Below are 115,343 nucleotides of genomic sequence, written 5' to 3'. Positions count from 1 at the left end.
TGCGGGGCGAAGTCGATGAAACGCTCTCCCAGGTTGCATTCACCCTGGACGAAGATCAGCTATTTAATGGCAGCGATTTGCTGGTTGTAAATATGAAACCGCAACAAACGTTCAATGAAGGCGACGAGGTTGTAGTTACTGGTAGGCTCCGCCCTGTAACTGTCTCAGAACTTGATAAGGACTATATTTTAACAGAAGATAAGGGAGTGCAAACGAGAATTGAGGAATTAAAACGCCAAGAAAAACCCGTCCTCATGGCTGATTTTGTATACCCCTCAGGCGACTAAAAGAGTAGACTCTAGATATTTTGCCTAGTAAGTTTTGCAATTCATTGCTAAGAGCAACAATACTCTTGAGCAAAATCTCTAATTAGATAGAGGAGATAGCCACTCCATAGAAGGAGGTGCTTACCTTACCCTAAGTCCTAAAGTAAACGTAGTTAATCAAAATCGGCTCAGCAAATTAAATAAGTGAGCCAATGCAAACATGGCACCTGACCTCACTAGCAGGATGCGCCGTGTGTTAAGTTGGGAGGAGTATATTCAATGTTTAATCAATTAAACAATAACCATTTTTCTAATCAGGAAAGCTTTGGTCAAGGCAGATTAGTTAAGTTATCGGGAAGCATCGCCTTGGCAGCAATGGCTATATTTATTCCTGCCTGTGCTAGTGATGTAGCTGAAACAACTGCTCCTGGAGTGGATGAGAACGTCTCTACAGAGGAGGTGGCAGAGAACACAGATGAACTCTTTGGTAAGACGGTGACTCTTAGAAGTGAAGTCGGCAAGAAACTTGATGATATTAGTTTTACTGTCGATGACGATGAGTTTTTCAGTGGTGAAGAAATTCTAGTTGTTAATGCCTCCGGCCAGCCTTTTGTTTTGCCGACTGACGATACAGAGGTACAAGTTACAGGTGAGGTTCGCCAGTTCAGAGCAGTTGAGTTCGAGCCAGATTTCGATTTCGACTGGCAACCTGGTACAGATTACGAAAACAAGCCTGCGATTGTTGCTCAGTCGATTGCTCTAGCACCGGAACCGGATGAAATTACTGAAAACCCAGAAAAATTCTATAATCAGCCTATTGCCGTCGAAGGTGAAGTTGCAGAAATAGTCGGTCCCAATGCATTCACTCTAGAAGATGAGGAACTTGTAGGCGGCAGCAACTTATTAGTTTTAAATCGAACAGCGCCGGCACAAGCACTCAATGATGATGAAGTAGTTGTAGTAACTGGTCAGGTTCGTCCATTTGTACTGGCTGAAATCGAGAGAGACTACGATTTAACCTGGGATTTGGATCTGCAAAGCAAGCTAGAAGCTGAATACCAAGAAAAGCCCGTACTCATTGCTGATACTGTTTATCCTTCAGCCCAATAAAGACTGCTTTATCTAAAAATATTGTCTTCATAGTCTGCACAAGCAGGCTTTTTTTTTCTTTTTTATCCAAGAAAATTGCTTTGAATAGAGAATAAAACAAAATAATTTCCGGAAAATATTATTATCTCGATTAATAAGCTACTAAAGAATAATTAACTACTTTATTTAGGCTAATATCAATGTTGGGTGAATTAAGGTATGGCAAGCACTTCAGTAAGGTCATTCTTCAATTTCAGCTAACCTCATAGCGGTATATTTGCCGAATGATAGTGCTCGCTATTAGGTTTACACAAAATTTAAGTTTTTCTAGTGGTCATTTACAAAAAAACTTATACAATGGGTGTACACAACAGTTTTTTTTGAACAGTGACTCTTGGGAACTCCTTTTCAAAAAAGAAAGTTGCCTTGCAATAACCTGAGAAGTAATGCCAATTAATTATTGTTTGTCTGACTTTCTCCTTTTCACTCATGAGAAAAAGTGTTTTTTATTACCAATTGAGAGCCACCTCCTTAACAGAGACATAGAGACACTAGGTGGGTATGGAATTTGGTATTGAAAAAGCAAATTAGTATTACAGCACGTTCCGAGTCAGCGTGATACAATTCCCCCCTAAAGCCCTTCAGACATGCGCCGAAGACTTAGGACAAGGGGGGATGTACTTCATTGAGTTGCAAACCGCTGTAGAGTTTAAGTCAAATACTGCGCAAACGCGATCGCAAATATCCACTCTTAATAATGAGGTTATTCAAGGGAATATCGCACCTGTAAATGCGCAGAACTAGGCTCAAAGGTTTTAGTGTTACTGCACTTGCAAGTAACTAGATTGATGTTGGCTGAGAATGCTCTTGTTATCCTGCAACTCTGTTTTTGTTCACACTAATTAACCAGTTGAGAATTGAAAAATGCTAGATATTGCTGCGCATTATCGTATGAAGAAATTCCAAGTAATTATGCTGGGACCCAGTCTGGAAGAAAAGGGTGGAATGGGTTCAGTAAGCAATCTCATCATTAATACAGCTCCAGATGGAGTTCAAATTCAGCACTTTTCTACCTGGGATGGAGAAGCAAGTATAAACTCAAGAGCCAATAGGTTAAAAGTGTTTATATTTACACTGATGACTTTCTTGGGGAAATTGTTCCTGGGTGAAGTTGATCTAGTTCACCTTCATATGGCTGAAAGGGGTAGCGCTTTACGAAAGTCTATCCTAATACTTCTGGCTAGGGCGTTTCGTAAGCCTGTAATTATCCATGCTCATGGCTGCGAGTTTCATTTATTCCATGCTAACCTTTCCCCGTGGAGTAAGCTAATACTCAATTGGATATTGCAACAATCTACCTATTTAATAGCTTTGTCAGAGAGCTGGAGAGAATTTTACATCAGCACTTGTGGCTTGAAGCCAGAACAAGTAATACTGCTCCCTAATCCAGTAGAAATTCCTGAATACATTCCAGAACGTGCCAATTCAGACAAACTGCATTTTGTCTTTTTGGGACGCATTGGCAAACGAAAAGGAGCATTTGACTTACTTCAGGCTTTTGCTGATCTCGCCCCTGATTGTAAACAACAGGTAAAGCTAACTATGGCGGGAGTTGGAGAAATACTAGAAGCGGTCAACTTTGCCAAAAGCCTCAATATAGGGCAGCAGGTTACCTTCCCTGGCTGGGTAAATAAGGCTCAACGCAATGAATTGCTCTCTCAAGCAAATGTCTTTTTGCTACCTTCTTATAATGAAGGTTTACCGATGGCATTACTAGAGGCCATGAGTTGGAAATTACCGGTAATTACTACCCCAGTAGGGGGAATTCCTGAAGTAATTACTCATGCTGAAACTGGTTTATTAATAGAGCCAGGTGATGTCAAAAGTTTAACCAAGGCAATGCAATCTTTGATTGAAAATGAGTCTTTAAGACTCAGTCTAGGAAATGCTGCTCGCAGAAGAGTATCTCCCCTTGATGTTAAAAAATACAGTTGTTCACTGTTTAGCCTCTATTGCTCTGCCTTGAGAACCGAAAAAAGTCGAGAAGCTGAGATTGAGTGGCTTAAAGAACAGCTAGTAGAGGTTAAGGTAGTTAGAGATAATCTACAACAAGACTGGGAGCAACTTAGAGAACAGGTGGGCAGCTTACAACACCAAATAGAAGAACAGCAAAAGGCTCTCCAAGAGGTTCTTAGACAAATGGAGAAAGCCAAAGATAGTCTCCCTGTGGCTTAACTAATTTCTACGATCAAGCTGACTCGGTAGTATTACCTAGAGGGGAGCTTATACTCATAAAACACTGGCATAAGATAAACTTAGTAGGCAGGGGGATCGCTAACCAAACAGAAAAATTATAGTTCGAGCAATAGGTGATTTTCCGGATGTCCGAGTCCCTAAATGGAATTATGATTACTTGACATAAGTTCTAGAGAATTACTACTTCTTTTAAGGGTTTCATGGCACTTCAAGAGTATCCAGAAGACATAGATTTTCAGAAGTATTGGCTGATTCTTAAACGACATTGGCTACTAGCAACAGGTGTCTGGGGCATTGTTGTCATCATCGCCACCTTGATGGCATTTTCAGTAGAACCCAGATATGAAGCATTTGGTAAACTGAAATTTAAGAAGCAAAATGCCACTTCTGGTTTAGTGACAGAAGCAGGAGAAAAAATTGGCAAATTAGATTCTTTAAATACCAAGGATACACCTCTAGATACGGAAGCAGAGGTAATTCGCTCTGCACCAATTGTGAATCAGACTATAGAGGCATTAAATCTCAAAGACGAAGAGGGTAAACCCGTAACCTACGAAGAGTTTCTGCAAAGCCTTAATGTAGAAGGGATTCGGGGAACCGATATCCTGATTATTTCCTATCAAAGTAGAGCAACAGAGGAAGCCGTCGAAGTAGTTGATACAGTCATGGCACTCTACACCAAAAATAATATTTTGGTTAACCGCTCTGAGGCGGTTGCAGCTCGGAAGTTTATTAGTGAACAGCTACCGAAAACTGAACAAATTGTTCGTAAAGCAGAAGCTAGTTTACGTAATTTCAAAGAGCGCAATAATATCGTAGATCTTGAGCAAGAAGCTAAGTTTGCTGTGGGAGCTATTGATACCTTAGATAGTCAAATAAAACAGTCTCAGGCTGAACTAGAAAAAGTAACGGGTCAAGTTGGAGAGCTTCAGCAAAAGCTAGGCACATCCTCAGAAGGAGCCTTAGCTCGTAACTATCTGAGTGAGTCTTCCGGAGTCCAACAGGCGCTTGTAAAGTTGCAAGAAGTCGAAGATCAACTAGCTGTTGCGCGAAGCCGTTTTCAGGAACAGCACCCAAGAATTATTGCTTTAGAGAGCGAGAAAGCCTCTCTAACAGAGCTGCTAGAAGGGCGGGTAAGTAAGGTTATTGGTAAGCAACAAGCTCCAGACGGAATTTTTCAGACAGGGGAGCTTCAGGAAAACCTCAGCGAATATTTAGTTATTGCGGAGGCACAACGTCTGGGAATAATCAAACAATTAGAGTCTCTCAATCGTATTCAGTCAGTCCAAAGACAACGAGCCAAAGTTTTACCAGAACTAGAACAAACACAACGTGATTTGGAGCGACAGCTAGAAGCTGCTCAATCTACTTACGAAATTCTCCTAAACAATCTCCAACAAGTACAAATTGCCGAAAATCAAAATGTAGGTAATGCTCAAATTATTAGTGAAGCTGTCGCCTCAAAGTATCCAGTTTCTACCAGTAAAAAAATAGTTATTGCGGCAGGCATTGTCGTAGGCAGTCTGCTTTATATCGTGACTGCATTTATCTTAGAGTTAGCTGATCCATCTATTAAAACAACTAAAGAAGTAAGAAATATTCTGAAGTATACATTGCTGGGAATGATTCCTTCTTCAAGAAAAAAACTCACTTTCTCAGGCATAAAAACTACAGGTACTGCACCAGAACGCCAGGTTAGGGATCTGCCTGACTCCCTAATTAGCGAAGCCTACAAAATGCTGCAAGCAAACTTGAAGTTTCTCAGCCCAGATCGTGAGCTAAAAGTTATTGTTGTTACCAGTTCTGTTCCTAAGGAGGGTAAGTCTACAGTCTCAGCAAATTTGGCTATGGCGATCGCTCAACTAGGGAGCCGCGTTTTGTTGATTGATGCAGATCTGCATCATCCACAACAACATCATATTTGGGAATTAACTAATGAGGTGGGATTAAGTGAGGCTATTGTTGGTCGAGCTGAATTAAATAAGTCTGTTAAAAGAGTAACAGATAACCTCGATGTTCTGCCATCTGGGGTTGTTCCTCCGAATTCTTTAGCTTTACTTGATTCAAAGCGCATGAATTCATTAATTGAGGATTTCTCCAAAGCTTATGACTTGGTGATTATCGATACTTCTCCTCTTTTACTAGTAGCTGATGCTCTAACATTAGGAAAAATGAGTGATGGTATTTTATTAGTAGTTAGACCAGGGGTAATAGATACCGTTAGTGCTAACGCGACGAGAGAGCGTTTGATACAATCTGGTCAAAATGTCCTGGGTTTAGTAATTAACGGTGTAATAGTAGAAAATGAGCCGGACAGTTACTTCCATCATGCTAAGTCTTATTCCGATAAAGTGGCTAAGCAACCTATAACTTCTGTTTTTAAGTCTTAGTTTTTTATTTACTTAGTCTATTTTTAATTCAATAAATTAATTAGTGAGCCAGTGTGCTTATTTAGAAGCTTGTGAAAGCTTCTATTTTCAACAAATTTGCAAGTTGAAGCACACTATTTTGAGATTATTCAAAAGGATAAAAATATTGCCCCCCTGAATGAAAATTATATTGCGTGCCAATAAACTTTAATTCTCAAATATGTTAAATAAATTAAAAGCAGTACTTCAAAATACTAGTCCTAACTTGCGTAAAATTCTCGGCAATATTAGCTGGTTATTAGCTGAGCGCATTCTACGCATGATTGTCGGCTTTTTTGTGCTTGCTTGGATGGCCCGTTATCTGGGAGCAGAGCAATTTGGTGTACTAAACTACGCAATCGCCTTCGTTTCAATTTTTACAACTTTTGCCCAATTAGGTTTAAACCATATTGTGGTGCGGGACTCTGTTAGTGAATTATCTAGCAAGGATGAAATTCTTGGTACTGCTTTTTTCCTCAGGCTAAGTAGCGGGGTCGGCGCTTTTTTGTTGGCTACTGCAAGTATTTTTTTGCTGCGTCCTGACGACCCACTAAGTCGTGTTTTAGTCGTAATCGTTGCAGCCAGCTTAATTTTCCAGGAGTTTGATGTCATAGATTTTTGGTTTCAGTCACAGATTCAGTCAAAATACGCAGTTTTGGCAAAGAATACAGCTTTTATTATTATGACGCTGGTGAGAATTGCCTTACTGCGGAGTCAAGCTCCCCTAGTTACTTTTGCTTGGGCATTTTTAGTGGAAAGTGCTTTGACGGTCATTGGTTTAGTAATTGTCTATCAAAGGAGTGGGCAAAAAATTCAGGCTTGGCATGGTAAGTGGCTTCGAGCAAAAAGTCTGATGAAGGTAAGCTGGCCGCTAATATTTTCTAATTTAGCGATTGTGGTTTATTTACGGATTGACCAAGTAATGCTGGGACAGTTGGCTGATGATAATGCGGTTGGTGTTTATTCAGTAGCAGTGCGACTATCGGAAGTTTGGCCATTTATGGCAACGGCTGTTGTCAGATCAGTGGCATCTTCGATTATTGAAGCTAAGAAAGTTAGTGAAGAACTCTACTACGAAAAAATTCAACAAGTATCCAATTTATTGGTATTGATGGTTTATGTTATAGCTATCCCTATAACCTTTTTTTCTACTCATCTAATTACCTTAGTATTTGGCCCTGAATATTCAGCAGCAGGAGTAGTATTGTCAATTCATATATGGTCATCTGTATTCGTCTTCTTGGGTTATGTAAAAGAAGTATGGATAGCCACAGAAGAGTTGGCTGGATATGCTTTAGTTTCTAGCTTTGTTGGAGCCGCGATCAATATTTCATTAAATTTATGGCTGATACCTATTTACCGAGAGGCTGGTGCAGCAATAGCAACAGTCATCTCTTATGGATGCGCCGATTATGTTATGTGCTTTTTATATCCCCAGGCTCGTAAGTTCGGTATGGTAATGACTAAAGCGATGGCTCTCAATGTATTTACTCAAATAAAGATGCGTTGACAAAAATACTCACAATAAATATGTTCTCTCGAAGATTCTGTTAGTTAGTATTTGTAATTACTTGCAAACTAAATAACAATAAGTAAGTAAATACAGGAAATATAGTATGAATAGTAATCCTTTAGTTAGTATTTTAATTAACAACTATAATTACGCTCGTTTTCTCCCAGAAGCTATTGATAGTGCTCTAAACCAAACTTATTCTAACATCGAAGTGATTGTAGTTGACGATGGTTCTACGGATGACTCTCGAAAAATTATCAAAACTTATGGAGATAAAATCGTACCAATCTTAAAACAAAACGGTGGGCAGGCTTCTGCTTTTAATGCAGGCTTTGCTGCTAGTAAGGGAGAGATTATCTGTTTTTTGGACTCCGATGATATTTTTAAGCCCGGAAAAGTTACAGATATTGTTAATATATTTGCCGAGAATCAAGATGCAGGCTGGTGCTTTCATGCTCTAGAATTTGTCGGTAATAATTCTCAAAAATTTGTTCCAGAAACGTATAATGGCGTATCAGGAAAATACGATATTAGATCAGATATCCAGCGAGGTAAATTAAACGGAAAACTGCCGTTAGCTGGTACTGCCACTTCTGGTGTTTGCTTGAAGCGTTCGCTTCTACAGTTAATTTTACCAATGCCGGAGATTATTAAAATCACCAGCGATGATTACATCAAATATACTGCTTTGGGTATAAATCAAGGTTATATAAAATTAGAGGCTTTGGCGCTACAAAGGATACACGATAGTAATGCTTATACCCTGAGAAATGACAAACAGAAACTCAGGGCAAAAATACAAGTTTTAACTGCTTATTGGATGAAAGCTAATTTTCCTAGCTTATCTACTTTTACTAACAATATCTTCGCAGCAGGAATGAGCATCTACTGGCGCAATGGAGGTATTGAATCTGAATGCCAGAAACTTGTCAAAAATTACCTGTCATCAACAACATTTTTAGAAATGTTTGAGATTTATGTGAGGGCTTTTTACTACCTTCTAAAACCATGAATCCACTATTAAACTTTCTAGAAAAGAAGTTTACAATTTTTTCCTTGACTTTTTTGACAGGACTGTGGCGTTTCCAGAGTTTATATTCTGACCCAGACCCCAAATCTGATGGACTTTCTGCACACAATCCTTTAGATCCTCTAATGTCGCTGTTGCAGTATGGAATTTACGCAGTGGCATTCTTCCTAATTATCGCCCGTTGGAAAAGCTCTACTCGTACTGCCTTAAGAGATCAACTTGTTTGGATTTTAGCAGGAACTGCTTTGATCTCATTCCTTTGGTCTGATTTTCCCGATTGGTCACTAAAGAAGGGTATCACCACATTACAAACAACTTACTTTGGCTTGTACATGTCTTCCCGCTTTAGTTTAAAACAACAGCTACAGATGCTGGCATGGGCTTTGGGGATTGTTGCTGTGCTGTCGCTATTATTTAGCCTAGCGTTCTCAGGAGCTGCCATAGAAGCTGGGGCAAATGAAGGAGCTTGGCGTGGACCATTTGTGCAGAAAAATATCCTAGCTCGTCTTGTTGTTCTTGGTGCAATAGTTTTCTTGCTACTTACTCTGGACAGTCCTAGACCTCGTTACCCTCTCTGGGGTGGCTTGCTCCTCTCAGTTGCTCTAATTCTGCTGACAGGCTCCAAAACGGCTCTACTACTATTTATAATAATTGTACTTGTTCTACCTCTGTACAAATCTCTGCGATACAGAGACACGATAGTCATTCCTCTAATCATAGCTGTAATTCTGGTGACGGGAAGTATAGCGGTTTTGCTTATTGGTAACTGGGAAAACTTACTCCTAGGCCTAGGAAGAGATCCAACTCTGAGTGGCCGCACTGATCTGTGGGAATTGGCTATTGAGAAGATTGCGGAACGCCCCTGGTTAGGTTACGGCTATCAAGGATTTTGGCAAGAAGGAGGGGGAGCTGAGGTTATTTGGAAAGCAGAAGGGTATAAGCCGCCCCATGCTCATAACGGTTTCGTCAATATAAGTCTTGATTTAGGTTTGGTAGGGCTGGCACTTTTTTTACTAACTATTGCCATAACTTATATACGCTCAATAGCTTGGTTGCGCTCAAGTAAAACGGCTATTGAGCTATGGCCAATCTGTTATGTGACCTTCTTTTTTATGTACAACCACAGTGAAAATACAATAATTGAGCACAATTCTCTTTTCTGGACTTTGCTGGTAGCTGTATCTCTTTCTCTAAAGCGCATTAAGTCAAGGGAATCTGATCAGGATGAAGAAACTGAAGAACACTCTGAATATATCAAAATTACTGGACATGGTTAAAGCACAATGGTCTACTTTTTTTATCGGCTTTTCATGTTAGTACCCTGACAAAAAAGTTATGAAAGAAATTTCGTGTATTTAAAATCCAAGAAGTATAAGCAATACAACCAATCTTATTATTAGCTTGCTATGAACTTAACTATAAAATCAAATCCTGATTTTTCATCAAAAATGTCAAATTCCACCACTGACATAGCTATTTTCATGATGGATCTTTTAGGTGGTGGAGCCGAGATAGTAATGCTCAATTTAGCCCGTGGTTTTGCGGAGCAGGGGCTAAAAGTAGATTTAGTTTTAGTAAAAGCAGAAGGGGCATATCTGTCTCAAATTCCTGCAAAAGTGCGAGTCATAAAACTAGAAAGTCCCCGACTACTAAAGAGCATTCCTGACTTAGCAGACTATTTAAAAAAAGAGCAGCCAGCAGTCTTAATCTCAGCTTTAGAAGATACGAACATGGTAGCTCTTTGGGCTAGACAACTAGCTGGTGTCTCTACCAAAGTGATGGTGACTGTACACAATAATCTCTCCCGTGAGGCGCAAAACGCCACTCAGCTAAAGCGAAAATTTACACCTCAATTCGTTAAGTGGTTTTATCCTTGGGCTGATTGGGTTGTGGCAGTCTCTCAGGGTGTAGCCGATAACTTGATAGATATTGGTTTGCCCTCAGAAAAGATCAAAGTTATCTACAATCCTATCGTTACACCAGAGTTGAATGAAAAACTTCGAGAATCCCTTGATCACCCCTGGTTTTTACCTGATCAGCCCCCCGTAATTTTGGGTGTGGGACGTTTAGAAAAACAAAAAAATTTTGCTACTTTACTCCGTGCCTTTGCCAAAGTAAGGCAACACTATCCCGTCCGATTAATGATTTTAGGAGAAGGAAGTGAACGTTATCATCTAGAATCTCTAGTACAAAAATTGGAGATAGCAGAAGATGTAGTTTTTCCTGGATTTGTAGGCAACCCCTATGCTTACATGAAGCAAGCCGCATTACTAGTTCTTTCTTCATCTTGGGAGGGCTTTGGCAATGTTTTAGTAGAAGCTATGGCGGCGGGAACTCCAGTTGTTTCTACAGATTGTGAAAGCGGTCCAGCAGAGATTTTAGCAAATGGTCAGTACGGAAGATTAGTAGCTGTGGGAGATAGTGAGGATATGGCAAAAGCTATTGCTACAACGCTTGAGGATAGTCAAAATGAAGAACTTCTCAAACAACGAGCAAATGAGTTTTCACTAAAAAAAGCTCTTATACAGTACAAGGAGTTATTACAATATAACAACAATCCTTGATAACTTTTAAGTAAAAAGAAAAATGTTAAAAGACCTTCAAGTCGATATTGACCGATATGTCTTCCTGGATAATTACCCTTGGCTATTCACATTCCTATTCACTCAGGGATTATGGATTATGGCTCAATATAGATTTAGTTATTGGGTAAATACCCAAGTCCATCTACCGATAATTCGGCAAGTATTAAAAGTATTTTGTGCTATTTGGCGAAAGCTAATTGAAATTCTTACTGGAAGTGAGTTTCCTAATAGAGCCAAAATTGGTAAAGGACTTTATATGCCTCATGCGACTGGAATTATCCTTCATATTGATTCCCAAATAGGTGAATACTGTAACTTAGGTCACCAGGTAACCATTGGCGTGGGTGGACGAGGAGAAAAACAGGGTACTCCCCAACTAGGTGATCGAGTTTTTGTGGGACCCGGCGCAAAGATATTTGGGCCGATTACTATCGGTAATGATGTAGCCATTGGAGCTAATGCTGTGGTTACAAAAGATTTGCCAAATAACGCTGTTGCTGTAGGTATTCCTGCCAAAATTATTAGCTACAAAGGCTCTCAAGATTTTATCCGTTATCGGAATCAGTTGCCGATCAAAGAGCCTTGCGATTGTTCTCCCTCCTTAATTTCTATTGACGTAGATGAATAAGAATTTGCAACTTAAGATCAGTATTGGTATACTCGCTTACAATGAGTCCTCCTCAATTGGCTCAGCATTACGGTCACTATTACAGCAAAGCCTTTTCCAAAAGCCTGACCCTAACATAGTCATTGAGATTGTAGTCGTGCCTAATGGTTGTACCGACGACACTGCTGCTTTTGCCAGTCTTACACTCAAGGAGTTAGTTACCGAGTCGGCAAATTCAAATGTTCGCTGGCAAGTTTGTGAGGTAGAACAGCCAGGAAAACCCAATGCTTGGAATCTTTACGTTCATCAGTTCTCGGACACTACCGCTGACTACCTATTTCTGATGGATGCGGATATTAAGTTTCTTGACCCCGATACCCTCCGTTCCATGATCGATACTCTGGAGTCTACACCTGATGCCTGGATCTCCGTAGACAAACCAGTCAAGGATGTAGCACTCAAAGAAAAAAAGAACCTTATAGAAAAGCTCTCAGTTTCAGTCTCGGGGTTATCTGGAAGTGGTGGTGCAGCTTGGATTTGTGGTCAACTATACTGTGGCCGTGCCAGTGTCTTACGCCGGATCTACTTACCTTCTGGTTTGTCTGCTGATGATAGCTTCCTCTACACAATGGTTGTCACAGATTGTTTAACTTCCCCGGACGTTTTTGAGCGGGTAGTTCTTGCTAAATCTGCCTCCCACATTTTTGAGGCTTATACCAATCTCAATCACCTACTACGCCACGAGCAATGGTTGGTAGTCTCCAACATCATCAACTCGTTTGTCTACGACTACTTGCGAGCAGGCTGCAATGAGACACAAGATGTTACTTTACTGATCAAGGAAAAGAATGACCAAGATCCCCTCTGGGTTTCTCAAATTATTCAGACAATGGTGTCAAAAAAAGGCTGGTGGTTAATTCCTCCAGAGTTACTGTTCCGAAGATTTAAAAACCTACGGCATAAACCTCCACAAAAAGTCTTGTTCCTAATTCCTTTGGCTGTCACAGCATTTTTTGTGGATTTACTAATTTTATTAAAAGCTAATCGACAGCTACATTTAGGTAGTGGCCTAGGCTATGGTGGTAAGGGCGCTTAACAAGATATCTTAGCTATATGTTAATGATTTTTCCAACTTGATTAATGGCATTCTAATTAATTATTAGAACTATTCAGCTTTAGTCAAGAAATACTAGCTTGATAAACCCATGAAAAAGGTTAATTCTTGGGTGCATCGTTTTTTTGCTTAAGTGCTTTTTTAATGAACCATCACACGACTTTCTAGATGTAGGAACAGAAAATTTACTCTGACGACTGCTTTGCTTTCTTCAGCCGCGTTAAAACGAGTAGAAACAAACAACTATTCTAGATATTTGCAAAAATGTAATTTAACTAAATATACTATTGATTTTCTATTAGTAAAGCCATTACTAGTAGATTTTTTTTATAAAAAAATCCATCAAAAAAACTTGACGCTAAACAAGACAAAGGTTAATCTTAGATTAACAAGTTAACTTTAGGTTAACTTTAGGCTAAAACCAATAAATTTAAATCTAATAAATGGAGTATACAAGTTCATATGAATCTAACTTTTTTCGTTTCTCCAAAAAGAATATATCGTTTTATGGTGATTTTTGTTGTTAGTATCTCCTTGATTAGCATAACAACCCAGATCACTCTAAAAATAGTAAGTCAAACTCCTTTAGTATATATATTGGCTAAGTTGTTTGATGTTGATGGCGAAAGAAATATTCCAGCTTTGTATTCGTCAATTTCCTTACTATTTTGTTCTGTTTTGTTAGCAGCAATCGCTTTTATTAATTTTTCCAATAAAGCTCGTTATACCGTTCAATGGCTAAGTTTGTCCTGCTTATTTCTATTGTTTGCATGGGATGAAGCTGTTCAACTTCATGAAGAACTGACAAATGTCCCATTTTTGTCTGAAATATTAAGGATCCTAGGAATACGAGACCAGGCAATATTTAACTATACCTGGGTTGTTGCCGGTGTGATTTTTATCTTCTTTTTCACAATTGCATACTTCAAGTTTTTCTTGTCTTTTCCTTTTCGTACCAAAAGACTATTACTTGTCTCTGGAGGTCTTTTTGTATTCGGCGCTTTAGCTATGGAAATGATAGGAGGTTCACTTTTAGATAATTTTGGAATAGAAAGCCTAGTTTATATTGGTGGAACTCATATTGAAGAATTTTGCGAGATGCTGGGCATTGCACTTTTTGTATACACTCTTCTTCTTCAATTAAGATTATCTGTTAGAGAAGTTAATTTTGTTTTTGAAAATAAAAGAACAAGGGGCGAATATTTGTTAGATGATCGTAAGCTAAAAAATTAAAGGAAATTGTCTTATGTTAAACTTCACAGAGTAAAGGGTGGATATAGGTCAAATTGTAAACAACAGATGAGCAAGTTTCACAGGAATGAAATTTATTAGAAAAAATCTGAAAAAAGATATCTTGCTCTATCTGCTGTTGGCACTACTTGCCCTTTTCTTAACAGTTTATGCAAGAAGTCGAAATAGTCTATTTGCCATACCAATAAACAGCAGTCTATCTACACTACCAACCGAAAAAAGTTTGTTTACCACACCTAATGGTGAACTATACGAGTGGAGTGATGTCAAAATTGGGGCAGGTGGCTTTGTTACAGGTTTAGTTATTCATCCTACCGTTCCTGATATCGTGTATGCTCGCACCGATGTAGGTGGTGTGTTTCGCTGGAACCCAGCTAACCAAACCTGGAAGCAGTTGCTAAGAGCAGATAATGTACCTCATCAGACACCAATCAACATTGAAAGCGTAGCGATCGCACCCAGTAACCCCAACATTCTCTACGCCGCTACAGGAGCTTATACCAAAACTGATGAAAAAGGCGTAACCCCTGGAACACTACTCAAATCCTCAGATCGTGGCAATACCTGGCAAGTTCTCAACCTCAAACTTCCGATGGGGGGTAATGAACCCTGGCGTTGGACGGGAGAACGCCTTGCCGTAGACCCCAATAATACTAGTGTTGTCTATTTTGGCTCTCGCTTAGATGGATTGTGGCACAGTGAGGACAGCGGTGCCTCTTGGAATCAGGTAAGTCCGTCAATGGTTCCCCTCGGTGAGCCTCACCCAGAAACCGACCGACGAGCAGGGGTAACTTATGCTGTATTTGACCCCTCATTGGGTACTGTTGATGGCAAGACGAAGGTGATTTACGCTGGTGTATCTGGTAAGGGTATTTACCGCACTACTGACGCAGGTACTACCTGGCAACTCTTAAGTGGTGGTCCTTCTACAGACTTGGTTCCTCAACAGGGTGCACTCACGAAAAATGGAGAATTAATCACCACCTTTTATCGGCAACAAGATGACTCTCGCGGTGGTGTCTGGAAATTTGCACGGGACAGTTGGCAAAATATCACTCCAGAACAGGGTAAAAATTACTCCGCCGTGGCGGTTGATCCTAACAAACCAGACACCATCTTTGTTGTTACTTATCCTATGACCCCTAACGGTGTCTATCGTTCCGATAATGGAGGTGCCAACTGGGTAAGTTTAAAAAACCGTTTGGATAAACTTCCCTGGTGGCCCTCCTGGAGCTTTTGGAGTCTTTCTGGAGGTATCGCCGTATCTCCATTTCATCCAGGACAAGTTTGGCTGACTAACGGTATTGGTGTTTGGCAAACAGAAAATGGCTATGACAATCAGGTTAAATGGTCAGCAGCCGTGAACGGTATAGAAGAAACCGTCACCTTTGATGCCATCAGCACTCCAGATGGAGCAAGTTTGATTACTGCCATTGCTGATTTTGATGGGTTTCGCCACGAATCCCTGTCTTCTTTTCCCAAAAAAAGCCACGAGAATGAGGTTTTTAATACAACAACTAGCATTGCTTATAGTAGCAAAAACCCCAACTTCGTGGTTTCAGTCGGAGCCAGCCATCACGAACCTTGGGTAAGGCGTGCAGGATTTTCCACAGATAATGCTAGAACGTGGCAGAACTTTCCTTCAATTAAGAAGAAAACCCATCCTGATGACTTAGTTTTTGGCAATGTTGCCGTATCTGCCACAAACACTAAAAATATTGTCTGGCAACCTAGCAATAGTAAACCGCCATATTTCACAAAAGACAGGGGAGCCACTTGGCAAAAAATTAGTTTTTTTGAACAGCAGGAAATTGGCTCTAACATCCATAGCCACCTCTGGAATCGCCAGCAAGCTTTAGCTGCTGACTCTGTACAAGGTGGCACGTTTTATCTATATCACCAGGAAAAGGGACTGCTGCTATGCACCAGGGATGGTGGAGAAACCTGGAAAGTTGCTAACAATACATTGCCTTCCAGGATATGGAACGGAGCTAATCTCAAGAGCGCACCGGGTATGGCAGGTGAGGTTTGGGTTAGTCTTAAAGAACAGGGTTTGTATCGCTCTAGCAACTTTGGACAGGACTTTGTTAAAGTGGCGATGGTTGAGGAAGCTCAAGTTCTGGGATTTGGCAAAGCCGCTGCTGGTACAAGTAATCCCACTATTTTTATTCAGGGCAAAGTAGAGGGTAACTCAGGAGTTTTTCGCTCCATCGACTTAGGTGCTACTTGGGTTAGAGTAACCGACTATCCCGATAGATATTATGGAGAATCTCGTGTTTTGGTAGGAGATATGAATGTCTTTGGACGGGTTTTCCTCGGCACAGGCGGTAATGGATTTATTTATGGACAACCAAGCAAGCTTACCCAGAAAATTTCACCATGAATGCTTAATGTTTTGATAGGAATACTTCAATAAAACTATCAATGACTAATCAGTTGTCGAGAGCTTCCGAGATTATGACCTTAAAAACCCGACTCTGTAGTCTGTTCATCTGTTTTTTTTTAAAACCAAAATCCCTTTTGAGTTAACTTGGTAGGCTTCACCGACATAGCCAGTCCGCTCGTAAAGGAGTTGGTGAATATATTGATCTAGCTCAACCTCGTCAGGGATTTCTGGGCGGTAGAAGTCTTTAATTTCTTCTTCGACGCCCATCTTTTCCAGGCGATTGTGCAGTTTCTTCGCATCTCCTTCAAAGTAAGCAGTTCTCGCTGTTTCATCTTGTAAAAAATCTAAGACGATGAAAACTGGAACACCGCCAATTGTCAAATTTTCTCCCTTACTGATGAGGAAAATTACTCCAACACTGATGGGGAGGAATACAAAAAGGTAAATAATCGTTACGATTGTTTGAGTACTCTTCTTGGAAGAACGGTAGATTGTTCTGCTTGATTGGGCAGCAGGTTTCCTCATCATCGCTAGCTTTGATTTGCGACTCCACCTTAACCTGAGACTGATGTCTACTGCCATAAGTAGCCCTCTAAAAACACTTGCAACTGAAGAAGTTTAATCAATTCAAGTATTTGCAACACTTCTGGGGGATGGCTGATCGCTTATTGCTATGTCAGATTAGTAATCTAGGGCAAAAATTTTCTTCCGGTGTCGCTCATAACCGAAGAGTATTCTATTTAACCGCTTCTTTACCAAAAATTTATATGATTAGGTATTTTCTTAAGAAAATTTTTATGTAAAATGTTCGTATTGGGCAGTATCTTGGATGGGGTGAACAAACACAAAACTTCATAAAACTACTCAAAGACACAGTCGGGCAACCACAAATAAATTATGTCTGTTTCCCTACTGGTCTTTGCCTTTGACTGAGTAATGCTTGATCTAGTTAAGCGATTTTCAGGGTGCTCTTGGGGTTGCTAAGCAACTCCGCTAGATCAAATCAGACTAAACCAGACTGTTTGCCGATATGTCCTGGTGATAACTGCCCAGGCCTTTATTATCCTTCCCTCTTTAGCAATAACTAGGGGAATATACCAGCGCACAAACTATTTAGATTGTGTCTCTGGTCACTCTGTCTGGGCTACTCTGTCTGGCTTTGGTAAACCTAATTACACCAACTTCTTAACCAGGAAATCGTGTTGACAACCACCACACTGCTCGATAAATCAAAGGCTGAGTTTTCTTCTGAGGTTTTAAAAGACGGGGAGTACTACGTTTTCACCCAACAGGAAGGAAGCTTAATCAGCATTGGATATCTTTACAGTACTTGGTACGGCTCACCTTGCGGTATGCGTATTGGTTTTTATCCAGTAGAGATAGGGAAACCCTTGTCATTAAGGAAAATCAGCGATAATGGCATTGACAAAGGTTACCTGAAAAAGTTTGCTTTTGATCGAGCTAACCCCTTACTAGCAGATCACGCTTGTGGTCATGCTATTCATTGGCTTCGTAATATGCGGCGTGAAAAGCTCAATCCCCAACTAGACGTTACCCAAGGATGTCGAGTCGGTACGCTCAAAGTCTCTGACGGTATATTAACTGCGATAAATCAGAAACATAAAGTAGCTGTTTGAGGTTAAGGCGATATTAATGGGTTTATTTTGCAGTTAATTGAATCGCGACCTATTTAGCCTGTCAAAGGCAGGATGACCGCAATATAGAACCCATTTGGGATCTATCTAGCCATTTGCCAGTCTTTTGAGCATCAGTCGGACAAAACAAAGATTAATTTTGGTGGTAGAATTCTCAAGAGTTTTTTCAAAGTTCTTGACCAAACTTTTACATCTCTCCATCCAAGAATTGCTTCTTTCAATAACCCACCTTGCTTTGACTGGAACAAAACCTGTTTTTCCTTCTTTTTCTTTTTGGGTTTTGTCTGGTTTGGCTGATAGATTAAATCTAATCTTGGTCATTATCTGGGGATAAACTTTTTTCAACTCTTCTGCCAATTTTTCAGGATGATATCCGTTGTCAAGAAGGATAGTAATTTTGGGAATATTGACAGGTTTAGATTGGAAATAATCAATATTATCTGAGAGCATTTCAATTAAGCCCCGGTCATCGGAAATCGATGCTTTGGTGCAGTGAGTAAAAAAAGGAAATCCCAAAGTATCTACGGCTAAGTGCCTTTTGATGCCGTTTGTTGATTTGTAAAAACAAAAACCAGACGATTCTTTACTAGCATTACAAGTGTTCTTTACCGCCTGTGAGTCAATAATTATTAAGGTTGTCCATAATGGTTTTTTTTAACCTTCTGCCGCAGTTGTCCATGCAGAATATCTCGTATTTTCTCAATTATTCCTTGTTCTCGCCACTGTTTGTAATGCCAAAATACAGTCGAATAGGGAGGTAGATCTTTTGGCAAATCACACCAATTACAACCATTTTTGAGTTGATAGAGAACCCCATCTAAAATTTCCCTCTTGCTCCATGTTGGGGGTTTGGTTCTTTTTTTCTTAGGTAGGAGGGGTTCAATAATTTCCCACTCTTTATCTGTCAAACTGCTTGAATAGCTCATTGTCTCTTAGATCAACTCAAGTTATGGAAGGTGCCAAGCACCTTCGACAAAGAACGGTGCAGGGCAATCACACAGTTCGAGTAAGTTTGTATTCGATAACCAGTATCTTGGATTATTATACCGGAGAATGTAAAGATACCAAATGGGTTCTATAAGAAAAATTATTGATCTAAGCCAAAGCAATATTTATTTAGGTACAGAACAGAATAGATTAGCGCTGCCGTGAGTAGCGCCCGATTAATTCTGACGAACCGAGAATGTAACCCTCCATAGCTGCCTGTAACTGAGCTTTAGTGGCACCAGGTTTTAAACCTAGCTGCCGACTGAGGGCGTAAACTTTGAAAAAGTAACGATGTACGCCACTCGGAGGGCAAGGTCCACCATAACCCAGCTTGTCAAAGTCACTTTTTCCCTGAACTCCCCCACCTGATAACATTGGTTCACCCGGTACGCCTTCGGGCAACTGACGAATATCTACTGGTAAATCGTAGAGAACCCAGTGGACAAAAGTACGCAGTGGCGCGTCGGGGTCATCACAAATAAAGGCAAAACTTTCAGTTCTAGCTGGCGGTTCCTCCCAAGCTAGGGGTGGTGAGATGTCTTGACCATCGCAGGTGTATTTAGCAGGAATCAAGCCATCAGCCTCAAAAGCGGTACTCTCAAGTTTCATATTGCTAATTGGTGTTGGTGACTGATTAATAGTTGAGCTATTGCTATCTTGAAGAATGCCATCAGTTCTCTCTTGGCAAGCAGTTAGGGGCAGTGCCATCAACCCTAGGAAACCAGCGCTTCGCTCTAGAAAAATTCTACGTAACATGACCAGGTTTTGAACTATCTTGCCATTAACTGACCAGGATTAATCGCCATTGCCTTCTGTTTAGGATACAGCTTCTTACTCTCATCATCCATAATCAAATATGAGGTTAAGGCAATTAGATATAAAACATTAAGAAAGATGGCAAGACATACACAAGCCCATATGTCCAAAACAATCAGCAAAAATCAGCCTAGCGGCGCTAAGGACATGACAAAACGCCAGATGGAGTACTATATGGGCGCAAAACTGCTGGAGATTGGCGTTAACCCAAAATCAGCAGTTTATCGATGGTCACTAGAAACGAAAGGTAACGACGAAGTTTGGACTTACAGCGCCTACTGGGGTGATTCTAAAGAGAAACTGGCAGAACAGGAATAGAAATCTATTGAGATAACTAGTAAGGGAAACTGGCAACTTGTGAGAAGCCAATTTCCCTTACTACTCCTTAAGCACTGAAGTACCTTGCCACCGGGTGATAAGCCACAATCGCAGTTGTGGACTGTTCAGGATACAACTGCTCACTCTCATCCATATAAAGATTAATGCGATCGCATCCTAATAACTCCAGCTGCTTGTATTGATCCTGCATATTTGGACAAGCTGGATAACCGAAACTGTACCTTGAACCTTGATACCGCTGCGCCAATACATCCCGAATATTATCAGGCTCCTGATTGCCAAAGCCTAACTCTCGACGAATTCGCGCATGTACCCACTCAGCCAAAGCTTCAGCCGTCTGTACTGCTAAGCCGTGGAAATACAGATAATCCGTATATTGGTTATCTGCAAATAACTTTTGCGCATACTCCGTGGCAATTTCCCCCATTGTCACCGCCTGCATTGGGAAGACATCCAACACACCAGACTCCCTAGTCGCATAAAAATCAGCAATACACAAGCGTCGTCCCGACTTTTGCCGTGGGAACTCAAAGCTAGTCACCTCCTGTAACCCCTCAGTAGTCCCTTGCTGGGAGTTATTCATTCCCTGTGGCTGATATACATACAACGAATTGCCCTCAGCCTGACAAGGAAAATACCCATAAACTACCTGAGGATGCAAGAGTTTCTCCTCCAAAATCCGCCCCTTCCAATCCTCTAGAATCGGATAAACCTTCTCAGCGAGAAACTCCTCATACTCCTCTCGCGATTGGCCTTGAGGCTTACGGAATTGCCACTGACCAGCAATAGTCGCCTGTAAATCTAGATACCAGAAAATCTCCTCTAATAGGATATCCCCAGGTTGCAATATCTGAGTACCCCAGAAAGGAGGAGTAGGCCGTTCAATATCCAAGGCGACTGCTTCGGAACGGCGAGTATCTTGGGGCGGTACAGGTTGCGGATTGGCTGGTTGTGTGTGGGATAGGTTTTCTGTGGAACTTTCAACCTTCGATTCTTCTTGGATTTGTGCCTCTACTTCCTGCAAAAACCCCCGCAAATTATCCCACTCACCAGCAACTTTTGCCGGCATCAACTTATCCATAAAATGCAAGTCAGAGAAAGCATCTTTTCCGTAAATTACCTTGCCTTGATAAGCATTCTGACAATCCTCGTGTACAAACTTTGGTGTCAGGGCAGCACCACCTAAAATTACTGGCACTGTTATCCCTTGCTGGTTAAAAGTCTCCAGGTTATCCTTCATAAAAGCCGTAGACTTCACCAATAAACCACTCATAGCAATACAGTCAGCATTGTGTTCTTTATAAGCATTAACAATGTTATCTACTGGCTGTTTAATACCTAAATTTACTACCTTATAGCCATTATTAGAAAGGATAATATCTACCAGATTTTTGCCAATATCGTGAACATCTCCTTTAACCGTGGCAATGATTACCGTTCCTTTGCCATTATTGCCTGCTTCTTCTTTTTCCATTAACGGCTCTAAATAAGCTACAGCCGTCTTCATTGTTTCTGCTGATTGCAACACAAAAGGTAATTGCATTTGCCCAGAACCAAAGAGTTCTCCTACAACTTTCATACCATCCAGCAAAAACGTATTAATAATTTCTAATGGCGGATATTTTTCTAAAGCTTTAGTGAGTTGTTCTTCTAAACCAATGCGTTCACCATCAATAATATGGCGCTTGAGGCGTTCTTCTACAGGGAGGTTTTCGTCTTGGGAGCGGTCGCGTTTTGTAGTTTTTCCTTCAAAGAGTGTTGTTAGTTCTCCTAAAGGATCATAAGTACAAATATCACCTGTAAACTGACGTTGATCATAAATGAGTTTCCGGCAAATTTCTTGATGTTCTGGCTCAATTTTTGCCAAAGGTAAAATCTTATTTGCACTAACAATTGCTCCATCCATCCCCACTTGCATTGCTTCATTGAGGAACATCGAATTGAGTACTATTCGTGCCGCTGGATTAAGTCCAAATGAGATATTAGAAACACCCAGCATAATGTGACATCCCGGCAATTCTTGACGAATGCGGCGAATTGCTTCAATCGTCGCTTTGCCATTTTCCCGATCTTCTTCAATACCCGTAGAAATCGGCAGCGCTAGGGTGTCAAAAAATATTTCATGGGGCGGAATACCATATTCTACCGCGTGCCTGTAGGCGCGTTGGGCAATGGCAAATTTCCGATCGGCCGTCCGTGCCATTCCCTCTTCATCAATGGTGCCAATTACCACGCCTGCACCGTACTTTTTCGCTAATTCTAGTACCTTTAAGAAACGCTCCTCTCCGTCCTCATAGTTAGTAGAGTTGAGGATACATTTACCCCCGGCTACTTTTAACCCTGCCTCCATTTTTTGCCACTCTGTGGAGTCCAGCATCAAGGGTAATGTCACGTTAGTTACTAGGCGCGACACTAATTCATGCATATCCCGTTCCCCGTCACGCCCCACATAGTCTACGTTGACATCGAGAACATGAGCACCTTCTTTTACTTGGGATTTTGCTAAAGACACCAACCCATCCCAGTCTTCATTATTGAGAAGGGTGCGGCATTTTTTGGAACCACTGGCATTGAGTCTTTCACCAACAATCAGGAAAGAGTTATCCTGCTCATAAGGTTGAGCACTGTAAATTGATGCTGCCGAGGGTTCATAATTGGGATGCCGCTCTTTTGGCTTCAGAGTTTTGGCAACTTCTGCTAATTGTTGAATATGCTCAGGGCGAGTACCGCAACAGCCACCAATCACCTGCACACCTAAATCTTCCACAAAGTGCATCAGAGCCATCCGCAGTTCCATTGGTGTTAGCTTATAGTGAGCTTGACCACCGATGTTTTCCGGTAATCCAGCGTTGGGAATACAGGAAACTACGAAAGGGGAATGCTCAGACAAATATTTAATATGTTCCTTCATCTTGTCTGGCCCTGTAGCGCAATTAAGACCAAGAATATCGATGTGGTAAGGTTCTAAAATCGTTAGCGCCGCACTAATCTCCGAACCCACCAGCATTGTACCCATAACTTCCATGGTGATGGAAACCATTACTGGGCGTCGTTCCCCATGGCGCTGAAATATTTCTTCTATACCATTAAGTGCTGCTTTGATTTGCAGCACATCCTGGCAAGTTTCCACAATGAACAAGTCAACCCCGCCGTCATACAGTCCCTGTGCTTGTTCGGCAAAGGAGGCTTGCATGGTGTCAAAATCAATATGCCCTAAAGTTGGCAGTTTAGTGGTAGGCCCGATAGAACCAGCAACAAACCTGGGCTTTTCCGGTGTAGAGAATTCCGCTGCGACGCGCTTGGCTAATTGAGCGGCTTGATGATTGAGGTAATATGCTTGATCTGCCAGGTTATATTCGGCTAGGACGATTGAGGCAGCGCCAAAGGTGTCTGTTTCAATGACATCTGCACCAACTTCGAGAAAGCGGCGATGCACTTTCTCAACAGCTTCTGGTTTGGTGTGTACTAAATACTCGTTACATCCCTCATACTCTGGACCACCAAAGTCCTCAGCAGTGAGATCTTGCATTTGTAGAGAGGTTCCCATTGCGCCATCAAAAACAAGGACAGGACGTTCTGGGCTATGGAGGCGAGTGAGGAAGGGAATGTTCATGAACTGCTTCTAAATATAGAGATGTGAGCTAGGTATCAGTAAAAAGATGCAACACCTTAAATCTTTTTACATTATTGTTCAAAATTTTTAGGGTTTGGCAAGGGACACATAGGCAAAATCCTTGAGTAATCAAGGATATCAGCCGAATTTTACTATCGGAATTTTGGCAATCGAGGTCTATTGTCATGACGGCTTATTGATTGAGTTTTCGCTATTGCTGTTTCGCCAGAACCATGAGATTATGTTATTAAGATAACTACAGTATCTCCAGTAATCTACAGTAGATTAGGGTCTCCTTGCTAGTCTCCAACTTTATTGGATTTCTAGCTCTATTATTCCGCTTTCGTAGAAACACTCTTCGCTAGGAAGGAATTGTTCGGCAATGACATCAGTTAGCATCGAACCTGAACTGCAACAGACTCAGACTATTTTTCCTCAGAAAACTGATAGTAAACTTTCCTCATCCCCTTCAGTTTGTCGGTGTTGTCAGTTCTATAAAACTCAGGGCCGCAATGGTGGTCAGTGTCAGAAGCTGGGAGTGCCTGTTTCTGGTCAGTGGTGTTCTTGTACTTTGGCACTATTGCCTTTTGCAGCATCTTGGCAAGTCGATGAATAAAAATAAGCAATGCCTAATCCTAACCGCATCAGTCAAAGTTCCGATGTCAAGCTACTAGCAGGAGTGAAATCTCGGTAAATAGTTAAACTGAACCGCATTTCAGTCAGTGTAAATCTTTTGTAAGATACCTTTTCGAGACATTCCTCCAATAATTAGTGACCATAATTTTCGGAATTGCCACAGATATAACACCTGTGGTGGGTCAGCAATGCGATCGCAAAGTTGTCTAATTTGATCTAAGATAGAAGCCACAGGTTCTCCAGTTGCCAACCAACTCGATAACGGATTTGACCACTGTAGAAGGAAGTGTTTAACAAGTTGGCGATCGCGTTGACTAACCCGATTCTTGACAGCTACTATATCGTACATGTCACTACGGTTTGGTCTTTGGGATTGTTTTAAGTAATCTTCCCTGAGAATTTTCCATTTATCAGACAGTAAGGGAGGTAAATCTCCGATTGTGTATTTACCTTGGGCTTCTAGGGGAATTCCTCCTATTTCAAAACTAAGCAAGCTTAAGGGTAAAAGTCTATTTTTAAGCATGAATTTGTATAAGTTTTTGAAAAAAGGAAGAATAACTTCTCGTTCTGCCACAAGGCAAAGTCCGATAGCAGCTTCTGAGTAGTCAGTCAAAGAAGTTTGAGAATTGTTTGTGCTAAGTAACTTATATTGTTCGTAGGAGTAGGATAGTTCTCTCTTGCTTGAATAGTTTAAATTTGCCCAAGCTTTATTACCAATTTCTTCGACAATTTTAGTGGTGATTACTTCAGAAAAAGATGGAGAGCATCCATCAATTAGCTTAGACTGCAACTGAGCCGCCAGAGCTTCTCTTTGTTTAATTTCTTTTTCTCTACCTTCAAGAAAAGTGTAACGTTCTTGAAGTTGTTGCATATGTTGGTTTGATATAGGACCAAATTCTTGCTTAAGAATGTAAATCTGGCGATGAAGATTAGTAATTTCTTGATTTTTTTCGCCAAATTTCTGTTTTAGTTCCTCCAACTGTAAGGCTTTGATGGCAGCCTGGATAAGGTTATCAAAACGTGGCTGAGAGATATCAACTTGTTTAGCTTCTTCGCGTTTTTTGCCCAGTAAACCAGTTTTATATCCTTGTTTAACAGCTAAAACTAAACCATCAGGGTTCTTAATTCTTAATTCCTGGCAGGAACCAAATTGAGAGAGACTACAAGTGTAGTGGCGTTTGTCGTATTGAAATTCAGCTTTCATCCTCAATAATTTATTACTGAATTTGACCAACAAATTGTTGATTTAGAACAACACTTGCAGTAGTTTTGAAGAGTACAGTTTTCTTTCTTCCTTTCTTTAGTCTAGGATAAATCGACGATTTTTCGAGGATACACCTCACAAAGATTTAAGGTTTTACCTCAAGGTGATTAAAGAGCGATAGTTATCGACCTATCCCAGAATTCTCATGAGGTAGTATTTCCCTAATTATCTATTCAATTGCCTCCAAGTTCTCAATTGTAAGAAACTTTTCTTCATCGGCTATCTGGGCACTGTAATCAATATTAATCTGAGTTGGGTAACCTAGGTTAGGGTCGTAGTTGACCAAAAGGTAGTCTGCTTTCTGGTCAATCGCATCTTGTATAACCTCAAAAAGCTTGCGAATCGAATTATATTCTTGAAAGAATTCTGGATTTACGGGTTGACCACTCTCAGCAGCGACAACCGAGGCAAATTCAGCGTTACGTACTTCAACTATCACTGGTTGGGTAACTTCAGTTAGGCAAAAACAACTGACACTCAGCGTGTAGCGATAGTTAACGATATCTTGCTGTGTCCACAGTCGCAAATTTTGCCTAAACTCTTGTGCTGATTGTTCTGATACTGGCTGAGTTTGCTGTAACTGCTGTGCTGTTGAAGTGTTACCAGAACCAGACACAATTACAAAAATCATCAATATTAAGGCTAACCAAAAGTAACGACGGAGTTTGGCTGATAAATGCATGTTGAGCGCCTCCTTGATAGGTAACTACGGCTAATTTTTAGTATTGACGTAGATTCTACCTATTTTGTTGTTGCTTTTCCTAAGAGGTGCGTTAAAAAAAATATAGGATCTACGCACCGCATGAGCCAGTTCAAGGGCTTGAGATTCCAGCTCCTGTAGAGCCGGTGCGCGAATGCTATTGCTCAGAATAACGTAATCTTGCACTCAGTGCGTAAGCCCTGATCACAACAAAGTCTATTCTCCAAGCAGCTCCTTGTGTGCAGTGTACCCAAATGTGGCAGTTCCGCAAAGCGCAAGTTATTCTTGTGCGAAGTATAACTCCTATTTAAAACTATCAAACAACAAAAATTAAAGATGAACGATTTCCAGGATGCGTTTATCTCCTATGGACGAGCAGATAGTAAGGTCTTTGCAACTCAACTCTATGCTCGACTCCTTGAAAAAGGATTTAAGGTTTGGTTTGACCAAAACGACATACCTCTCGGTGTTGACTATCAGAAGCAGATTGACGATGGACTTGAGAAGTCAGACAGCTTTTTATTCATCATTGCTCCCCACTCCATTAACTCACCCTATTGTGGTCTAGAAATTGAACTAGCACTGCAACGCAATAAACGAATTATTCCCCTATTGCATGTAGAGCAAATTAGCCTGGAAACCTGGCAACAGCGCAATCCTGGTCGCCCCTTCAGTGAGTGGGAAAATTACCAGTCAAAAGGTAAACACTCTAGCTTTCCGAATATGCATCCAGTAATCGGCAAAATTAACTGGGTTTATATGCGGGAGGGTATTGATGACTTCGAGAAATCCTTCGCCGGATTGTTGGAGATATTTGAACGCGATCGCGACTATGTTCATCAGCACACCTACTTTTTAGCAAAAGCACTCGAATGGAAAAAGCATCAAAAACAGTCTCGCTATCTGCTAGTTGGAGCAGAACGGCTAAAAGCAGAAACCTGGCTCCAATTCAGGTTTAAAGATAAACAACCTCCCTGTGAACCAACCGATCTGCATTGCGAGTTCATTTGCGAAAGTACCAAGAACGCTGAAAACCTGATGACTCAGGTATTTCTCTCCTATGCGGACGAGGACAGAGCGTTCATGCACAAGGTTGCTAGAACCCTGATGCGAGAGGGGATGACAGTCTGGACAAACACAACTGATATTAAAAGCGGGGTTGAGTATCGAGAAGTGATTAACTGGGGCATTGAACAGACGGATAATATTGTTTATTTGATGTCCCCAGCGTCGCTGAAATCTGCATACTGCATTAAGGAACTGTCCTATGCAAGGTCGTTGAATAAACGCATCATTCCCCTCTTGATTGAGGAGGTTGACCCAGAGCAGATTTTTCCAGAACTGCGTACCATCCAGTTTATCGAATGCCCACAAGACCAAGACGAGTCGAAATATCACGCCCATATTTCTAAGCTCATCCAGATCTTGCGAGAGGAGGCCACCTACTACGAACAGCACAAGCTATTGCTGGCAAAGGCTCTGAAGTGGCAGCGGCAGAAACGCAATCCTAGTATTCTGCTGCGAGGCTTTAATCTCCGCCTTACAGAAGCTTGGTTGAAAGGGGCAAAGGTGCGATCTGCCAAAGGCGGCGGTGCTTCGCTATCACAGCACCCACCTACAGTTGTACAGGAAGAATTCATTGCCGAAAGTCTAAAACAACCCCCAGAAGCTGCCTTAGACGTTTTTATCTCCTACTCCCGAAAAGATTCTGAATTCGCCCGTCAACTCAACAACGGGCTGCAAATTCAGAATAAAACCACCTGGTTCGACCAGGAAAGTATTGCTTCTGGCGAAGACTTTGAACGGGAAATTTTCAAGGGAATCGAAAGTTCCAATAATTTTCTGTTCATTATTTCCCCCAGTTCGATCAATTCAGCTTACTGCGATCGCGAGGTAGAATACGCCAAAAAGCTGAATAAGCGGATTGTGACGGTTCTGTACCAGAAAGTTGACCCAGAAAAGCTGCATCCGGTACTGGCAAGCTTGCAGTGGATTGATTTCAACAATCACGGCGGCGACTTTTTCACCAATTTTGGAGAACTAACTCGCATCCTTGATGCCGATCCAGATTATATCCGCAACCATACGCGCTTACTGCTGAAGGCAATGGAGTGGGAACGGGAAGGACGGGACGATAGCTTCTTGCTACGGGGCAAAGATTTGAAAGCAGGCGAGGAGTGGTTAGCGCAGTCAGTAAATATAGAACGCCTTCCGACAGAGCTTCAGATTCAATACCTGCAAGCCAGTCAAGAATTACCTAAACGCAAAGTCAAACCGCGTACCGTGCTACTTACCAGTGTGGCTGCTACCGCCTTGGTTTGCGCTGTCCGTTGGTTTGGACTGACGCAGTGGACAGAACTGGCAGCTTATGACCATTTGTTGCGGTTACGTCCTGGCAATGAAGCCCTAGATGATCGATTTTTGATTGTTGGCGTGGATGAAGACAGTATCAACCTGCTCAATGATAAGTACGAACCGGGAAAGGGAACAATCCCAGATGAAGCGCTAGATGACTTACTGAAAGTTCTGAATCAGCATCAAGCCAGACTAATTGGCTTAGATATCATTCGGGACTATAAAGCCAAGCCGGAGGTGGCAGCCCGGATGCAGCAGATCCAGAACTTGATAGCTATTTGTTTCAACGGCAATTCCGGCGACTCTCGCTTCGATAGAGGTGTCAGTCAACCACCAGAGATGCCGATGGAGCGGGTTGGGTTCGCAAATGCAATAGGCGAAGGTGGGAAATTTGCACGCCGTCAGCTTCTGATGACACCACCTGATCCGGACTATTGCGATACAACAGATGCGTTTAGCTTGAGGATGGCACGTAAATACTTGGAGGCTGAAGGGAAGCTTTTCACCTCTCCGCTCCAAGAAAAAGAATCAGGAGAGATTGAGATCGGGCAAATGCAGTTCGGCAATACTGTTATTCCCGCACTAACGGGAGATGGGAGTGGTTACTCTAATAGAGATGCAGACAATCAACTGCTGGGATACCAGACATTAATTAACTTCCGTGCTCCCAAGGGCAATGCTAGAGAATTTGCAGAGGTTGTCAGTCTCAAAAAAGTTTTGGAAAACCAGTTGCCTGCTGAACTGATTCGCGATCGCATCGTGTTAATCGGTTTCGCCGCTTTGACTCATACCCAAACTCAGCGTGATATGTGGAACACACCGTATGGAGAAATGCAAGGAGTGATTTTGCATGGGCAGATGACCAGTCAACTGATCAGTCGTGTATTGGATGGTCGTCCCCTAATTTGGTGGTGGACAAATTGGGGCGAAACCCTGTGGATCTTTGGTTGGTCGTTGGTGGGTGGTGTCATTGTTTGGCGGGTAAGTCAGGTATCTCACCTAGCAGGTGCTGCCATTGCATCAATCGTCCTGCTCTATGTCACTTGTTATGGTGTCCTAGCGTACCAAAGTGGCTGGATTCCCCTAGTTCCTCCAGCAATTGCCTTAGTCATAACAAGTGTAGGTGTCGGATATTCTACCCATCGGCTGCGAAAACCCTAAATCAAGGTTCAACTATAGGAGCGCAAAGTATATGAATCTTACTCAATCACTATTCCGTCAGATACTACTCACTAGTTCGCTCACTACATTATTACTGTCTGGTGTAGGGTTCCCTTTGGCTTCTTCCGAAGCAGCACGAAAACCACGCTGGGGGAACCCTCGTAGCCAACCAGCAGGAGGGCGCAGTCCTTGTCCCGTTGCTGTTTCAGAAAAGGTACTCACCGCTCTAGTTGATGGTAGTGCTGACGCTCAACCGCTATTAACAACTCAGGAACGTCCTACCTTCTTGTTTTATATACCCTTTAGTCGCGCCTGGAAAGTCGCTTCTCAGGATGGTCAGACCTACAATGTGACCACCGCAGAGTTTGAGTTGCTGGATGAAAACGAGAATTCAGTACTGAAAAATCCAAAACAAAAAATTGTCTTCTCCTTACCCGAAAAACCAGGAATTGTCAAAGTTACATTACCCAGTACTGAAGCCAGTCTAGAGCCTGACAAGGAATATTTCTGGGTTTTCAGAATTATTTGTGATGAAAACGATAATACAGCCAATCCTAGTGTTGCGGGCTGGATCAAACGAGTAAGAGGGGATTCTAGCTCAAATGTTTGGTTTGATCGCGTAGAGCAACTTGCCCAGTCTCCCGCAAATTATTTAGATCAATGGAGGCAACTGCTCATAAAAGTCGATTCCGATCCTCAAGCTTTGCTTCGGGGCTTGACTCAGAATCCAATCGTTGAGTTAAAGCCTGAAGCACCTGAGACAAGGAGAGAAGAAGATAACGCTTGTAGGTTACAACCAACTCCCGACTAGAACATATGGTGCCCAATAGCGGGGATGGAAGTAATTCTCGCTATTCAAGAGTGCTAGCTGTGCTTTCTGAAGCGCTTCAGCTCTGGTGACATTAGGTTGACCCAGATTTTGATAAAGAGTTTCGGTGAACTCTACGCTAGATGAGTCAGCCAAACTCCACAAACCAGCGATCGCGCTACGTGCGCCTGCTCTTACCGCAGTACCTGCAATTCCCAAGACGGCGCGATCGTTTCCTGTGGCTGTCCTACAAGCACTAAGGATAAGTAGGTCAATCGCTTTGGCTTGGGTTCCTCGGAGAGTGCGGAACATATCATCGAGTTGGTTGAGTTTGATGTTACCGTCTGCTGTCAATATATAGGTGCTGTTTGGGTCAGCACCAAATTGACCGTGGGTTGCCAGATGCACGACTTGGAAATTGTCTTGGTTTAACTTTCTGTTGAATGCCTCTTTTGTGAAGTTCTCGTCCCGAATAAAGCTAACGGATACTCCTGCTTGCTTAATCACATCTAACTCAGGGTTGACGTTAGGTAGTATTGCATACTGCTGAAATCCTTCCGGTGGATTGGTTAAGCTGGCTGCCAGTACCTTCATGTTTGAACGGTCTAGGGGAGTAGGATCGCGCACTTCCCATCCTAGTACCAGCACAACAGCATAATCCTCCACCAGAAATTTCTCGCCATCGTAGAGTGCGGACATGGGAATCGCTCGTAAGGGACCGTCTTGGATGAAGATTAGGGTTTTAACGTCACTGGACTCCAAGCGATCGCGAATCGGTTTAATCAGCCAGTTATATACTTCTTGACCACTTTGCCGGACTGCCCTGAATTTATACTCGTCCCGCAAGTTGTTCTGGAATTCATCTAAAGTTTGCTTCAACTGTTCCTGGGACAGCCTGACGGGTGGATATTGGTAGAGTTCTTCTTGATCAGGCAGTTTGAGAATCACCTCTAGGCGATCGTCCAGGATAATCGGGTAAATCACTGCTGCTTTCTGAGCGTTTTGCCCTCTTTGATCCACCACTTTATCCAGTTCTAGCTTGATGTCCTTGCAGGCTTGCTGGAAGTAGTTTTGCAACTCTGCCACCTGCAATGCTTCTAGAACTTCACGGGCTTTTTTCAGTTTTGCTTGCTTCAGATTTTGCTGTTTGTTCTGGCTTTGCTTAAGTGATTCCTGTTTTTCCTGTGTTAGCGCTGTTTCGCCACCAGAGGGTTGCAGTAGCAGATCCACAAGTTCGCGATAGACTGGCTCAACGCTTTTCCGGAAGGAAAACTGCACGTCTGGATTAGTAGCAACTAGGTCACCGCGTACTGATTTGAGTGCTTCGTATGCTTCCGTGTAAGCAGCGATCGCATCCTCAGTCTTGCCTTGTTCCTTAAAGATACGTCCCAGTTGCCATGCTGCCCGATAGGAAATCTCGGAGGCGTTAATAGATTGGGATAGATTGAGCGCCTGTTGAGTCAGGTTTTGTGCGGGGGGTAATTGCTGGGTTTGCTCATAGAGTTGTCCCTGCTCCTCTAATACTAGAGCTTGCGATCGCGTATCTCCGAGACGTTCTGCTTGCTGAAGGGCAACGGTAAGAATTTGGTCAATTTCCTGGGCACCCGGAGTGGTTAACGTCCCATTTTCTTGATTTTTTGTACTCAGTTTTCCTAAACTAATGGCGAGGTTTACCTGAGCGTAAATTTGCGAGCGCCCTGGCGGTAGGTTAGCAATTTGCTGTTGTACCTGGGGATAGAGTTTTTGTGCCTCCTGCCACTGTTGGAGTTCTACCAGCAAGCGCAGATAGTTCAGTTGAGCTTGGGTTTGAATAGCTGGAATTGCTGCAGCCATTGCCTGTTGATACAACTCTAATGCTTTCCTAGCCATCTTATTGGCTTCTTGACACTGCTCTGGATTATCCTCACCTTGCTCACGAGCAATCTGACTCTCAGCCCAAGCGACATTACCCAGACTTAAGTTGGCGGCAGCAATGGCTTGTTGCGATCGCAGTTGTGTTGCCATCTCCAGACTTTTCTTCAGCACCTTCCTTGCACAATTTTGGTTTTGCTGCGACGGCTCACAATCCAAGCGGCCAATCCCGCGTAGAGCATCTCCCAAACTCCTCAAGTTCTCCGCTTTGGTGAGAGAGTCGGGTTGGGATTGTAGGTCATTTTCCACATTATTTAATGTAAAGATTGCTTGACGATATAAGCCCAATACCTGTAAGGACTGTGCTTGATTAATGCGGCTCCGGGTGGCACGGGTAGCATCGCCTAGCTGGGTGTATAACTTAGCGGACTTTTCCCAGGACTCGACGGCTTTGTCGGCTTTTCCCTCTGCTAGTTGCAGACTTCCCTGTACGTCCCAGGCTTGTGCCCAAATGGCTGAACGACTGGGTGTATTTTTTGGTGCTTGTTCGAGTAGTGTCAAGGCTTGCGCGATCGCCTGATTTGCCTCTTCCCAGGTTCCCAGGTGTTGATAGCTAAGAGAAAGATTGCTCAGAACTACAGCTTGCCCGATAGTATCTCCCTTTTTCTGATAATCCTGAAATGCCTGCTCTAATAACTGTGAAGCCTCTGAATATCTTCCGGCTTGGTACAGGTTTTTTGCCTGTTGCTCAACCGTTTCCGCCTGGGTGAGAGCCGCCCTAACTTCCCCTAAAAAGGGAGGAATTTCTTCGCTAGTTTCTTGTAACCAGGATGTGTAGTTTGGGGGGGTTTGTATTGCTGTAATATTGGGCATTGACCCTTTGGCGATCGCTGGCAAACCTAGGACGCAGAGCCATGCTGATAAGCAGACTAGGCAAAGATATTTAACGGGACGCTTGAGGAATTTTGGATGGAAAATCAAAACATTAAAAGTTAATATCCAAAATCTTAAAAAGGTGTATAAATAATGGAGAAATAAATGCCGTTTTCTTGCCATGTTTCGTCTCTCTCATCAATCGATACTAAGGGAATTCCGAAATCTAAACGACCTGTGAAATTATCTCCCTGCCGCCACAGCAAACCCACTCCAATGCCGACTAAAGTATTGGGAACACCGGGAACTTTTGATATATCTGAGTGGCTCCAACCTGTACCTACATCAATAAAGGGTGCTATTTGCAGCACTCCTTGGACTTTAGGAACTCGGAGAATTGGCAGACGCACCTCTGCTGAAACTAGAAATCCATTATCTTTGAGCAAATAATCCTGCCGATAGCCCCGCACGCTTTGTTGTCCCCCAATGCCAAACTGTTCTAGTCCCAGCAGCGGATTGTCAGATAGTTGCGCATCGGTTTTTAGCAGCAGTAGAGTGTCCCGTGCCAGCAGACGTGCCCATTGTCCCTGCCCTCGCCATCCCAAGAAGCGACTGTCAGGTTCTCCATCGTCGTTGATTGTGGCACCCAAAACATCCAAACCGAGGCTGAACTGAGAGCGAAAGGCCAGTACTTCTTGGTTACTGCGCTTCGTCCACTCTTGAATAAACCGCAGTGCAGACACACGAGTGCGTCCCTCGTTATCAGCGCCGGGAGCGAGGGGATAAGGACCACTCAGGGGAGAAGCACCAATATCGTCAATGCCCAGGAAGGTTTGGCTGCTTTGGTGGGAAAAGGTGAGTCCGACGGCAAGTTCTTCAGTGGGAGTGCGGATAATGGGATGGCGGAATGTGAGTTCGTAGTAGTGATATTTGGATGAAATACCGAGTTCATCGAAGGGACGCTCAATCACGTTACTATCAGTTATCCCAAACGCAAAGGTTAACTTACTGTCATCAGGACTAACGGGAAATGTATACCTGAAATCTCCACCGTTACTGCCATCTGTGTTAGTGTAGCCAAGACTGAGGGCGTCTCCAAAGCCTAAGAGGTTGTTTTCATTGAGGGCAATTCGACGGCGGAAGCTGCCGACAGTTGGCGATCGCAAATTATCTAAAGTCAAGTCGGTGTCAAAGGTGTCTGCCTCTGTTACCTGCACTTGCAGAATATTAGTGCCGGGACGCGTTCCAACCTGCAAATCTGCTGATAAGCTGCCAATCACCGGGTCGAGTTGCAGCAGTTGCAATTTCTCAAGTAAGCTATTGACGTTTAGGGGTTTAGTCTGGGCAAGTGCTAGGCGACTGCTGATGTAACTGGGTCTTAACCGTCGCGTCCCCGTGATATTAATTTGCTCCAAACTCCCTTCTACCACCTTGATGGTCACAATGGCTGAGTCTGGGTTGGGGATTTTTTGTTGGGGAATGATCGCTCCAGAGGTGGTGTAGCCCTCCTTGACATAGAATTGGGTGATTTCTGAGCGGGCTTGGAGGAGTTCGGCAAAAGAAATCCGACGATTGGTGTAATTTTTGAGCTTATCTGCCAGTTCTGCATCGCTGAAGACGGTATTGCCGTCAAACTCGAAGCGCTCAACGACGAGTGTGGCGGGAGCTTCCTCTGGGGTAGATTCTGGAGGAGGTGAGTCTTGAGTGGGGGGTGAGAGAAGTTGGTCAGGTGGAGGCTGCGTTGGTAAGGGTTGCTGTTCCGGCAGAGGTTCGAGGGATGGAGGTTGCTCCTCCCGTGGCACTTGGGCAACGGATATCGGAGTTGTTTGTTCCTCGGCATCCTTTTCAAGTCTTACCTCTAACTCCTCTTGTTGATTGAGAGATGGTTGAACTGTTGAGGTGATTGAGGAGGTTGGTTCGGAAGTATTTGCATTTCCACTCTCTCCCTCTTTTTTCCTGTTTGCACCCCCTAAATCCCCCTTATCAAGGGGGACTTTAAATCTCTCCTTGATAAGGGGGGTTATACCAATTGGGTTTGAGTCTGACCCATATTCTTTGATAGCTCCCCCCTTACTAAGGGGGGCTGGGGGGGTGTTGAATGTTACATCAAAAAAGCCATTTGATATTGGGAAGGCAAGAGTGGCATCCACTCCATTTTTCCCAGTTTCAATTTCCTGAGCGTACAGTAGTTTGGGAGTCAGACTGAAGAAGACTAGAGGTAAACCGAACAAGCAGGACTTGTAGAGGTATCGCCAGAACAGAAAGAATTTAAGCTGCATTGAAGGCAAGCACGAAGAATAAGGGAAAAGGAATGAAAGGGGATTAATTTTTGACAAAGAAGTCTGTCAGGGACTTAAGTCCCTGCCTCATCCGCCGAGTCGTCTCTAGGCAACTCCAATGTTGATTTTTGGTTCTTTGCCATTAGGGAAATTGGTATAAGCCCGGGCTCAATCAGTTCTGCGATACGCTTAGCTCATCTTTTTGACTATGGGGTACCCAAGTATTTGGACAACGTTTCTTTAAATATTCCTTAGCTCACATCTTGCACCAAACCCTCAGAATGGAATTCTGGGGCTATATAACCGTAGACGCAATAGCGGCTTCTCGGAGAGTAGTCCGCCTATCGCGCTGGCGCTGCGCGTAGCGCACCACGCGGACTAACCAAGAATCAAGGTTTTTAAACCCGCGCAGACGGGTTTGGTTTGTGTAGCTGCGGTTTCAATCGCCAGGTGCAAGATCTGAGTTAGAGTAGATGCACATTTTTGGAGGCGTATGTGCCTCTGTCTAATATAGCCTTAATTTTCTACGACAAGCAGTAAATGCGCTAACGGCGATCGCTAACAGGTGAACAGAATTGGGGGGAAAATCTGGACTGATGAGGGGTTGCTGTAGGAACATCGGCAGTGAGAAGTAGTTCTCCATTGGCGGTTTTGACCATGCCTTGGGCTTCTACTAGGGTGTCAGTTGTCTCAATGGTAGGAGGTTCATCTGGAATATCTGCATTGGCGACGTTGCCTACATCACGAGTAACCCAGTCTGGCGAAGGGGTTCCAGGGGTTTGCAGGTCGTTGGGGCCCGGAGGGAGTCCACCGCGTCCAGTGACGACAAATTCACTTTGACGATTGGCAGTTGTTCCACTCGTTGGCCCACAGCCTGTTGCAATTAGACCGCGAGGATCGACGATCTCGATAGGCAGTTCACCGAGTCCTTGACTGGGGTCAATGAGCAGAGTATTAATTTCAATAGTGCCTTCAAAACCGAGATCGGAACCGGCGCTGATCTGACTGGGAGGGTTTTTGATGATGTTATCCAAGGCATCCCCTGTAGTCACCCGACTTTCTGGTTTTAGTCCCAAGACACGGTTGGCGTTAATTGTAATCTTACCACCTTGGCCACCGAAGGCATTGGCAACGATGTTACTGTTTTCCGAGGGGACTGCAATGACAAACCCATTTTCCGCATCAATAGTGATTGTGCCACCATTGCCACCTGCTCCGTCCCTGCCAGCCGAAGTTGAAATATTACTTTCGTTGCGTAGCAGCAGCAAATCCGTTGCTGTGATGTTGATATCCCCAGCTTTACCACTGTCGGCTTCGGCAAAAATTTTTGCTTCGTTGTTTAAGGTGACGCGGCTAGCGTTGATTGTAATATTTCCACTTCTGCCTTGACCTAGACGTTGTGTGCTGGTGATAAGCTTACTTTTGTTTAACACTGTGACAGAGTTACCATCAATCGAAATATTGCCACCATCTGCTCCACCAAATACCCTAGCATCCAGTTCATAGTTGTCAATCAGAATATTGCCGCCGTCGAGAAAAATTCCTTTGGTTGACCTATTGCTATAGCTATCGGTGTAAATTATTATAGGCGAATAATTTGCTCCTCGCAGGGTAATATCACCACGATTACTAGCCTCCAAGGTCACACTGCCTGTTTGACCTTCTGAACCAAAGGCAGCAACATCAATACCAGTACCTGTAAGGGTGATGGCTGGACCGTTATTAGCTCCTGCTCGGATGGTAACATCACCTGCAATACCGCTATTGTTAGTGATACTGTTAGAACTGAGTTTATTCTCAGCAGCATCATATGTCCCGTTAGTCGTAGCGTAAATCGTGCTATTTTTAATGTTCACAGTTTGACCAGCATCAACAGTGATATCGCCGCCGTTTCCAGTTCCAGTATTAAAGGTTCCTATTACATAATTGGTAATACTCACGGTTCCATTGCTTGTGATCTCGATATTGCCCCCATTTCCTGCATTAGAAGCGGAAGCTAACAGCTCTCCATATCCATCTCCACTCAAGGTAACGGAGTTAGGAGCAGTAACCTCCAACTTTCCTCCCGTACCACTGCCAGAGGTGGAAACCGAGATTTGAGGACCTGCTTGAGCAAAATATACGAGCAAGTCACCACCACCACTGTAGGGTTCTAGTTTCAAATTGCCAGCATCGCCAGCTCCTTCGGTTTCGGCAAATAGTCCAGTCCTCGAATTATAAGTACCATCAAGTTTGAGGGTGTTGGCACTGACGGTAATATTACCACCCGTCCCAGCATCGTTGGCTGTTGATGTGGTGGTTGTGGAAACTCTAGCTCCATCGTTGATATTCAAGGTGGGGGTGGTGATGATGACGCTGCCTGCTTGACCAGAACCAGTAGTTTCTGCGAGGATAGCGCCGCGACTATTATTGTCTTCATCAGTGAAAGTGCCACTCAAGTTGACTGACTCTGTTGTCTCTATCCTGACACTGCCTGCTTTGCCGCTTTGAGTAGAGGTTGAGATTAAGCTATCCGTGACCTGTAGTGTCTGTAGTTTTTTTAGGTTGATGTTTCCCCCAGTGGTACCAGAGACATTACTAAACGATAAATTCTGTAGTTGAATATCGCCGCCATCACCTGTATCTGTGGTTGCCGAGATACGCGAGCGATTATCGAGCAGTAAAGTTTGAGCTGTAATGGATATATTACCTGACTGTCTGACTATACCTGGGTTGCCCACTGCATCGGCTAATATCGAAGCTCCATCCCTTAGAGTAATGTTATCGGCCTTGACGATTAAATCTCCAGCTTTAGCCGGTCCAATTGTGGCAGTGGCTAAACCTGCCAGACCTTGAAATTCAATGGTGTTAGCAGAAACTCTCATTTCACCGCCTGCTCCTGCATCGCTTTCAGTACCTAGTGTTGCTGCCGCTGCACCAGCACCATCTTGGATAGTGAATTGTTTAGTTTCGATACTCAGGTTGCCTGCTTTACCACTGCCAAACGAAGTAGTCGTTAATCCCACTAAAATGTTTTGAATTTGAAAAACAGCATTTGAATTAGTGAGGTCAGGGATAAATTCACCCGGCTTATTGCCAATTAATTCAACTAACTCGGAAGCATAAATAAAGATATCTCCTCCATCTCCGCTTACGCCTTTTTCTATCCCTGTTGTAATACCAGTGCGTTGACCGGAATCTCGTTGGCTATTTTGAATTAATAACTGCTTGGTATTGATAGTTACATTTCCAGCATCACCAGAGCTGGATGTCCTTGAAGCAATTAGTCCACCATCAAGGATTTCAACCATGTCAGCAGTGATGTTTATGTCACCGCCAGTTTCTGAACCTGTTGTCTCGCTCTGAATCTTAGAGTTATTAATAGAAACTGTGCCTTCTGTAGTCAAAGTAATATGACCACTAGCTAAACCGTTAGCCTCAATATCTCTGACAATTAAATCCCCTTGTGCTGATAGACTCACATCTCCCCCATTCTCAAAGGAAGTATTGATATTACCCAGCGTCAAACTCGCTCCTGAAATTTCAATATTACGTCCGCTGGTGTAGAGGGTATCTTGCACATCCTGCATCAGGAAAGAGCCAACCCCATTGCTGTCTGAATCTGCCGTTAAGGCAATCCTTCCACTCCCAGCCTGAAAAGCTAAGGTATTGTCAGCTAAGTTTTCAATGGTAATATTGCTCGTTGCTTGCAAGATGACGTTAGTATCGCCTGCTAGATTTTCGAGAGTATTTTCAGAAATTGTGAAGGATGAAGCCCCCCCATCTCCTTGCAAAATTTGACCATCGTTTAGTTGAGCGTCGTTTGCTGCTCCATTACCATTCACTTGTGCTGCTCCATCACCATCCACTATCGTGATATTCTCCGGATCGAGCAGTAAAGTTCCAGGATTTCCCTGACTTGCACTCGTATCAACATTACCGCGAAAAATCAGGTGTTCCTTCCCCGATACTTCTACAAACCCACCATTACCCGCCTCAATTCCCCCACGAGCGCTGATATTGCCATAAAACCCCGTCACCTCATCCGCCCAGACGATTACATTACCCCCATCACCCGTCGTTAGCGCATCCGCCTCAATCTCGACACCCCCATCAACAAACGTTCTCCTAGCATTAGGAACTGCACCCTTACCCTGCAATCCTCCCCCAATCAATACCGTACCGCCACCCGTCTGGGAGGAAACATTAATTCGGGCATTATCTAATAAGCCGATGCGATCGCCTAACATCATCACTGTACCCCCAGGTGCGCTCAGGGAACCCGTGTTAGTAACATCGCCACCGTGTAACGCCAGGGTTTGCCCAGAACCAACTTCTAAATTTCCTGCATTGTTAATTTCCCCTAACAACTGCGTTCCCCACTGCACCCCTGGAGTTACACTCATCGTCAACAACGGCGCTGCATCAGGATTCGTCGCACTAAACTCACTCCCATCAGCAAACTGAAAACCACTCCCCGTACTGGCAACAAACGAACCCTGAATATCTAACCGCGCATTCGGCCCAAACAAAATACCATTCGGATTGAGCAAAAATAAATTCGCCGCACCATCAACCCCCAAAGTCCCCAAAATATTAGAAACATTCCCGCCAGTCACCCGCGTCAAAATATTATCAATGCCACTGGGATTACCGAAGTAAACCCGCTGCCCATCATTAACATTAAACTCAGAAAAACTGTGGAACAAAGCACTGCCGCGAACCGCACCCCCATCAATGCGCTCCCCCGGTAGTCCTTGAATATCCACATTAGGAGTAACCTGAGAACCTTCCGTTCCCAAAGTATTATCAGGAACAATCTGAGCCAAAGCCGGAACACTCCAAAAAGCAATCCCTAAAGGCAGTAATCCTAAAGTTTTTCTTGCCCACTTCAGACTTGCTTTCCAGCTTCCAACTTCCCCAATCTGATTCACACTCATTCTTTTGACAAAAATCCAATTAATTTAGTTTTAAAACTGAGTAGTGCGCGCACCCACTAGAAAATCTTTAACCTTTGGACTAAAACTTGCTCACTCTCATCAGGAAGCCTAAAACTCAGCCATGAAACTCGACAGCGACTAGTATCAAATTGACCGTCAAGTCGCACTAATTCCAATTCCTAATGTTTAAATTCGTAATTAGTAATTGATTATGTAGAAGACAAAAATAACCAGGAAAAACTATTTTTTCCTTGTTCCTTCCAGTCCCCAGATTGAGCGGTGGGGCTGATGATAGTAACTGCCCTGATGCAAACGAGTGGCAAATGCTTACCCTACAAATCAGTCTAGCGATTTTCCCCTCAATTGGGGATGCGCACCCTTTTTAGGAGTATAGCCTTATCTTCCTAGACTGACGAGATGAACAACCCATCACAAATTGTGCACAGCTTGAGATTTGAGTTGATTCAAGAGAAAAGATTGGACGGCAAAAAGGCGTCTTAAAAATTCGGAATTCTTGACAGCATACTTAATTTAGCCCCCCTAGCACCCCAAATTTGAGGGGAACATATCCTTAAAGTCCGCCAAAGTTGACGAGTGACCCCGCGTCGGCGTAAGACGCAAGAGAATGCGCGAGCAGGGGATTTAGGGGGCTTTCAATAGTCTCATAAAGTTATAAAATATTTCGCCAGCAGTGTCAGAATTGGGGGATTTAGAGGACAAGAAAGACTTATACCCAATTGTTGTTAGCGGAGCGTAAAGCGCCACATCCTCACTACTAAGTCGCGTTATTGAGCTAACACTCTCGGTGCTTCGATTCGCTGAGATGGCGTGACATCAAATACCATTTTGAACTCTCGCCCCAATTCATTATTAACTAATCCCTCAACTACCTCAACTTCTGCTGGCGTAATTGGGTCTATTGAACGAACAACTACTTTAATTCTAGGGGGTTTTGTTTTCCAATCAATAACTGAGTTAATCACTTCTATATCTTCTCTATCAACCAGGGGGCGAGTAACCAGAATTCTTTGAACAGATTCTTTGGCTTGGGCTTGCTGAATCAGTTGCCAAAAGCTAATTCCCAAAGGTGCAGCTAACAAAGCAATTAAAATAATAGATACTCCCCAACTCAAAGATCTACCAAGTTCATTGCTGCGAGCATATCCACTCAGTACGTAGACAATTAGGCAAGCAAGATTAATACCAATTAGGTTAGTTAAATAAAGCAGAAAAGCTCCCCAACTTGAGTTTAATTCTCCCTGGGAAAGGGTTAATCCAACTACGCAAAGTGGTGGCATTAGGGCAACTGCGATCGCTGTACCTGGTAAAGCATCTCCTATAGAGGGGCGAATCTTGGCATAACCACTAATTCCACCTGCTACTACAGCAATTAATAAGTCGATCAGATTGGGTTGAGTTCTTGCCAAAACTTGCTCGCCAAACTCAGGCAAACCAATTACCGTACCCACCAGCCAAGAACAGGCAATACCTAGTAGAGTCCCAATAAAAATAGATAGGAAGCTGCTGCGTAAGAGAATTCTATCTCCTTCTAAAGCCGCAAAAGAAAATCCTCGCAAAGGCAGCATTAAAGGAGCGATAATCATTGCACCGATAATTACAGCAGCACTGTTAATGAGTAGCCCAAAGGTGGCAATCAAACAAGAGCTAATAATCAGAACTAGGTAGTTAATAGTAAGCTGTGAGTCCTGAAGTAGCGATTCCCTCAACCTCATAATGGGAATGGCATCTAGCCCAAAGTTCCTGAAGAGCTTCCAGGTTTTACGCACCCTTTCTTGATTATTTTGATTCTGCATAAACTGATCGGCGATGCTTGTAACTGCCGAGCTGATTATCCCTTAACGGCAATTAATTAGTACACAAGTGTTGAATCGCCTCATAAAACTTTATACTTCTTTGCAGATTATCTCCTATTTCCCTATCTCAAGTTGAGTGTCACTAGAGGAGTAAAATTGCAGTTTACCTTGGTCAGGGTGTAGGGTTTGGTAAAAAAAGTCCTGAGGGTAGTTGTATTCGTCTGCAACAAAGACGCGGGCTTGGTGTCCTACTTGCAGCACCTCAGCGCGATCGCGTTCTTCGTAGGCAAAGATAATCAGAATATCTCCAGTTTGGCACAAGAGTGCACCTCCACCATTAGCACAAATTTCCTTTTTGCCTGGGGTTCCTGGAATAGCATAAGTTGACCAACGGTTTCCATTGCTGAGGTTGATTACCTCCACTTCTTCGAGAGGCAAAATACCTACCTTGTCCAGCAAATCCTGGTCAATTGTCATACTACCTATATAGTCGAGATTTGCTTCTGTCACGCGTACCCGATGAAGCTTGGCATGCATCAGTCTAATTTGGGACATTATCGCTACTTGATGGGGGAAATTAGGGCAGTAATTATCTTAATTTCTGAACCTTCAGTTTAATCGCAGCAGCGCTACACCAGAATCCTTGCTCATAATAAATGAGATGATGGTGCTCTCTAAAAGAGTCACTAACATGCTTTTGGAGTCAATTGCCGCAGAAAAGAAGCCCCATGAATTATACCTTTTCACCTATCCAACGGTTCCTGATCACCTGGCTGCTGATTTTAGTAACTGGTTGGCTAACCCTGAGTGCTCTGAGTTATGTAGGTGAACTCATCAGTATCCTACTCACGGCTTCTCTGATTGCCTTTTTGCTTAACTATGCCCTTGCTACCGTACAACCTTTTTTGCCCAGAACGGTGGCCGCCATACTTGTATATTTAGCCGCTGCCTTAGCTGTTGTCTTCCTCTGTTTAACCCTAGCGCCACCCGTTTTTAATCAAGGGCGACAATTGATCACTAGGTTACCAGAGTTGTTTGAACAAGGTCAGCAGCAATTGGTTGACTTCCAAACCTGGAGTTCACAACACAATTTACCCTTTGATGTACGGATTTTTGCTTCTCAAATCTTGGCAAGAGTGCAAGCAGAGGCAGAAGCGATCGCCAGCACGGGTTTTGGCTTGGTACTAGGGACGTTTAACTGGTTTTTAGACCTAATTTTGATTTTAGTTCTCTCATTTTACATGTTAATCGATGGTGAGCGAGTATGGCGGGGGCTAACTAGTATTTTTTCTCCCAACATTAGAGAAGGATTGACTCAATCATTACAGCGCAATCTCCAACGGTTTTTCTCTGGTCAGCTATTATTGGGGTTATTCATGGCAACTACCCTATTCTTGGCTTTCTGGTTGTTGCGAGTGCCATTTTTCCTACTTTTTGCCGTCTTTATCGGTTTGATGGAAGTGATTCCCTTTGTCGGGGCGACTTTAGGAATTGCCACAGTCACGATTGTGGTAGCATTTATCGATTGGTGGTTGGCCTTGCAAGTGTTAGCAGCAGCAATCACACTACAGCAAATCAAAGATAATGTGGTTGCACCCCGCATTATGGGTAACCTCACTGGGTTATCTCCGGTAATTATTTTTGCCTCCCTGCTCTTAGGAGCTAAAGTCGGGGGTATATTGGGCGTAATTTTAGCAATTCCGCTGACAGGGGTAGTTAAAAGTCTGGCAGAGATTGTTCTGGATCCCCAGTTGCCGCCTCAGACAGGAGAGTTCTTTTATAATCCTCTAGAAACAGAGACTCCTCCACAATCAGTTTCTTCCCCTTCCTCAATTAATGCTTCCGAGTTTTCGGGTACAGAATCCGATCAAGACAGTGTAGCTACTCAAGAATAGCTGTCAATTAAGTTAGAGAAATTGTTATCTCTAGAGAAAGAGGTATCATCCTGGGTTGTCTCTGTAACATGAGGCTGTAACGAGAGACTCTTGAAAGATAAACTTAAAATTTATGAGCGATAACAAGAAACCAGTAAGACCGAAACCCAGTGATGTTCTCAATCCTGGCGATATACCCAAACCCTCTCAAACATCTGAAGAAAAATCTCAACAGTTAGCAGTAGATACCGCTGATATTACAGGCGATCATATCCAAGTTCCTACTTATTTCGACGTAGAAGAACCAGACGGAGAACATAAGCAACTACATCACGTCAAGGATGCCGAAGAAATTTCCGACGTCATTCGCCAAGCGCGTACCGATGAACAAGGAAATCGCAATTGGCGGTAGTTAGCCCGACTCCCGGCAGATATTGTTCCACTGGCAGGTACATCAGAGTATCATTAGCCCGGATACAAGATGACGGGAGAAGGCAACTATGCTGTACCAGCTAGAAAAAGAGATCGCCATCAAGGCAGTAACTGCTGCCGCTAAATTGTGCCAACAAGTCCGGCAAGATCAAGGTTCTTTGACCATAGAAAAGCCTGATCGTAGCCCTGTCACTGTAGCTGATTTCGGTGCACAAGCTGTCATCTGCCAAGCCTTAGCTGAATACTTCCCTGCTGATCCGGTGGTTGGTGAGGAAGATTCAGCTTTGTTGCAATTGCCAACTATGACTCAACAATTGGCACAAGTGACCAAATATGTGAAAACTCAGGTTCCCCGTGCAACCACCGAAACCGTCACCACCTGGATTGATCGGGGTAATGGACAAACTGCTGCTCGATATTGGACTTTAGACCCGATTGATGGAACTAAAGGATATGTGCGGGGTGACCAATATGCGATCGCTTTAGCATTGGTAGAGGAAGGTGAGTTGAAATTGGGCGTTTTAGGCTGTCCTGCTTTGCCTGTTGATCTGAGCAAACCCCATCAGACAAGAGGCGTTCTTTTCGTGGCTGTGCGAGGTGAGGGAACTGTGATGATTCCCCTGGATGGAGGCGCACCGACTAAGATTCACGTTAATGATACTGAGAAGGTTGAGATACTTAGATTAGCAGAGGGTGTTGAGTTATCTCATGGTAACGCGGTAATGGAAAAGGCCGTGGCTGAGGCAATGGGGTTCGGTATTCCTTCGGTGCATATTGATTCTCAGGCAAAATACGGTGTAGTGGCGCGGGGTGAAGCTGCCCTTTATCTGCGTTTGCCCTCGCCGCAATCACCTCATCGTAGGGAACATATTTGGGATCATGCGGCAGGAGTAATTGTGCTAGAAGAAGCTGGTGGGCGAGTCACGGATATGTACGGCCAGCCCTTGGACTTCTCCTGTGGGTCGAAACTCTTTAATAATCAAGGTATTATCGCCACCAATGGGGCAATTCATCAGGCAGTGTTGGTTGCTGTAGCAGAGAAAGCGCAAGTTTGACCATGGTTAGTAGATAACCGCGATCTTTCTCCTGGCTCATACTGATGTCTCAGAGTTGTTTCTGTTTTGAAGATAAGCAACAGGAACTCCCTAAGGTAATTTGCTGACTAACTGAATAAGTAGCGGAGCGCTACAGAGAGCAGATATTGCCAAAACTGTCAGTAAACTTTGATAAAGTTGCATAATTTTTCCGTTATTTTTTTCTGCAACAAGCCATCCTCAAACTAAGGAAATTTGCTTGATTATTAGACCTTATCGAAGCAATGTAAAAAAATCGGTAAATCAGTATTTTTTCATAGCCGTTTTACTCTCAGAACGATTAGGTTACGGTGAGCAAGATTCTAAAAAAGTATTATTGGTAACATCTTTGTTATTTTTTAATTTATGCTGTTGTTTGCCTTGACTAGACCAGTAACTTAGTCACCCAGATGTTCAACAGCAGACATTTTTACTTCTTTTTTATTGACTAGAATTAAACGTAAAAAATTAATAATTTAAGCAGTCAAGGGCTAAAAATCTTAGACCGATTCTAACTCCTGACTGCTCTTGATTTTAGTTACAGATATTTGGCAAATTGCGATCAGATCACTCTTGCCGAACGGAAGCGTATTTCCTTACCTGTGTACTCAGGCACCCAACCTTCAGTAGTAGTAAAGTAACGTACTGCTTTTACTCGTCGTGAGGGTGTTAAATAAAACCAATGTTCGGTGTTAGCTGGTACGTTGATATATTCCTCTGCCTGCACTGTCAATTCCACCTGGCTACCATCAGGACGCACAAAGCCGAATACTCCTTCACCAGCGACAATATAACGTACTTCGTCGTCAGTATGATAGTGACACTGATTAAATTTAGAAAGGAGTGTATCTAGATTGGGTAATTCTGGATGCAACACAATTAAGTCACGGGATTGATAGCCAGCGGTTTGTCGAAGTTGTGCAAAATAGTTATCTACCGCTTGGAGTACTTGCTCTTTTTCTTCGTCACTGAGGGCATCTTTAGCTAGTAAACTGTGAACTTCCGGATTATCTCCTACTGGCCAGCAGTTGAGTTGTACCTTCAGAGGAGCTAGTTCCCTTGCAATATCGCCCAGTTGGGTGTAGGTTGTGCCGTCTTCGAGTTGCAAAATTGCCACTATAATCCTCCAGATTGCAATTGATCGTACTATTTCACTTTAGAATCGATGCACTGCCATTGAGCAAAAGGTTGGGAGAGTAACTGTTACTTTAGCTAGATTTTGGGGAATTATGTAAACGAGTAATCTAAGGTTTGTCCTCGGTCAATTGCCATGTTCGATAAGTTGGATTTTTTATACCCTCGTTCTCGCTATTACGGTCAAATCAAGCCAGAGAATTTAGTTTTCAATGCTAATCTCCAAGAATTCGCTCAACGAGTCAGTTACATCAGCAATTTAGAAACTTCGGGAAAGATTTCTACACAAGAAGCCTATCAGCAAATTAGAAGCCTCTGGGAACAGTTGGAACGGAGTAAGAGGCAGCTTAAAATTGGTCAAAATCCCTTCGGCGGCGATCAAGGGTAATTACCTAATTCTTGCTGGGGTGCTTGCAGGGAATTAGCGATCGCTTCTCCTAGACGAGTGTTGTTGGGATTTAGCGCAAGGAGTTGCTTTTTCTGGCGTTAGCTTAACTTATTATGATAGATGACCGCGCCCATCACTAGACGAAGCCCACACAAGATTATCTGTGTATGGGCTTTGCCGATTAATCGTTAAACTTAACACCAGGAGAGTTAGAAGAATCTGACTCTCCATAACCCCCACCTCCAGGCGTCTCAATTACAAACACATCTCCAGGCTGCATCTGTACCTCCGCAGTGCTGCCCAACTGCTCAATATTTCCATCACGACGCTCAACCAAATTTTTGCCCAAAAGCCCTGAATCGCCACCAGCAATGCCCCTTGGGGCAGTAGTACGACGCCCTGAGAGGATATTAGCAGTCATTGGCTCCAGGAAACCAAGGCGACGAATGACACCATTACCACCATGAAAACGTCCTTTCCCTCCACTGTGAGGACGAATACTAAAGCTTTGCAAGAGAACAGGAAAACGCCACTCTAGCACTTCTGGATCAGTGATCCGCGAGTTAGTCATGTGGCACTGCACAGCATCTGCACCATCAAAATCGGGCCCAGCACCAGAACCACCAGCGATCGTTTCGTAATATTGATACTTCCTATTACCAAAGGTGAAATTATTCATCGTCCCTTGGGAAGCTGCCATCACCCCCAAGGCTCTGTATAGAGCATCACAAATTACTTGAGAGGTTTCTACATTACCAGCAACCACAGCAGCAGGTGAGTGCGGATCCAACATAGAACCTTCAGGGATGATAATTTCTAGAGGTTTTAAACAACCAGCATTGAGAGGAATATCATCTTCAACAAGAGTGCGGAAGACATAGAGAACAGCCGCCTTACAAACAGCTTTTGGTGTATTGAAATTGTTGTCCAATTGTTGAGGAGAGGTGCCACTAAAATCAATTCGAGCGCTACGGGTGGCTTGATCAATTTTGATGTCAACCTTAATTATTCCACCATTATCTAAAGCATATTCACAGTAACCCTCTTGCAAATTATTAATTGCGCGGCGCACAGCTTCCTCCGCGTTATCTTGCACATGCCCCATATAAGCCTGCACCGTTTCCAAGCCGTATTGTTCCACCATCTTACGCAGTTCTTGGACACCGCATTTATTGGCGGCAATTTGAGCTCTTAAATCTGCTACATTTTGCACAGGATTTCGAGCCGGGTAAGTTCCCAATGAGAGTAACTCTTGTAATTCTTTTTCTTGGAAACTTCCCTGACTAACGACTTTGATGTTATCAATTAACACCCCTTCTTGTTCCACCGTCTTACTATGAGGAGGCATGGAACCAGGGGTAATACCGCCAATATCTGCATGATGTCCCCGTGATGCCACATAGAATAGAATCTGCTGGGCAGCGTCATCGAATACAGGGGTAATCACCGTGATATCAGGTAAGTGAGAGCCACCTTTGAAAGGATTGTTCGAGGCATAGACATCCCCTGGCTGGAATTTGTCTCGCCATTCAGTAATCAGGGCTTGTACAGTTTCGCTCATTGCCCCCAGATGAACAGGAATGTGGGGGGCATTAGCGACTAGTTGGCCATCTTGATCGAAAATTGCACAGGAAAAATCTAGGCGTTCCTTAATATTTACAGAAAAAGCAGACTGCTGAAGTACTACGCCCATTTGTTCAGCAATGAAACGGAAACGATTGTGGAACATCTCCAACCTGACTGGATCTAGTGCTGTACCTATCGGTTCACGATCCCTCAAGGGTTTAACCCGCTTAAGAATCAAGTATTTGCGTTTAGTTAAGTGAGCTTGCCAGCCTGGTTCAATCACATTAGTACTATTGGGTTCTACAATTAGCGCCGGGCCAATAATCGAATCTCCAGCTTGAAGGCTGTCTCTGCGGAAAATTGGCGTGTTGTGCCATTGAGCAGCCGTATATATTTCTACTGTAGTTACGGGTTCTGGCCCCCCAGACTGCCGGAAATCTATTTCCGGTTCATCCGGTACCTTGGTTTTACCAACTATCTCCACCGAAACCGTCTCGGCAATTAGTTGCTTATCTGGTTGGATAAATCCGTAACGTTGCTTATGTAACCCTTCAAACTGGCGCGTCAGCAGACGTGCATCCTCGGCAAAATCTACTACTAGAGTAGAATTACTGCCCTGATATCGCAGATGCACCCGACGTAAAACTTCAACCCTCTCAAGATTAGGAGCATTTTGCCGCACCAGTTCCTCTCGTAACTCTCTTGACAAAGCGGCTAAGTTACTCTGCAAATGAATTACTGTTTCCTCACGTACCTCAGCTTCTATCGCCCGTTCCCTAATCAAACGGACGTCTGCTAAACCAATCCCATATGCTGACAAGACGCTAGCATGGGGATGGATAAACACCTGTCTCATGTCCAGGGCGTCGGCAATTAGACAAGCGTGTTGTCCCCCTGCACCACCAAAACAGCAAAGAGTGTATTCCGAGACATCGTATCCCCGTTGCAAGGAAATCTTTTTAATGGCGTTGGCCATGTTTTCAATCGCAATCGCCAAAAAACCAGCAGCCACTTCTTCTGGTGTACGAGTATCACCAGTAGCAACCTGGATTTGCTGGGCAAGATCCTCAAACTTTTGCTGTACTACTGCCGCGTCCAAGGATTCGTTACTATTAGGGCCAAATACCTGAGGAAAGAATCCTGGTTGCAACTTGCGCAGCATCACGTTACAGTCTGTAACCGTCAGCGGTCCTCCCAAGCGGTAACAGGCTGGACCAGGATTTGCCCCAGCTGACTCTGGCCCAACACGATAGCGAGAACCTTCAAAACTCACTAGGGAACCGCCCCCAGCAGCTACGGTGTGAATGTCCATCATGGGAGCTCTCAGCCTGACACCAGCGACCTCTGTTTCAAAGGCGCGCTCATATTCCCCGGTATAATGGGCAACATCAGTACTGGTGCCACCCATATCAAAACTGATGATTTTGTCAAAACCAGCAATGGTACTTGTCTGTACCGCCCCAACAATACCACCGGCTGGGCCAGACAAAATGCTGTCTTTGGCTTTCACATGAGATGCTTCTACTAAGCCACCATTGGACTGCATCAACATCACTTTTGCTCCGCCCAGTTGGCTGGACACTTGGTCTATATAGCGATGCAGAATTGGGGAGAGATAGGCATCAACTACTGTGGTATCGCCTCGACTAATCAGCTTCATTACTGGACTAACTTGATGGGAGAGCGAAACATGGCTAAAGCCAATCTCTTGGGCCATGACTCCCAATTGCTCCTCATGTTTGGTGTACCTCCAGCCATGCATCAAGACTACAGCACAGCTTTTAATGCCAAGAGCATAAGCTTGTTGTAAGGATTCACAAATCTGAGGGTTAAGAGGAACTAATTCCTCTCCCTGGACGCTATAGCGTTCTTCCACCTCAATTACCTGCTCATAGAGCATCTCTGGCAGAATGATCTTTTGAGCAAAGATGTCGGGTCGATTTTGATAACCAATGCGCAGGGCATCCCGAAAACCTTTGGTGATTAATAATACAGTGCGATCGCCTTTCCTTTCGAGAAGGGCATTTGTTGCTATGGTTGTACCTAGGTTAACGACTTCTATTTGTTGGGCTGGCACTGGTTCCCCAGCACTAAGCCCCAGAATGTCGCGAATTCCTTGCACTACAGCATCTTCATAACTGTGACTCTCAGAGAGTAGCTTATGGATCACTAATTGACCCTGAGGGTCTCGCGCTACGATATCGGTAAACGTGCCGCCTCTATCTAGGGCAAAAGTCCAAGGCATTCTCACTCCTCCCTCAGGACGCAAAAAACGCAACTAATCATATCCTGGCAAACGTGTGTGGGTTTATGGTGAGGAGCTAACTCAAGTTTACCGCTTTCTCTGCTACTGAAGCAAAATTCATCTCAGAGCCAGTACTTTTGTCGAAGCAACCCCTGGGTAACTAGGGTATTAACCATCTTCTGTCACTCTCCGAAATAACCAAGTAACAAACAAGCCGGACTATCCATTTCTCAATATCAGCAAAATTGGTAAAGCGATAGTCAGTCCAGCCTAATTCTTGTTTACATTAGACCTCTTGCAAAAGTAGCGGCAGCTAACTAATTTGAGTTCAAACGAAGTTCGTAATTATAGATGCCTGCAATTAAATTAAAGCGTAAACCAAACCTTTTTCTTCTGTTGCGATATCGCTCGGATAAAATTCTAAATATTTTGAGGCGACGGTAAACATGTTCAATCACTATCCTCTCTGAAGCTAATTTATGATTCTCTTTTTTTTGTTCTTTTGATAGTTTGCTCTTCTTGGGTTTTTTATGGGGTATCCGACTTTGTTTGTGGATTTTCGCTATTCCCTGATATCCTCGATCTCCGAGACACTGTATCTCTGTCTTTAGATTGGTTTTACTCCGTTTAAACAACTTAAAGTCGTGTTCTTTACCCTTGCCGCATGCAATACAGATAATCTCTTTGCTGTTTTTTTCAACGATAAGTTGAGATTTTAAAGTGTGCTTTTTCTTCTTGCCACTGTAGAACTTTTTCTGTTTTTTTGAGGACGCTCTAGGGGAGTTTCAGTTACATCAATAACTGCTATCTCTATTGGGTTTCCCGATTTCAATAGTTGTTTCTTTCCCGGAATCCTTAATTCTTTTGACTTGATTAAAATATTTTCTATTTTACGAATTATTCGATATACTGTTGATTCGTTAAGTCCCCAATGTTGACCGATATGAAAGTAAGTTCTGTACTCTCGTAAGTATTCGAGCGTCATCAATACTTGATTTTCTGGACTTAATTTGGACGGTCTTCCGGTTTTTATCTTCTGTTTTTCATTTGTTTCCACTAACTCAACCATCTTAGCAAACGTCTCTTTTCTAACTCCACAAAGGCGTTTGAACTCTTGGGGTTTTAGGTCTTTCACCTTTTCATAGGTCATTATTTTCCCTCATACTGACCTATTTATCTCTTTTTTACTGGACTTTTGCAAGAGGTCTTTTATTTTAATCCTCGGAGAGTGACACAAGAGGGATATTTTGCCCAGACATAACTATACTTTTTTCTCTTTAATATCCTCCTTAGTACAGCGCTTCAGCTAATCCAAGTGATAAGGAAAGTTACCAATCCTCACGAAGTTTGCATCAGGGGCAGCATAGCTTGTTGCTCTTTTGCCGATGCTGCCTAAATACTGTCTGACTACATAATCAGTTCTTTTTCCCTTTTTCCAGCAATTTTCATTTTGGAAATTCAACTGTTATTGGGAGGGCTCTCTAGTTCGAGTCCTTAAAGCATAAACGTGGGCAAATGATCCCAATTATCGAAATACAGATACCGGGTTAAAACCTGCAAATCATCGAAAAAGGTCTTGCGGTTCGGCAGATGCGCTCGCAGCCGTTTATATTTCTCGTCGAGCCGCTCCAGCAGCGTATCAAAGAGTAGGGACAAGATATTCAGAGTCGCTAGCAACGCGGCGAGATGCTGTTTGCCATGCCCGAAGTTGTGTTCCAGATAGTAGCCTTTCGGCTTAAACAATCTCGACCACGATGTTATCGGCAAAGGGTACGGGTCACAAAGACACTGTGGTAAGTCACCTGACCATCAGGACGGCTCACGGTAAACTCCCACCAGTTCACCAGTAGTGCATCCGCCCGCCCCGTCTCTGAGGGGTACGCCATTGGGATAACGGTAGGTCGAGGTTTCTTCAATTTTTCCCGTCCATCGTGTTGTGGTGACCGTCGGCAGGTCAATCCCTTCAAGGTAGTCATAGAGTGTGGTCTGTGAGTCTGGACGACACACCAGAATAAAGTCCAACTGCTGGTCGACTAGCTACTGGCATCGGGGTTGGTGGCAATACAGATTATTCATCGCCTAACACCGTCACCTTCAAACGACCAAAGCGGTTCCCCTGACGGGAGAACCACCCCTTGGCGTCGGCATTCTCAGAGTCTGGTTTGTCATCGCCATCTTGTGGTCGGACAAATTCAGGGACTAACTGCCATCACCTGAGTCCGCCCCGGAGAGGACAGACGATGACGGGCGTGACCAGGCGATGGAAGTACTGGGTGTCCCCTGAGCTCAAGGTGCGCGTCGAGCACTGGGGACAGTGGATTTGGCTTGAACTGAAGTATTCCGTTCCCTCCATCGTGATCAACAGCGTGTCTGCCAGGAACTGGAAATCCGCCAACTGACCCGGCTCGTCTGGCAACTACAGGATTTCCTCGAACAGGGGAAATACCTGCTCAGGCGCGACCGCCTCCAGCAAGTCTCGGATATGGTTGTCGCGGGTAATCTGATGAGTCCCAAATAGGCCGTGGGCATTGCTTTTCCCCTTACTGCCCGCCATCATACGCTGATAGGCTAGAAATAACGGGGTTTGGGTGAAAAACACGCTAAACGTGTTCAAAGCGTCATCTTCCATCCCGTAGCGAGTATTGTTGCCCGTGCGTTTGTCCGGTAGCGACGACAAACGCTGGCGAAACGAAGCGACGATGGTGTCGAACAAACCCCGTTCTTGCAACCGCTCTAGCTCTCTTGGGTCTCTCAGATGTCATTACAATACCGAGATTCTCAGTGCGGCAACAGCTTCTTGCCAAAATGAGAATTGCTGGGGTTTTGAGTCAGAATGTGTGCGCGTGCAGTACCTCCATCACGTCACAGATATAGGCAATGCCCGAATAATCGTCGAAAAACTGCGCTGCGACCTCATCCGAAATCTTCACTGCCATATCCCGATTGGGGGTGAGTATCTCGAACTTGACATTCGAGAAGGCGTCGCCAACGGTGGGTTGTCCCGACGAGCGCACGCCGCGACTGCCTTTACCGCCAGCGGCCACCACCGTATAACCGGTAGCACTGGCTTCGTCGATGATCTTGCCGACCTTTTTCAGCAGCACCTTTTCCGTGACGATGACGAGCTTGCAGGCTTTCTGGGTCATGTGGGTTACCTCTTGATGCGTTCTGTTACGACAATTCAAGGCAAAACCATAGAGTCTTGCCTTGAACAATACCTTTAAGTTTATGCCAAAGATCGGCGAATCCACTACCCTCTGTTCAGAAAGATTTAGTCAGATTAGCGAAAGCATTTTATAAAAAACACTTATCCTTTTGGCGCTATGACCACCATTCAACCAGCAAATCTAAGTATAAACTTAAGAATATGGTTCAAAGCGAAAGCATAGATGTCTGTCTTCTGTTCGACATCAATGTCAGGTTTGAGCGACCCAGTCTCTCTCATTGAGACACTCTCCATTCACAGGTGAATTTCTGACAGGTGTTTCCCTAGCGACCGGCAACTACCCGCCACCGCCACACACGTTTGATCAGCATGGAGCGTACACAATGAACAAGTTTGACTCAACTAAACTTCAGACCAAATTTGACAACACCAGCGAAGGCTGGCTCGTGCAAGTCTATGGGCGCAATCGCCGCCTGCTCTGCGTGCTCGAATCGTCTCACGCCTGGACTTTTTTGTTGGGCTGTGGGTTCGGTCTCCTACTAGCTGTGGGGTGGTTTAACCTCGCCCGTCATAGTCCGTCCGCGACTTATGAGCCAGCAACAACTCCCCCCGAAATGTGGATTGATTAGCTCAGCCATTGCTAGAAGAGTGGTGCCCAGGCAACTCTTCCGATTTGCCCGGTCTCATACCGTCCTCTGGTGAAAACAAGCAGACATTGGTCGGTTCAACTGGACAGGTAGAATGGAGCAGACTAGTCCCCCGCAGATCGAGCCAGGATAACTTTGACAAATCCGTCAGGGCGTTCACCTCAGCAACAAGCGTGTTGTACAGTTCGAGCCAATGCGGGTTGGTTCAAACCTTGAAGCGGCGAAATATCGGCAACCTGAGTGTTGAACAGCAGCAGCTCTTGGAGTTCGCCTAGGTTTGTCAGTGGTGCAATATCCGTAATCGGATTGTTGCCCAACAAGAGTGATCGCAGCTCCGTCAAATTTTGCAGCGGTGCGACATCGACAATCTCATTGCCAAATACAAATAGACTCTAGAGCTGTCTCAGATCGGCCAGGGGCGACAGGTCGCCGATGTGGTTATTGCCTAGGGTAAGATACCAAAGCCGATCAAGGTCTGCGAGGGAGGAAAGATCGGTGATCTGGTTGTTAAACACTGCAAGTGACGCCAGGTTGTCCAGTTATGGGAGACAAATCTGCAATTTCGTTGTTGTACAGCGACAGGGTTTTGAGATTCGTGAGGGTTGCTAGAGGTTGCAGAGCAGCGATGTTATTGCTGTCTAAAAACAGATACTCTAGATTAGTGAGTGACTGTAGAGGGGTCATGTCTTCGATGTCGTTGACGGCTAGAGACAACCAGGTGACCTGGGTAAAGGCAGACCAGGGCTTTACATCTTGCAACTCCAGGGCTCTAGCCTAGGATCGATGTTTCCTGCTGGCTGATCAAGGCGTCGGCAGCCCGCACAGTTTTTTGTCCCGGTGAGCAACAGCAGCTGATCAACAGTGTGAGCCTTTTCTGGTGGCAACTCTGCCTGCTCTTCACATCATTCGGTAAAGGTCTTTATAGAGGCATCGGGCACAGCAGCCGGCTCTGGAGACAAATTAATGACGCCCAAGCCGACTGCGATTGGCAGCGCCATCCAACGTAATTTGGGAAGTGCAGTCAGATAAAGCCCTTCTTAATAACAACAACGTATAGAGAAAATTCTGCGATCGCAATTTACATTGACCCGAAATATACAGGTTTTCTGAGAATCAAAGGAAAACTTATGATTTGCATTTGACATTTCCATGTAGGGCGATTGTAAATTTGTGCAGATTTTAAGATAAACTTAAGCACATAGAGATTCCGGTCTTAATAAATATTGATCTATGGGAGGTGCTGTGGGACAGGTATTTGTGTAACACCTGTGCTGCAGACGTGTAGCGCTGTACCCCCGCTTTCTTCAACTTTTAACCAATTTCACTTATCGCAATCACCACTCCCCCAGCCAGGGGAGACGGAAGGAGGTACTCATGGCAAATTTCTCTCGCATGTCTCGTCGGAACTTTCTATACACTGCCGGCGCTTCCGCAGCCGGCTCTATTGTAATTCCAAGTAGAAATGAACAGCAACAACCGCCCGCGGATTGGAAATCCGGGGCTAACACAACGAAGTCCGTCTTCACGGACTCTAAAGGTTTCTGTATGGAAATAAATGGGAATGACTATATCTCCATCTCTGGTTGGCCGTGTTTCCCACAGTCTGCATCTGGTTTGCGGCTTTGGGGGTGAGTGCGATGGCGTTTAAACTAAATGGTTTTAACTTTAATCACTTGGTGCTGAATGCTTTAGGTCGTCCGGTGTTGACCTATGCCGACATCATCAACCGGGCTAATCTGGGCGCTCAGTCGATGCATTCCCCGAATGCGCACCATTTTCCGTTGCTGCTAGCGATGCATGACCGCTCCCCACCTGAGTGGGTACCCGAAAACGCTTTCCCAGATGCATCGCTGGGATTTTACGAACCAATTGCTGGTGAACTATAGCCGCAACAAGCCATTGCCAATGAATCACCACTGATTAGCGCGATCATTTGCGCTCGCCAGAGCGAAACCTTATCTTTTAGCACAGGACGCACCGGGATGCAGATGCCTTCTTAGTGGTGGATTGACTCGCTGCTCACCCGGATGCGCCAGCTACCCAGGATGCGAGGCTACCCTTGTCTGCCGTCCTCACCCCTAATATCTGATTTAAGGAGAAATTACAACGTGGATTTTTTGTCGGAATTCTTGACGAAATTTGGGGCGCAGTTGCAGTCCCCGACGCTCGGCTTTTTGATTGGCGGTATAGTCATTGCCGCCCTCGGTAGCAAACTGGCAATTCCAGATGCGATCTATAAGTTCATCGTCTTCATGCTGCTCATCAAAGTAGGCCTGAAGGGTGGCATTGCGATCCGTGAGGCCAATCTGGCGGAGATGCTGTTACCCGCGCTGTTCGCCATGGTAATGGGGATACTTATCGTGTTTATCGCAAGCTACACGTTGGCCAAGCTGCCGAACATCAGAACCGTGGATGCCCTTGCAACCGGGGGCTTGTTCGGTGCCGTGAGTGGCTCTACCCTCGCCGCCGGCATAACGGTACTGGAAGCGCAAGGCATGGAATACGAACCCTGGGCCGGCGCACTCTATCCCTTCATGGACATCCCAGCGCTCGTGACTGCGATCGTCTTGGCCAGCATTTATACCAGCAAGAAAAAGTCTCTCAGCGAGCAGCGCCGTACCGCAGACGCATCTTTAAGTACCGCAGGTGAGTATTCATCTTTAAGTACCGCAGGCGCATCTTTAAGTACCGCAGGCGCGTCTTCCAGTACCGCAGGCGCGTCTTCCAGCAAGCCGGAGTATCCCACCACCAGGCAGGAGTATCGCAGCCAGCAGCGCATTACCGCAAGCGGGTATCCCAGCGATCAGGGCGGTACCGCAGGCAATCAGGTCAAGATATGGCCCATCATTAAGGAAAGCCTCGAGGGCTCTGCGCTATCGGCACTGTTGCTCGGCCTCGCTCTAGGCCTGCTAACCCGGCCGGAAAGTGTAGTTGAAAGCTTCTACGAGCCCCTCTTCCGCGGCCTGCTTTCGATACTGATGCTGGTAATGGGTATGGAGGCTTGGTCAAGGATTAACGAGCTGCGCAAGGTAGCCCAGTGGTACGCCGTATATGCTTTTGTGGGGCCGCTGCTGCATGGGTTCATAGCCTTCGGTCTCGGCATGATTGCCCACTACGCCACGGGGTTCAGTCCTGGTGGCGTCGCGCTCCTGGCTGTCATTGCCGCCTCCAGTTCAGACATCTCCGGACCGCCCACTTTACGAGCTGGTATCCCTACGGCCAATCCCTCTGCCTACATCGGCGCGTCCACAGCCGTCGGCACGCCGGTTGCGATTGCCCTGGGAATACCGCTCTACATCGGACTCGCCCAGGCGCTGATGGGCGGATGATCCCAGATGGGTCGCAGTCTGCCGGTACTCCCCTAGTCCGGCGACCAATGCGGCGGCTATGTCAAAGTCTGCGTAGTCTCCATTCAACAGCCGCGCGGCCCATAGGTCTGAGTCAATGACTTCTTTGCCGGCGTCAACGTTCCGCGAGCACAAAACACGGCCACCAAAAAGCCGGGGGTATGACCCCGGCTTTTTGGTTTGATCGGCTGGGTTTTTCCAGCAATTCGCATTTCGGAAATTCAACTGCTATTGGCAGGGAACTCTAGCTCGAGTCCCTAGAACATGAACGTTAGCAGATGAATTGTCGAAATGAGGTTTCTTCGATTTTTCCCGTCCATCGTGTTGTGGTGACCGTCGGCAGGTCAATCCCTTCAAGGTAGTCATAGAGTGTGGTCTGTGAGTCTGGACGACACACCAGAATAAAGTCCAACTGCTGGTCGACTAGCTACTGGCATCGGGGTTGGTGGCAATACAGATTATTCATCGCCTAACACCGTCACCTTCAAACGACCAAAGCGGTTCCCCTGACGGGAGAACCACCCCTTGGCGTCGGCATTCTCAGAGTCTGGTTTGTCATCGCCATCTTGTGGTCGGACAAATTCAGGGACTAACTGCCATCACCTGAGTCCGCCCCGGAGAGGACAGACGATGACGGGCGTGACCAGGCGATGGAAGTACTGGGTGTCCCCTGAACTCAAGGTGCGCGTCGAGGGTCTGAGTACTGAGCAAGTATTGGCAGTAATCTAGTTTACTAAATGACACCTGATGTTCAATCTCTCTCTACCTCGACTTGAGATTACCACAATTTTTGGGTGGGGAGCTTCCGCTACTGTACCACTATATATAGCGTGTCTGCGTAAGTCCTGAGCTTAAGTTCTTGGCAGGTGAAACTCACTGACTGAGAATAGTGCAAGATCTGAGACAGTTCAATACCGCTCCCACAATAACTTCACCTCTTCTTCCAGTTCTAAATCTTGCATCGCTTCCCATTCAGCTTGGCGCACTGCCAAATAAGCTTGAGCAAGTTCCGTACCCAAGGCTTCTAAAATTACCTGATCTCGACTTAATTGTTTGATAGATTCTCCTAAATTAGTGGGCAATGGCTCAATACCAAGGGCCGTACGTTCTGCCTCACTTAAGTTGCCAGGGTCTACTGTCACTGATTCTCCCAGTTCCAGACTAGTGCGGATGCCATCCAGTCCAGCGGCAATGATTGTCCCTAAAGCTAGGTAAGGATTAGCAGTAGCATCAACTGTTTTCAATTCAAAATGAGTCGGGCTGAGGAACTCTGGATTACTTGGTACTCTCAGCGCCGCCTCCCGGTTATCCATTCCCCAACAACGAAAAGCCCCACTCCAACAGTGAGGGCGGATACGGCGATAGGAGTTAGGGCTTGGTGTTGTCAGTGCCATTAAAGCTGGTAAGTGGTGCAGAATGCCCGCCATAAAGTGAGAGGCAACTGGAGAAATACCCCCATCACCTTGTAAATTGGGTAAAAGATTCTCTCCCGCCTGCCACAAACTGAGGTGAAGATGGCAACCACTGCCTGCTTGATCAGCAAAGATTTTCGGTAAAAATGAGGCTTTAAGGTGATGCTGGAGTGCGATCGCTCGCACTGTTTCTCGGAAGGCAATTTGTTGATCGGCTGCGGGTAGAGCATGGGTGTAAAGGATTGAGATCTCCTGCTGACCCGGCCCTGACTCTGGATAGTACTGCTCCACAAACATCCCTTGCTCCAGCAAGGCTTCGGCAATTTCATCAATTACAGAACGGTGGAGATCCATCGCCAGAGTTGAGGCAAAAACCGTCTGATCAGCCGGTGCTATCCCTTCCGATGTCTGCTGCAACAGATAAAACTCATTCTCAAAAGCGGCTATCACCTCGAAACCCTCACTCTCCGCTTCCGCAATCATGGTTTTGAGGAACTGTCGCGGACAGAGGTTCCAAGGTTGACCATCTTTGATCAAATCTCCCATGACACGAGCGTGGCGAGGAGCATAGGGCAAGGGAATAAAAGTGTTCCAGTCTGGCACCAAGCGCACCTCGCCCACTGGCCCTAGACCACTTCCGGGGACTGGGGCATCATACATCACGGGAATTGCTTGCTGGGCTGCTGAGATACCAACACCATGTTTAATGTAGTCCGATAAACTTACTCGGTGTACTGCCTTGGCTCGAATGATGTTGGCATTGTCACACCAGAGGAAGCGAACAAAACGTATCCCTAGCTCATCCAGATTTTGCAGCAGTTGCCTGTCCATCTAATGCTCCTAAGGCTGTTGAGCCTGTCTCCGGTAAACCTAAGCGATCAAGAATGAAGGCATACTCAAAGGCAGTCTCTTTGAGACGCTCATAACGTCCAGATGCGCCCCCATGTCCAGCACCCATATTAGTTCTCAGCAAGAGAAGATTATCATCAGTCTTCATCTGGCGCAGCTTAGCTGTCCACTTGGTTGGCTCCCAATAGGAGACGCGGACATCATTCAAACCGCTAGTAATTAGGAGATGCGGGTAGTCTTTGGACTCGACGTTATCATAGGGGGAGTAAGACTTCATGTAGTCGTAATAAGTTTTATCGTTGGGATTGCCCCACTCTTCCCATTCCATCGCAGATAGGGGCAGTGACGTGTCAAGGATAGTCGTTACTACGTCTACAAAAGGGACGTGGGCAACGACGACTTCAAACAGTTCTGGGCGCAAATTAATTACCGCTCCCATCAATAAGCCCCCAGCACTACCACCGGAAATGGCGAGGCGATCACTGGCAGTCCATTTTCGCGCAATTAGATGCTCTGCGCAAGCAATAAAATCGGTGAAAGTGTTCTTCTTCTGCAAGAACTTACCCTGTTTGTACCACTTGTACCCCATTTCCCCTCCACCACGAACGTGAGCAATTGCGATGACAACCCCACGTTCGAGGAGTGAGAGGCGGCTTGACGAGAAAGATACTGGATAACAAGAACTGTAAGAGCCATATCCGGTAAGCAGTAGAGGATTTTTGCCGTTTTTTTCTATTCCCCGTTTGTAAACGATAGATACAGGTATCTCAGTACCATCAGAAGCGGTAGCCATGATCCGTTCACTAAGGTACTGGGTTCGATCATAACCACCAAGTACTTCTGTTTCTTTTTTCAATTCACGCTGCTGGGTGTTCAGATTGTAATCAAACACTGAGGAGGGAGTAATCAAAGAGGTGTAATTAAAACGCAGGATAGTGCTGTTAAATTCCGGATTGTTTTCTGGAAAAACTGAATGCGTTGGCTCAGGAAAACTAATGTTATGTTCTTCTCCCGTGGCAAGTTTTTTCACTCGCACGGTTGGTAGTCCCGCCTCTCTTTCATAGATAATCAAGTGTTCAGCAAAAGCACTCACACCCGACAGCATTACGTCGTCTCGATGAGGAATTACCGTCTGCCAATTCGATTTTGCTGGAGAGTTTACGGCGGTTTTTACTAGCTTGAAGTTAATCGCTTTGTCATTAGTCACTAGATAAAAATAATTGGAATGGTGTTCTGCTTTATATTCCATTCCTGGCTGACGCGGGTGGATTACTTTAAAATCGCCGTTAGGAATATTTGCGTCTAAATAGTGAACTTCTGAGGTAATTGCACTCTTTAAGTTCATCAATATGTAAGCTTTACTGCGGGTTTTACCTACAAAAAGATTATAGGATTTATCTTCTTCCTGGTGGAGCAGAACATCCCGGTTGGGAGAATTGCCTAAGGTGTGTCGCCAAAGTTGGAAAGGGCGGTTGGCGCTGTCAACTTGAGTATAAAATACGGTACAATTATCATTGCCCCAGGTAAACGATGTATAGGTATTAGTAATAGTTTCTGGATATAGTTTGTCGCTGTTGAGATCAAGAAAGAAAAGTGTATATTGCTCAGCACCGCTAGTATCAATGGAGTAAGCCAAAATTTGATGATCAGGACTAACTTGGCACACACCCAAGCTAAAAAATGTGTGATCTTTTGCCAGTTTGTTCTGATCTAATAAAACTTCTTCTGAGGCTTCAAGACTACCTTTTTTACGACAATAAATTGAATAAGCCTTTGCTTGTTCAGTGCGCCAATAGTAATAAAAATCACCTTGCCGATAAGGCACTGAGAGGTCGGTTTCTTTGATGCGGCCCAGCATTTCCTGATAGAGAGTAGCTTGGAGTGCTTCGGTATGCTGCAGCATAGCAGAAGTGTAGGCATTTTCTGCTTCTAAGTAGGTGACGACTTTTGGATCATCCCGATCCCGCATCCAGAAGTAGTCATCAACTCGTTCATCTCCATGTTTGAGCAATATCTGCGGCTGCTTTTCGGCAACCGGTGGAGTCACTATCGCTTCTGGGCAATGCTGTTGAGTCATACTTGTCACCTCTATGTGATGCAGATTTAGCAATTCATTGAACTTAACTCATCGAACTGAACAAGAAGTACTTTAGCAAGTAAGCGTGTTTTACCTAAAATTGCTACAGTTTCGTTGAGTTCTGCGTGTGACGCTGAGCTAACCCATTTTGTAGGATAAGCAATTTTGCTAGGTTTGTGTCAAATCCCTAACCAATTCCGTGACATCCTCCCGGCGCTAATTCGCAGCATATAGCGCAGACTTGCCAAAATCACTTTTGAGTTTTCCTGGTTACTCTCTTTCGAGGTTTCGACACTTGCCTAGACTGAGTTTCCCTGGTCCCCGCTAGAAGGACGCTATCACGTCCCGCTTCGCTAACGTCGGCACAGGCAGTTTCCTTTCCCGTCTGTCCGACGGTACTAATTAGCTCTATTCCTCGGTTGCGTATCACCTGACCACTAGCTACATCCCGATCTGTTTTGTATCTAAATTGAGGTGGGGGTAAAATAAATAGCTCATCCGCTAGTGCTTCTAGGGAAACTTGAGTTTGGGCTGCTAGAGGATGGTTTTCAGGCAAAACAATAACTAGAGGTTCTTGTAAGATAGACACAAAACTGAGAGTATCATCATTCTCATTAATTTTTTGCGCATTGTGCAAGTGAACGAAACCGAGATCAACTTGCCGATTGCGGAGTTCCTGAAGCTGCTGGTAAGAAACTAATTCATGCAACACCAGAGCTACGCCGGGATAGCGATCGCGAAATGTTCGCAGAATGTCGGGAAGAACGCTGTTAGCGATCAAGATATTGACTCCTAGTGTCAGTCGTTCAATTTTGCCACGGCTGGCTCTTTGCGCAGAGACAATTGCTTGTTCAAGCTGAGTGGAAACCTGACGCGCTTCTACCAAAAACACTAGTCCCGCAGCCGTTAATTGAAGTGGACGCGTTTTGCGATCTACCAGTTGCAATCCCAGTTCATTTTCTCAAGAGCGGATTTGCTGACTTAGAGGCGGCTGGGCAATAGGCAAACCTTCAGCGGCAGGACTTAAATTGAGTTCTTCAGCCAAAACGATAAAGCATCCCAGATGTCGGAGTTCCATTACTGAGCATTACTATATCTTTTTAGTGTAGTTTTCTGATTAAGAAAGTATTGGACATATAGTAGAAACCTCTTTTACTGCAATTGCAAGAAAATAGTCATTTTTAAGTTAAAAACACAAAATATGGATCAGATTAGTCGAGTAGCAATCGTTGGAGGAGTTCACGGTAATGAATTTACAGGAGCGTACTTGATCAAGAAGTTCGAGCGATTTCCTGAACTGATTAAGCGCTCAAGTTTGGCAAGTTTTACATTACTAGGTAATCCTCGGGCATTTGAGGCCAGAAAACGATATATCGACAAGGACTTAAACCGCTGTTTTAGCAGTGAGTATTTGCAAAATCCAACACTTTCTAACTATGAAGAAAATCGCGCCCAAGTAATTCATCAAATGCTCGGACAGCAAGGTCAATACCCAGCGGATTTTATTGTAGACTTACACAGCACAACAACCAACATGGGACTGACCATCATCTTGGGTAATTATCATCCCTTTAATTTACAATTAGCTGCTTATCTAAGTTCAATTAGTCCCCTAGTAAAAGTCTATAGTTGTATAAAGTTTGGTCAACAAGATGCTGTCTTGAGGTCTCTTTGTGAATTGAGTTTGGCAATTGAAGTTGGACCAGTAGCTCAGGGTGTCTTAGATGCAGTTTGTTTTCAGAAAGCTGAGCAGCTCGTCTATGCTATTTTGGATTATTTAGAAAATTATAACCAGGGTAAAACAGTGCACCGGAGTCAGTCTCTCACTGTTTACAAATTTTTGAAAGTCATCGACTACCCTCGAAATGATCAGGGAGAAATTCAGGCAATGATTCATCCTCAACTTCAAGGTAAAGATTATGAAGCTCTTAATCCTGGCGATCCCATATTCCTGACTTTCGATAATCGCGTGATTAGTTACCAAGGTGATTCAACCGTCTATCCTGTCTTCATTAATGAGGCAGCTTACTACGAAAAAGAAATTGCTTTACATTTAACAGAGAAACAAGATATTTTTATTTAAAAAACAACTTTCTACTGCGATTAATTTTTCTTTTCCTTTGACTTCGCAAGACCTCGGCAAGTAAAGCCGCCTCTCGTTCAGCTTTGAATAAATCTACAGGTCGCGACGTTAGCAATAATGACCCAGACTGCTGTTGTTGAACATTGGGGAGATTTACTGCCTGATACTCACAAACCTCAGGCGTAAAGGATGCTAGCGTCTCAGTACCCGTCGCACGTTGCTGTATCCCTTGCAGTGCTCTGTGATCTTGGTTGACTTCCGATGCGATCGCTTTTAGTTCCAATAGTGCTGCCTCCAGCTCAGCGGAGAGCTGGTTAATCCGTGACCCTTGACTGTGCAAGCGTCTCAAACCATCTATAGTTCTTTGTCTAAGGAATGCCAAAGATGGTCTAACCCTGAAAGATAATCGTGAGTTCGACCAATTGCTCAACTTTTGTGGTTGCCTTTTCTCCCCTGGTAGCTCTGATAGCCCAGTAGGAAGCCTTAGCTTTTCTGGAGAAACAGGATGCTGATTTAGCTGAACGTGATCTTCTTTCATTTTGGTTAGGGGCGATTACCTGATGGCGACTTTACTAATACAAATGTACTATAAAATATCAGGTAGCAAAAGTAGTAGTTTTTCTACCAGACCTTGCTGCTGTATTTGGCATTTTTTGCTGGAGTAGAGGAACATAGTGGGCAGTGCAGTATATCAGGAGTCCAAAAGATGGCGCGAACTGCCTCTACCATGTTGCCCTTAGCAACGAAAGCACCAGATTTCCAGTTAGAGGATGTGGTGTCTGGTCAAACAATTTCCTTAGATACTTTTGCTGGTAAGCAAGGATTACTGGTAATGTTCATCTGTCGCCATTGTCCTTTTGTGAAGCATGTGCAGGAAGAACTGGCGCGAATTGGTGAGGACTATGCTGACAAAGAGCTAGCAATTGTGGCAATTAGCGCTAACGATGCTGACAAGTACCCCGATGACGCTCCCGACTCCCTGAAGGAAATGGCTGAGCAGCTAGGATTTACTTTTCCCTTGTGCTACGACGAGAGCCAAGAAACCGCCAAAGCTTACACTGCTGCTTGTACCCCAGATTTCTTTGTTTTCGATGCTCAGCAGCAGCTAGTCTACCGAGGTCAACTCGACGAGAGCCGCCCTAGTAATCAGCAATCAGTTAATGGTAAGGATTTACGAGCCGCTCTTGATGCTGTTTTGGCGGCTCAAACTGTTAACTCTGACCAAAAGCCGAGTCTGGGCTGCAACATTAAGTGGAAACCGGGGAATGAACCCTCGTATTACGGAACCTAAAAGGCTGGTCAGTTAGTCATGTCATTGGTGGTGATGCTTCAAATTAAAAATAAATAAAAAATTAAAAATTGCCAAAGGGGGTCACTGGTTGGTGAAACAAGCCGTTTTCCCAGAGAAGAATCTCTAAAGAGATTTCTCTACTAATCTTCTAGGGTGTGTCTGCTAACTTTTTATTGTTAAAAATGATTTTTTAGACTCTTTCTGGAGTGTAAAAATCAAATCCGATTTGGAGAAATATAGAGCAACTCTCAACTAGAGATTTCGCTCTTAAAGCAGACGCAACCTAGCAATAGTTACAGGTAACCAGCCGGTTGACTTCGATGAAAAACTTATTCAATCACCTGCTGCTGTGCCGCAAGAAAAGCAAAGCAGGCAGCAAAAGAGCTTTCCCCTGCGCGTTTTTTACTTTTGCTTGTTTTCAGTTGTCGGTTAGTCTGAGTGGATGTAGCAATCTACCTACAGAGACCAAACTTGAAGCATGGCGTATAGAGGCAAGTAACCTAAATGCCCAGATGATTGCCACTCAAAAACCAGAAGAAATTCAGCAACAGTGGGAACTGACTATCCAAGGGCAGACAGCAAAAGGAGAGCCAGTAAACTTAAGTTGGCCAGAATTAGAAACCTTGGCAAATAGCTCGATCAACACCAAGGAGCCACACAACTCTAGTGATCTCGAGCAAGTGATCAAATTTCGGGGCATCGCTGCTTCAACACTGCTCGATCAGTTTGGTGCTGCGCCCCAAGTAGCGGAGGTAACTTTTGTTGCCCATGATGACTATCGAGCAACTGTCAGCCTCGCCGACTTGCGCCAATACCCAATTTTGCTGGCCCTAGAGCGCAATGGTCAGAAAATTTCCCGCAGTAAAGGCGGCCCTCTTTATCTAGTATTTCCTTATGATAAATATCCACAGCTCCAAGTCAAGTACCCGGATCGCTTTTGGGCATTTTATCTCACCGACATGGTGGTTGGTACTGAGCCGATCCAACTAAAAGTGGGTGGTCGTTTGTTCGATGCTGATACTCTGAAAAAACTGCCACAGGCTACCCTTAATGAAGCTGTTGCCTACCGAATTGGTTGGCCAGTGGGTAAAACCAAGCTCTACGGAGTGCATGTACGTGATGCTCTTGCCGCCGCAGGGGTTAAAATTCCCGAAAACGGTGCTGTTATTGTTAAAGGGAAGTCGCCTATTTACCGTAACCCCGCTAATCCCATCCGCTTGGAGGCATCTGATGTCAAAAACTGCGATATTTTGCTAGCAACTCACTGGGGCGATAATCAGATGCCTATCCCAGCGAAAATGGGTGGTCCTCTCACTTTGGCATTCTCTCCTGATTGTCAAACTCAGTCCGAAAATCGCCACTGGGTTACCTTCGTAGAGGAGCTTGAGGTCACACAATGAAGGTTGTTTTGTTTGGCTCCATCCGCACTCGGATGATGGCTTTCACGGCTTTTTTAATTTTGGCAATTGTTGGGGTCGTGGTATGGAGTTGGGCAGAGGATATGAGTGATGTCTACTACAATCAGAAACAGCAGGAAGCCAAGATGATCGTTACGGCTCTCTCCAATGCCTGGACAAATGAACTAGTAAACCAGAATTGGAGTCAGATTCGCTTGAGTCTCAATCTGCTGACTCAACGAAACTCCCAATTCATCTACATTCTTGTTTCCGATGCACGACGCTCTAACCAGATTGTTGCCGCTTCCCCGGAGGCTTTTCAGGAGCAGTACTTTCCTGATCTAGTACCAGTAGAGATCACAAAAAAAGCACTGGAAACCTATAGCTATAGCCGCCTTCAGAAAACCTTCATCCTGCGAGACATTGAGTTTCCTCGTGATCAGATGCGATCGCGCCGTGGTGAACGTATCCTTGAGGCTGCTGCTGGCATCCGTAGCGCCACTGGAGAAAAAATTGGCAATCTCCGGATTGGGGTGTCACTCAAACAAGTTAGGAGTGCTGTTAGGAGAGCCATTTACAAAGCGTTATTGGTGGGAGCTTTTGGACTCAGCTTTGGTTTGCTAGGTGCCTATATCTTGGCATTACATCTGACCAAACCAGTCAAGCGCTTACAAATTAGTGCAGCCAAGATTGCTGCGGGTAATTGGCAGCACCGCGTTAATATTTACCGAGCTGACGAAATTGGGGCTTTGGCAACTTCCTTTAATGAGATGTCGAGCGCTCTACAGGCAATGTTTAGCAGGCTGGAAAAAACCCTTGATTCCTTCGAGCGGTTTGTACCTGGTAAGTTTTTGACGGTTATTGCCTCTGACGGTATTGAAAACATTCAGGTAGGTGTGGCGGCGACACGGCTGATCACAATTTTGTTTGCTGACATTCGTGGCTACACATCGATGTCAGAGCAGATGACGCCTATGGAAACCTTCACTTTATTAAATGACTATCTTGCCTGTATGGGGCAAGTAATCAATGAGGCTGGTGGCTTCATTGACAAATACATCGGTGATGCCATCATGGCACTCTTTGAAAATGAGAATTCTGGTTGTTCTCTATACGCGGCACTGGCAATGCAGCAACGCCTTAAAGTGTTTAATGAAGAACGTCAGAGTAAAAATCAGCCGATCATCAAAATTGGTATAGGTATTCACTATGGTGAGGTGGTAATGGGTACTATCGGCTTTACTTCAAGAATTGAGTCTACAGTGATTGGAGATGCCGTGAATGTGGCAGCAAGGGTTGAAGGGCTGACTAGGATTTACGATTGTGGCATCTTGGTAACTGAGCCAGTGGTATCGATGCTAAAAGAGCGAGAAGCCTTCCATCTGCGCCTAGTTGATGATTATGTCAAGGTTAAGGGTAAGAAGGATTCAGTGGCAATTTATGAGTTACTTGGAGCTTAGCTAGTTTTCCCAAGCTGCTTAAATATATAAGCAATTAGAGAATAAATTGGATAGTATTTACCTGGTACAACGGGGAAAAAATCACCATAATTACGAATTATCAATTACAAATTTTCAATGGCGACCCTTCAAAAGATAAGTCGTCATTGAGCCTTTTCCCTTAATGGGAATTTGACCTCGTTTCTGGAAGACAAAGTACTCTTTAAGTAGCTCATAGGTGTTCGCTGTGACCTGAATCTCACCAGGAATACCATTGGTTTCCATACGAGAAGCAATATTGACTGTATCACCCCATAAATCATAACTGAATTTACTAATGCCAATTACCCCCGCCACCACTGGCCCAGTGTTAATGCCAATTCGTAACTGAAAAACTTTCTCTGTCAGGTTAGTAAAATTGACCATTTTTGCTTGCATATCCAGCGCCATCTGGGCGACGATATAAGCATGATTGGTAAGCGGTGTAGGTAAGCCTCCCACCACCATATAAGCGTCTCCAATCATCTTGATTTTCTCTAAGCCGTATTTTTCTGCTAACTGGTCGAACTGCGAGAAAATTACATTGAGTACTTCTACCAATGCTTCGGGAGATTTTGTTGAAGAGAATTCGGTAAAACCAACAATGTCAGCAAATAAGACACTAACTTCTTCAAAATGATCAGCGATTGTGGTTTGTCCCTGTTGTAGTCGCTCAACGATGGGCTTGGGTAAAATATTGAGTAGTAATTGATCATTTTGTTCTTTCTGAAATTTCAGTGCTTCTTGGGTTAACCTGCGTTCTGTAATATCAGCAACTGTACCTTCATAATAGAGCAGTTTCCCTTGAGTATTACGCACAGCACGAGCATTTTCCGAAATCCAAATTAGCCCACCATCTTGCTTATACACTTGTGATTCAAAACTCGATATAGTATCGTTGACCTCCATAGCGGCAACAAATTCCTGGCGGCGCTTGGGTTCAACATAAATTTGAGAAATGTCTTGAATCGTGGTAATTAGCTCGGCTGGTGAGTCGTAACCATACAATCGAGCTAATGCCCGATTGGCACTTAGGTATTGTCCAGAGGGGGTAGTTTGAAAAATGCCCTCGACTGCGTTTTCAACAATACTATGATATTTGTACTCAGCAATTCGCAAGGCTGCTTCTGCCTGCTTACGTTGCATTAAGGAACTTAACTGACTAGCAACAGCGTTAACTAACTCTAATAAATTTTTTTGTGGCGGACTAGCTACCTGTTTAAAGAACACTAAAATTGCTAATACTTGGTCATTAACTAAAATTGGTACACCAAAACCAGCTTTTAATCCTACTATTTTAGCAACTTTGGCGCGGAGAAAATCTTCCTCTGATTCAAGGGAAACATCTTCGATCCATTCTGGTTTTTTAGATAACCAAATACGCCCTACGAATCCAGAGCCAGGAGCAAATGTTGTTGTCAAACTTTTATTTCTAAATTCCTCTAAACCCGGACTTCTAAAACACCAACCACGACTGCATTCAAGGACATTATTTTCAATGTTGGGTATCCAGGCTTCTCCTAAGTCCCAATTTATTGTTCGACAACAAGAACACAGAATAACTTGCAAAGCAGAATGAAAGTCTTCTGCTTCACCAATAGCTTTAGTGGTAGAAAGTAAAAAACTTATTTTCTCTTCAGCACGGCGGCGCTCGGCAATTTCAGATTGTAGCTGAATATTTTTTTGTTGTATTTGCTGAGAGAGTCTCTGTTGATTTATCTGACTGTTGACACGGGCTAAAACTTCTTCTAATTGAAAGGGTTTAGTAATGTAATCTACACCTCCTACCGTGAAACCTTTAACTTTATCTAATACTTTATCTAAAGCACTGATGAAAATTACTGGTATGTCGCGAATTTGTGGAATTTTTTTTAACTCTTGGCAGACTTCATAACCGTTCATTACTGGCATGTTGACATCCAGTAAAATTAAATCAGGGTTTACTACTTTTACTCCCTGTAAGGCAAATTGACCGCTGATAGCTTTCTTTACCTGATAACCCTGGGACTCCAACATGGTAGATAAAAGCCGCAAATTATCCGGTGTATCGTCAATAATGAGAATTTTGCCTCTTGAATCTGAGGTTTGATAGTTAGCCATAAAAATAATATTTTTTTTATTTAATTGAATTAAATAATTTATAATACAAAGGTATTCTATTGTCTGTAGCTAAAAATGTCAATTTTCAGATGATATTTCAGCGGTCATGTTTTGCTTAGTTGGCTCTAAAGCAGCAAGTAAACTATTGGTTTTCACTACTAGGTTTGAGAAGAAATATCACCATCATTTGTAGTTAGTTTTGTAATTATATCCAGACGAAAGTTGCTAACTAAATTGGTTAAGCTCTTCGCAAGCAATATCTGATCTTCCGGTATTTTCTTAATCAGTTCACTCACTAATTGATCATCCATTAAAAGCGCTGCCTGATGTAGTTCTTGTAACCATTGATTTGGCATTACACTGAGAACAGATCTAGTTAACTCTAATGGCTGTGTTGCTAACGGGATGTTAGTGGATTGCTCCTCTTGTGCATAAAGATAATTAACTTTTAAGTGATCGGCTATTTTAGTTAATAAGAGGTCTTCTCGGAAAGGTTTAGCCAAGAAGTCATCACAGCCGATGGCTAACATAGCTTCTCGTTGCTCATCAAAGGCACTAGCAGTCAGAGCAATAATCACTGTATTCTGACCTTGCGGCGATTGCTTAATTATTGCAGTAGCTTCATAGCCATTCATTACTGGCATCCAGATATCCATTAAGATTAAATTAGGTTGCCAACTTTGCCACAAAGCGATCGCTTCTTGACCGTTCTCTGCTTCACAGACGACAAAACCCAATGGTTTAAGCAGTTTGACTAAAAGTTGCCGATTCTCGGCTACATCCTCGACTACTAAGATGCGATTATGCGTTTGATGGGCTTCTAGGCTAATTACTCGTCGTCGGCAAAGCTTGGTCGGAACATCCTCTGCACTCGCCAAACAAATCTGAATCTCAAAGGTAAAAATTGAGCCTATTCCCAGAATGCTACTGATACTAATATCTCCGCCCATCAGGCGCACAAATTGTCTGCTAATGGCTAAACCTAAGCCCGTTCCTTCCCCTGATTGGCGACCAGTACGAGTTTGTACAAATGGCTCAAATACGGTGCTTAATTCTTCAGGAGCAATCCCTTGACCTGTGTCTTCAACTTGGAAAACAAGATACTCAACAGAAGAATATGAGGCATTAGATAGCCGAGGAGCAGGGTAAAGTAAAGGTGTCTCCCAGTTTCCATGTTCCCACGCCAGAACATTGTGTTTGCTAGGTTCTACCCTCACCCGCAAAGTAACTTTACCTTGTTTAGTGAATTTGATTGCGTTGCTGAGTAGATTAATTAGGACTTGACGGAGTTTACTTTCATCGGTTTTAACATACCGTGGCAAATCGGTAGAGCGCTCAAAGATGAATTCAATGCTTTTAGCATTGGCTTTGAGTCGCAGCATCTGCTCAATTGAGTCAAGTAATAACAGCAAATCAAAACTGTTTTCATTTAAGGCAATTTGACCCGCTTCAATTTTGGACATTGACAAAATATCATTAATTAGTTCCAGCAAATGCTCACCACTGCGATTAATGATTCTTAAATTTTCCCTTTGCTCCGGTGTCAAAGACTCATCAAAATCCAGAATCTGACTGAAACCAAGAATGGCATTGAGGGGGGTACGTAATTCGTGACTCATCCTAGCTAGAAAGTCACTTTTGGCATGGTTGGCGGTTTCCGCAGCTTCTTTAGCTAGTTTAAGGGCAACCTCAGACTGCTTGCGTTCAATAACTAGCGATGCCAGCCTTGCTAATGATTCGAGCATCTCCAACTCTCTTGGTTCAGGCGATCGCATTTCAGTAAAATAGATAGCAAATGTCCCCAAAACCTTGCCAGTATCAGACAAAATTGGCTCAGACCAGCAGGTTTTGAGACCCAGAGATGTTGCTTGGTCTTTAAACAGAGTGCACCAAGGGTGAGTGGCAATATTTTCTGCAATAGCACGCTTACCGAAATAGGCTGCTGCACCACAAACACTAGAGGTGGGGCCAATCGGTAACGGATCGATCAGTTGCACCCAAGCTGGGGGAATCTTTGGTCCTGCACAAAAACGCAAATGCCTATTGTCTTCTGCCATCAGCAGGATACAAGAAAACAGGTTTGGCATGAGCTGATCAACCTGTATGGTTAATGCCAGCAAAATTTCTGATAATGACCAGCCCTGCGCTACCATTTTTAAGATGATATTCTGGGTTTTCTCTAATAACTCCCTTTGCTGATGCTCAGTAATATCTACTGCAATGGAAGCTATGCCAATGACAGTACCTTGCTCATCAAGTAGAGGTGTGTTGTACCATTGGCAAATAATCGTTTTACCACTTTTGGTAAGATTTGCATTGATACTATGGTTGCCACCTTTCTGAGTTAAAAGCTGTTGATAAATTTCCTCAACTTGTGATCTGTTATCTTCAGCGACGAGCAGTTGAGCACCTCTTTTGCCGATACTCTCGGCAGCGGAGTAGCCAAAAATAGCTTCTGCGGCGGGGTTCCAAGTGACTATTTCTGTGTTGGTATTCCATTCAATCACAGCTAGAGGCATGTTCTGCAATAGAAAGGATAGCCTTTGCTGTGAGGCTCGGAGTGCTTGCTCTGCCTGAAGGCGTTCTGTTACATTTCTCAGGGAAAGGAGACAGGCGGCTTCGTTTTGCCAGACAATTTGTGCTGACCGCATTTCAGCAATAATTAATTCCCCGGAAGGACGTTGCATTTCTATCTGAACGGAACCATTGAGGTTGGTTGGCAAGTCTATCCGTTGACCCAAAATTGCTGCTGCTGGTTTACCCAACAAAGATTCTGCTGCCGGATTGGCAAAGCGCCCCTTACCACCAATATCCAGAACAATCAGAGCTTCAGAAGTAGTCTTGACAATTGTACTCAAACATCCCTCGCTCTGTTGCAAGGAATGAATTAATTCTGTTTTTACGGTTTCTGCCTGCTTGCGCTGGTCAATGTTACGGGCTACCCAGATTACTGAATGATTGAGCATTGGCGAAATACTCACGGCAAACCATACTTCACGGTTACCAACCGGCAGGCTGTAGTCAAAATTGACCGTCTGCTGTGTTTCTAAAACTTGCTTAATTTTGCCCCACCAAATCTCTTTTCTCTCCCCTAGAAAAAATTGTTTAATGGTTAAGTCAATTAAGTCAGTTTCCGGTTTAAACAAAGTGTTCGGTTTCGTGGGTGCCACTTCTATTCCTCCTTGCTGATCGATAACCAGTACAATGTCAGTCATTGCCTCAAATACAGCACGGATTTTTTGCTCAGAGGTGCGTAGTTTTTCTTCCAGTAAATGGCGATTACTAATGTCACGGGCTACCCAAACTACTAAATCAGCAGAAATTGGCGAAACATTAGCTGCAAACCAAGTTTTTTGACCGTCAATTATGAGACTGTACTCAAGGCTAACTGCTTCCTTTCTCTCTAGGGCTTGTTGGATACAGCCTAAAAAAGTATCTGCTTGTTCTGGGGCAAATATTTCGTGCAGGGTTTTGCCCAATAAAGTCTCCGGGGGCTGGTAGAGAAGTACGGCGTTATTGGAAGCAATTTTGAGATATTTACCTTGGGCATCAAAAACCAAAACAAGTTCCGTCATTGCCGCAAATATGCCCTGTAGTTCGGCCTCAGTTTGGGCTAATTTGTGAGTGCGTTGAGCAACTTTTTCTTCTAAAGTAGCGTTTAATTGTTGTAATTCTTGATTAACTTGTTCGAGATCTCGATGATGTTTATTTATTTGTTTACCCTGGAGATAACTACGAACTCCCTCTGCTACAGTTAAACTAAGGTCAACTTCATCCCAGGGCTTAGCAATATAACGATAAAGTTTAGCAGAATTGACCGCATTGCCCACTGCTTCGATAGTGGCCTGTCCAGTCAAGAGTATCTTTAATGTTTCTGGATATTGGGCATGAATCTGGCTCAATAGTTTGTCCCCCGTCATTCCTGGCATAATTTGGTCAGAAATAATTAAGGGAATCTCAATGCCTTCTTTTTGCAGTTCTTTGACAATTTCTATTGCTTCTTCACCATTTTCAGCGACTTCAATGTAATAGTCTTTGCCAAAGTGACGCTTTAACTGCTCTTTAAGGCTTTCTAAAACCGCTGGCTCATCATCCACACATACAATTGCCAGACTACACATCAGCTACTCCAATCCAGAAATAATTGTTTCGGTTAACTCATCTTCAGTCCACGGTTTATAGATGCAACTGTGGAGATTTGCTTCTTGTTTAGCACGCTCAATTGATGCTTGTGTAGCTTGACCAGTAAGCATCACTTTGACAATTTGGGGAAATTCTTGATGGACTTTAATTAGAAACTCATCTCCTTTCATTCCTGGCATTAGCCAATCTGAGACGATAATTAAAATTTCCACACCTTCTTTTTTTAATTCCTCAAGAATCTCCCAAGCATCTTCAGCACTTTCAGCAACTTCATAAATATATTTGTCTCCCATAGATCTTTTCAGTTGCTCTTTAAGGCTTTCTAAGACTACTGTCTCATCATCTACGCAAAGGATAGCTGCTTTGGTCATTTTCATTACCTCTCGATAGAATTTTTTGGGATAATATTTGGTTTATTGCGATTGTTTTTTTTGTGGAGCCTGGGCATTCTTTTGTTGAAAGCTATTGACTCTTTTGCCACAGACAAATTGTTTTGCTTTTGCCGAAAGGCTACCACAAGCATAGCAAGTGTAATCCCCTACCAAAAAACATCAGTTGGCTGTACGTATTATTGGCAAATAAACTCTAAATGTTGTTCTTCCTGGTTTGCTTTTTACTTCAATTTTGCCTTGATGTTTATCGATAATTTTCTTGCTGATATCCAATCCTAAGCCACTACCCTCACCTGGGTTTTTAGTAGTGAAAAATGGCTCAAAAATCCGAGGTTGTATTTCTGCTGGAATGCCGCAACCATTATCAGTAATACTGACCACTAGGAATTTGTCAGTAAGTGATCCATCACCTGAAACTTCAGCATAAACTTTAATATCTAACTGCCCCTGGTTATTCATGGCTTGAATGGCATTGTGTATCAGATTTGTCCATACTTGATTAAGTTCATCTGGATAACATAATATTGGTGGTAGCTGCTCGTAATCTCGCAGCAGTTCTATTCCTTGCTTAATGTGATTATGATAGAGAGTTAAGACAGTTTCTATTCCCTCTGTCACTATTGCTAACGTCTTGGCTCCACTCTGGTCATATCGGGCATAGCTTTTGAGGGCAAAGACTACTTTTGAGGCTTTTTCGATAGCTGTTATGATATTCTGATTGTTGCTTTTTAGTCTAACTAAGTCGTAAGTTAATTGCAAAATTAAATCACTATTGGACTCTTTCAGAAGTGGTAAAAATTCCTCAATATCTTCGTAAATACCCAGATCTACTAGGGTATCAGCTGTGTTTCTGGGATTATTAACATTAATTGTTTGTAACTTAGCAATTAAGACTTGTTTGAACTGACGTTTTTCTTTAAAAGTTACTAGAGGATCACTGCGTAGAGATTTATAGAGCAAATTAAAAAAATCAGCCTGTCGTTCTTCAGAAATAATTGTAAACAGTTTTGGTAGCTGCTCTAAAGACTGCTCAAGAGCGTTAGAGATGTTGCTAGAAGAAGCTCTAATTGCACCTAAGGGGGTATTGACTTCATGGGCGATGCCGGCCACTAGCTGCCCTAAAGCCACCATTTTTTCTGATTGAATTAATTGGTTTTGAGTCGCTTGTAGTTGTTTTAATGTTTTAGCTAAATGCTGATTCTTTTCTTGCAATTGCTTTTGCAAGTAACGATTGTCTATATGAGTTTTCACACGGGCTAAAACTTCTTCTGCTTGAAAGGGTTTAGTAATGTAGTCTACTCCACCAACACTAAATGCCTTTACTTTATCAGCTAAGTCATTGATAGCACTAATAAAAATCACTGGAATGTCTCTAGTTAGTGGATTTGCTTTGAGCCTTTGGCAAACTTCATAACCATCCATCTCCGGCATCAGAATATCAAGCAAGATTAAATCAGGAGGAGAGAGATGAACGCCTGATAGTGCCAATTTACCACTAGGTAGCGGACGCACTTTATATCCTTTTTCTGTCAATAGATTAACTAAGAGACGCAAGTTAGCTGGTGTATCATCTATTACTAAAATATTGCCTTGATTTTGGTTGGTCTGAAACTGATTCATTTTAGTTTTCTTTCTGGCTAACAGTAATTAAATTTATAATTGTGTCGTACTCGAAATTATCGAGACACTTTTTGATAGCGTCGGCCAGTTGGGCATTGTGGGTACGGATTTGCGAGAGTGAGACATCAATCAAGTCTAAATCACCCAGTAGAATTGCCTCCTGAAGTTGAGACTTGTATTTTACAGGTATCGCCTGAAAACTTGTGGCATCAAGTAGATTAGGTTCGCTTGTTGGCCGCTCCAATAAATCACTTTGATCGTCATAAACATAACGTACTCCCAAATGTTTGTTCATGGCAGAAAAGATTTCTTCCTCCCGGAAAGGCTTGCGCAGAAAATCATCACAACCTGCTGAGAGAACAACGGCTTTTTCCTCCTCTAAAACACTGGCAGTCAGAGCAATAACAGCAGTAGCTTGTCCTTTGGTAGTAGTTTTAATTGCTTTAGTTGCTTCATAGCCATCCATCATCGGCATCCGCATATCCATCCAGATTAAATGGGGTTCCCACTCATCCCAAACTGCAACCGCTTCTTTCCCATTACTAGCTTCTTTAAGAGCAAAACCAAGGGAACTAAGTAATTGGATTAACAATTGGCGATTAATCTGTTTATCATCCACAATCAAAACTCGATATTGAGGTTGATTTGGCTCTAGGGCAACAACGCGGCGCTTTGGTCGTTGATTGTTTACTTCCTTGGCATCAACAACCTTAGCTTTAATATTAAACTGGAAAACAGTGCCACGTCCTACTTGAGAACTAACTGTAATTTTACCTCCCATCAGGTGTACAAAATCCTGTGCAATAGACAAGCCTAAACCTGTTCCTTCTTGCGCTTGTTTGCCAGTTTGAGTTTGTACAAAAGCTTCAAAGAGATTGTCTAATTCTTCTGAAGCAATTCCCGCTCCTGTATCTTCAACTTCAAAGGTAATTAAAGCTTGTTGATTTTTCCCGTTTGTCTCATTAACCATCCCTGCCTTTACTCGTAACCAAACGCTACCCAAATCAGTGAACTTGAGGGCATTATTAAGTAAATTAATTAAAACTTGACGTAATTTGGTTTCATCGGTGCAAACATAATGAGGCACACCAGGAGTACACTGTAATAATAGCCGTAATCCTTTCTCTTCAGCCTTGAGCTGGAACATATCTTCCACATCATCAAGTAGACGATAAAGGTCAAAGTTTTTGGCGTTTTTAGTGGTGCGTCCCGCTTCAATTTTAGATAAATCTAAAACATTATTAATTAAGAGCAGGAGATGTTCTCCACTACGGGTGATGATACTAACATTTTCTTGGTGTTCCGGGGAGAGAGTTTGGGAGCGAGTCATTAATTGAGAAAAACCAAGAATAGCATTCAATGGCGATCGCAATTCATGGCTCATGTTGGCAATAAAAGTACTTTTGGCTCGGTTGGCAACTTCCGCCGCTTCCTTTGCCTTAGCTAGTTCGGCGGTACGTTCTGCTACTTGGACTTCTAAAGTGCGATTGTAGTCTGCTAGTAGCTTCTGGGTTCGTTGGCGATCGCTAATATCCTGAAAAGCAGCGATCGCATAAACAACAGCTCCGGTTTCATCATAAATGGGGGTTGCCCACATTTCCAAGGGAACAACTTGTTCTGCTTGACGAATTTCGAGATCATCAACATGTACACTTTCACCTGCTAGAGAACGTACAGTAGGTAAGAAAGCTGTAGGATATAGTTGCTCAGTTCCAGACAGATAAACTTGATAAGCCTCTGACAATTGCTCGATTTTTGCCATCGCTAAAGCTTTGATGCTTAGTAACTGTTGTGCAGCCTGATTGGCGTAGGTAAGCTTCCCAGTAGTATCGTAGACAGACACACCTACTGGTACGGCTTCTAAAAATTGAGTGAGGCGACTCTCACTTTCGGATAAAGCTTCATTCAAAGATTTCATCCGAGTAAAAGACTCTTGCAGTTGATGAGCCATACTATTAAAAGATTTAGTGAGTTCCCCGACTTCATCAGAGCGTTCAATTTCTACAGTTTTGTCCAATTCACCTTGAGCAATCTCCTTAGCAGCTGTATTTAAACGGAGAATTGGCTGAGTAACCCAGCGAGCGCTCAGGATACCAACTATTGTAGCCACGAGCAAAGCAGCGATACATAGTAGAATAGTAGTGCGAGTATTTTGATAGATTTGCTCCATAAAATCTGCTTCTGGCACTACCACCACAATCAGCCAGTCTAGTCCTTTGCCATCTTGAAAAGGTACAACTTGTAAAAACTGTCTTTGACCCGCTATTTCAATATCAAGTTGCTGAAAATTTTTAATTTGTTGAAAGTTACCAAAGCGAGTGCTTAAATATTGAGCACTCGCTTTAGTCAAAGGATCCTCACTATCAACTGCCTTAAACAGTTGTCTTTGATTGTCTTTAGTCCGGAACGGCTTTTCCTTAGTGGAAGTTGCTAAGAGGGTTCCTTGATGATCAATAATGAATGTCTGCCCAGTTTTACCAATGTTGAGACTATTCAAGAATCGACCGATATGATCAAGGCGTAAAGCCGTAATTAATACTCCTTCTAACTGTCTTCCTTGGTCGTATACAGGCTGGAGAGCACTAACTATTAAGGTAGGTTCTAAAAGTGAGATATAAACTGAACTCCAAGTGGCTTTACCTGCTTGCACAGCACTTTTATAGGAGGTGTGTTCTCGTATATCAAAGTCTTTAACGACTAAGGCAACTGTAGTACGATCGCCATTTTTGTTAGTATTGTAAGAGCGAAAGTCAAAACCAGTAGACTGACCCGATAAATTAATCCTTAAAGAGCCGTCTTCCAGTTTTTCCCCTGTCCGATAGTCTCCTTGACTATTACCAACCGAAGTGAAGTTAATATAGGGGAATGCTTGTACTTGCTGCCAAAGATATTTTTCCCAAGGTTGCAAGTCTTGCAGATTCAAAAAGCCTAGGGTAATGGCATCCAGCTTACTGTGATTTATTTGGTGTGGAGTTTCTAGATAAGTTTGTAGGTTCTGTTCAACGCGATCAGTAATTTCGTTTTGCAATTGACTAGCAATATCATTAACTGCCTTTTGCCCGTTACGAAATGAAAGATACCCCGTTAGTCCCACAGCTGCGAAAATTTGTAGAACAAAGGGAACAATAAGAACAGTTCGCAGGGGAACTTTGCCAAAAACTTTGGCAAAAAAAGTGTTTAAAGGGCTGCTTAACATGGGTTAATTTTGCTACCACAACAAAAAAATCGCGAAGGTAATTCCTTTCCTCTCAAAAGACGCAGCTAAGTGATACGCCCTGAGGATGCAGCCCTGAAAAAGTAATCAATGGGTTTGATTAGTTAAATCAAGCCCATTAGTAGATGGCTATTAATAAACTAAAGATAAAACCTAACCTTATAACCCCCTTATTTGCAAGATAGGCACCTCCTTAAACAAGAGAACACAGAGAGATTTACCAGTAAAACTTGTACCCCAGCCTCTGATAATACTTACAGTAAAACCCCTCTGCATTTCAGCAATAGGTAGTGAGAATACTGCTATCTACGCTAACGAATTAACTCCGTCCGGATAAAATTGCAAAGGAACAAATATCCTAACGAGGCTTAGGATATTTAATAAGACATATTAACTGAAGGCTGATTTTTTTAGTAAATAGCCCCTGGGAGCATACAAGCTTTATTGCTGAAGCTTAATTTACTCAAACCGCTCTGAAACGGCTGCTCTTAGCTAGCAAAATGAGCAAATTAGGTTGTGTATAGAGTACCCTACTATCTTTCAAAGATAGTGTTATCCGCTGTTCGTGCCACTTTTGGGCTAGAGGTATTGGCTTGATTTAGTGTAGCCATAGCACGGCGGCAAGCAACACTCCCTTTACCGTAAGCTTTGCAAATTGCTAGGCATTGTTCGCGAGTTATTTTTGCCCTCTTGGCAGTTTTTTCTTTTTTATAAAAGAGGCTTGATTGATTAGTGTTCATGTCTTCCTCCTTACTTCCATAGTAAGAAAAATACTTATGGTTTTTAGGAATAGATATGAAGCTTTTCAACTTGACCCTATAGTTCTAATTGAGAGCAACCAAGTTTCTAGGTTGATTAGACTCTAGTAGTGTGACAATCTCTTAACTGGTCTCGAACTCTGTGTTAAACTCGCATCTTGTAGTGATACTCAGAGGTTGCACCATTCTCAGTCAGTGAGTTTCACCCGCCAAAAACTTAAATTCTTATCCAGTCGTCTTGAGACGAATGCGAGCAATCCCTTAGTGAGTCGAGACAAACCAGTCGATGAGTTTTCGAGCAATACTCAGTTTAGAAGGAACCTGTGGCAAGTTATGTTTGCTAAACCAGGCAGCATCAACTAATTCTTCTGGTTCAACACAGATATTACCACTGGCATAAGTGGCAGTGAAGCCAATCATCAATGAGTTGGGAAACGGCCAAGGTTGCGAGCTAAAATAGCGAATATCTTGGAGTTCAATGCCTACTTCTTCGCGGACTTCTCGCACCACTGCCTCTTCTAACGATTCTCCCGGTTCTACGAAGCCAGCGATTATACTGTACATCCCAGGTTGAAAGCGATGAGCGCGAGCCAATAATAGCTCGTCACCACGAGAGATGAGTACAATAACTGCTGGGGAGAGGCGAGGATAATTAACTAATCCGCAGGTGGGACAACGCTTGGCACGTTCATGGGGTAATTGGGTTGTCGGAGTTGCACAATGACCACAATACTGATGGGTGCGATCCCATTCTGTAATCTGAACGGCGCGGCCAGCAATTACAAACAAGTCTTCGTCTAATGTTCCGTACAATTGGCGCAGTCCCTGCAAAGTCATACCATCGGGTATAACTGCATCTTTGGGCAGTTCTGCCGAGTAACAAGGTTGGTTGTCCAGGGTGCCGAGAAATTGGGTTCGTACTGGCACCAAGCCAATTTCTGTGAGGCTAACTAGTTGGGGAATTTTATTGAGTGTACCTTCTTGGTGAACTACTAGCTTATTACCGACAAAAGCAAACCACCAAGCAGGTTCAGTTTGCGATGCAGGTGGAGCAATACCAGGGATGAAGGTTCGATGCATATTCCGTAGAGCGAGCCACCTTTATCCTACCACTTCTCTGGTGTCGAATCTTCAGACAGCTCGCCGAGTTTGCTTGTGCTTGAGTTGTTTGCTCAACTAGATGTCAGGTTAAGGTTACTTCTGTTAGTGGTTAAAAGGGAACAGTAAAAGTTTAAATAGTTTTACTATCTTGCCCCAAAAATTAATTTTTTCTTCCTGGATAAGTAGGTTAACTAGTGCTAAATTTGTTTTGCATTTAGTCTTTTTAAGGGTCTAATTTAAATAAAATTGTCTTTGCTAAGTTTTGCAAAAAACGTAAAGAAATGCGCTGTTAAAGACAAGAAAATTTTCACGGTACTACTTGCCTAAAATAGGGTTAACTTGCATAAAATAATTGAATCGAACTAATTAGTTTTACAAAAAAAACTAGACGAGGAATAATTATGCCTACTAGCCAAATCCAATCTTTTGCCCAAAAAGCTAAAACTGATGCTGAACTTCAGGAAAAGCTGAAGACTTGTGAGCGTGCTAAGGAATTGGTGGCTCTTAGCAAAGAGTACGGGTTTACCTTTGCTGAAGACGAACTCTACCCACCAAATGATCCTGGATTTACTGCTGATCAATTGCACCCGACGCTGGTTAAAGTACTACTGAGATAGCACTCTGCAGATTCTAAAAAACGGAAGCCCTTTTCTAGAGAGGGTTTCAGGTACTGAGGTTGTCAGCAAATTGTTCTGCTCTTTCTGGCTGAAGAACAAACTGCTGCAACGGCTTGAATTCGTAGTCTCTCGTCAAAAGTCTTTACTTGCAGTTTCACTGATATTTCCTTTGGTTTTCCCTTTTAAAGAACCAAAGGTTTTTTCCGCAACTATCTCCTTCATGACATTTTTTTGTCTGCTTTTTGAGATAATTTATCAATTATTTGTCGATAAGAATCTCGGCTCTTCAATACATAGTATGCTAAACCAACAGTCAAATAAGCATGCCCTTGAGCCGAAGCCCTGAGTGCAGCGAAAGGGCAGCGAACGGTAATAAGTAATAATATTGTCACTTATTACTTGAATAAAAGCATAGCATTTCTCTGACTCATGAGGTGTACCCCATCCTACTATCCCATTTTTCACAGAAGAAGAGAGAAAACCGACTCTACCTCACCAGCATGAGAATTACTATGTTTGTCGCAAAGGTTATTAAGCTTGTCAATCAGTTTATCTTGAAAAAAAACGTAACATCAAGCGGCAAGCCCCGTCTCAATAAGCTACAAATCTTAGTGGTAGTTTTGCTGATACTTGGTATATTACTGAGATTTTACAATCTTGACCGCAAAGTCTACTGGGGTGATGAAGTTTACACCTCACTACGCATTTCTGGTTACACAGAAACTGAGTTAGTTCAGCGAGTCTTCACTGGGGATGTGATTAGCCAGCAAGATTTACAAAAGTATCAACATCCCAACTCAGAAAAAGATTTAAGGGATACTATCGACGCTTTAGTCAGTAAACCTGAACATCCCCCTTTATATTACTTGATGGCAAGGTTTTGGGTGCAAAGCTTCGGTTCTTCAGTCGCTGTAATTAGAAGTTTATCCGCCTTAATTAGTCTACTGGCTTTTCCTTGTATTTATTGGCTATGTCTGGAATTATTTAATTCACCGTCAACTGGATTAGTAGCAGTAGCCTTGCTCGCCGTTTCGCCTTTCCATGTCTTATTTGCCCAAGAAGCACGGCAATATAGTTTGTGGATAGTTACTATTTTGCTCTCAAGTGCAGCACTACTACGAGCCATACGCCTCAAAACTAAGGTTGGTTGGGTAGTTTATACAATTACAGTCGCACTGGGATTTTATTCCCATCTTTTGTATGGATTAGTGGCATTAGGACAGGGAATTTATGTATTTGTCCTAGAAAAATTGCGCTGGACTAAGATAGTTACTGCTTACTGTTTTGCTGCCATTACAGCTCTTTTAGCCTTTTCCCCTTGGCTATGGGTTATTGTTACTAGGTTTGCCAAGCTTCAGAGTAATACAGCCCATTTAAGTCAAGACAAATCTAATTTCATTCTATTATGGTTGTTGAATCTATCACGCATTTTTACTGATTTTAACCAGGGCCCAAGCGCGATTAATCCGTTATTATATTTAATTGCTATCTTAGCTGGTTATTCTCTGTATATACTGTGTCGTGAAACTGCCAAGCCAACTTGGTTATTTATTCTCACCCTAACTGGAGTTACAGGATTAGCCCTAATCATGTCAGATTTGATTTTGGGGGGGCAACGCTCGACAATTGCTCGTTATCCGATTCCTTGCTATCTAGGTATTCAGTTAGCTGTTGCTTACTTACTAACCAGTAAAATTACCTCTTTTTCTGCTAGTCACCAACAAAGAAAAAGATGGCGTCTAACAATGAATTTTCTGCTGTTCAGTGGAATTTTATCCTGTGTAATTAACTCTCAGATGATGGTTTGGTGGAATAAAGGCCCTTTTAAAACGCGATACAATCCCCAAATAGCCCAAATTATCAACCAAGCAGAACAGCCATTATTAATTAGTGATAGTTCTGCTGAGAGAGTTCTCTCTTTGAGTTACTTACTAAAACCTAAAGTGAAGCTTCAGTTAGTAGTTGCACCAACTATGCCTAAAATTCCTAGTGGCTTCAGTGACGTATTTTTATACCAACCTTCTGACCAACTGCGCTCTCAATTAGAAAAAGATGCCAATTTGCAGTTAGAAAAGGTTTATAAATCTTGGCTATGGAAAATATAAGTAATTATAAATTAGCATTAGAAAACCGCTACCTGTGCCATTAGTTGAAAGTGTAACTCCTGAGACTCTTGCTTAATCTTACCGCCAGCAATGGCTTGCTCCAGCAAAGAAAAAGCTTTAATATCCTCTGTGTCTATAGACTCTCTTCTTAAAAGACCCCGTAATCGGCTTTCGGCTGCAATGCTCAGGCAACCAGTACTAAAAGATTTTTCAACGATTTCACCGATTATGGTCATAATTATTATCTGTGTTAGTATCCTAATTCGGTATTTGCCAAATTAAGGGTCTTAAGTATCTCCAGCTTTTTAAGTAGGTGTCCCTCTACTTACCAGTCAGGCTGGCGTTCGTGTTTTACGCAAAACTTGAATAAGATTAGCAAAAAGGAGTACTCATTAATTTGTTGTTGTCTTAAATAGACTGTGAAGATTGGGTAAAGGGGAGCAGGGAACAGGTAATACGTAATTAAACTGCACGACAGCGCAGTTCTCTTGTATTAAATCTCAACAGTGGAAAAGGGGTTTTCTTGCGTCGTTGTTGTGGGGAAGGGTGACGCTAATAAAGAAAAAGGGAGGGGATTGCCTACCTTTGTGATGTTATCTTTTCTGAAATTTGTCTTTATAATCCGATTTAACCCAATCGGTAGGGTCAAGGGCAACCTTGACAATGGCTTCTTGGCAGCTAATCTTGTTTCCAACTAATCCGATTTAACCCAATCGGTAGGGGTTAGTTCACTTTTCAAAGTGGTTAAGAAAAAGTTTCCAACTAATCCGATTTAACCCAATCGGTAGGGGATTTGTCTGAGCTGATGAGAAAGTACAATGTAAGTTTCCAACTAATCCGATTTAACCCAATCGGTAGGGCAGCCTTCTGGTTCAGTCCAAGGCCAAAGCCAAGGAGAAATGTTTCCAACTAATCCGATTTAACCCAATCGGTAGGGGAAAAAACCATGGGTTGGTTTAACGGAGAAAAAGTTTCCAACTAATCCGATTTAACCCAATCGGTAGGGGAATTAATCCCAACTGTGTTGGGAACGCAGACGGAACGAATGTAACGTTTCCAACTAATCCGATTTAACCCAATCGGTAGGGTATTGGTAAGTCGGCAAAATCCGAGACTTGCTGCGTTTCCAACTAATCCGATTTAACCCAATCGGTAGGGCCGCAGTGGACACTCGCGACCAGTCTGTTAAGTTTCCAACTAATCCGATTTAACCCAATCGGTAGGGAGGGAATCTATCTTCTCTAACTTTCTACTAGTTTCCAACTAATCCGATTTAACCCAATCGGTAGGGTTACTCTATCGCTATCTGCTCTTTTTTTTTAGTGTTTCCAACTAATCCGATTTAACCCAATCGGTAGGGAGTTCGTCTAGTAGCCCTCGCCCAGTAAAGGTTTCAGCCACCAAATCGACACCACTGATGAAATTGTAATATATCCTCCCCAAAATTGAACAGAACACAGACCTCAAATCTTTTCCCTGTAAGGCATCGACACCACTTAACGAAAAATATAGGGTTTCGGCGATTTGGCTAGTGGTATCGATGAACGCCTGAAAAATTCCCTCAAAGCAAGATAACATAGTACTTCAGCGGGATTGAGGATACTTGCCTAGCAAATAATTAACACCCCCGACACCACTTCCTAAAATATCCAGTAAAACCGCATCTTATCCTCCACAGGCTTAACTAAAAAAAGGCAGGAGTTAGAAAGCAGGAGGTATATTGAGCAGAAACTTACCGGAACAAATGTCGGCTAATTTTATTCAGGAAAGCAAAGGCCAATCCTCTGTATACTTAGTCGAAAACTCGATTCCTGCCTCTAGGTTCGAGGAAAGCAGGCAATGACAAACTCCCCCAATTCAGATCAAGAACCCCCATCGAGTTCCAGTAATCAAGCAAATTCAGGTTCTCCTAGAGGTACACATCGGCGAGGATTGCGGCGTTTATGGCTTTTCCTAGGATTATTTTTACTCATCAGCCTTGGAGGAGGATTAACTTGGGCGTGGATTTTCATCCACCGAATGCTAGCGCCGAGGGTAGAGAAAAGTGTCGAAAATCTGCTAAATCGAGATGTCCAATTGGGAGAAGTAGAAAGCTTTTCCCTAAATAGCTTGCGATTTGGTAACTCAACCTTGCCAGCAACACCCACAGACCCTGACCGAGTTGCTATACAAGCATTAAATGTTAACTATAATCCACTCAAACTAATCTTCAACCGCACCCTAGAACTAAATATTACCCTGGTTGAGCCAAATATCTACATCGAACAAAACGAGCAAGGGGAGTGGATTTCTACCAGACTAGTACCTCAACCTGAAGGTTGGCTGAAAATAAAGCTGCAAACAGCGCGGGTTCGAGGTGCTGAGGTAGTAATGGTGCCCAGGGGAACTCAGGGAAACTTACTAAAACCAGTAGTCTTCTCCCTAACTTCCGCTAAAGCTCGTTTTCTTAATAACAACCAATTAATCCAGTACAATTTACTGGGTCAGTCAGCTACTGGAGGCGAGTTTCGGCTGCAAGGAGAGAGCCAACCTGCAACCACAGAAACTAAACTGGTAGTTGCGACTAGTGACCTGAGTGCTGTTGAAGTAAAAAAAATCGTTCCCCAGCTACCCATAGAGCCAAAAGCTGGTCTGATTAGCGGTAATCTGGAAATAGACATTAAACCCCAAGAGGTGCTGCAACTTTTCGGCAGCTTAACTCTAAAAGACTTAACCGCCCAAATAGCACAACTACCTCAACCCTTAGCTAAAACTAATGGTCAACTGCGCTTTCAAGGAACAAAAGTTAGCCTAGACAACATTACTAGTATTTTTGGTCAAATACCCGCTCAAGCAAAGGGCGTAATCGATACTCAAGCAGGCTATAACCTGTTAGTGCAGACCAAACCAATAGCACTAAAACCAGTTTTACAAACCTTTAGTATCCCAGAGTTGCCTGTACCCGCCTCAGCAGAAGTCCAAGCTGTCCTCAAAATTACTGGTCCCCCAGATAATCCTCTTGTGGTGGGCAAAGTAACTACTACCAAGCCAGCTCAAATTGACAAAGTTAACCTTAGCAAAATCACTGGTGACTTTAGGCTAGTAGCCACAAAACTAAGCCTAACCATTAACAACTTACAGGCAAAACCCACAGTAGGCGGCTTGGTAACAGGGGATGGCTTAGTAAAACTGGGTGAGAACGGAACCTTTGTCTTTGACCTCCAAGCTTCAGAAGTACCTTCAGAAGCGATCGCCAATACTTATAATGTTGACTTACCCATTCCCCTTGGCCGAGTCTCAGCTAAAACCCAGATTATTGGTTCCCTCGGCAATCTCCAGAACCTCCGCGCCACAGGTCAAGGCAATCTTAAAGTAGCTGATGGCAGCGTTACCATCAACAATGTAGAAGTAGCTCAAGGTCGCTGGCAAGGGTTAGTCCAAGCCGCTAATATTGCCGTAGCAAAACTCTCAGATAATCTTCCCCCACAATTGCAGGGACGCTTCGACGGCACCTTTAATCTGTCAGGGAGTCTCGATTCTTTCACACCGCAAACCATCAGTGGTAGTGGATCTGGCAATATGAATATTGCTGGTGGACTAGTTAGCCTCACTAATATAGATCTCAAGAATGGTAGTTTAAGCGCCCTAGTCCAAGCAGATGGAGTGCAATTAGAACGTCTGGCAGAAGTTCCACCTCAGTTTAGTAACCCCTTAAGCGGTCAGTTGCAAGTAGCCGTCAATCTGGATCAATTAACCACATCCGGCATTAATGGTATCGGTTCTGCCAGCATCAACCTGGCAGGAGGCAAGATTACAGCCAATAATATTCAACTCTCAGAAGGTCTTTGGCAGACCAATCTCCAAGCATCTAGTGTGCAACTAGGGCGTCTGTTGCCTCAACTGCCGGAGCAATTACAAGCACCTTTAACTGGCACTTTCAATCTGTCAGGCAGCCTAGAACAATTCGCCCTTAATACAATTAAGGGCAGTGGTAGTGGAAGCCTCAATCTTGCCGGGGGTAACCTCCGCACTGACATCCAGTTAGCCGCAGGACGTTGGTTAGCAGACGTGGCAGCAAAGGGCGTTCAGTTAGGAAGTTTAGCGCCACAGTTACCCCCAACACTTTCTGGGCCTTTGGCAGGAGCATTTAGATTATCAGGAAATCTCGAACAGTTGTCACCGACAGCAATTAATGCTGCTGGCAGTGGACGCCTCCAGGTGGCAGGTGGCACCGTGGAAGTAGCTAATTTACAACTAACTAACGGTAACTTGCAGGCGGTTGTCACACCCAACGGCATCGAGTTAGGGCGCTTTTCCCAGGAATTAGCTGGCAGTCTCGGTGGCAGACTCAACGTCTCTGGAAATATTGCCAATCTTACCCCAATGGCGCTAGCAGAAGCGCTACGCGCCCAAGGTCAACTGACTTTCAGCGAGGGGATTTCTCTAATTGAGAGCCCTTTAACCGCCTCAGTGCGCTGGAATGGAGCAGGTATAGAAATCCAACAGGCAACGGCTCAAGGAATTTCAGCCAATGGCTTTATTGGTGTTGACATAGCTGCACTGCAAAATCAAGGTTTTCCCCAAGCAATTAATAACCTGAATCTGGATGTTACGGCAAGGGACTTAAACTTACAAAAATTGCCGATTCCTCTACCAGATGCCGCTGCTAACTTAAATATTGCAGGTCGAGGGGATTTTGCCGGCAGTATTTCTGGTACGCCAACTGCTCCTCGAATTAGGGGGGATCTGGCACTGCGCGACTTTGCCATTGAAGAACTGAAGTTTGACCCTGTAATGACAGGTCAAGTGAGTGCGCTTCCTGGAGAGGGAGTTTCTTTGCAGTTAACTGGCAACAATGACCAGATTCAACTAGCCCTCGACCCTAACTATCAACCTACCTCTTTTTTAGTCAAACAGGGCGAAGCGATCGCTAGTGGTTCTCGACAAGGAGCAGTTTTAGTAGTACAGGCGGATAACTTCCCGATTAGCACCATCAAAAAGTTCGCTCCTTTACCAGAAGCGATCGCATCCCAGCCCTTGGCGGGAGACATCTCCGGTAACTTAGAGGTTAACCTGAATACCTTTGGCGTCACAGGGGATCTTGCTGTAGCCAACCCAATTTTCGGCACGATCAGAGGCAAACAATTTAGTGGCTCTGTGCAATATACTGATGGCACCGTTGTCCTCAACAATGGTGAGCTTCTAATCGGTGATAGCCGCTACTTAGTAACTGCCAATCTCACCCCAACTGCCCAAGGGCCAGAATTTCAGGCAAAACTTGAGGTTCCCCAGGGAGAAATTCAAGACATTCTCACTGCCCTACAAATCTTTGATCTCAATGATCTAACCCGTGGTGCCTCATTGCCAGACTACCAACAAGCTGAGGATATTGCAGTCGCCGGAGTAGGATTGCCAGGAGCCTCTCTACAAAGACAACTACAAAGGCTTTCTGAAATTAAAGCACTCTTAGAACAACAGCGCCAACAACGTGCCGCAGCTTCCCCCTTTCCCGAACTCTCTGTATTAGAAGGTAGCTTGAATGGTAGTCTCACCCTCACTAGTTCCCCAACTTCCGGTATTAGTGCTGACTTTAAGTTTGAGGGGGAAAACTGGCAATGGGATGACCCTTACACAGTTGGAGCAGACTACGTTGCTCAACAAGTGCTGATTGAAGGCGAGTTTCAAGATGGTGTGCTGACTCTACTACCTCTGAGCTTTCAAACTGGAGATAGCATAGCAAGTTTTCAAGGCACTATTGGTGGCCAAGAACAAACCGGAAGATTAGCCCTGACAAAGATCCCCGTCAATGCAATTCGACAAGTTGTTGGTCAGTTTGTTGAAGTTCCACCAGCACTCGGTTTTGGAGGACTAGTTAATGCTTCAGCGACCATTGCTGGTAGCGTTGACAACCCCCAAGCCAGGGGTGATCTGAGCATCACCGATGCGACTCTTAATCAAACACCTGTTCAGTCAGTTGAGGGCAGCTTTAACTACGCCAATGCTCGCTTTGACTTTTCTGCCAATAGTATTCTCACTGCGGATGCTCAACCCCTTAATATCGAGGGCAGTATTCCTTATCAGTTGCCTGTGGCTACTGTAGAACCGGAAAGTGAGGAACTCAGTTTAAACATTGATGTCGCTGATCAGGGACTAGAGATTATCAACGTTCTGAGCCGAGGTCAAGTTCTCTGGAAAGATGGTACTGGAAGAGTCAACTTGGACATTTCCGGAACTATTGATCGAGAAACCAACAGACCAAGACAACTTGTCGCTGAAGGCATTGCCACAGTCGAAAATGCCACTATAGAAGCTCCTGTACTACGGGGAGAACCTCTAACTAATGTTAACGGTACAGCCGAGTTTAACTTTGACCGTATCGAAGTAGCCAACTTACAGGGTGATTTTAGCGGTGGTGTCGTCACAGCACAAGGAACTATCCCCATTTTCCAACCCGCGCCCCAACAAAATCCTCTGACAGTTGATATTGACAAGCTGGCTCTGAATCTCAAAGGACTTTACAGTGGTGGAGTTCAAGGTAATGTTGTCATAACTGGTACTGCTTTAGCGCCAGCAATTGGCGGTCAACTCAAGCTGTTTGATGGTCAAGTGCAACTAGCGGGTGCAGGTAGTGGGGGAGAGCAAGCGGCAACAACGCAAACCAGTAACCCTACAGAATTTAATGACCTAGAGCTAACTCTAGCTGAAGGCGTCGAAATTCGACAGCCCCCACTGTTAAATTTCCTTGCCGATGGTAGCCTGACTCTCAATGGACCTTTAGATCAAATTAGTCCCCAAGGGGAAATTAATTTACGGCGTGGTCGAGTCAATTTATTTACTACCCAATTTCGTTTAGATCGAGGCTACAACAATACTGCTCGCTTTCTTCCTGGACAAGGACTCGACCCAGCATTAGATGTGCGGTTGGTCGCGTCAGTCACAGAAACAGAACGTCAGCCAATTCCTGCGGAAGCATCGGCAGAAATTAGTGATCTTCTACCTACTGGCTATGGTAGTGTGCAAACGGTTCGTGTCCAAGCCAACGTTCAAGGAAAAGCTAGTAAGCTAGTTGAGTCTTTAGTAGGGAAGACATCTGACAATGAAACTCTGACATTGACCAGTACTCCAGACCGCAGTGATCAAGAAATTATTGCCCTCTTAGGGGGTAGTTTTGTCGATACCTTAGGTCGGGGAGATACTACCCTGGGTTTAGCTAACCTAGCTGGGTCAGCGCTACTTTCTAATGTGGGATATGCCATTGGCGAAGCCTTGGGTTTGAGCGAGTTTCGTCTCTACCCCACCACTATTGTTGATGACGATGAGCGCGCTTCTAGTTTAGGCGTCAGTGCTGAAGCGGGGGTTGATATTGGTCGTAACCTCTCAGTTTCTGTATCCAAGGAATTAACTACTGATAAACCTTTTGAGTACAACCTACGCTATCGACTTAGGGAGCATCTTCTCCTGCGTGGTGGTACAGATTTTAATGGCGATGGCAGAGTAGTTGTCGAGTACGAAAAACGGTTTTAGAAGTTAAATTATCTTGAAGAAAGATTAGCTTAGCCTCTGGCTCTTGGCAATCTAGACGGTGTGATATCCAGTTGTTCTGATAGCACAACTCGGTATTAGCTAAAGCGCGTCTAGATATTGAGAAACTTGAAATGAAGCTTAAAGAAGACCAATTTTCCTGGTACGAAGTGCCAACTGAGATCAAAAACTTACTGCTCTCCGCTGCTGACAACTGGGAAAATACTACGGAATCAGAAAAATATATTAACCAAGCCTTAGACCAGGCAGACAGTAATACAGACGTTCTAGTTTCTGCCTATAGGTACTTTTTCTACAAAAAAAACTATCCCATGGCGCTTAAGGTAGCAGAAAAAGTCTTAGATAAAGTTAAGCAATTAGAAAACTTACCGGAAGATTGGGAGCAACTAAAACCAATTTTAATCAGTCGTAAACACAATCCTCAAATTCGGCTATATTTAACCACCTATGCCGCTTACGCTTTTATTTTAGCTAGACAAGGAAAACTAGAAAAAGCTAAAGAATTAACTCAAAAAGTTAAAGAAATTAACAATACCAGTGAATTTGCAGCTTCAACTGTACATGATATTCTGACACGTCCGGCCTCAGAAGATTAAAAGTTGCCTGTCTTGTTGGAGTTCAAAACCTTAACCCATAAAGCCTAAGCAATATCTACTAAAGAAATAGCAGGCTTTTCACGAAAAAACCCAGCTTGGGGAGCTGGGTGTCAAGAAGGAACATGACAGTAGATGTCCCTTAAAAATGCTTATATCATTATGGGTGACAACGGACTGAGGGGAATCAGTCCTCTATCTCTTTCGTGGAGTTCACTTTTTCGCATTTAATAATACTTAAAGGAAATAAATGCCATCCTTGCTAAGAATTTCCCCCTGGCGGACAATTGTATCTGAGTGGCTTGTTACAGAATAAACTGCCCCCGGCGTTAGATGCTTAAATTAAACTCCACATTAAGCAATCTGCTCAGTGTATCTGAGGGGAAACAACCCAATATTGGGGATTGGGTATGAGTCATTTATTCGGGACACTGTCGGCATTTACGATTAATCACGCTGACAGATTCACCCTCAGAATAAGTGAGCTAACTATTAAGCTAATGAATACAAATGAACACAAGGAAACATGGCAGCAGATCATAATTTTATTTTGGATCTTACTACGGTTCTAGGAGCTTCTGCTCTTGGAGGCTATGTAGCTAATCGACTACGCCAACCTGTCCTGCTCGGTTATCTAGTCAGTGGTTTAATAGTTGGTCCCTTTGGTCTAAAACTCTTAAAAGACCAGGTACAAATTGAACACCTAGCAGAAATTGGCGTTGCTTTCCTGTTATTCGCCTTAGGTGTCGAATTTTCTTTAGCCGAACTCAAACGAGTTAAAGATATTGCCATCAAAGGTAGTTTACTACAAATTGGTCTAACAATCGGGCTGGTAGCATTTCTCGCTACTCTAATTGGCTGGGTCGAGGGACTGACTCAAGGGATATTTCTTGGAGCAATTCTTTCCCTCTCCTCAACGGCTGTAGTACTCAAAACCCTAACCGAACGAGGAGAAGTCAATACACTCCACGGTCAAGTAATGCTGGCAATTTTGATTGCCCAAGACCTTGCTTTAGGTCTGATGTTGGCGATTTTACCTACTCTGAATGAACCAGCAAATATTGCCTCCGCTATGTTTACCGCAATGCTTAAAGTGCTGTTGTTTCTAGCAGCAGCTTTTGCCGCTGGCCGGTGGCTGATTCCTCCTCTAATTAAGAGCATTGCTGAAACGGAGAATAGTGAGTTATTTTTGCTTACTGTTATTGCTCTATGTTTAGGAGTTGCCTTAATTACTGCTGGTCTTGGCCTCTCCGTAGAAATGGGGGCTTTTGTCGCTGGATTAATGATTTCAGAGATTGATTATGCTGACCAAGCTTTAGCAAAAATTCTTCCTTTACGGGACACTTTTGCCAGTCTGTTTTTTGCTTCCATCGGCATGCTGATCGACCCAGGAACTATTATCCACAATTTTGGTTTAATTTTAGGCATGGTTGCCTTCGTCATGCTAGGTAAAGCAGCAATTATTTTGCCAATTGTCCTGAAATTTGGTTACTCTTTCAAAACCGCTGTAATTGTTAGCCTAGGCTTAAACCAAATTGGGGAATTTTCTTTTGTCTTAGCCTTAGTAGGTTTGCAGTTGGGATTTCTCACTCAAGAAAAGTATCTACTGTTGGTAGGAACTACGGCTATTACTTTAGTGATTACCCCCATGTGGCTGAGATTTTCTCCCCGTCTAGCAGAGCAATTGGCTAATTGGTCCTTCTTGGCAAAATATCTGCGCCGCTTTCAGGGAACCCAAGCTCTCTCAATTCCAGAAACTATTCATGATCATGTGGTAGTCGCAGGCTATGGCAGAGTTGGACAAGTCCTGGTAAATATTTTACAAAATCAGGGTCATCAGGTGCTAGTAATTGAGAACTCTGAGGCGGCGATTAAAAGGTTAAGGATGGATCAAATTCCTTACATTTTCGGGGATGCTGACTCAGAACTAGTCTTAGAGAAAGCCCATGTGGAAAAGGCGAAAGCGTTGGCGATTGCCTTACCGGATCCGGCTAGCACTCGATTGTTGCTCAAACGCGCTCTCAAACTCGCGCCACAACTAGATATAGTCGCTCGTTCTCACCTGAATAAGGAAATTGACCTGCTGACTCAGTTGGGAGCCCACGAAGTGGTTCAACCGGAATTTGAGGCAGCACTACAAATCGGAGCGCATTTGCTAGCGACTTTAGGAGAAACGCAGTGGAATGTCCACTTTGTGATCAAGGAAATTCGCAAAGACCGCTATTGCAGTATTCGCTCTGAATGTGCCACCAAGATACCGCAGCCAGGGTTGGCAAATGTCATACCTGAATTCAAAAGTCAGTGGATAACTTTGAGCGCATCCTCACCTCTGAATGGTATGACCCTGGCATCCGCAGATATTCGTAGACTGACAGGAATAACTGTCATGGGTGTCAAACAAGGAGAGTATACGCTTTACTACCCAAAAAGCAGTACAGTTCTACATGCAGGAGATAGGCTACTGGTGGTGGGAGAAGGCTCGGAATTTGAAGCTTTTAGAGATTTGATGGCAGGTCAATGTTCCATTGTTTAATTAGGGCAGGCACAAATCCACTAAGACCTTTAAAAGGGGAACAGGGAATGGGCAACAGGGAAATCCCCCAAAAGAAAGGCAGCGACGCTCAATCCTTGCTCTTTGGCGCTAATTCTTCCCTCTATTGACCATTCCCGCCCTCAAGGGGCTTCCTCAAAGGCTAAAATTTTCTTCCCTCCTGTCTTACCTCAACTAAAAATATTCATATCAACCGATTTAATTCATCAAAGTTTCACGAAATTACAGAATCAGAGTTAGAGAAACTTAACTAATTTAGCTGCAAACCCAGACTACAAGGGAAGAGCGCTTAATTACGTACGACGAAGGAAAAATTGGGACAGTTTTTAAATTGACCATTCGAGTTCCCTTGCTTATTCTCTAATAAACTTGGTATGTAAATAGCTAAAATCCACTTACAGCAAGGGTTTTACTGATTAAATATTGCTGTAGAGTCCTTACCCTTACTTTTCCTAAACTAGTGACCTAAACGCGGAGTGACACAAGCATTTTCCTAGAAGTCGAGCTGAGAGGCTAAATTCGAGTTGTAGAAAATCACAGAGGAAGAACCCTGAAGGGGTGAGAACCAATCTAATTCGACCTCTGTTGCTTTCTAACCAACTAACAACTTTAGCTTTTTGAGGCTCTTAGCATGAAAACCTTAACCACCGCCACCTCTCTCCATCAAGATTCTAAGCAACAACAACAGTCTCCGGACATTCTCGAAAAAACTGATTCTTGCATGCTGCAAGAGGTATTACTCGAAGAAATGCGCTCCCAAGTAGAATCACTACCAAGCCGCGCTCGAGACGTAATCAATCGAATTGTCGAAGAGATTGAACGCATTTGTCTCAAGAGTCATCGTATTCAAACCAGTGGTGAAATCGGCTCTTGGCAATTAACCTTAGGTCGTCACCGGTTACAAAAGTATCTAGAGTACTATCGCCTCGGTTCCCTACAAGGTCGTGTCGAACTCCATAGCCGCTTGAGCGTAGTAGTTTATCGCCACGTAGCACCAGCTCAATCTCATTTAAAATTTGCCGCCCGACGCAATTTGATTGAGGACTTTATGCAAGAGTTTTATGCTGAGTCCCTCAAAGCCTTCCGGCGGGAAAATGAGGTAAATGCTGACTACACTCCTCGCACCAAAATAGAATTGGCAGAATACATGGCTTTTACTGAGCTATACGCTAAGCGACGCATTAACCTACCCAATCGCAGCAATCAGCAACTGATTGTCCTCAGAGCACAAGGATTTGCCAAACGTCAACCCAGCGAAACTTCTGTGGATATTGAACAAGCGGTTGAATTCCATAAGGGTGACCAAGGTAGCGAGTCAAGCTACTCACCAGCCATGCAACAGGTGCGGACTCGTCTGGTTTCTCAAGCCACTGACCCTCACGATGCTGTCCTACGCGACCGCGTTGTCCAAGAACTGCTGCAATACTTAGAAGAGCAAGGTCGTTCTGACTGCGTAAATTATCTAGTCCTTAAGCTGCAAGACAAAGCCGCAGCCGACATTGACGAAATCATGGGTCTCACAGCTAAAGAGCGGGACTACTTACAGCAACGCTTTAAGTACCATCTAGAAAAATTCTCTCGTTCTTCTCATTGGAAACTAGTACACCAATGGCTAGGAGCCGATATTGACCAAAAACTGGGTATGTCCTCTGAACAGTGGGAGATGTTTGTCGGGCAACTCGAAGGTCAACAAAGGCAACTTTTAGAGCTAAAACGCGATCGCCAAAGTGACGCAGAGATTGCCAAAGCTTTGAAAATCACAGCCAAAAAGGTGCAAAAGCGCTGGACTCAAATTCTAGCCCTGGCTTGGAAGACTCGCAATTCAGAAGTGGGGAGTACTGAAGGCGAAGACGAACTAGAGTATTCGGAACTAGGACGGCAAGGCGATTTGTGCATAGCAGCATAGCCACTGTTGACAAAGTGATAATTTTCCTGAGTAGTGTAATAAATCCCCAATGACCTCAGACTTAATTGATTTCACTGGCTATACAACGCCCGATTACTTGCTACAATTCTCTTCCAACTACTTATACCAAGTTGCCATCTTACTACTTACTTTATTTACCCCTCTCCCCTTGCCCCATTTGCTCAATACCCCATCCAAGATCAGAAGATACGAGAGCGCAACTTGGTATCATCCCCTCGTTAATGACTACAGCCCCTGTTGCCAAGGAAATTCACTCAGGGGAAGGGAGTAATTACTTCCTCCCTTGGGGTTATTTAGAGGGTTAGGAATTAATTGAGTTAGTTAAAGGGTTAGAAAACCCCAAAAATCTTGCCTAATTTATGTCTTATTTGCCAGGATACCGATAATTAGTGAGAGGATTTAGTCAGCAAGAGAGTTTTGTCGGGAAGTAAAGTTGAACCAAGACCATTGACCAGAATCAATCCCAGAATTATTCTGAATATTGCTCTTAAGAGTGAACCTAAACGAGGGAACCAGGTGTTCAATTTCTGCCAAGGCAGTCAGTTGAGCAACAACTAGGCTAAATATATAAATTATTATGAAACTTATTTGCACTCAAAGCGAACTAAATACTAACCTCTCGCTAGTACTCAGAGCAGTTCCCTCTCGCCCTACTCATCCCGTACTAGGAAATGTTTTGCTAGAAGCTGACCAAGAAAATCAGCTAGTTCTCTTAACTGCTTTTGATCTATCTATGGGCATTCAGACGAGCTTTAGTGCTCAAGTGATTGCAGGTGGTAGGATTACCATCCCGGCTAAACTGACATGTGACATTATATCCCGTCTGCCTGAGGGAGAAATCACTATAGAAGACAAGTCAGGAGAAGCTATAACCTCAGAAGAGGGTGATAGTTTTTTGATAACTTTGACTTCAGCTTCAGGGTGTTATCAAGTAAGAGGCATGGAAGCCGAGGAGTTTCCAGAACTGCCGCAACTAGAAGCTGGGGTGGCTATTCATCTGCCAGTAGAAGCCTTAACCCAAGGGTTGCGGGGGACTTTGTTTGCTACTAGTTCTGACGAAACTAAGCAGGTGCTTACGGGAGTACACCTGACAATGCATCAAGACAGTTTAGAGTTTGCGGCTACAGATGGTCACCGACTCTCGGTGGTGCAAACAACTTGTGGAGCCCAGGACGCTTCCGCAGATGATCAAGATGAGGCAGATAATTCTCCTGCTAAGTCCTCTAAAGGCTCAACTCTCAGTAACGCAGAATCTCTAGAGTTTACCCTGCCAGCCAGAGCCTTGCGTGAACTAGAGCGCATTGTCGGTTTGCGCCAAACAAATGGAACGATTAATCTTCAGTTTGAACAAGGGCAAATCGTCTTTCAAGGAGGAGAGGAGACACCTACAGGCTCCCTGCCACTGAGCTATCGCCTTACCAGTCGTACTCTCGAAGGGCAATACCCAGCCTACCGTCAACTGATTCCCCAAAAGTTCCAGCGCCAGATAACCATTGAGCGGCGGCAATTATTAAGTGCAGTAGAACGAATTGCTGTCTTGGCAGACCAGAAAAATAATATTGTCAAATTTAGTATTGACAGCGTTAAACAGCAAATTGACTTGTCTGTAGAAGCTCAAGATGTTGGTAGTGGCAAAGAGTCGATGCCGGCTCAAGTAACGGGTGAAAGCCTAGAAATTGCCTTCAATGTCAAGTACTTAATTGATGGACTCAAGGCGCTTTCTACTGCTGATATTCAAATGCAGATGAATGAAGCCACCGTCCCTGTTATTTTAACGCCTCTGGGGGGGTTGAAAATGACTTATCTAATCATGCCAGTGCAAATCAGAAATTAATTATTAGATGGGTATCTGTCACGAAAAATAATTGACGTAGATAAGGTTAACAACACCTTATTTTTACTATTTACTTCTTGCGTTAGAGGATTTTTCGTCAAAAAGTTGGGAAACTGCCTATTAATAGAGCTGATGAGGCAATCTCTTTCCTGGGACGTATTCTCTCTTTAGGAGCACTCTATGGCCCAGTCACTCGTGACAATCGTCGAGGTGGGAACCCCATAGGTTTGCTATTTTTGGTTATCCTGGCTCCTTTATCAGCCGCGCTGATTCAGTTTGCCATTTCCCGCACTCGCGAATATGTAGCTGACTCTGGTTCTGCGGAAATTACGGGTAATCCCACGGCTCTTGCTAGTGCACTAGAGAAGCTTGAAGCAATGGCTGATCAAATCCCCATGAATGGTAATCCTGCCATGTCACCCCTATTGATTGTCAATCCTATCTCCGCAAAAGGTATACAGTCTCTTTTCCGCACTCACCCGCCTACAGAAGAACGCATTCGTCGTCTTTTGGAACTGGCAAAGCAAAAGCAAAAGCAAGCTATCCCAGTCCCGGCGTAAGCTTCAAAAATCATCAAAATACTCGTATAATCTCAAAACCCGCTGTAAACGCCGGGTTTTGTTAGTTTGACTTACTGAGTTTTGTTACACATCAAAATCGAATCTGGGAAAAATTAGGACTATTCTGTTTTTGGTATATTTTCTAAAAAATCCCCTGGTTGAAAAATGGGTCATCCAACAAATAAACTGAGCTTGAGCAGCGACTGCTTCGGTCAAAACGGGAAAAGCTCATAAATTATTATCGAAATCCTGGATAAATTGCTATAATACCATTCACAATAATTTTTATGGACTTAGAATATTAGCCATGCCAGCGGCGGTGGGAACGATTGAGACGTTAGGTTTTCCTGGTGTGCTAGCAGCGGCAGACGCCATGGTCAAAGCGGGGGAAGTCACACTGATTGGTTATGAAAAAAACGAAAGCGGTCGCTTTATGGTGAACGTGCGGGGCAAGATATCCGAAGTTCAAGTCGCTGTAGCTGCGGGACTCGAAGCTGCTAATAAAACTTACGGTGCTGAAGTAACCTCATACTATATCATTCCCAATCCCACTGAAAATATTGAAGCCGTTCTGCCAATCGATTACACCGAGGAAGTTGAACAGTTCCGAACGTTTTAGTTATGGGTCGCAAAGGTCAGAATGGATAATCATGATGGGCTTTTCTTTTAGGATTTACATCATAGACTCGTAGAATTAGTTATTGGCATCACGTAATTCAACAGATTCAGGAGATTGAACATGGCACTACAGGCGGTGGGGTCACTAGAAACTAAGGGTTTTCCTGGGGTGCTAGCAGCAGCAGACGCCATGGTTAAAGCTGGCCGAGTTACCCTAGTTGGCTATATCAGAGTTGGCAGCGCTCGCTTTACAGTCAATATTCGGGGGGATGTTTCTGAGGTCAAAGCTGCTATGAATGCCGGAATTGCGGCAGTCGAAAAGGCGTACGGTGGTACTTTGGAATCTTGGGTAATCATTCCTCGACCCCATGAAAACGTTGAATGCGTTCTGCCCATCGGCTACACTGACAGCGTTCAGGAATACCGAGACGCCGTTGAAAATCCCCTAATACAAACGCGCTCTAACGGTTTGCAGAGGTAGTTGAGCTGCTCAAAAACTACTCCAAAGTCACCAGTATAAGTAACTTTCGACCCCTGACTCTTGGTAGAGGGGTCAAATTTTTTCTGTTTAGCCACTAATTCCTCAACTGATCTCTTCACATAACACAATTAACTATCACTACCCTTGGTAAGAGAATTGTCCTTCGACTATGATGTTTTTGGAAGCGACACTAACTTTGGGAGTATCTACCTGCTGATTAGATGGTAGTTAAGGGTAAAAAGCCCAAAAATAGGTATCCATGGGTAAAGTTCTTGTGGTAGAAGATGATCTCACGCAACAGCAAATAATTTATAAAATTCTCAAAAGAACAGGACTAAAGGTTATTTTTGCTGGTAATGGCGTTGAAGCGCTGGAATTGGCTCAAACTTACCGTCCTGATTTGGTGATTTTGGACATTGTTATGCCTCGCATGAATGGTTACGAAGTCTGTAGGCGGCTGAAATCCCAAAGCAGAACCCAGAAACCAGCTGTCCTAATTTACTCTAATAAAACAGAAAAATGTGATTTTTACTGGGGCAGTAAACAGGGTGCGGATGCTTACATTTCCAAATTTTGCCATCCTCAAGAGTTAATCAATTTGGTTAAGAATCTCTTACCAGGGGAGATATCAACCTCTGAGATTTAGCTTCAAACGTAAGGTTGACTTCTCCCTCGCCTTTTAAGTGGGGGAGAAGTCGCCAATAGAAAATGGAAAATTGAGAAGAAAATCCCATTTTCCATAATTGCGTTATCCATGGACAGGCAACCTAATTTCAAACTCAGTTCCTTGACCTAACACAGAATTAACCTCGATCACTCCGCCATGTTTTTCCACCACAATCTGACGAGTGATCGCTAATCCTAATCCAGTTCCTTTACCTACGCTTTTTGTGGTGAATAAATGGTCAAAGATGCGAGGTTTGATCTCTTCAGGTATGCCAATACCGTTGTCATGAATTTGGATACTAACATGCTTTTCATCTAGTATCGAGGTGCGGATTGTAATCTGATTGAGATTCTTTTCAATTGCTTGATAATGCTTTCTTTGGTTAGATTCATCTATAGCATTAATCGCATTAGATAGGATGTTCATAAATACCTGATTCAGTTGTCCAGGAAAGCAATTGATAGGTGGTAGATCAGCATAATCCTTACTGACTTTGATTTTTGGTCGAGTTTCGTTAGCTTTGAGGCAATGTTTGAGAATTATCAGAGTACTGTCAATTCCTTCGTGAAGATTAAAAGGTACTTTATAATCCTGATCGGCTCTGGAGAAAGTCCGCAGGCTATCACTAATACTGATAATGCGATCGCATCCTACTTGCATCGAATCAATCATCTTGGGTAGATCTTTGAGCAAATACTCCAGATCAATCTCTTGAGCATGATGGATAATGTTAGTAGTAGAAGCTTGCTCACGGTATAAATTTAGATGCTCAGTTAGCTCGTGAACACCCCGTTTAGCTGCATTCAGGTTGCCAGAAATAAACCCAATCGGATTGTTAATTTCGTGAGCTACTCCAGCCACGAGATTCCCCAAGACGGACATTTTTTCACTCTGCACTAATTGTAATTGGGCTGATTGCAAGTTGCTTAGAGCTTGTTGAGCTTGTTGATAGAGGCGAGCATTTTCCAAAGAAATTGCAGCTTGAGTACAAAGGAAGTTAACTACTAACAAACAATCCCGTGTAAACACACCTTTCGTCGAGCGATTTTCCAGATAGAGAATAGCAACTAAATGTCCTTGATTCAGAATTGGCGTACACAGCACACTTTGAGGTTGATGCTGGAGCAGATAGTGGTCGATAATTCCTGGAATGTCCGTTTTGCCCTCTTCAATTACTACTGATTTAAGCGTGCGTCTCACGTATTGAATCAGCCTCAGGGGGACAGCTTGGCTGCTATCTAACGATTGGGGTTGCAGTAATGGTTGCTCATCCGAGTTAATCTGAGTTATCGCCCGAATTTGCCACTGTTCCTGGCCGGGTAGCATCAAAACACAGGTTTCCGCGCCAGCATTTTTCAAAATAATTTGGGTGAGTGTGGCGATTAATTCATCTAGCTCAATGGTACTAGAAAGAGCCTGAGCCGTTTTGAGGAGAGAAGCAAAATCAAAACCATAAACGATACTGCTATTACCAGTGCTGACAACTGGAGTTGGGTTTTCAATCACATCCTGAGGAAACATTGCCAACGCCTCTAGAGGATCGAAGCCAAGTTTCTGCGGTTGCAAGATGGTTTGTAGCAAGTGGGGATAGTGTTGCTGCAGATCATCGGTTTTAGCTGTAGCCCCCCAACTGTCGTAGCCCTGATACGCTTCTTGCATATAGACTTGAGCTACTTTTTCTTTACCCCAGTAGAGGTAAAACTTGGCAGTGAGTTCGTTGGCGAGGGCTTCCTCCTGGATATAGCCATTATTTTTGGCTCCGGCAATAGCCCGCTCAAAGTATTCTATCGCTTCAATAAACCGTCCCTTCAGCCAATAATAATTACCTGCGACTAAATCATACTTATGTTGATAGTTTTGTGGTGCATGCTTGGCCCAATGCTTGAGCTTTTCTTGGTTAGCAGTGACGGCAGCAAGTAATTCTGTTGCCACTGGCTGGGATTGGGCATCAGCGATCGCTAATCGCGTTAAAGAATCATAAAAATATAATAGAGGCACCACTATTTGAGCAGTTGCTCCTTCTAAGTAGCTAAACGCTAATTCAGCTTGCTCAAGGGCGGCATCATATTCACCAAACAAGTAACAGAGAATCAGCTTATGCCAATGCAAGCTGTAGAGTGCTAACAAATGGTTGACGGACTGATATTGTATAATCAGCTCTTCTTCATCCACCGCCTCACCCATCAACTGACAGGGATTACTGGCACGACCTTGCAAATTGAGAATCGCTTGTCGAGTATTCTCGCACATCTTGACGATCAAGTCTTGGTGAATTTGCCTAACTTGCTGACTGAGAGAAGCAACTTTCGCCTCTAGGGAAGTGAGTTCTTGACCCATCACATAGGAACATAGAGCCATGTGGTAGCAGCAAACTGACGCAACTTCTAAGTGACCTGATTCAATACCATCTTGATACGCCGCTTGTAGTAGTGGCAACGAATCTTTAATCGCATCTTGCCACGGCAAAATCATGGTTGCAGCCAAAAAGTACACTTTAGAATTGAGAGCTTTATTGTTGTAGCGCTCTGCAAGGCGTAGGGCTAGCTTGCCAAATTCATATCCCTGGTCAATATCGTTAAGTACACCACAAAGAATCAGACCATGGTGAGCATAAGCTGCCGCTGACATGGGGGCATTACCATGCTCAATAGAGGTGCGAATTTCTGCCAATGAACTAAGTAAAAATAGTGGAGGACTCGACATATAAGCCGCCGCTGCGTAGGCATAGGACATCCTCATGGCGGCTAATGCCTGGGGTTGTGTCATCTCTGGTAAATTAATTAGATGCTCAATACCTGCGGTAGGCAGCAAGGCCTTAGTGTGTGCGATCGCTTCCTGAATATCTGCATCTGTTGGTGAATTAGGCAGGGCAAATCCGAGCTGTTCGAGTATTTGTAAACCTGTTTTAACGGCACCACGCAGGTTTTTTTGAGCGCTGTGAGCGTAGATTTTAATTTCGTAGGCGTTAATTTTGTCAAGCAAGCTGCGAGCCTGTTTTTCAATGACCTCAATCCACTGCTGCATTTGCCCAAATTCACCACTGAGAAAAGCAGCTTCTGCTAAGGATTCATGGAGAGTTAAAGTCAGTTCGTATTGATCATGCCAACTATTATCTGACAACAAATTTAGCCCTGTTCGCAAATAGTCAATCGCGACTCGATAAGCAGTAGCCGTTCTAGCTTTACGGGCAGCAGTTAGATTCAAATGTGCCAGTGCATCACGCTCAGCCTGTTGCGTAATTAAGGCAGCGCTAAGATTCAGGTGGTGAATAAACTCAAAAATTCTCTCTTCCCTGGCTGCTGGCGGGATGTTGTGCAGCAATAATTGACCCATTCTGCGGTGAACCGATAATTTCTGGTCATCTGCAATTAAAGAATATGCTGCTTGCTGGATGCGATCGTGCAAAAACCGATAGGATAAACCAACCAGACTCTCTGAGTTAGTCTCCTTACCACTCTCTGACTGCCGAAACTTGTAAACTTCACGGTTGAGCAGAATCAATCCTTCTCGTAAGGCTTGCCATAAATCTGTAGCTGTTTCTACAGGCGATTTCTCATAGACAATTGCTAGAGTTGTCAAATCAAATTGGTTGCCAATACAAGCTGATAATTGTAAGAGCGTGCGCGTCTTCTCTGGCAACTTTTTTAGTTGCAGCGCCATAAATTCTACGACATCAGCCGTCAGGGAAAGCCTATTCACCTGGGCGATGTCACATTGCCAAGAGTGCTCTTCTCGGTTAAAAGTAAGGTATCCATCCTCGTAGAGAGTTTTGAGAAACTCAACGGTGAAAAAGGGATTGCCCTGCGCTTTGCAATAGACTAATTCAGCTAAGGGTTGTGCCAGTTCTAGAGAGCAGTTGAGCGTGTCAGCAACTAGATGGTTAATCTTAGCTTGAGTAAGAGGCGCTAAGGTGATAACTTGAATAGCAGCGTTAGTTTGGCTAATCTCCTCTAGTGTGAGCTGCAAAGGATGAGCCGCCCCAACTTCCTCTCCTCGGTACGCTCCAATCAGGAGCAAATGATTGTTAATTTGTTCACTGATCAACAACAACTGCATCAGTTGCAGTGAAGCCGAGTCAGTCCACTGTAAGTCATCTAGGAACAAAACCAGGGGATGATCTGGTGTGGTAAACACCTGAATGAATTTCTGGAACACTAGATTGAAGCGATTTTGGGCAGCGCTACCAGAGAGTTCTGGCACAGGGTTTTGCTTGCCAATGATCTGCTCTAGTTCAGGAATTACCTCAATGAGCACTTGTCCATTCTCGCCCACAGCTTTCAGAATGGCGGACTGCCAAGCTTGCAGTTGGATATCGCTCTCGCTCAACAATTGTCCCATGAGGTCGCGAAAGGCTTGCACGAAGGCACTCAAGGGAATATTGTGATTGAGTTGGTCAAATTTGCCCTCGATAAAATAGCCCCGTTGCTGAACCATCAGCTTTTGGACTTGATTAACCAGAGCGGTTTTACCAATACCTGAGGCACCGCTAATCAGGCAGAGTTCAGAGCAGGGTGAACAGAGAAGCTTCTGCCTGTCTTCTGTTGTGGCTCGTTTCTTTCGGGGAGACGCGATGCGAACAAACGCCGCCAACAAGGCAGCAACTTCGGACTCTCGTCCGTAGAGTATGTTGGGAATCAGGAAGCGATCGCAAACATCGTACTTTCCCAAATTAAAGGATTCAATTTGCCCATCCTCTAACCTTTGCCTACACAGTTTTAGGTCGTGCTTCAGTCCGAAGGCACTCTGATAGCGTTCTTCGGCGTTCTTCGCCATCAACTTGCTGACAATATTAGATACTACCAGGGGAATCTGCTGATTGAGGTGATCAACTTGAGGAGGCTGTTTGGCAATATGGCAATGCACCACTTCTATCCGGTCTTGGGATGGAAAGGGTAATTGTCCAGTGAGTAATTCAAACAGGGTAACTCCCAGAGAGTAGAAGTCGCTGCGATGATCAATTCCCCGATTCATGCGTCCGGTTTGCTCTGGCGAGAGGTAGGCAAGGGTGCCTTCTCGTCGCTGGGAGTTGGCAAAACTTGGGGTTTCGCAAGGCAGCAAACAGGCAATGCTAAAGTCAGTCAGCTTGACCTGTTTAGTTTCTGGATTAATCAGAATATTGAAGGGTGTTAGGTCTTTGTGAACGACTCGGTTTTGGTAGAGTCCGTTGAGAATCTCAGCTAGTTGTATAGCGATCTCTAGTATCTCATCTAGTTCGATGGCATAAGTTGTTGTGTACTCTTGCAGAGAAATGCCACCAAAGTCCTCCATGACCAGGGCATAGCTTTTGCCGTAGGGTTCTAAACTGTAGGGTTCAACAACTCCCGGCAAAGGCAAATTTTTAGTAATGGTGTATTGGTTGCAAAATTGCAGCAGTTGACTGAGGCTGGGGCAGTCTTGCTTGAGCAGTTTGATGACGACAGGGTAATGGTCGGAGTCTCGAATTGCCCGATAGACTTGGGTTTGGGAACTACAGTATAATCGCTGGATTAGACGATAGCCGGAAAGACTGACCGTCGAATCTACCCCTGCATTCATCTTAATTTCCTTATCTAAGATGCTGACTCGGTACTAGTTAATGCACCCGTTAACTTAATTGAGATCTTGATAATAGGATAGCTTCCTTCTGCTGTGCTATTAAGGAAAATTTTTCTCTTACCAAACTCAATAGACCTTCTGTGCAGATGCTTTTGCCGTAACTTGATGTTCCATCACTTCTAACAGGAGCATCATCTTTTTTTGCCTTGAGAGTTCCCTGACTACTGAAAGGAAAGCCTGTATAAAAAAGCAGATGCTTTCCCTTTAAGTAATCTATGATGACTTACCATGCCCAGATTTCTGAGACTGTAAACTTTGATCAAGGAAACTTGAGCTTGATCCAAGCTACTCATCCCCTGATGACATTTAACTACGACCTAATATTCGTGTGTCTTTTTGTCTGGTTCCTCGCCTTCATCATCAAAGGCGGAGAATATCAAGATTGAGCACATCGATTTTATCCTTCTCTTGCAGCCAGTTGAGCTGCTTTGCTCTGGCGACGCCACTGCTCAAAACTTAGGGCAGCAACTCCCAGAGTAACTAGTAGCATACCCAAGATTTGCCCTCCAGAGATTATTTTTTGAAGGCTAAAAAATGCCAAGAATGCCGTTAAAGCTGGTACAGTTGCCCCCAAAATAGAAGCTCGACTGGCACCAATCATTCTAATGCCAATGTTGCTCAGCAAATAGCTCAGAAGGGTAGCTCCACCTAAGACTAAACTACTGACGAACATACTAGACCACTCTACAGTGGGGTCAATCTCGAAACCCCAAGACTCTGGTAATGGTAATGCCAAGCTGAGGCTAGAAAAAGCAAGAACCAGGATAAAGTTAATCCAGCTACAAGGAATCGGATTAAGTTTTTGCCCGCAGGTTTGCATCAAAACTATATAAAAAGCGAAAGCAATACCAGAAGCAACAGCCGCGCTGACGCCTGAAGTAGCAGATTCTCCATCTCCGTTAGTGGCAAAAATGCTCAAGGCAACTCCCACTAAAACACTAAAAATAACTATGGTGCGTAATAAGCTAAGGCGAACCCCAAACAGCGCCCATGACAACAGCAAAGTAACCACGGGATAGATAAAGAAAACTGTAATGGTAATCCCTGGTGAAAGCGAACCCAAAGCCAGATAAATTAGCATTTGAGACAAAAATAGAAAGAAGCCACTGCCTAAAAGTTTGAGAAATAAAGACCAATCCTGGGATTGAATAAATTGCTTAAGATCTCGCCATACTGCTGGGTAGAGTAGGGTGGCCAAAATTGCCATTAGCGGCACTACAACCAGCATTCGTAGCCAGAGGATAAGTAGGGCATTTCCTACACCCAGAGAAATAAACCCCCCAATTGGTTCAGATAAACTAAAGAGTTGAGATTGGTTGAAAATTACAGTAACTACTAAGTACTCGCAAGAGAGAGCAAACCAAGAAAGCAGAACTAACAAAAAACCAAGGGGTTGTTTCCAGGCTTTTCTAGACTCAATTGGGCGCTCTTGAATGGTAGTAGCTGGCCCTGAGGAGTCTAAGAACTCGGTGGCTGTTAATGATTGCTCACGGGGGTAAGAGACGACAGAAGTATTGTAATTTTCTTCGGGATAGCCATAAGTGTCAGCATCAGACAGGGGGGAAGACTCTGCTACTGTTGGGGAATTCAGCGAGTTGTTCTTGCTGGTAGATGGCTGAGATTGAATTTCTTCTCGTAACCGCTCAACAAGCATCTCCAGAAAGGCTTCTCCTTGCTGTCCCAAATTGTACATCTGAGCCAACTGCTGCGAGAGAGAACTCTGATAGCTATTGAGATCTTTTTGTAGTGTACTAAAAGTTGTCCTCAGAGTAGAATCCAAAGAGGCAATTAGTCGGTAAGCATTTTCGTTGTAATCACTGGCAGTTAAAGCTGGTGGCAAACCAGAACCAGCAGTAAGATCAATCGTTAATGGCTGTGGGTTTAGCCCTGCTGTTAGCCTCAGAAATGGTTCTGAGACTCGTGATTGTTCCGCCAGTTGATTGAGGCGCTGCATCGTTAGCTCTTGCAGCTTGTTTGCTAAAGCTGGGGCAATCTGTGTGACAAATTGCTGCTGCTGAGAAATCTGCTGTTGCCGCTCAGACTGAAGCTTGTCAATTTCTTCAATCAACTGAGATTTCTCTTTCTGGAGCCGCTCCACGTCCTCAGACAAGCCGACAAGAAGATTTTGCCGCAGTTTCTCAAGCTCCTGAGTCATTGATCTCATCAGCTCTTCTGCCGCTTGTGGCTCATTTGCTCCAGAATTTGACCTTTGCTTGTCGAGTTCCTCCATTGGTGTTTAACCTATTCCTTGAATGCAATAATAAACATTGATTTTACTCGTCTGAGGTCTAGTGCTATTGTGCTAAGCTCATTGCTACAGCCATTCAACTGGATTTGAGATTACCTATCAATTATCAGAGAACGCCTGGTAAAAACAAATTTGTCTGGGCAATAAAGCTTTGAGCAATAGAAAAGATTATCGCTCCTAAACCGGCTGCGACAGGCAAGGTAATTAACCACGCCAAGGCAATGGATTTCACTGTTTGAAAACGAACACTCTGCTGAGTCTGAATTAGTCCAATGCCGACTACTGCACCAACTAGTGCATGGGATGTTGAAACTGGTAAACCAGCGCGTGAGGCAAGCAAAATGGTAGTCGCGGTAGCAATTTCTGCACAAAAACCACTGCTGGGTTGGAGGGTAATGATATTTTCTCCCACTGTGGAGATTACTTTTTTACCCAAGACGGCTAAACCAGCAACGATGCCAGCACCGCCGAGCAAGAGAATCCATAAGGGGATACTTAAGCTATCAAGGGGTACGGAACCAGTTTGAATAATGTATGTGATCGCGGCTAAGGGTGCGATCGCGTTGCCGACATCATTGGAACCGTGGGCAAAGGCAACAAAGCAAGCACTTAGTACCTGGAACTTCCCTAGTTGCCGCTCCACAGGTGAGTATAGTTGCAAATTGGAACCACTTTTAGGTACTTCGGTTGAATTATTTTGGGCAAGTTGACGCCAGCTAACAATGGTGAGGATAACAGCAGCTACAGCAGCAGTGGCAATCGGCAAGTCGTGGGCAGGAAAAGGCAAAGTGGCGAAGAAGGGGCGTGCAAATATAGTAGGCAAGACAATTACACCGAAGACGCTCAGCATTGAGGCACTCAGCCAAGGAATCCACTCAACCAACTTCTCGATAGGGTTAGGTTGTTCCAGAATCGAGTACTTCAGTAAGCTGTATAACCCTACTGCCAGGATACCGCTTACCAAGGGAGTTACTACCCAGGCAAGTGTAATACGACCAATATTAGTCCAGTCAACAGCCTCGATTCCCACTGCCACCCAACTAAAACCTGCGATCGCTCCTACTACTGCATGGGATGATGCTACCGGCAAACCCTGACTGGTGGCAATTTGCAGCCATAAACCACAAGAGAGCAACACCGCTATCATGCCGATTAGCAGTAACTGAGGTGTTTCCTCAAATAAAGCGGGGTTGACTACCTTCGTTGCCAGGGTTTCTGAAACATCTTGACCAAACAAAACAGCGCCAGTGAACTCCAAAACACCAGCAACTACCAGCGCCTGCTGCAGAGTCAGGGCTTTCGAGCCAACCGAGGTACCCATGGAATTGGCGACATCATTTGCCCCTAAGTTCCAGGCAACGTAAACAGCGAGGATTGCAGTTAGACCAAGGGAAAGCAGCAAAATTTATCAAGGAAAAGGGTTAATCTTTGAAGAAATTAATTTTTATGACAAATTTCCGCTACGGGGGGATTTTGCCTTATTCTACAAAGCACAATACTCTAAAAGTATGAAGCTTGTCTTTACATTAGGCTAAGATAAATTACCCATTAGGAAAAGGGGGACTTGATATTTTGCAGATTAAGGTATCCTCACCCCAGACTCACTGTTAGTGAAGAAATCCCTGATATTTCCTGGGGTAAGCATCGCGATTGGAACTAGTGGCTGGGTCTACGCTATGCAGACCAATTCAAAATTTAGTTAGTTAAATTACTCAGAGTCCAGAAAGTTACTGTATAAGCCCCATCTGTTCTAGCAATGCCCAACGATTTTCTTTTTCTCGCTCTCAACAATATGCAGTCTTCATCAAAACCAACAGATAATGATGAACACTGGCCAACATTCGAGGAAATTTTGCAGTCCCTCCACAACCGAGGAATTTACATACATTCTGAACAATTAGCCGAGTTTATGTTGGTACACGGACTACCTGTTCACCCGCGTTACGTACCGGAGCGTTTGCAAGATAAAGCTATACGAGTGAATCAGAATTATCAGGGAGACATGGCTCGTCCTATTGAAGAGCTGGAGCATCCCGACTGGGATTATTCCTGGATGCCTCCTCAACAAATATCCGACCATCAGCACAACCAGATCAACCAAGATACCGTAATTGAAGAACTAGAACAACCTAGTTGGGATTATCCGTAGCTCAATTAGCGGTAAACCTAGCTTAAATTTTGCACTGGGTAAGGCGCTTATTGTAGAGATAACCATAATAGTGCGCCTCAACCACTCTACTATAGGCTTAGTATTGACTGGATCAATGATCTCTAAAATCAGCCTCAGTCTCAATTATTTACTTGACTGGGGATGATTCTAGCCTTGGTGCCGTTTGTCTGCCTAACTTGAATAGATGATGAATTACCAAACCGCCTCTCAAGAAACCCCGGAATCGAATGATATTGCTGACTCAGGAATATCTGGACTGACACCAGAGCAATATCAGCAGAAAATGCAGAGGCGTAAGGAAGTACAAGAAAAACGAGTTGCTGAGGCGTCTCAAGAAAAGGGTTTAATTATTGTTAACACTGGTAACGGCAAGGGTAAGACAACAGCGGCGTTGGGAATGGTTTTGCGATCGCTGGGCCATGGCTACCGGGTAGCAATTGTACAATTTATCAAGGGAGCTTGGGAACCAGCCGAGAAAACAGCCTTCCAACACTGGACATTAGCTGCATCCGGAGATAAACCCCAACTAGAGTTTCATGCCATGGGAGAAGGCTTTACTTGGGAAACGCAAGATCGAAACCGAGATATTGCTACAGCACAGGAAGCATGGGAAAAAGCGCTAGGATTTATTTGTAACCAGGACTTCCGGCTAGTACTATTGGATGAAATTAATATAGCCTTGAAGCTAAACTACCTCAAGGTCGAGGACGTTTTGGCAGGCTTAGAGCAAAAACCTAGAGATACTCATGTCATTCTAACCGGAAGAGGAGCGCCAGCCGCATTGATTGAGCGAGCAGACTTAGTAACGGAAATGACTCTAGTTAAGCATCCTTTCCGGGAACAGGGAGTCAAGGCGCAACCAGGTATTGAGTTTTGAGCAATGAATTTATACCAGAACAATCTCTGGTGTTGCGCTAATCTCACTGAATAATTAGAGGTTAACCTAGAAGCAATGGGATTACCGTGCCGTTTTATTTAGTTGAAAGTAAATCAGCTAATCAGCACAAAATTTGCGCAATATGGCAGAAGTCACTAAGCTCAAAACCTTTATCAGTTATGGCTTATGGCTTGCTGACTTCCTCTTGATACAGGGTAAATAAACCTCAGTATATTAATAATTTTGTGATCTCCCTCACATACATATTCTCAGAAAATCACTTTTCTTTAAAAGATTTAATCACAATTAATTATTCGTCTTTTACTTAGGATATATATATAGCCAAGCTGTTATTTTTCAATCTATCCTAGTAACTAACTCTATTATCAAATCAAGAAAAACCAAACTCAATTTAGAAATAGAAAAATAATTAGCTAGATCAAACCAGTCCTTATTTTGTTGAATAATTGCAAACTAGCTGCTTAGTACCGTCGAAATAACTCTCTATGTTAGATACCACACAAATACTCATTGACCACTTTGTACAAAATATCCGAGAAGGCTACCAACGCACCTACGGAGGCTGGAATTCTCAATACGCAGAAATTATTGGCTGGGCAGGAGGTATGGCGTTAGAAAATATTGCTAATAGCGATGCCCTATATCACAATGTCGAACATACAATCTTAGTTACGTTAGTTGGACAGGAGATTTTGCGGGGCAAACATATCCGTGAAGGTGGAATTTCTTGTGAAGACTGGATGCACACCATTATCTCTTTGCTCTGTCATGATATCGGCTATGTCAAAGGAGTCTGCCGCAAAGACCAAATCAGTGAAGGGTTGTATGCTACCGGTGTAGATGAAGCAATGATTTCTCTACCCCAAGGAGCTAGTGATGCCAGTCTGACTCCTTACCATGTAGATCGAGGAAAATTATTTATTGAGGAGCGCTTTGGCGGACACCTGATCATCGACGCCAGAGTGATTAAGCTTAACATCGAGCTAACTCGTTTTCCAGTGCCTAATGACGAAGACCATCAAGATAAAATCAATGCACCTGGCTTAGTGAGAGCTGCTGATTTAATTGGTCAGCTCAGCGACCCACGATACTTAAAGAAGATTAGCGCTTTATATTATGAGTTTGAAGAAACAGGTGTCAACAAACAACTAGGATATCACCATCCAGGAGACCTGCGGCAAAACTACTCCCAGTTTTACTGGAAAGGCGTCTATCCCTACATCAAGGATGCCTTGCCCTACTTAGAGCTAACCCTTGAAGGTAGGCAAATCATTGCTAACCTTTACGCTAATGTGTTCGTAGTAGAGCATGAGCAACCCTCACTCAATGTAGCCTGAGTGGAGCAAGGAACTGACCATCACAGGTTACCTCTTTGACTGCAACTTGGTATTGGTATCAGTAGTCAGCAAAATTAATTATTCTTCTGAAATAATCTGCACTTTCAAAAGTATTTTTTCTGATGAATTTGCACCAATGAGCTGTTTTGCCTGGAGAAGATGCATTAGCTGATCAGGTAATAATTGACCAATACGATACTGCCCTATCGAGCGATCCTCTTTAGAATAGGGATGACCACAAGGGCTGAGTAATGAGGTTAAGGTGCAATTAAAGCAGGTTATTATTGTTCACAAAGCTGGAGACCCTCAAGGCAAAGCTTGGGCAGAAAAATGTGCTCGTGAATTAGAAAAACATCAATGCCACGTTCTCATTGGACCAAGTGGAGCAAAAGATAACCCCTATCCCGTATTTTTAGCCTCGTCAACACAACCGATTGATTTAGCGATAGTTTTGGGCGGTGATGGTACGGTACTGGCAGCTGCAAGGCATCTGGCTCCAGAAGGGACTCCGATTTTGGCAGTCAACGTGGGAGGAAATTTGGGCTTTTTGACAGAGCCGTTTGAGGAATTTAAAGACACCGAGCAGGTTTTGCAGCGAATATTAGAAGACCGTTATGCTGTTCAACGGCGGATGATGGTGCAAGCACATGTATTTGAGGGGCCATCTCTCAAAGATAGCCATGCTTCGCGCAGGGAAACTCTAGCCGTAAGCGATCGCTTCCTGGCACTTAATGAAATTTGCGTTAAACCCGCCTCAGCAGATCGTATGATTACCTCGATTCTGGAGATGGAAATTGACGGGGAAGTTGTCGATCAGTACCAGGGAGACGGGCTAATCGTCGGGACGCCTACTGGTTCAACTTGCTATACTCTTTCTGCCAACGGACCAATTCTACACGATGGCATGGAAGCAATTACCGTGACACCAATTTGTCCCTTGAGTCTTTCTAGCCGTCCTCTTGTTCTACCTGCTGGTTCTGTTGTCAGCATTTGGCCTTTGGGAGATTATGAACTCAACACTAAACTCTGGACAGATGGTGTTCTCGGCACATCCATTTGGCCTGGGCAGAGAGTGGATGTCCGTATTGCTGACTGTTATGCCAAGTTTATTATTTTGCGAGGCAATTACTCGTACTACCAAACATTACGGGAAAAGTTGCAGTGGGCTGGTGCTAGAATCCGCTATAACAACAATCACCGTAACTGATTGAAGGTAGGCTCGATAAGGGTAGTGGTAAGTTGTCAAGGAAAGCGATCCA

Annotated in this window: 76 protein-coding genes, 5 pseudogenes and 1 CRISPR repeat array (1 of these 82 cut by a window edge); of the genes and pseudogenes, 44 read left to right on the top strand and 37 right to left on the bottom strand. The window is 43.7% G+C overall.

The features are described 5' to 3' along the window. The 12 genes from ACT7WV_RS11850 to ACT7WV_RS11795 all read left to right on the top strand — a co-directional run. Positions 1–287: the 3' end of a hypothetical protein gene (locus ACT7WV_RS11850; protein WP_445103087.1), read on the top strand. It extends 529 nt beyond the left edge of the window; the window shows 287 of its 816 coding nt (coding positions 530–816); its start codon lies off the left edge, out of view; its stop codon occupies positions 285–287. 258 nt (positions 288–545) lie between these two features. Further along, positions 546–1,376 carry a hypothetical protein gene (locus tag ACT7WV_RS11845; RefSeq protein ID WP_445103086.1) on the top strand — a complete coding sequence of 277 codons (831 nt, stop codon included), beginning with the start codon at positions 546–548 and terminating at the stop codon, positions 1,374–1,376. Positions 1,377–2,279: 903 nt separating this feature from the next. Beyond that, the gene (locus tag ACT7WV_RS11840) at positions 2,280–3,590 is read left to right on the top strand and encodes a glycosyltransferase family 4 protein (RefSeq protein WP_445103085.1); all 1,311 of its coding nucleotides are present in this window, start codon (positions 2,280–2,282) and stop codon (positions 3,588–3,590) included. Positions 3,591–3,811: 221 nt separating this feature from the next. Continuing rightward, a complete protein-coding gene (locus tag ACT7WV_RS11835; protein ID WP_445103084.1) occupies positions 3,812–6,001 on the top strand; it encodes a GumC family protein in 2,190 nt (729 codons plus the stop codon). A 199-nt stretch (positions 6,002–6,200) separates the two neighbouring features. After that, on the top strand, positions 6,201–7,529 hold the full coding sequence (locus ACT7WV_RS11830) for a flippase (protein ID WP_445103083.1): 1,329 nt from the start codon (positions 6,201–6,203) through the stop codon (positions 7,527–7,529). Between the two features lie 106 nt (positions 7,530–7,635). Beyond that, entirely contained in the window at positions 7,636–8,544 is a 909-nt protein-coding gene (locus ACT7WV_RS11825; RefSeq protein ID WP_445103082.1) for a glycosyltransferase family 2 protein, read from the top strand. Then, positions 8,541–9,839 carry an O-antigen ligase family protein gene (locus ACT7WV_RS11820; protein ID WP_445103081.1) on the top strand — a complete coding sequence of 433 codons (1,299 nt, stop codon included), beginning with the start codon at positions 8,541–8,543 and terminating at the stop codon, positions 9,837–9,839. Before ACT7WV_RS11825 ends, ACT7WV_RS11820 begins: the two co-directional genes overlap by 4 nt. A 204-nt stretch (positions 9,840–10,043) precedes the next feature. Further along, positions 10,044–11,126: a glycosyltransferase gene (locus tag ACT7WV_RS11815; protein ID WP_445103080.1), complete on the top strand. Its 1,083-nt coding sequence runs from the start codon at positions 10,044–10,046 to the stop codon at positions 11,124–11,126. A 22-nt stretch (positions 11,127–11,148) separates the two neighbouring features. Then, complete coding sequence (locus tag ACT7WV_RS11810) at positions 11,149–11,775, top strand: serine O-acetyltransferase (RefSeq protein WP_445103079.1); 627 nt, start codon at positions 11,149–11,151, stop codon at positions 11,773–11,775. Further along, entirely contained in the window at positions 11,768–12,850 is a 1,083-nt protein-coding gene (locus tag ACT7WV_RS11805) for a glycosyltransferase family 2 protein (RefSeq protein ID WP_445103078.1), read from the top strand. Before ACT7WV_RS11810 ends, ACT7WV_RS11805 begins: the two co-directional genes overlap by 8 nt. A gap of 525 nt (positions 12,851–13,375) precedes the next feature. Further along, positions 13,376–14,101 carry a hypothetical protein gene (locus ACT7WV_RS11800; protein ID WP_445103077.1) on the top strand — a complete coding sequence of 242 codons (726 nt, stop codon included), beginning with the start codon at positions 13,376–13,378 and terminating at the stop codon, positions 14,099–14,101. A gap of 85 nt (positions 14,102–14,186) precedes the next feature. After that, a complete protein-coding gene (locus ACT7WV_RS11795; RefSeq protein ID WP_445103076.1) occupies positions 14,187–16,502 on the top strand; it encodes a WD40/YVTN/BNR-like repeat-containing protein in 2,316 nt (771 codons plus the stop codon). Between the two features lie 105 nt (positions 16,503–16,607). On the opposite strand, the gene ACT7WV_RS11790 is transcribed toward ACT7WV_RS11795, so the two are convergent. After that, positions 16,608–17,087 carry a hypothetical protein gene (locus tag ACT7WV_RS11790; protein ID WP_445103075.1) on the bottom strand — a complete coding sequence of 160 codons (480 nt, stop codon included), beginning with the start codon at positions 17,085–17,087 and terminating at the stop codon, positions 16,608–16,610. A gap of 617 nt (positions 17,088–17,704) precedes the next feature. Between ACT7WV_RS11790 and ACT7WV_RS11785 the strand changes: the two genes are divergently transcribed. Continuing rightward, positions 17,705–18,142, top strand: coding sequence for a hypothetical protein (locus ACT7WV_RS11785; protein ID WP_445103074.1), 438 nt, complete (start codon positions 17,705–17,707; stop codon positions 18,140–18,142). Positions 18,143–18,247: 105 nt separating this feature from the next. Here ACT7WV_RS11785 and ACT7WV_RS11780 read toward each other — a convergent pair whose 3' ends face one another. From ACT7WV_RS11780 to ACT7WV_RS11770, 3 genes are all read right to left on the bottom strand, one after another. After that, positions 18,248–18,787: a transposase gene (locus tag ACT7WV_RS11780; RefSeq protein WP_463424206.1), complete on the bottom strand. Its 540-nt coding sequence runs from the start codon at positions 18,785–18,787 to the stop codon at positions 18,248–18,250. Positions 18,788–18,789: 2 nt separating this feature from the next. After that, positions 18,790–19,086, bottom strand: coding sequence for a transposase (locus ACT7WV_RS11775; protein WP_445101253.1), 297 nt, complete (start codon positions 19,084–19,086; stop codon positions 18,790–18,792). 211 nt (positions 19,087–19,297) lie between these two features. Then, complete coding sequence (locus ACT7WV_RS11770) at positions 19,298–19,903, bottom strand: YbhB/YbcL family Raf kinase inhibitor-like protein (RefSeq protein ID WP_445103073.1); 606 nt, start codon at positions 19,901–19,903, stop codon at positions 19,298–19,300. Positions 19,904–20,041: 138 nt separating this feature from the next. On the opposite strand from ACT7WV_RS11770, the gene ACT7WV_RS11765 reads away from it, so the two are divergent. After that, complete coding sequence (locus tag ACT7WV_RS11765) at positions 20,042–20,281, top strand: hypothetical protein (protein ID WP_445103072.1); 240 nt, start codon at positions 20,042–20,044, stop codon at positions 20,279–20,281. Between the two features lie 67 nt (positions 20,282–20,348). Here the strand turns inward: ACT7WV_RS11765 and metH are convergent, their stop codons facing one another. Next, a complete protein-coding gene (gene metH, locus ACT7WV_RS11760; protein ID WP_445103071.1) occupies positions 20,349–23,915 on the bottom strand; it encodes a methionine synthase in 3,567 nt (1,188 codons plus the stop codon). A gap of 382 nt (positions 23,916–24,297) precedes the next feature. On the opposite strand from metH, the gene ACT7WV_RS11755 reads away from it, so the two are divergent. Continuing rightward, entirely contained in the window at positions 24,298–24,531 is a 234-nt protein-coding gene (locus ACT7WV_RS11755; protein WP_445103070.1) for a hypothetical protein, read from the top strand. A 99-nt stretch (positions 24,532–24,630) separates the two neighbouring features. On the opposite strand, the gene ACT7WV_RS11750 is transcribed toward ACT7WV_RS11755, so the two are convergent. Together ACT7WV_RS11750 and ACT7WV_RS11745 are read right to left on the bottom strand one after the other, a co-directional pair. After that, complete coding sequence (locus tag ACT7WV_RS11750) at positions 24,631–25,755, bottom strand: hypothetical protein (protein ID WP_445103069.1); 1,125 nt, start codon at positions 25,753–25,755, stop codon at positions 24,631–24,633. Positions 25,756–25,984: 229 nt separating this feature from the next. Then, entirely contained in the window at positions 25,985–26,497 is a 513-nt protein-coding gene (locus ACT7WV_RS11745; RefSeq protein ID WP_445103068.1) for a DUF6174 domain-containing protein, read from the bottom strand. 354 nt (positions 26,498–26,851) lie between these two features. On the opposite strand from ACT7WV_RS11745, the gene ACT7WV_RS11740 reads away from it, so the two are divergent. Together ACT7WV_RS11740 and ACT7WV_RS11735 are read left to right on the top strand one after the other, a co-directional pair. Next, positions 26,852–30,031 (top strand): TIR domain-containing protein, encoded by a 3,180-nt coding sequence (locus ACT7WV_RS11740; protein WP_445103067.1) that lies wholly within the window; start codon positions 26,852–26,854, stop codon positions 30,029–30,031. A gap of 31 nt (positions 30,032–30,062) precedes the next feature. Then, positions 30,063–30,842: a DUF928 domain-containing protein gene (locus ACT7WV_RS11735; protein WP_445103066.1), complete on the top strand. Its 780-nt coding sequence runs from the start codon at positions 30,063–30,065 to the stop codon at positions 30,840–30,842. Here ACT7WV_RS11735 and ACT7WV_RS11730 read toward each other — a convergent pair. The 5 genes from ACT7WV_RS11730 to panD form a co-directional block, all read right to left on the bottom strand. Beyond that, positions 30,822–33,746 carry a CHAT domain-containing protein gene (locus tag ACT7WV_RS11730; protein ID WP_445103065.1) on the bottom strand — a complete coding sequence of 975 codons (2,925 nt, stop codon included), beginning with the start codon at positions 33,744–33,746 and terminating at the stop codon, positions 30,822–30,824. The two genes, ACT7WV_RS11735 and ACT7WV_RS11730, sit on opposite strands and share 21 nt — an antisense overlap. Continuing rightward, positions 33,698–35,842 (bottom strand): ShlB/FhaC/HecB family hemolysin secretion/activation protein, encoded by a 2,145-nt coding sequence (locus tag ACT7WV_RS11725; protein WP_445103064.1) that lies wholly within the window; start codon positions 35,840–35,842, stop codon positions 33,698–33,700. Before ACT7WV_RS11725 ends, ACT7WV_RS11730 begins: the two co-directional genes overlap by 49 nt. A gap of 545 nt (positions 35,843–36,387) precedes the next feature. Further along, positions 36,388–40,761 carry a two-partner secretion domain-containing protein gene (locus ACT7WV_RS11720; RefSeq protein ID WP_445103063.1) on the bottom strand — a complete coding sequence of 1,458 codons (4,374 nt, stop codon included), beginning with the start codon at positions 40,759–40,761 and terminating at the stop codon, positions 36,388–36,390. Positions 40,762–41,546: 785 nt separating this feature from the next. Next, positions 41,547–42,575 carry a DUF389 domain-containing protein gene (locus tag ACT7WV_RS11715; protein ID WP_445103062.1) on the bottom strand — a complete coding sequence of 343 codons (1,029 nt, stop codon included), beginning with the start codon at positions 42,573–42,575 and terminating at the stop codon, positions 41,547–41,549. Positions 42,576–42,689: 114 nt separating this feature from the next. Further along, positions 42,690–43,130 carry an aspartate 1-decarboxylase gene (gene panD / locus ACT7WV_RS11710; protein WP_445103061.1) on the bottom strand — a complete coding sequence of 147 codons (441 nt, stop codon included), beginning with the start codon at positions 43,128–43,130 and terminating at the stop codon, positions 42,690–42,692. Between the two features lie 173 nt (positions 43,131–43,303). Here panD and ACT7WV_RS11705 point away from each other — a divergent pair, with 173 nt between their 5' ends. The 3 genes from ACT7WV_RS11705 (at position 43,304) to ACT7WV_RS11695 (ending at position 45,936) form a co-directional block, all read left to right on the top strand. Beyond that, positions 43,304–44,470: an AI-2E family transporter gene (locus tag ACT7WV_RS11705; protein WP_445103060.1), complete on the top strand. Its 1,167-nt coding sequence runs from the start codon at positions 43,304–43,306 to the stop codon at positions 44,468–44,470. A gap of 112 nt (positions 44,471–44,582) precedes the next feature. Continuing rightward, positions 44,583–44,861: a hypothetical protein gene (locus tag ACT7WV_RS11700; RefSeq protein ID WP_445103059.1), complete on the top strand. Its 279-nt coding sequence runs from the start codon at positions 44,583–44,585 to the stop codon at positions 44,859–44,861. Positions 44,862–44,949: 88 nt separating this feature from the next. Continuing rightward, positions 44,950–45,936, top strand: coding sequence for a 3'(2'),5'-bisphosphate nucleotidase (locus ACT7WV_RS11695; RefSeq protein WP_445103058.1), 987 nt, complete (start codon positions 44,950–44,952; stop codon positions 45,934–45,936). A gap of 580 nt (positions 45,937–46,516) precedes the next feature. Here the strand turns inward: ACT7WV_RS11695 and ACT7WV_RS11690 are convergent. After that, a complete protein-coding gene (locus ACT7WV_RS11690; protein ID WP_445103057.1) occupies positions 46,517–47,071 on the bottom strand; it encodes a 1,2-dihydroxy-3-keto-5-methylthiopentene dioxygenase in 555 nt (184 codons plus the stop codon). A 153-nt stretch (positions 47,072–47,224) separates the two neighbouring features. Here ACT7WV_RS11690 and ACT7WV_RS11685 point away from each other — a divergent pair, with 153 nt between their 5' ends. Beyond that, positions 47,225–47,476, top strand: coding sequence for a DUF7219 family protein (locus ACT7WV_RS11685; protein WP_445103056.1), 252 nt, complete (start codon positions 47,225–47,227; stop codon positions 47,474–47,476). Positions 47,477–47,657: 181 nt separating this feature from the next. Here ACT7WV_RS11685 and ACT7WV_RS11680 read toward each other — a convergent pair whose 3' ends face one another. The 4 genes and pseudogenes from ACT7WV_RS11680 to ACT7WV_RS11660 form a co-directional block, all read right to left on the bottom strand. Beyond that, positions 47,658–51,287 (bottom strand): hydantoinase B/oxoprolinase family protein, encoded by a 3,630-nt coding sequence (locus ACT7WV_RS11680; protein WP_445103055.1) that lies wholly within the window; start codon positions 51,285–51,287, stop codon positions 47,658–47,660. A gap of 317 nt (positions 51,288–51,604) precedes the next feature. Beyond that, positions 51,605–52,437 (bottom strand): IS5 family transposase gene (locus tag ACT7WV_RS11675; RefSeq protein ID WP_445101302.1). Its coding sequence is split into 2 segments (ribosomal slippage): positions 51,605–52,053 and positions 52,053–52,437, totalling 834 coding nucleotides; the frame shifts between segments, so codons are not numbered across the junction. A gap of 344 nt (positions 52,438–52,781) precedes the next feature. Beyond that, positions 52,782–53,988: pseudogene (locus ACT7WV_RS11665) on the bottom strand (ISNCY-like element ISAtsp9 family transposase). A gap of 127 nt (positions 53,989–54,115) precedes the next feature. After that, positions 54,116–54,433, bottom strand: coding sequence for a P-II family nitrogen regulator (locus tag ACT7WV_RS11660; RefSeq protein WP_445103054.1), 318 nt, complete (start codon positions 54,431–54,433; stop codon positions 54,116–54,118). Positions 54,434–54,836: 403 nt separating this feature from the next. On the opposite strand from ACT7WV_RS11660, the gene ACT7WV_RS25850 reads away from it, so the two are divergent. Then, positions 54,837–55,082 carry a hypothetical protein gene (locus ACT7WV_RS25850; RefSeq protein WP_463424164.1) on the top strand — a complete coding sequence of 82 codons (246 nt, stop codon included), beginning with the start codon at positions 54,837–54,839 and terminating at the stop codon, positions 55,080–55,082. Positions 55,083–55,261: 179 nt separating this feature from the next. Here ACT7WV_RS25850 and ACT7WV_RS11655 read toward each other — a convergent pair. From ACT7WV_RS11655 to ACT7WV_RS11645, 3 genes and pseudogenes are all read right to left on the bottom strand, one after another. Continuing rightward, positions 55,262–55,477: pseudogene (locus ACT7WV_RS11655) on the bottom strand (leucine-rich repeat domain-containing protein); the annotation flags it as partial. A gap of 15 nt (positions 55,478–55,492) precedes the next feature. Continuing rightward, positions 55,493–55,615, bottom strand: coding sequence for a leucine-rich repeat domain-containing protein (locus tag ACT7WV_RS11650; protein WP_445103053.1), 123 nt, complete (start codon positions 55,613–55,615; stop codon positions 55,493–55,495). Next, on the bottom strand, positions 55,608–55,859 hold the full coding sequence (locus ACT7WV_RS11645; protein WP_445103052.1) for a leucine-rich repeat domain-containing protein: 252 nt from the start codon (positions 55,857–55,859) through the stop codon (positions 55,608–55,610). The genes ACT7WV_RS11650 and ACT7WV_RS11645 overlap by 8 nt, the downstream gene beginning before the upstream one ends. An 812-nt stretch (positions 55,860–56,671) precedes the next feature. On the opposite strand from ACT7WV_RS11645, the pseudogene ACT7WV_RS11640 reads away from it, so the two are divergent. Both ACT7WV_RS11640 and ACT7WV_RS11635 read left to right on the top strand, forming a co-directional pair. Further along, a pseudogene (locus ACT7WV_RS11640) lies at positions 56,672–56,986 on the top strand (hypothetical protein); the annotation flags it as partial. 222 nt (positions 56,987–57,208) lie between these two features. After that, positions 57,209–58,429 (top strand): sodium-dependent bicarbonate transport family permease, encoded by a 1,221-nt coding sequence (locus tag ACT7WV_RS11635; RefSeq protein ID WP_445105631.1) that lies wholly within the window; start codon positions 57,209–57,211, stop codon positions 58,427–58,429. Between the two features lie 313 nt (positions 58,430–58,742). Here the strand turns inward: ACT7WV_RS11635 and ACT7WV_RS11630 are convergent. From ACT7WV_RS11630 to ACT7WV_RS11610, 5 genes and pseudogenes are all read right to left on the bottom strand, one after another. After that, positions 58,743–59,139: pseudogene (locus ACT7WV_RS11630) on the bottom strand (ISNCY-like element ISAtsp9 family transposase); the annotation flags it as partial. 216 nt (positions 59,140–59,355) lie between these two features. Continuing rightward, positions 59,356–60,690 (bottom strand): glutamine synthetase family protein, encoded by a 1,335-nt coding sequence (locus tag ACT7WV_RS11625; RefSeq protein ID WP_445103051.1) that lies wholly within the window; start codon positions 60,688–60,690, stop codon positions 59,356–59,358. Further along, a complete protein-coding gene (locus tag ACT7WV_RS11620) occupies positions 60,659–62,785 on the bottom strand; it encodes a S9 family peptidase (RefSeq protein WP_445103050.1) in 2,127 nt (708 codons plus the stop codon). Before ACT7WV_RS11620 ends, ACT7WV_RS11625 begins: the two co-directional genes overlap by 32 nt. Positions 62,786–63,035: 250 nt before the next feature. Next, a complete protein-coding gene (locus ACT7WV_RS11615) occupies positions 63,036–63,731 on the bottom strand; it encodes a LysR family substrate-binding domain-containing protein (protein ID WP_445103049.1) in 696 nt (231 codons plus the stop codon). 15 nt (positions 63,732–63,746) lie between these two features. Continuing rightward, positions 63,747–63,863, bottom strand: a complete 117-nt coding sequence (locus ACT7WV_RS11610; protein ID WP_445103048.1) for a LysR family transcriptional regulator — start codon at positions 63,861–63,863, stop codon at positions 63,747–63,749. A 123-nt stretch (positions 63,864–63,986) separates the two neighbouring features. On the opposite strand from ACT7WV_RS11610, the gene ACT7WV_RS11605 reads away from it, so the two are divergent. Further along, the gene (locus ACT7WV_RS11605) at positions 63,987–64,868 is read left to right on the top strand and encodes an aspartoacylase (protein ID WP_445103047.1); all 882 of its coding nucleotides are present in this window, start codon (positions 63,987–63,989) and stop codon (positions 64,866–64,868) included. On the opposite strand, the gene ACT7WV_RS11600 is transcribed toward ACT7WV_RS11605, so the two are convergent. Next, positions 64,861–65,406 carry a hypothetical protein gene (locus tag ACT7WV_RS11600; RefSeq protein ID WP_445103046.1) on the bottom strand — a complete coding sequence of 182 codons (546 nt, stop codon included), beginning with the start codon at positions 65,404–65,406 and terminating at the stop codon, positions 64,861–64,863. The two genes, ACT7WV_RS11605 and ACT7WV_RS11600, sit on opposite strands and share 8 nt — an antisense overlap. Positions 65,407–65,574: 168 nt before the next feature. Between ACT7WV_RS11600 and ACT7WV_RS11595 the strand changes: the two genes are divergently transcribed. The 3 genes from ACT7WV_RS11595 to ACT7WV_RS11585 all read left to right on the top strand — a co-directional run bounded on the left by ACT7WV_RS11595 (position 65,575) and on the right by ACT7WV_RS11585 (position 69,016). After that, on the top strand, positions 65,575–66,159 hold the full coding sequence (locus ACT7WV_RS11595; RefSeq protein ID WP_445103045.1) for a thioredoxin family protein: 585 nt from the start codon (positions 65,575–65,577) through the stop codon (positions 66,157–66,159). Between the two features lie 320 nt (positions 66,160–66,479). After that, the gene (locus ACT7WV_RS11590; RefSeq protein WP_445103044.1) at positions 66,480–67,559 is read left to right on the top strand and encodes a molybdopterin-dependent oxidoreductase; all 1,080 of its coding nucleotides are present in this window, start codon (positions 66,480–66,482) and stop codon (positions 67,557–67,559) included. Further along, complete coding sequence (locus tag ACT7WV_RS11585; RefSeq protein ID WP_445103043.1) at positions 67,556–69,016, top strand: adenylate/guanylate cyclase domain-containing protein; 1,461 nt, start codon at positions 67,556–67,558, stop codon at positions 69,014–69,016. Before ACT7WV_RS11590 ends, ACT7WV_RS11585 begins: the two co-directional genes overlap by 4 nt. 114 nt (positions 69,017–69,130) lie before the next feature. On the opposite strand, the gene ACT7WV_RS11580 is transcribed toward ACT7WV_RS11585, so the two are convergent. The 7 genes from ACT7WV_RS11580 to nudC form a co-directional block, all read right to left on the bottom strand. Further along, entirely contained in the window at positions 69,131–71,134 is a 2,004-nt protein-coding gene (locus tag ACT7WV_RS11580; RefSeq protein WP_445103042.1) for an adenylate/guanylate cyclase domain-containing protein, read from the bottom strand. 158 nt (positions 71,135–71,292) lie between these two features. Further along, positions 71,293–75,255: a PAS domain S-box protein gene (locus tag ACT7WV_RS11575; protein ID WP_445103041.1), complete on the bottom strand. Its 3,963-nt coding sequence runs from the start codon at positions 75,253–75,255 to the stop codon at positions 71,293–71,295. A gap of 3 nt (positions 75,256–75,258) precedes the next feature. Next, positions 75,259–75,648 carry a response regulator gene (locus ACT7WV_RS11570; protein ID WP_445105630.1) on the bottom strand — a complete coding sequence of 130 codons (390 nt, stop codon included), beginning with the start codon at positions 75,646–75,648 and terminating at the stop codon, positions 75,259–75,261. A gap of 180 nt (positions 75,649–75,828) precedes the next feature. Beyond that, on the bottom strand, positions 75,829–77,289 hold the full coding sequence (locus ACT7WV_RS11565) for a hybrid sensor histidine kinase/response regulator (protein WP_445103040.1): 1,461 nt from the start codon (positions 77,287–77,289) through the stop codon (positions 75,829–75,831). A gap of 1 nt (position 77,290) precedes the next feature. Beyond that, positions 77,291–80,485, bottom strand: a complete 3,195-nt coding sequence (locus ACT7WV_RS11560; protein WP_445103039.1) for a hybrid sensor histidine kinase/response regulator — start codon at positions 80,483–80,485, stop codon at positions 77,291–77,293. Between the two features lie 551 nt (positions 80,486–81,036). Then, positions 81,037–81,243 (bottom strand): hypothetical protein, encoded by a 207-nt coding sequence (locus ACT7WV_RS11555; protein ID WP_445103038.1) that lies wholly within the window; start codon positions 81,241–81,243, stop codon positions 81,037–81,039. Positions 81,244–81,522: 279 nt separating this feature from the next. Next, positions 81,523–82,341, bottom strand: a complete 819-nt coding sequence (nudC, locus tag ACT7WV_RS11550) for an NAD(+) diphosphatase (protein WP_445103037.1) — start codon at positions 82,339–82,341, stop codon at positions 81,523–81,525. Between the two features lie 422 nt (positions 82,342–82,763). On the opposite strand from nudC, the gene ACT7WV_RS11545 reads away from it, so the two are divergent. After that, positions 82,764–82,979, top strand: coding sequence for a Nif11-like leader peptide family natural product precursor (locus tag ACT7WV_RS11545; RefSeq protein ID WP_445103036.1), 216 nt, complete (start codon positions 82,764–82,766; stop codon positions 82,977–82,979). Positions 82,980–83,491: 512 nt separating this feature from the next. Then, positions 83,492–85,084: a glycosyltransferase family 39 protein gene (locus tag ACT7WV_RS11540; protein WP_445103035.1), complete on the top strand. Its 1,593-nt coding sequence runs from the start codon at positions 83,492–83,494 to the stop codon at positions 85,082–85,084. A gap of 17 nt (positions 85,085–85,101) precedes the next feature. Here the strand turns inward: ACT7WV_RS11540 and ACT7WV_RS11535 are convergent, their stop codons facing one another. Beyond that, positions 85,102–85,320: a hypothetical protein gene (locus ACT7WV_RS11535; protein WP_445103034.1), complete on the bottom strand. Its 219-nt coding sequence runs from the start codon at positions 85,318–85,320 to the stop codon at positions 85,102–85,104. A gap of 373 nt (positions 85,321–85,693) precedes the next feature. Continuing rightward, positions 85,694–86,444: direct repeats of the CRISPR family, unit length 36 nt; unit sequence GTTTCCAACTAATCCGATTTAACCCAATCGGTAGGG. Positions 86,445–86,923: 479 nt separating this feature from the next. On the opposite strand from ACT7WV_RS11535, the gene ACT7WV_RS11530 reads away from it, so the two are divergent. The 9 genes and pseudogenes from ACT7WV_RS11530 (at position 86,924) to ACT7WV_RS11490 (ending at position 101,815) form a co-directional block, all read left to right on the top strand. Continuing rightward, the gene (locus ACT7WV_RS11530) at positions 86,924–92,587 is read left to right on the top strand and encodes a translocation/assembly module TamB domain-containing protein (protein ID WP_445103033.1); all 5,664 of its coding nucleotides are present in this window, start codon (positions 86,924–86,926) and stop codon (positions 92,585–92,587) included. A gap of 131 nt (positions 92,588–92,718) precedes the next feature. Continuing rightward, the gene (locus tag ACT7WV_RS11525) at positions 92,719–93,201 is read left to right on the top strand and encodes a hypothetical protein (RefSeq protein WP_445103032.1); all 483 of its coding nucleotides are present in this window, start codon (positions 92,719–92,721) and stop codon (positions 93,199–93,201) included. 523 nt (positions 93,202–93,724) lie between these two features. Next, complete coding sequence (locus ACT7WV_RS11520; protein WP_445103031.1) at positions 93,725–95,731, top strand: monovalent cation:proton antiporter family protein; 2,007 nt, start codon at positions 93,725–93,727, stop codon at positions 95,729–95,731. Positions 95,732–96,380: 649 nt separating this feature from the next. Next, positions 96,381–97,655 carry a HetZ-related protein gene (locus ACT7WV_RS11515; protein WP_445103030.1) on the top strand — a complete coding sequence of 425 codons (1,275 nt, stop codon included), beginning with the start codon at positions 96,381–96,383 and terminating at the stop codon, positions 97,653–97,655. A 598-nt stretch (positions 97,656–98,253) separates the two neighbouring features. Next, positions 98,254–99,510: a DNA polymerase III subunit beta gene (gene dnaN, locus ACT7WV_RS11510; RefSeq protein WP_445103029.1), complete on the top strand. Its 1,257-nt coding sequence runs from the start codon at positions 98,254–98,256 to the stop codon at positions 99,508–99,510. Positions 99,511–99,647: 137 nt separating this feature from the next. Then, positions 99,648–100,070 (top strand): annotated as a pseudogene (locus ACT7WV_RS11505) (M48 family metalloprotease); the annotation flags it as partial. A gap of 307 nt (positions 100,071–100,377) precedes the next feature. Continuing rightward, positions 100,378–100,689, top strand: coding sequence for a carbon dioxide-concentrating mechanism protein CcmK (locus ACT7WV_RS11500; RefSeq protein ID WP_445103028.1), 312 nt, complete (start codon positions 100,378–100,380; stop codon positions 100,687–100,689). Positions 100,690–100,809: 120 nt separating this feature from the next. Further along, positions 100,810–101,169, top strand: coding sequence for a carbon dioxide-concentrating mechanism protein CcmK (locus tag ACT7WV_RS11495; protein WP_445103027.1), 360 nt, complete (start codon positions 100,810–100,812; stop codon positions 101,167–101,169). 259 nt (positions 101,170–101,428) lie between these two features. Continuing rightward, positions 101,429–101,815, top strand: a complete 387-nt coding sequence (locus ACT7WV_RS11490; RefSeq protein WP_445103026.1) for a response regulator — start codon at positions 101,429–101,431, stop codon at positions 101,813–101,815. A gap of 102 nt (positions 101,816–101,917) precedes the next feature. Here ACT7WV_RS11490 and ACT7WV_RS11485 read toward each other — a convergent pair whose 3' ends face one another. Next, positions 101,918–107,371 carry a trifunctional serine/threonine-protein kinase/ATP-binding protein/sensor histidine kinase gene (locus tag ACT7WV_RS11485; RefSeq protein ID WP_445103025.1) on the bottom strand — a complete coding sequence of 1,818 codons (5,454 nt, stop codon included), beginning with the start codon at positions 107,369–107,371 and terminating at the stop codon, positions 101,918–101,920. Between the two features lie 275 nt (positions 107,372–107,646). Between ACT7WV_RS11485 and ACT7WV_RS11480 the strand changes: the two genes are divergently transcribed. Further along, positions 107,647–107,817, top strand: coding sequence for a hypothetical protein (locus tag ACT7WV_RS11480; protein ID WP_445103024.1), 171 nt, complete (start codon positions 107,647–107,649; stop codon positions 107,815–107,817). Positions 107,818–107,828: 11 nt separating this feature from the next. Here ACT7WV_RS11480 and ACT7WV_RS11475 read toward each other — a convergent pair whose 3' ends face one another. Beyond that, entirely contained in the window at positions 107,829–109,661 is a 1,833-nt protein-coding gene (locus ACT7WV_RS11475; RefSeq protein WP_445103023.1) for a DMT family transporter, read from the bottom strand. A 124-nt stretch (positions 109,662–109,785) separates the two neighbouring features. Further along, positions 109,786–111,084, bottom strand: coding sequence for an inorganic phosphate transporter (locus tag ACT7WV_RS11470; protein ID WP_445105628.1), 1,299 nt, complete (start codon positions 111,082–111,084; stop codon positions 109,786–109,788). Positions 111,085–111,435: 351 nt separating this feature from the next. On the opposite strand from ACT7WV_RS11470, the gene ACT7WV_RS11465 reads away from it, so the two are divergent. The 4 genes from ACT7WV_RS11465 to ACT7WV_RS11450 all read left to right on the top strand — a co-directional run bounded on the left by ACT7WV_RS11465 (position 111,436) and on the right by ACT7WV_RS11450 (position 115,291). Continuing rightward, positions 111,436–111,828, top strand: coding sequence for a hypothetical protein (locus ACT7WV_RS11465; protein WP_445103022.1), 393 nt, complete (start codon positions 111,436–111,438; stop codon positions 111,826–111,828). Positions 111,829–112,033: 205 nt separating this feature from the next. After that, positions 112,034–112,726 (top strand): cob(I)yrinic acid a,c-diamide adenosyltransferase, encoded by a 693-nt coding sequence (gene cobO, locus ACT7WV_RS11460; protein WP_445103021.1) that lies wholly within the window; start codon positions 112,034–112,036, stop codon positions 112,724–112,726. A 506-nt stretch (positions 112,727–113,232) separates the two neighbouring features. Then, positions 113,233–114,084 carry an Npun_R2479 family HD domain-containing metalloprotein gene (locus tag ACT7WV_RS11455; RefSeq protein WP_445103020.1) on the top strand — a complete coding sequence of 284 codons (852 nt, stop codon included), beginning with the start codon at positions 113,233–113,235 and terminating at the stop codon, positions 114,082–114,084. A gap of 262 nt (positions 114,085–114,346) precedes the next feature. Further along, on the top strand, positions 114,347–115,291 hold the full coding sequence (locus ACT7WV_RS11450) for an NAD(+) kinase (RefSeq protein ID WP_445103019.1): 945 nt from the start codon (positions 114,347–114,349) through the stop codon (positions 115,289–115,291). Positions 115,292–115,343 lie beyond the last annotated feature (52 nt).

The sequence above is a fragment of the Symploca atlantica LB2515 genome (assembly GCF_052546295.1).
Note: the sequence above shows the minus strand (reverse complement) of the source record. Positions and strands in the feature narration are given on the sequence as shown.

What these genes read in the sequence shown, in the direction of transcription:
- dnaN (WP_445103029.1), top strand. Translation starts at nt 98,254, where the DNA reads ATGAAACTTATTTGCACTCAAAGCGAACTAAATACTAACCTCTCGCTA.
- cobO (WP_445103021.1), top strand. Translation starts at nt 112,034, where the DNA reads ATGATGAATTACCAAACCGCCTCTCAAGAAACCCCGGAATCGAATGAT.
- ACT7WV_RS11620 (WP_445103050.1), bottom strand. Translation starts at nt 62,785, where the DNA reads ATGACTCAACAGCATTGCCCAGAAGCGATAGTGACTCCACCGGTTGCC.
- ACT7WV_RS11735 (WP_445103066.1), top strand. Translation starts at nt 30,063, where the DNA reads ATGAATCTTACTCAATCACTATTCCGTCAGATACTACTCACTAGTTCG.
- ACT7WV_RS11570 (WP_445105630.1), bottom strand. Translation starts at nt 75,648, where the DNA reads ATGACCAAAGCAGCTATCCTTTGCGTAGATGATGAGACAGTAGTCTTA.
- ACT7WV_RS11745 (WP_445103068.1), bottom strand. Translation starts at nt 26,497, where the DNA reads ATGCATTTATCAGCCAAACTCCGTCGTTACTTTTGGTTAGCCTTAATA.
- ACT7WV_RS11770 (WP_445103073.1), bottom strand. Translation starts at nt 19,903, where the DNA reads ATGTTACGTAGAATTTTTCTAGAGCGAAGCGCTGGTTTCCTAGGGTTG.
- ACT7WV_RS11515 (WP_445103030.1), top strand. Translation starts at nt 96,381, where the DNA reads ATGAAAACCTTAACCACCGCCACCTCTCTCCATCAAGATTCTAAGCAA.
- metH (WP_445103071.1), bottom strand. Translation starts at nt 23,915, where the DNA reads ATGAACATTCCCTTCCTCACTCGCCTCCATAGCCCAGAACGTCCTGTC.
- ACT7WV_RS11520 (WP_445103031.1), top strand. Translation starts at nt 93,725, where the DNA reads ATGGCAGCAGATCATAATTTTATTTTGGATCTTACTACGGTTCTAGGA.
- ACT7WV_RS25850 (WP_463424164.1), top strand. Translation starts at nt 54,837, where the DNA reads ATGAACAAGTTTGACTCAACTAAACTTCAGACCAAATTTGACAACACC.
- ACT7WV_RS11540 (WP_445103035.1), top strand. Translation starts at nt 83,492, where the DNA reads ATGTTTGTCGCAAAGGTTATTAAGCTTGTCAATCAGTTTATCTTGAAA.
- ACT7WV_RS11765 (WP_445103072.1), top strand. Translation starts at nt 20,042, where the DNA reads ATGGCAAGACATACACAAGCCCATATGTCCAAAACAATCAGCAAAAAT.
- ACT7WV_RS11595 (WP_445103045.1), top strand. Translation starts at nt 65,575, where the DNA reads ATGGCGCGAACTGCCTCTACCATGTTGCCCTTAGCAACGAAAGCACCA.
- ACT7WV_RS11530 (WP_445103033.1), top strand. Translation starts at nt 86,924, where the DNA reads ATGACAAACTCCCCCAATTCAGATCAAGAACCCCCATCGAGTTCCAGT.
- ACT7WV_RS11695 (WP_445103058.1), top strand. Translation starts at nt 44,950, where the DNA reads ATGCTGTACCAGCTAGAAAAAGAGATCGCCATCAAGGCAGTAACTGCT.
- ACT7WV_RS11560 (WP_445103039.1), bottom strand. Translation starts at nt 80,485, where the DNA reads ATGTTAAGCAGCCCTTTAAACACTTTTTTTGCCAAAGTTTTTGGCAAA.
- ACT7WV_RS11805 (WP_445103078.1), top strand. Translation starts at nt 11,768, where the DNA reads ATGAATAAGAATTTGCAACTTAAGATCAGTATTGGTATACTCGCTTAC.
- ACT7WV_RS11830 (WP_445103083.1), top strand. Translation starts at nt 6,201, where the DNA reads ATGTTAAATAAATTAAAAGCAGTACTTCAAAATACTAGTCCTAACTTG.
- ACT7WV_RS11810 (WP_445103079.1), top strand. Translation starts at nt 11,149, where the DNA reads ATGTTAAAAGACCTTCAAGTCGATATTGACCGATATGTCTTCCTGGAT.
- ACT7WV_RS11485 (WP_445103025.1), bottom strand. Translation starts at nt 107,371, where the DNA reads ATGAATGCAGGGGTAGATTCGACGGTCAGTCTTTCCGGCTATCGTCTA.
- ACT7WV_RS11525 (WP_445103032.1), top strand. Translation starts at nt 92,719, where the DNA reads ATGAAGCTTAAAGAAGACCAATTTTCCTGGTACGAAGTGCCAACTGAG.
- ACT7WV_RS11585 (WP_445103043.1), top strand. Translation starts at nt 67,556, where the DNA reads ATGAAGGTTGTTTTGTTTGGCTCCATCCGCACTCGGATGATGGCTTTC.
- ACT7WV_RS11820 (WP_445103081.1), top strand. Translation starts at nt 8,541, where the DNA reads ATGAATCCACTATTAAACTTTCTAGAAAAGAAGTTTACAATTTTTTCC.
- ACT7WV_RS11660 (WP_445103054.1), bottom strand. Translation starts at nt 54,433, where the DNA reads ATGACCCAGAAAGCCTGCAAGCTCGTCATCGTCACGGAAAAGGTGCTG.
- ACT7WV_RS11575 (WP_445103041.1), bottom strand. Translation starts at nt 75,255, where the DNA reads ATGTGTAGTCTGGCAATTGTATGTGTGGATGATGAGCCAGCGGTTTTA.
- ACT7WV_RS11840 (WP_445103085.1), top strand. Translation starts at nt 2,280, where the DNA reads ATGCTAGATATTGCTGCGCATTATCGTATGAAGAAATTCCAAGTAATT.
- ACT7WV_RS11685 (WP_445103056.1), top strand. Translation starts at nt 47,225, where the DNA reads ATGTTCGATAAGTTGGATTTTTTATACCCTCGTTCTCGCTATTACGGT.
- ACT7WV_RS11720 (WP_445103063.1), bottom strand. Translation starts at nt 40,761, where the DNA reads ATGAGTGTGAATCAGATTGGGGAAGTTGGAAGCTGGAAAGCAAGTCTG.
- ACT7WV_RS11475 (WP_445103023.1), bottom strand. Translation starts at nt 109,661, where the DNA reads ATGGAGGAACTCGACAAGCAAAGGTCAAATTCTGGAGCAAATGAGCCA.
- nudC (WP_445103037.1), bottom strand. Translation starts at nt 82,341, where the DNA reads ATGCATCGAACCTTCATCCCTGGTATTGCTCCACCTGCATCGCAAACT.
- ACT7WV_RS11750 (WP_445103069.1), bottom strand. Translation starts at nt 25,755, where the DNA reads ATGAAAGCTGAATTTCAATACGACAAACGCCACTACACTTGTAGTCTC.
- ACT7WV_RS11790 (WP_445103075.1), bottom strand. Translation starts at nt 17,087, where the DNA reads ATGGCAGTAGACATCAGTCTCAGGTTAAGGTGGAGTCGCAAATCAAAG.
- ACT7WV_RS11730 (WP_445103065.1), bottom strand. Translation starts at nt 33,746, where the DNA reads ATGGCAAGAAAACGGCATTTATTTCTCCATTATTTATACACCTTTTTA.
- ACT7WV_RS11725 (WP_445103064.1), bottom strand. Translation starts at nt 35,842, where the DNA reads ATGCAGCTTAAATTCTTTCTGTTCTGGCGATACCTCTACAAGTCCTGC.
- ACT7WV_RS11580 (WP_445103042.1), bottom strand. Translation starts at nt 71,134, where the DNA reads ATGGCTAACTATCAAACCTCAGATTCAAGAGGCAAAATTCTCATTATT.
- ACT7WV_RS11480 (WP_445103024.1), top strand. Translation starts at nt 107,647, where the DNA reads ATGATGACTTACCATGCCCAGATTTCTGAGACTGTAAACTTTGATCAA.
- ACT7WV_RS11825 (WP_445103082.1), top strand. Translation starts at nt 7,636, where the DNA reads ATGAATAGTAATCCTTTAGTTAGTATTTTAATTAACAACTATAATTAC.
- ACT7WV_RS11610 (WP_445103048.1), bottom strand. Translation starts at nt 63,863, where the DNA reads ATGGAACTCCGACATCTGGGATGCTTTATCGTTTTGGCTGAAGAACTC.
- ACT7WV_RS11705 (WP_445103060.1), top strand. Translation starts at nt 43,304, where the DNA reads ATGAATTATACCTTTTCACCTATCCAACGGTTCCTGATCACCTGGCTG.
- ACT7WV_RS11680 (WP_445103055.1), bottom strand. Translation starts at nt 51,287, where the DNA reads ATGCCTTGGACTTTTGCCCTAGATAGAGGCGGCACGTTTACCGATATC.
- ACT7WV_RS11500 (WP_445103028.1), top strand. Translation starts at nt 100,378, where the DNA reads ATGCCAGCGGCGGTGGGAACGATTGAGACGTTAGGTTTTCCTGGTGTG.
- ACT7WV_RS11795 (WP_445103076.1), top strand. Translation starts at nt 14,187, where the DNA reads ATGAAATTTATTAGAAAAAATCTGAAAAAAGATATCTTGCTCTATCTG.
- ACT7WV_RS11545 (WP_445103036.1), top strand. Translation starts at nt 82,764, where the DNA reads ATGCCTACTAGCCAAATCCAATCTTTTGCCCAAAAAGCTAAAACTGAT.
- ACT7WV_RS11845 (WP_445103086.1), top strand. Translation starts at nt 546, where the DNA reads ATGTTTAATCAATTAAACAATAACCATTTTTCTAATCAGGAAAGCTTT.
- panD (WP_445103061.1), bottom strand. Translation starts at nt 43,130, where the DNA reads ATGTCCCAAATTAGACTGATGCATGCCAAGCTTCATCGGGTACGCGTG.
- ACT7WV_RS11605 (WP_445103047.1), top strand. Translation starts at nt 63,987, where the DNA reads ATGGATCAGATTAGTCGAGTAGCAATCGTTGGAGGAGTTCACGGTAAT.
- ACT7WV_RS11495 (WP_445103027.1), top strand. Translation starts at nt 100,810, where the DNA reads ATGGCACTACAGGCGGTGGGGTCACTAGAAACTAAGGGTTTTCCTGGG.
- ACT7WV_RS11715 (WP_445103062.1), bottom strand. Translation starts at nt 42,575, where the DNA reads ATGCAGAATCAAAATAATCAAGAAAGGGTGCGTAAAACCTGGAAGCTC.
- ACT7WV_RS11775 (WP_445101253.1), bottom strand. Translation starts at nt 19,086, where the DNA reads ATGAGCTATTCAAGCAGTTTGACAGATAAAGAGTGGGAAATTATTGAA.
- ACT7WV_RS11625 (WP_445103051.1), bottom strand. Translation starts at nt 60,690, where the DNA reads ATGGACAGGCAACTGCTGCAAAATCTGGATGAGCTAGGGATACGTTTT.
- ACT7WV_RS11815 (WP_445103080.1), top strand. Translation starts at nt 10,044, where the DNA reads ATGATGGATCTTTTAGGTGGTGGAGCCGAGATAGTAATGCTCAATTTA.
- ACT7WV_RS11755 (WP_445103070.1), top strand. Translation starts at nt 24,298, where the DNA reads ATGACATCAGTTAGCATCGAACCTGAACTGCAACAGACTCAGACTATT.
- ACT7WV_RS11465 (WP_445103022.1), top strand. Translation starts at nt 111,436, where the DNA reads ATGCCCAACGATTTTCTTTTTCTCGCTCTCAACAATATGCAGTCTTCA.
- ACT7WV_RS11490 (WP_445103026.1), top strand. Translation starts at nt 101,429, where the DNA reads ATGGGTAAAGTTCTTGTGGTAGAAGATGATCTCACGCAACAGCAAATA.
- ACT7WV_RS11455 (WP_445103020.1), top strand. Translation starts at nt 113,233, where the DNA reads ATGTTAGATACCACACAAATACTCATTGACCACTTTGTACAAAATATC.
- ACT7WV_RS11565 (WP_445103040.1), bottom strand. Translation starts at nt 77,289, where the DNA reads ATGAATCAGTTTCAGACCAACCAAAATCAAGGCAATATTTTAGTAATA.
- ACT7WV_RS11555 (WP_445103038.1), bottom strand. Translation starts at nt 81,243, where the DNA reads ATGAACACTAATCAATCAAGCCTCTTTTATAAAAAAGAAAAAACTGCC.
- ACT7WV_RS11835 (WP_445103084.1), top strand. Translation starts at nt 3,812, where the DNA reads ATGGCACTTCAAGAGTATCCAGAAGACATAGATTTTCAGAAGTATTGG.
- ACT7WV_RS11700 (WP_445103059.1), top strand. Translation starts at nt 44,583, where the DNA reads ATGAGCGATAACAAGAAACCAGTAAGACCGAAACCCAGTGATGTTCTC.
- ACT7WV_RS11600 (WP_445103046.1), bottom strand. Translation starts at nt 65,406, where the DNA reads ATGAAAGAAGATCACGTTCAGCTAAATCAGCATCCTGTTTCTCCAGAA.
- ACT7WV_RS11535 (WP_445103034.1), bottom strand. Translation starts at nt 85,320, where the DNA reads ATGACCATAATCGGTGAAATCGTTGAAAAATCTTTTAGTACTGGTTGC.
- ACT7WV_RS11740 (WP_445103067.1), top strand. Translation starts at nt 26,852, where the DNA reads ATGAACGATTTCCAGGATGCGTTTATCTCCTATGGACGAGCAGATAGT.
- ACT7WV_RS11590 (WP_445103044.1), top strand. Translation starts at nt 66,480, where the DNA reads ATGAAAAACTTATTCAATCACCTGCTGCTGTGCCGCAAGAAAAGCAAA.
- ACT7WV_RS11800 (WP_445103077.1), top strand. Translation starts at nt 13,376, where the DNA reads ATGGTGATTTTTGTTGTTAGTATCTCCTTGATTAGCATAACAACCCAG.